Genomic DNA, 115,343 nt, shown 5'->3' with positions numbered 1-115,343 from the left:
CGGGCGAGGTGGCCGAGGAGAAGCCGGCGCGCTCGGGGCGGGCGGCGAGCCGGCGCGGCGCGGCGGGGGCCAAGGGCGGCGCGGCGGGGGCGGCGGCGGGGGCCAAGGGCGGCGGCGGGCGCGCGGCGGCGGGAGGCAAGGGCGGCGGCGGGCGCGCGGCGGCGGGGCGCGGGCGGTACCGATAGCGACGGAGCCCGCGGGGGAGGGGCGAGCGCGCGCGGGGGGCTGGTGGGCCCTCCCACGAACTCGGGCCTCTCAGAGGGCTATTGCCGTGAGTACGGGCGGCGCGAGTCCGCGCGGAGAACACTGCGATGCGGGCCGGCCCTCGGGTTCGTGGGGCCCTCCCACCAGCCCCCCGCGCGCGCTCGCCCCTCCCCCGCGGGCTCTTCCTGGAGAAGCGGGGGGCCCGCGGGCTCTTCCTGGAAAGGGGGGGTTGGCGGGGGTGCAGCGGTGATGAGCGGCGCGGCCAGACAGGCATGCTCACGCTCGCCAGAGTTCGCAGGGGCGGTGGCGGCGAGTCGGTGAGGAGATGGTGCTCGCGCGACGCGGCTCTCGCGCTTGCGGGGGAGCGATCGGCGTCGACTATCGGACACGGCGCTGTTAAGGGGCCTGCGATGGCCGCCTCCTCTGATCCCATCCTCATCACCGTCACCGGCAGGGACCACCCGGGCATCACCGCCCGGCTCACGGGCATCCTCGGCGACATCGGCGCCACGCTGCTCGATATCGAGCAGGTGGTGGTGCACGGCAGCCTCAACCTCGCGCTGCTCGTGCTCTTCCCGGAGACGCGCAGCGGGCTCAAGGAGCTGCTGTTCGCGGCGAAGGAGCTCGGCGTGGCGCTCGACTTCAAGCCCGTCGACGACGGCGCCCCCGCGCGCGCCCTCGGGAGCAGGTACGTGGTGACCGCGATCGGGCGAGAGCTCGGCGCGAAGGAGCTGCACGACGTCGCCGCGACCCTCGCGGCCCACGACGCAAACATCGAGAAGATCGCCCGGCTGTCGGTCGAGCGACTCTCCTCGGTCGAGATCCACGTGCTGCTCCGGCGCGAGGAGGAAGCGGACGCCCTCAAGCAGGCCCTCCTTGCGCTCGCGATGCAGAACAGCTTCGACCTCGCCCTGCAACGCGAGGGGCTCTTCCGACGGAGCAAGCGGCTCGTCGTCATGGACATGGACTCGACGCTCATCCGCATCGAGGTCATCGACGAGCTCGCGCGCGCGAAGGGGGTCGTGGAGCAGGTCGCGAAGATCACCGAGCGGGCCATGCAGGGAGAGATGGATTACGACGAGTCGCTCCGACAGCGGCTCTCGCTGCTCCGCGGGCTCGACGTCAGCGTGCTCCGGAAGCTCGCCGCGGAGCTCCCCATCACCGAGGGCGCCGAGACGCTCATCCGGGTGCTGAAGCGGCTCGGCTACCGCACCGCGGTGATCTCGGGCGGGTTCTCGATCGCGGCAGAGGCGCTGAAGGTCCGGCTCGGGATCGACTACGCCTACTCGAACGCCCTCGAGGTCGAAGGCGGCAAGCTGACCGGCCGGGTCACAGGCCCCATCGTCAACGCGCAACGCAAGGCGGAGCTGCTCGAGACGATCGCGCAGGCCGAAGGCGTGCTCCTCGACCAGACCATCGCCGTGGGCGACGGCGCCAACGACCTCCTGATGCTCCAGCGGGCCGGGCTCGGCGTCGCGTTCCGCGCGAAACCCAAGCTCCGGGAGGCGGCCGACACGTCCCTCTCCGCGAGCGGCCTCGACGCCATCCTCTTCCTGCTCGGCCTCACCGAGCGCGAGCTGCTGGAAGTCGCCTGACCGACGCAGGAAGGCAGCTCCGCCGAGGAGCAGAGTCCCGCGAGCGCGCCGCCTCGCGCCCGGGCCGAGCGCCCCGGCGCGGCCATCCAGGCGCGGCGCCGCGCGGCCCTTGACAGCCGCGCCAGGCCACCATACTTAACCGTTTCAGTTCACGGTTGACCAGCCAACACCACCTCGACCCCGGGCGCTCGGGCAGCGGAGCTTCGACGAGCGCGGGATCGAGGCCCAGGCCGCGGCGTCGTGGGGCGTGTTGCGCCAGCCAGACCAGCTGAGGAGGTTCTCCCATGAAGAGCTTGTTTGCGATGAGCGCCAGCGCCGCGCTGCTGATCAGCGCGTGCAGCTCGACGGACGGCACGCCGGACAGCGGCTCGAGCAGCAGCGCCAGCGCGGCTTCCGCCGGGGGCGGCGGCGACAGCGCGGGCAGCGGAGGGAACGCGGGCGGCGGCGACGCGGGCGGGGGGAACGCGGGCGGCGGCGGCGAGGGCGCGGCCCCTCCCGGGGACACGACCGAGCGAATCTATGACGCCGACGACAGCAACATCCAGGTTTCCGGCAGGGTCGATTTCTCGGATCCCAAGAAGCCGAGGTTCTCGACGCCCGGGGTGACCATCCAGGCGAGCTTCAAGGGCAGCTCCGTCGCAGTAACCCTCGACGACGAGCACAAGTGGGACAAGTACTTCAACTACTTCGATGTCTCCGTCGACGACGGCCCCGTGACGAAGATCCAGGTCCAGCCCGAGGCCATGGAGTACGAGATCGCCTCGGATCTCCCGTACGGCGAGCACACGGTGACCGTGATCAAGAGGACGGAGGCGTCCATCGGATACACCGAGCTCCTCGGCTTCAAGTTCGGCGGCGAGATCCAGCCGCCGCCGCAGAGGCCGAGCCGGAAGATCGAGTTCATCGGCGACTCGATCAGCTGCGGCTCCGGCATCGACGCGCCCAACGGGTCCCCGCAGTGCGAGGAGGACGGCTGGGGCCAGCCCTACCACAACGCCCGTCTCGCCTACGGGCCCCTCGTCGCGCGGCAGCTCGGCGCGGAGTACCACGTCACGGCGGTCTCGGGCATCGGCCTCGTCAGGAACTACAGCTCCGAGTACGACGCCAGGCCGATGCCGGAGGTGTATGGCCTCCTGTTCCCGGAGCTCACGGACTCTCCGGCCTGGGACACCGCGCGGTTCGTGCCCGACGCGATCGTGATCGCGCTGGGCACCAACGACTTCTCCCCGGGAGACAGCGAGCGGCCCAGGATGGATGTCGAGACGTACGCGGAGGCGTACATCGACTTCATCGACACGCTGAGGGGCTACTACCCTGATGCCCACATCTTCTGCATGTCGAGCCCCATGCTCGGCGACGGCTGGCCCGAGCCCACGGACATGTCGGCGACCGATCACAAGGCCAGCCTGACGCGCGTCGAGGAGCACTTCGCGGCGAACAACGACACGAAGGTGCACAAGGTGTTCGTCAGCAAGGCCACCGGGAAGGGCTGCGGGACGCACCCGGACGCGACGGAGCACGAGACGATGGCGGAAGAGCTGTCGCCGGTGCTCCAGTCGGTCATGGGCTGGTGACCTCGACGCGCTGGCCAGGCACCGCGCTCGGCCGGCGCGTCCTCTCGCGGGCGGCGCCTGCGCCGAGGGCGGGGTGTGGGAGCAGCTGCGCCAGGCTGCGCGCTCTCCTCCCAGCGCCTGCCGCCTGCGCGAGCGGCAGGCTCGCCAGCGGGCCGTCGTGCTATCCAACCGAGGCCGGGCGACGGCGAAAGCTCACACGGTGGGCTCGATCCGCCGCCCGCGAGCGGAGGTGATGCGTGAAGCGTCCGACGATAACGGACATCGCGTGGCGTGCTGGGGTGTCCAAGGGAGCGGTGTCCTATGCGCTGAACGGCAGGCCGGGCGTGTCCGAGCCGACGCGCGAGCGCATCCTCGCCATCGCGGCGGAGATGGGCTGGCAGCCGAGCAACGCGGCGCGGGCGCTCTCCGACGGCCGGGCCGGGGCCGTCGGCCTGGTCATCGATCGGCCCGCTCACACGCTCGGGATCGAGCCGTTCTTCATGCAGCTCATCTCGGGCATCGAGGCGGAGCTGGCCGAGAAGGCGGAGGCGCTGCTGCTCAAGGTGACCGAGGATCGCCAGGCCGAGGTGGACACCTACCGCCGCTGGTGGGCCGAGCGGCGGGTCGACGGGGTGATCCTGGTCGACCTCTGCGACGGCGATCCGCGCGTGAAGCTGATCGAGGAGCTGAAGCTCCCGGCGGTCGTGATCGGCGGGCCGGCGGGCAAGGGACAGCTCTCGGGTGTGTGGAGCGACGACGCGAGCGCCATGAGGGCGGTGGTCGACTACTTGGCCGCCCTCGGTCACCGGTCGATCGCCCGGGTCGCCGGCCCCGCGGAGTTCTTGCACACGGCGATCCGCACCAAGGCGTTCAACGCCGCTGCCCGCCAGCGGCGCCTCGACCGGGTGGTGACGGTCCACGCCGACTACACGGGTGAGGCGGGCGGCCAGGCCACGCGGCGGCTCCTCGCCGGGGCCGCGCCGCCGACGGCCATCGTCTACGACAACGACGTGATGGCCGTGGCCGCGCTGGCGGTCGCCCAGGAGATGCGCGTCCCGGTGCCCGAGCGCCTCTCGATCGTGGCCTGGGACGACTCGGCGCTGTGCCAGCTCGTGCACCCCGCCCTGACCGCGGTGCGCCGCAACATCGCCGAGCACGGCGCCCGCGCCGCCGCGCTGCTCCTCCGCCTCGTCGCCGGCGAGCCGATCGCCGACGCCGAGTGCAGCGCGCCGACCCTCGCGACGCGGGGCAGCACCGCGCCGCCCGCGCGCTCCTGACCCGGGCTCATCGCCAGCGAGGCGGCGCGGTCGCCCCTCGCGGGCGTGGACACTGAACCGATTAAGTGCTTTGCTCGCCGCGCGCGCAGCTGGAGCGGCGAGCAGAGCACGATGAGAGGGAGCATGCACCGCAATTTCGCCAAAGTCGCTGTCGGCCATCAGGCTGTGGCCTGGCTCGGGGCCAATTTCTGGTCGAGGCGCGGCGGCCCGCTCATGTGGCAGAGCTACGATCCGGCCGTCGTCCGCGAGGAGCTCCGGGTGCTCGCGGATCACGGCCTCAACATGACCCGGTCGTTCTTCTACTGGCCGCACTTCATGCCCGAGCCGGACCGGATCGACGAGGGCTGCGCGGCGCGCTACGGCGATTTCCTCGAGGCGCACAGCGAGGCGGGCCTGACCACGATCCCGACGCTCCTCGTCGGCCACATGTCCGGCGAGAACTGGGACCCTGTCTGGCGGCGCGGGCGCGACCTCTATGGGGACGTGTGGATGGTCGCCCGGCAGGCGTGGTTCGCCGAGCAGATGGCGCGGCGCTTCGCCGGCCACCCGGCGGTGACCGGGTGGCTCATCTCCAACGAGATGCCGATTTACGGCGAGCGCGAGCGGTCGGTGCGCGAGACGGTCACGAGCTGGGCGAGCCTGCTCGTGCAGGGGCTGCGCGCCGGCGGGGCGAGCCAGCCGATCTCGATCGGCGACGGCGCGTGGGGCATCGAGGTCACGGGCAACGACAACGGGTTCTCCGTCCGCGACCTCGGCGCGCTCGTCGATTTCCTCGGTCCGCACGTCTACCGGATGGAGAACGACATGGTCCGCCAGCACTACGGCGCGGCGTTCGTCTGTGAACTCACGGGCTTCCTGGGCAAGCCGGTCGTGCTGGAGGAGTTCGGGGTCTCCTCGGACTTCGCCTCTGACGAGAACGCCGCGCACTATTACCGGCAGGTCCTCCACAACACGCTGCTCGCCGGCGCCACTGGCTGGATCGGCTGGAACAACACCGACTTCGACCTCATCCACCAGGACCCTTACCGGCACCACCCGTTCGAGCTCCACTTCGGGCTGACGACCATCGACGGCCGCCCCAAACCGCAGCTCCTGGAGATGGGCCGCTTCGCCAAGGTGCTGGCCGACATCGACGTCCTCGGCTGCGAGCGCGAGCCGGCCGACGCGGCGCTGATCGTCCCGTCGTACCTGGAGGGCGCGTTCCCGTTCACGGAGACCGAGGACCGCAGCTATCTCTTCACCATGCTGCGGCAGGCGTACATCGCCGCGAAGGAGGCCGATCTGCCGGTCGGGCTGACCCGGGAGCGGGACGGGATCGCGGAGGGCTGCCGGCTCTATCTCCTGCCGTCGACCAAGCAGCTGACCGCGCCCAGCTGGGCTCTCCTGGAGCGGCTCGCCTCCGAGGGCGCGGTGGTCTACGCATCGTACTGCCATGGCACGCACGGCTCGCAGCGCGGGCCCTGGTACGCGAACCTCAACACGATGTTCGGCGTCGAGCACCAGCTCCGCTACGGGATGGTCGACCCGATCGCGGAAGCGCAGGTGGAGCTCACCTTTCATCGCCCGTTCGGCGCGATCGCGGAGGGCACCACGCTCACGTTCCCGGTCGCCGGCACCGAGCACAGCCGCGCTTACCTGCCCGTGAAGCCCAGGGGCGCGGAGGTCGTCGCCGTCGATCAGCGCGGCAGGCCGGCGCTGCTGCGGCGCCAGGTGGGGAAAGGCAGCGTCGTGCTCTGCACCTATCCGCTCGAGCACTTCGCCGCGGCGACCCCGCGGGTCAACCCGGAGCCGACCTATCGCCTCTACGACGCGCTCGCCGAGCTCGCCGGGGTGCGCCGGCCGGTGACCGTGGACGACCCGCGCGTCGCGGCGGGAACCCTGCGCCACCGCGACGGACGTCGCTTCGTGTTCCTCGTGAGCCAGGCGGATCAGCCGCTCTCGGTCAAGCCCGTCCCGGCCTCGGGACACCTGACCGAGCTGGGCGGTAAGACCCCGATCCACGCCGTGGAGATCGCGCCTTACGACGTGCGGCTCCTCGAACTTCGAGCGGAGTAGTCGGCCGCTGCGGGCGTCGCGCGGCGCGCGGTGCCGAGCGGGGACGCGCGCGGCGCTACCGCCGCAGCGTCTTGTAGAACATGTAGCCGAAGCCGATCGTCAACACGGCGAGGACGGCCCCGCCGATCGTGACGAACGGCAGGACCTTCGCTCGCGCTTGCCGACCGATCTCGCCGACGCGGCTCACGAGATCCTCGCGTACCTCGTCGGCCCTCTGCTCGAGGCGCTCGCGCTCCGGCGAGTTCTTCGCCTCGCTGTCCCTCACCGCGGGGCTCGCGCCGCCAGGGTTCGGGGTGACCAGCGCGTCGCTCCTCCGCTCGAGCTCTTCCAGGCTCGCTCGGACGTTCGAGCGGAGCAGGGCGGCGCGCTGCTCCAGATCATCGATGCCATTTGCGTTGGTGCTCATGCGATCTTTTCCTTCAACACGTTGGCCTGGGCCTCGGCGTGCTCCTTGGTGGCGTCGAGCGGCGGATCCCGCGGGATGAGCCGGTAGCCGACCAGCCCGGCGGCCCCTGCCGTGACGAGCAGGACGGCCGCGATGGCGAGCGCCGGCGCCGGCCCGCCGATCGCGAGCACCGCCGCGACGAGGAGCATCGCGAGCATCAGGATCGCAGCGGCGGCCGCGACGCCGAACGCGATCGCCGCGTTCTTGAGCCTGGCGACGTCCTGCTTGGTCTCGTTCTTCGCGAGCGCGACCTCGATCCTGATCAGCTCTTGCGTGTCCTGGATGGCGCCCTTCACGAGATCGACGAGCCCGCTCTCCTCGGGCTGATTGTTGTTCGCCATGGGTTCCTCGCGGGTGATGAGCGGTCGAGAGACCCCTCGATGCGGCGTCTCGCCTGCGGATTCGTCCGGTCGCCCGGACTGGTCAGCTCGGTCGACGGCCAGTCGTATGAGCTGCAACTGCATCGATCGGACCAGGCGGAGCGCAGGCGCGAGCGCGCCGCTGAGCGGACTCACAGGCCGTCCGATGCGACGGGCCGTATCCATTACGCCACATGTGGCGAGCGTGCGCGTGCAGAGCAAGGCGCCTTGCCATCAGCCGCCGCGAGCGCCGCGAGGTTGTCTATCAGCCCGCCGCGGTGCGGCACGGCGGGGGCGCGCTGAGCCAGCTCAGTACCAGCGCGGCGTCCCGCAATCGACGTGCAGGTGGTCCCGGTGGCTCGCGTCGAAATCCGGGCCGAGGACGCGCGACGCGGCCCCGTCGGCGCGGAGCCGCCGGGTCACGCTCCTCAGGAAGTGCCCCTCTCGGGTGCTCGGGTCCTTGTCGCGAAGCACGTAGTCGCGAAGCACGCTGATCGCGCGGCCGCGCTTCGGCGTGAAGCGCGCGATGTCGAAGGCGTTGCCGAACGAGTGCTCGCTCAGGCCCTCGCTCCAGGGCCGCATCCTGCCGACCACCTCCCGGCACGCGTAGCTCCCCAGCGTGCTGATGCGGGCGATCGGCGAGCTCAGGTGCGCCTCTGCCTCTTCCTGGATCACGCGCTCGATATCGGCCAGCCGGAGGGCGAGTGAGCAGTCGATCTGCAGCGGGGGTGAGTACACGATGCCAGTCGGGCCGCGCGTCAGCAGCACGCCGTGGGGGATGCCACACCCCTTCTTGTTCGGCTTCGCCGTGTCCGGTATCGCCTGGAACCGCGCGCCCGCGCTCTTCAGGGCGTCGCGGCAGTCCGCGCCCGCGGCCGCGGCGATGTAGTTCCACTGGCGCTGCGCGCGCGGCGGCCGCTCGCCGAGGTCGGCTGCGTCGGCGAGGGGCTCGACCCAGGGGGCCCATCCCGGCGGCGCGGGTGGTGGCGGCGAGGGCTCGCCACCAGCGGCGGGGGGCGCCGCGATGGCGGGCGCCGCTTCCCGGGGAGCAGGCGCTGCGGCGGCGAGCGCCGGCGCTGCGCCAGGGAGGGTCGGGGCCGGCGGCGCGATCAGCGCGGCTCCGCCGAGCTCGGAGAGCGTCGGGCTCCCATGAGAACAGGAGAGCACCGAGGCCACCGCCGCCGCAGCGAGCCCCGGAAGGAAGCGTGCGTGCACATCGATGTCCGTACCTCAGCGGGCGACCGGCGCAAGACACGCGATCTCCCCCTCTCCGCGCGCCCGCTCACAGCGACACCTCGTTCGCCCGCGTCAGGCCTCCCTCGCGCCGCCGCCCGACGCCTCGCCCCCGCCGCGCGCTTCGTCATCTGGCGCTTCCGGGGCCGGCGCCCCGCGGAGCAGGAGCAACCCAACCACGGAGACCACGACGCCGGCGGCCGTGAGGCTCCACGGCAGCTCGCCCTCCATGACGCCCTGCGTCCACGGCGGCTTGAAGTAGAGCAGCGACACGGCGAGCCCGTTGTTCAAGGCGTGCAGCAGCGCTCCGGGCAGCACCGAGCCGGTGCGGTGGCGCGCGTAGCCCAGCGCGAGCCCGAGCGAGAACGTAGGCAGCAGCCGGTACACCGACCCGTGGGCGAGCCCGAAGAGGAGCGCCGACACCCCGATCGCCACCGCGGGCCCGGCGCGGCGCAGCCCCGCGTAGACGAGGCCGCGGAACAGGAGCTCCTCGCACACGGCGGGCGTCACGGCGACGAGCAGCAGCACGACGGGGTACGGCTGCCCGCCCAGCAGCACCAGCTCGCCGAGCTCACGGGCAAAGCGCTCTGGCGCGGGGAACCACCGGAGGAGGGTGCCGCCGATCGCGACCCACGCCGACACCCCGAGCAGCAGCGCCCCGGCGAGGCCCCGGACCGAGGCCGGCCGGAGGGCCAGCGTCGTCCGGGCCGAGTAGCCGAACCCGACGACGAGCGCGAGCGTCGGGAGGAGGAAGAAGCCGACCTGCGAGGCCGCGAGCTGGACGGCCACGCTGGCGCGGGCGATGAGCAGGCTGCCGTAGAAGAAGAGCACCTGCACGCCGGCGAACGCCGCCAGCGAGAAGCCGGCGGAGGGCGCCCCGCCGCTCCGGCGCCCGAGGCCCAGCACGGCGCGCGCCGACTCCTTGCCCCCGAGCAGCACGTTCTCGCGCTCGAACACGCGCGCGGCGAAGAGGAGCGCGAGGCAGGCGTAGAGCGCCGACGACACGAGCGCCGTGAACAGGAGATCGAGCGGCGCCTCCCCGAGGAACAGGGCCTTGATCAGCACCGCGATGTTGAGGACCGGGGCGTAGGCCGTCCACGGGTTGAGCTCGACCACCGGCAGCGCCGTGATGCCGGCGAGCAGCGACAGCGGCAGGTACGCCGGCATGAGCGCGTTCTGGCCGTCCTTGAAGTCCTTCGCGAACACGGCGAGCGCCAGGAACAGCGCCGAGAACAGGAGCGTGACCGGCACGAGCAGCGCGAACGTCAGCGCGAAGATCCAGGGGTCGACGACGACGACGTCGGGCAGCAGCCGGCTCACGGTGAGCGACAGGCTCACCACGTTGCCGAGCGCCGTCAGCAGCGAGATGACCCACACAGCCAGGAACTTGCCGGAGATGATCTCGATGGAGCGCACGGGCGCGCAGAGGAGCGTCTGCATCGTGCCGCGCTCCTTCTCGCCCGCCGTGAGATCGATCGCCGGCAGGAAGCTGCCGAGGAGCGACATCAGGATGAGCATCATCGGCATCATCGAGCCGAGGATCTGGCCGACCTTGCGGCTGTCCGGGGCGACGTCGCGCGAGACGACGTCATACGCGATCGAGAACCCCTCCGGCAGGCCGCGCTCCGCCTCTCGATCCGCGACGATGGCCCTGCGGGCGCGCCGCAGCGCGCCCTCGAGGCGCGCCTCCGCCATGGCCGAGTCGGCGCGGACCGAGTCGAAGTAGATCGCGACCGCGCCCTTGCCGCCCCGCGCGAGCTCGGTCCCGAGCGCGGGCCACGGGATGAGGACCGCATCGACCTTCCTGTCGCTCACCGCGGCGCGCGCCGCCGCGAGCACGGGGTTCTCCGGCTCGGTCCACCTCGGCGGCGGGTCCTCGCCCTCGCCCTCGCGCGGCGGCGCGTCCTCCGGCCTGGCCTCCGGCTCCCGCGGCGGCGCGAGCGCCCCCGAGACGAGGCCCTCGCGCACGTCCGGGGGCGCGCCGGCCCACGGCGCGAGCTCGATCTTCCCCGCCGACGCGAGCCTCTCCTGCAGGCCCTCCGCGAGCTCTCCCCACACCGCGATCCTGGACGAGCGCGCCTCGCGCGCGGCCGCCTCGGAGCCGACGAGCTTGCTCATCGCGAGCGCGAACAGCGGGTAGAGGAGGATCGGGATGAGGACGAGGCGCACGAGCGTGCGCCGGTCCCGGAGCGACTCGACGAGCTCCTTGCAGAGGATCGTCCAGACGACGGCGAGCCTCACGGCGCCTCTCCTGCCGGCGGCGGCGCCCCGCCGCGCGCGGGCACATCGCGCGGGCGGCTCCGGGCCACGTGGTGGAGGAAGGCGTCCGTGAGGTTCGTGGTGCCGGTGCGCTCGAGGAGCTCCGGCAGCGCGCCCGTGTCCGCGACGCGCCCCTCGTGCAGGAGGGCGATGCGATCGCAGAGGTACTCGGCCTCGCCCATGATGTGCGTCGAGAAGAGGACGGCCTTGCCCGCGGCGCGCTCGCGCCGGATCGACTCGACGATGAAGCGGCCGCTGATGATGTCGAGCGCGGTCGTCGGCTCGTCGAGGATGAGCACCTCGGGCTCGTGGAGGAACGCGCGCGCGATGTTGGCGCGCTGCTTCTGCCCCGCGGACAGCGTGCCGCACGGCCGCGAGGCGAACGCGTCCATCTCGAGGTCGGCCACGAGCGCGTCGATGCGGCGCGAGAGCGCGGCCTCCTTCATGCCGTACAGCCTGCCGAAGTAGCGGAGCACCTCGCGGGGCGTGAGCCGCTGGTAGAGCTGCGTGTCGCCGGAGAGAAAGCCGATGCGCTGCTTCGCCTCGAGCGGCCGCGCGGCGAGGTCGACGCCGCCGATGGCGACCCGCCCAGCGGTCGGCGACAGGATGCCGGCGAGCATCCGCAGCGTCGTCGTCTTCCCCGCGCCGTTCGGGCCGAGCAGGCCGACGATCTCCCCGGGGTGCACGGCGAGCTCTACGCCGTCCACGGCCGTGAAGTCGCCGTACCGCTTCACCAGGCGCTCGGCGAGCAGTGCGGGCTGCATGGCGGCTTCTCCTATTCGGTCCGCGGCGGCGCGCAAAGCGCCGGGCCGCCGGGACCGCGGCGCGGGGCGCCCCCCGGCGCGCGAACCTCCCGCTCCCGCCGCCCGGTTGCCCGCCGCCCAGGCTGCTTCGCGGCGCTGCCCCTCGACGTCCGCTGCAGACTCCCTAGACTACCGAGACAATCATGCAGGCGGACATGCCTTCCATGCCCTACCGCAACCGCACGACGTCCGAGCCGGTCCAGTGCCCCTGCGGACATGGGCTTGATCATTACATGGTGAGCGCCGAAGCCGAGTACCGCGTCCTGGGCTACATCCAGCTGGCGTTCGGGATCTCGGCCCGGCCGACGAAGGTGAAGTACAGGTGCCGGCGCTGCGACACCGTGTTCGCCACGACGAAGGATCCCGCGGTCCTCGACAAGCACTACTGACGCCGGGCAGCGGATGATCGACATCGACACGTCGCCGGCGGCCGCCTGCCGCCGAGGGGCTCCATGAAAGGCCGCGTCCTCATCATCGCCGGGTCCGACTCGGGCGGCGGCGCCGGCATCCAGGCCGACCTCAAGGCGGTCACCGCGCTCGACGCGTACGGCGCGACGGCGATCGCCGCGCTCACCGCCCAGAATACCCGCGGCGTGGCCGCCGTGTTCCCGATCCCGCCCGACTTCATCGGCCGCCAGATGGAGCTCGTGCTCGACGACATCGGCGCGGACGCGATCAAGACCGGCATGCTCCACTCCGCCGAGGTCATCGAGGAGGTCGCGCGCGTCTACGAGCGCCTCGGCCGCGGCGCGCCGCTCGTGGTCGACCCCGTGATGGTCGCCAAGGGGGGCGCGCGGCTGCTGGAGCACCAGGCCGAGGGCGCCCTGCGCGGCCGGCTCCTGCCGATGGCCGCGCTGGTCACCCCGAACATCCCCGAGGCCGAGGCGCTGACCGGCATGGTCATCGACAGCGTGGACGCGATGCGCCGCGCCGCCGCGCTGCTGCTCTCGATGGGCCCGCGCGCCGTGCTGCTCAAGGGAGGCCACCTCCCGGGCGCGACGGTCGTCGACGTCCTCCAGACCGCGCCCGGCGCCGCCGGGGCCTCCGGGGGCGAGCAGCTGTTCGAGGACGCGCGCATCGAGACGCGCGCGACCCACGGCACCGGCTGCACGCTCGCCTCGGCCATCGCGGCCGGCCTCGCCCAGGGCCTCGCCCTCGTCCCGGCCATCTCGCGCGCGCGCCGCTACCTCCGCGAGGCGATGCGCGCCGCGCCGGGGCTCGGCCACGGCCACGGCCCGCTGAACCACGCCCACACGGTGCGGCCGTTCTCCTGAACAGCCCGCGGCGGACCGCGAGCCCCTGTGGAGGGCCGCGCGGCGCGCGCCGGCGCCGCGGCCCGGCGGCGCCCGCGCGGCCGTCGTGGCGCCCCCGCGCCGCGGCGAACGGGCCGACGGCGTCGCCAGTGCAACGACTCGTTGCGCCCGGGGCTCGAATGGACGACCCTGCGCGCAGTTCGTATCGGCGTGCCGCCGCGTCAGCTTTGGCGCCGGCGCGGAGCTCTTCCTCACCCTTTGTGCGCCTGTGGCCGTGACCAAAGATCCCCTCCCTCCCATCGACGTCGGAACGGTCATCAACGACCGGTACGAGGTCCTGAAGAGCATCGGCAAAGGCGGCATGGGCGAGGTGTTCTTGGCCTTCGATCGCCTGACGCAGCAGCAGGTGGCGCTCAAGGTAGTGCCCGAGGCCTCTGCCATGCCGGGCGACGACGAGGCCCTGCGGCAGGAGGTGATCCTCGCGCAGAAGGCTCGCCACCCGAACGTCTGCCGCGTGCACGACCTCGCGCCGAGCCCGTGGGGGCCCATCCTCGTGATGGAGTACATCCCCGGGCAGACGCTGCACAACCACATCCGCAAGCGCAAGACGTCCGGCGGGTTCAGCGCCGACGAGTTCCGCAAGATCTCGACCGACGTCTGCGCGGGGCTCGCCGCCATCCACCAGCAGGGTCTCGTGCACGGCGATCTGAAGCCGGGCAACGTGATGGTCGCCGACGATCGCGCCGTCATCCTCGACTTCGGCTTCGCGAAGGAGCGCGCGCGCGCGGCCGTGCGCAAGCCCGGGGCGCCTCCGGACGGCGGCACGCCTCATTACATGTCGCCGGAGCGGCTGCGCAGCGGCGGCGCGAGCCCCGAGGACGACGTCTACGCCGCGGCGCTGACGCTCTGGGAGATGTGGACCTGCCGCGTCCCCGAGCCCGGCTACAAGCCGCGGCTCAAGACGATGAAGCAGCAGATCACGTTCGACGTGCCTGCCGCGCTGACCAACGACGAGATCCGGCAGATCTTCCGCGCGTTGAACCCGGACCCGCAGATGCGCCCGCAGGCGCGTCACATGCGGTTCTTCAACCCGACGCAGACGACGACCGCGCCGATCCAGCTGCCGCGCGAGCGCATCGACCCTGGCCCCGCGCCGGGGCGGGCGATCAAGACGCAGTTCACCCCCGGCGCGCAGTCGCTGCTCATCACGTACGCCACGAACGCGCCCGACAGCGTCTCCACCCTGTTCCCCCTGCAGAAGCCGGTGCTCTCGATCGGCCGCCGCAGCGATCAGGATCTCGTCCTGGCCGAGGCGACCGTCTCCGGGTCGCACGCGCTGCTCCGGTGGCAGACGGGCTCCTGGCTGGTCGAGGATCTGAACAGCACGAACGGCACGTACGCGGACTTCCCGTTCGAGCGCAAGGCGCAGGTGTCGCTGCTCCACGGGGCCGAGGTGCAGCTCGGCGAGTGCCGCCTCATGGTGGTCACGTTCGGACCGGACTCGCCGCACCACGACAAGGCGAAGCGCTACCTCGCGAGGCGCGACGGCCTCACGGGGCTGCTCGTGCGCGAGCACCTGATGAAGGCCATCGACGAGGACGGCTTCTTCGCCGAGTGGGCCGAGGTGCCGATGCAGATCGCGCGCTTCGAGCTCCGCGGCCAGAACGGCCTCGTGAGCTTGCGGCCGACGATCCTCGAGATGCTCGCGCTGCGCAAGGCCGCGCTTCAGGTCGTCGATCTGACGCAGACGCTGCTGCTGAGCCTGACGCCGGCCGCGGCCGGGCGCACGGGCCCGCTCACGTTCGTCGTCTCCATCGTGGGGCCCAACCTGGACGAGGCCCAGCACGTGGTCGAGCAGGTCGTCGCGCAGGTGCAGGGCACGCTCCCCGAGACGCTCGAGCTGACCGCGACGCTCGTGAAGTGCGAGCCCGGCCGCCCTGCTCGCACGCTGATCGACTGAAGGCCGTCACGCGACCCCGCCGCTGGTCATCGAGGTGGAGATCCCCTCAGCCGCGGCGCGGTCCACCGCGCTGCCGTGCGGCGCCGCCTGCCCGCGAGCGGCCGCTCCCGCACCGGAGCGGCACGCGACTACCGGGACGATCCGCTGCGCGGCACGCGACTACCGGGACGATCCGCTGCGCGGCACGCGACTACCGGGACGATCCGCTGCAGACGTCGCCAGGAGCGGCAGCGCGGTCGAGCACCACCTCGCCGACCGACCTCCGGACGTCGATCTCACCCTGCCAGATGAGCTCCGCGCTGCCCTGCGCGTCGATGACATCGCGCAGTAGCCGCACGTAGACCTTGCCCGGCGAGACCTCCGGGATCGCCACCGTGAAGTCGAACGTGCAGACCGAGTCGCACCGCGGGTTCGCCGCGTCGGGCTCGTCCCTCTCGGTGATCTCGTAGATGCTGTCGATCCGGTCCACGTGCATCGCGCGCTGCCCGCAACAGTTGAGCAGGAGCCGGCTATCCGCGAGCGTCAGGGCGCCGCTCGACCGGTCGTAGCGCCAGCGAAGCACCTCGCTGCTGCAGTAGCTCTCGTCCCCCTCGATCGCGAGCCTCCGCTCCGGATCGACGAACCCGCCGGCCTCGCTCACGACCCCGACCTGAGCGGGCTCCGTCTCGAGACACGCGCCGAGAAGAAGCAGCGACCCCACCGTTGCAAGCGACCCGCAGACCCCCACGAACTTCATGCCCCGACTTCCTTGCTGTCCCGCCCCACTGTCAAATTACACTATAAATGAAGAACCAGGGCTTTAATAAGAACGTCCAGAGCATCCCTACTCGGATGTCCCGGGCTCGGCCTCAGGGCAGCGAGCACATGGATCGCGCGCATACCGCACCCCGGAGCAGCTGCACGCACATCCACGTGTGGTTTACTAGCTGTATTGACGACTGTCCAGGTGAAAGTAGTAGAGTCCGCCCGGTTCTCTGACCCTGGACGTCATGGTCGGTTGACCTGCGCTGTTATCCCACGTCTGACCAGTGCCGGGACACCCCCCGCGGCCGGGGGCCGGCCACGGGAGGGGCTCCGAACGCCCTGCTCACCGCGCGGCGACGGTCGTGCGGCGACGGGGCGGCGCGCTCTGCTCCTGGCAGCCGGCGCCCGCGGGGGCGTCGTCGAGGACGACCGCGCCCGCGGGCACGTCCAGATCGAGGCTGCCACTCCAGACCACGGCCGGGCCGCCCTGCTCATCGACGACGTCGCGCAGCAGCTTCACGTAGACCTCGCCCCGCGGGACGTCCTGCACGCCGACGGCGAGATCGAAGGCGCACTGCTCTGCGCAGCGCCCCTCGGCGCTGTCCGGCTCGTCCCGCTCGGTGACCTCGTAGAGGCTGTCGATCCTCTCGACGTGGATCGTGCGCTTCCCGCAGCAGTCGAGCATCAGCCGCGCGTCCGCGAGGCGGAGCGTCGCAGCGGCCTCGTCGTACTGCCATCGCAGCACCTCGGCGCCGCAGTAGCCCCCATCCTCCGTCGCGGTGAGCCGGAGCTCCGGATCCCGGAACCCACCCTGCTCGCTGACCCTGGCTTCTTGAACCGCCGCTGCCGAGCTGCAGCCGCCGGCGCAGACGGCCCCCGCGATCGCAATGGCGGTCCAGATGCGGTTCGAGACCATGCTCTTCTCCATTTCTGTTTCGCTTGCTGACCGGGGCGGCTCGCTGCAATTTTCCAGCCAGCCACCCCTGAGCAGTCCGGAAGCTAACCGCGACCGACGCAGCGGGCCAAAGAAGCGGGACGCGCGAACGCGGCATCCCCTCGCCTCGGCCCTCGGCGGGGAGCGCGGGAACGCGCAGGAACTGCCCACGATTACAGACGTGCCCGGACAGAAGAAGTTGCCGGGAAGCCGCGCCCGCGGGGCAACCCAGCTGCGGGGTTCCGCGGCGCAGCGCGCGCCGGGTGTCCCGGTCGCGCCCCCGGCCGCCGCGGATCGCTGCGCGTCTCTCGTGGAGCCAGGGCGCTCCACGACTCGGCCGTGCCGGACGCCCTGACCACGCGTGCAGCGCCCGCGCGCCGTGCGCCTCGTTTGCGCACCGGCGGCGGGCCCCGGATCAGCGGGGGGCCGCCCGCGAGCGGGTCAGTTCTTCGCCTCGACGGCCTTGCCGGGCGGCAGGGGGTCCCAGCGCAGCGAGTCCCCGAGCAGGTTGGAGATCCGCTTCGGCCGCTGTCCGTCGACGCGCATGATGTAGAGACCTGGCCCCTCCCCGGATGTGCGCGTGGAGAAAAACGCCACAAGCCGCCCGTCCGGGCTACAGGCCGGGTACCCGTTCCTGCCCTGGTTCTGGGTCAGCCGCGCGAGGCCCCCGCCCATCTCCCCCGCCACGACGAGGTCGGTGTTCTTGCCGACGCCCACGGCATAGACCGCCTTCACGCCGTCGGGGTGGTTGCAGAACGTCGGCGCCGACGCGAAGAGCCCCTCCGGAGAGATCGCCTTGCCGCCCACGTAGATGCGCTGTCCGTACCTGCCCTCGCCGGCGAACGCGAGCTTGCCTGTCGGCGTGAACGCCGGGTGGAGCGCCATCCCCACGTCCGATGCCTGCTTGAGGCTCTGGAAGTCGGGGCCGGAGAACAGCTTGATCGTCGACCCCACCCCGATGCTGAGGGCGACCTGGGACCGATCCTTCGAGAACGCGATGCCGTAGACCGAGCCCTTCACGGGCAGCTGGAGGGGTCCGCCTGCCGGCGTGAAGACCTTGTACTCGTCGCCCTTCACGCTCGCCGCGTAATGGAGCTGCTCGTTCTTCCCGAAGGCGGGGGCGATGGCGGTCTGCTCCGGTGGCGAGACGGCCCTGGCGTCGTGGCCGTCGGCGTCGATGGTGAAGACCCGGCGCAGCGAGCCCGAGCCCGAGGCGAACGTCATGTGGCTGGCGAAGCCGCCGTTCTGGCCGGTGAGCGCGCCGATCAGCTGGTCGGCCACCCGGTGCGACTCGAAGCGCACGTCGCGGAGGGGCACGATGAACTTCTTGTCGAACACCGGGGCCTGCCCGCGGTTCACCAGGAACGCCTGGCCGACGAGCTCGACCTTGTCCGGGCCGAGCTTCTTGCCGCGCACGCTCACCACCGCCTCGACCCCCTTCGCGGACCACGCCTTCACGTCCACGGGGCTGTCGGACAGGTACAGGCCGTCGGGCGCGGCGCTGTCGGGCAGCACCTCGAACTCGCCGCACAGCTCGAGGTCGCGCCGGACCACGCTGTGGAGCGTCACGTCCTCGGGATCGGAGACGAGCGACGGCAGGACGCCGATCTTCGGCAGGGGGCGCGACGCGCCGGCGACGACCGTGATGTGGCCGAGCAGCTCGTCCGGGTTGGGCGGCGCCGTGGCGGCGGGCGCCTGCGCCGCGGGGGCCGGCGCCTGGGCAGGTGCAGGGGGGGAAGCGAGCGCGGCGGCGGCGAGGGCCAGCGCGCCGAGGGCGTATCGAGCTAGTCGCATGTGTTTTCTCTACAGACGAACGTGACGCTGACCTGCTTCTGCCCAAGGTCGGGATAGTTCTCGGGCGGCGGCGGCAGCGCCTGCCCCTTCGCCCCCTCGAGCGTCGCCCGCGCGGCCGCGTCGACGATCGCGTTCCCGCTCGGCGTCAGCGTGTAGCTCACCATCTGCCCGTCCGACAGGACGATCACCGCGCGCGGCCGGTGCTTCGTGAGCTCCTCTGCCGGGAGCCCCGACCCGCTCACGCGGAACCGGCTCGAGAACCAGCCCGCGATGCGGGCCAGGTACAGGTCCACCGCGCGCGCCTTGAGGGGATCGGTCTCCGTGCCCTCGGCCACGCCGTCCTGGTGCCCCTCCTGATCGACGTTGGGGGCCTCGCCGGCGTCGGTCTTCGGATCGAGCTCGGTGTCGACCTGCTTCGCGATCTCGGCGTCGGGCGGCGGCGGCGCGGTGCCGGCGTCGGCGATCTTGACCTCCGGGGGCGGGATGTCCTCCTCGGTCTTGCCCGCGTCGGGCGACACGAACGCCTTCTGCTCGACGCGCGGCTTCGGCGTCTGGCGCACCCACCGGTCCGGCAGCTTCATCCTGTCCCGCTTGCCGCCCAGCTTGAGCAGCGGGGTGTCCATGTCGAGCACCGGGATGACCTTCACCGGGACGCTCGGCCCCTTCTCGATCTCGGGCGCGGCCGCGGGCAAGGAGAGGTCCGCGAGGGTGATCACCACGGCGGCGCCCGCCTGCACGGCGACCGCGACCGCCACGGCGATCGCGATGTCCCGCGGGCGGAAGTCGCTCCTCGGCCGGCGCAGCCCGGGCGGCGTCCTCGGTCCCGGCGCGCGCGCCGCGGCCGTGCTCACGGCGCCGCTCCGCCCGGCCGCGGCGCCGCTCCGCCGGGCTGCCGCGCCGATCCACCACCGGGCGGCGGCGGCGCCCCCTCCGGCTCGAGCTCCGGCTGGACGAGGAGGTTCAGCCCCTCCACCCCGGCGGCCCGGGCGGCGGCGACGACCCGCGCCACGGCGCCGTAGCGGGCGTCCTTGTCGGCGCGGATGTAGAGCTCCTTCTCCTTCTGCACGCGCGGGTTCGACGCGAGCACGCCCTCGATGTCGGCGGTCGCGTCGTCCTCACCGAAGAGGATCTTCTCTTCCTTCGTGACGGTCACGACGAGCTTCGTGTCCTTGGTCGGCGCCTCCTCGGCGGAGACGTTGGGCAGCTCGACCCGGAGCCCCGCCGTCAGCAGCGGCGCCGTCACCATGAACACCACGAGGAGCACGAGCATCACGTCGACGAGCGGCGTGACGTTGATCTCCGTGAAGCCGCCCCCGCGCCGCCTGCGCCCCCCTCCGGCCGACATGCCCATGACCAGCCCCGCCCTTCAGCCCTTCGGCATCACCGGCGTCGGCCGGTCGCTCGACCGCTGGAGCGCCAGCGGGATGGACTCCTGCACCCCTCGCGCGGCGGCGGAGGCGGGGAGCGACGCGATCTCCACCCAGCCCTCGCTGGCAGCCTCGAGCGCGGCGAGCAGGTCGTCGATGCGCTTGTTGAGCGCGTTGTACGCGATGACCGCGGGGATCGCGGCGAACAGCCCGATCGCGGTGGCGATGAGCGCCTCGCCGATGGCCGGGGCGACGACGGGCAGCGACGCGCTCTTCTGCTGACCGATGCGGAGGAAGGCGTCCATGATCCCGTAGACGGTGCCGAACAGGCCGACGAACGGCGACGCGGCCGCGATCGACGAGAGGGTCGGCATGAGCGAGCTCGCCCGCTGCGTCTCGGTCACGATCGCGCGCTTCGCGATCGAGTCGAGCAGCTTGCTGGTCCCGACGCGGCGGCTGAGCTCGAGCACCACGCGGGCGCCCGGCGCGTCCGCGTGCCGCTGCGCGAGCGCGAACAGCTGATCCGGAGAGTGCGCGTGGGCCGACTCCTGCTCGAAGCGCGCCTGCTGCGACGTGAGCCGGGCCAGCTGGAGGACCTTGAGGACGGCGATCACCCAGACGAGGAGCGCCGCGAAGATCAGCAGCCAGACGACCAGGAAGACAGGACCGGAAGCGTGGAGGACCAGGGAGACGGGGTCGAGCTTGATCGGGACCGCCGTCGCCGCCTCGGGGGCGCTCTGCAGGAAGGCCATATCGATCTCTTCGTCAGGGAATCGGCGTCAGGGAATCGGCTCGCCAGGGGGTCCGCGCGCGCCGGAGCCCCGGTTCAGTGCGGTTTGCGGCCGCGGCCCCCGCTGGTGCCTGGAAGCACGGCCGTGGCGCTCTCTTCACGTCGTCCAGCGGCGCGCGGGGGCTCACTCCGCCAGCAGGATGTCGACTTTTCGGTCGCGCGCCCAGCCCTCTTCGTCCGTGCCGGTCGCCTCGAACTCGCCCTTCGACGAGGTCGCGATGCGCCCCTGCTCGAGGCCCTTCTTGCCGAGGTACTCCGCGACGCTGCCGGCGCGCTTCTGGCCGAGGCCCAGGTTGTACTCCGTCTCGCCGCGGGGATCGGCGTGGCCGATGAGCTTCATCCCCTTGCCCTTGAGCGGGCCCGAGACGAAGCAGCGAGCGAGCGCGTCCAGCGCGCCCGCCGCCTCGCCCTCGATCGCCGTCGAGTCGAACGCGAAGCGGGCGGTCGGCAGATCGCCGCAGGCCTTCAGGATCTTGTCGTCGATGCGGATCGACCCGCTCGTCGGCTTCGCGGTGTCCTGCTTCGGGGCAGGCGCGGCGGGCTTCGCCGCCGGGGGAGGCGCGACGTCGCTGGGGACATTCGGCGGCGGCTGCGGATCAGAGCCACAGCCGGCCGCCAAGGCTGCGAGCGGCGCCGAGACCACGAGGATCAACGCAGGCAGTTTTGTCATGGGCATGCCGTTACCACGCCGGGGAGCGCGTTGCAGCATTTTGAGCGGCCCGCGGGGAGCCGGCGCGCCGGGATGTTGAGCATTCCTGTAAAGTGCCGCGATGCATCGCCCGGAACCCGCGTGGGACTACTTGGGGCACCAACGATCTGCCCGGCCTCGCGCCGCCAGGGCCTGGGGCGCCGTGGCCCTCTCGCTCGGCGCGGCGGCGTCTGTCGCGCTCGCCGACCCCGGCGCGGCGCGGGCCGAGGTGCCCGTGCAGCGCACGTTCTTCAAGCTGCCGTCGTCGAACGGGTTCGGCGCGGTGCTGCTCGATCTGAGCCAGGCGCGGCTCACGCACTTCCGCGAGCACCTGTTCGCCACCGAGGAGCCGCTCCTCGACGAGCGCGGCGAGGAGGTCTGGGTCGGCAACCAGCCGCAGGCCGTGCGCACGCGCGACCTGCTCTACGACGCGTACTTCGGGCTGCGCTCCGACGGCAAGCAGCGGTGGCTGACCGAGGTCCCCGTCGACCTCGACGCGAGCGGCTACGCCGGCTGGACCGAAGGCGAGCGAGGCGGCACGGGCGTCGTGACGATGGTGCAGCGGGTCGGCAACCTGGAGTGCACGCAGTTCTTCTTCGCGCCGCAGGGCCTCGAGCAGGCCGGCTTCGTGATGGCGATGCGGGTCGAGAACCGGGGCGACGCGGCGGAGGAGGGTGTGTCGGCCTTCTCGCTGCACAACCTGCACCTCGGCTTCGGCCGCCCGGGCGCGATGAGCGACATCGGCGAGTCGGGCGAGACCGTCGCCTACGACGGGAGCGAGGGCCGGCGCGACTTCCTCGAGCGCGCCTTCGCCGGCGTCGTCGTCGCGCGCGCGCTCGAGCCGGTCGCGCGCCACGGCGCCTCGAGCGCGAGCAGCCCGCCGGAGCTCAACGTCTACCGGATCGTCGAGGACGAGGCCGGCGTCGTCGGCGACCTGCCGGACCTCGACGGGGCGGCGCCCACCTCGGACGGCTCGGTGAGCGCGTTCCAGTGGGACCTCGGCAGCATCGGCCCTGGCGAGGCGCGGTGGGTCGGCGTGGCCTTCGCGCACCACGGCGACCCCTCGGGCGCGGCGGACCCGCTCGCGCAGGGCGCCCTCGACGCGTACGTCGGCGCGAAGGGCGCGGCGGAGGTGGTCGCGGACGAGATCGCCGCGTACCGCGCGTTCCAGGGCTCGATCCAGGTCCCACCGACGTCGACGCCCGAGGAGACGGTCTTGCTCCGGCAGTCCGCGGTGATGCTCCGGATGGCGCAGTCCCGCGAGAGCCACTTCTTCCTGCGCGAGCACCTGACGCGGGACGCCGAGCCGCGCGCGACGAGGTTCGGCGCGACGCTCGGCGGCCCGCCCGCCGCGCTGCCGGCGACGGTCGCCCACCGCGGCCGCGGCGCCGTCCTCGCGAGCCTGCCCCCCGGCGAGTGGACGGTCGCCTGGATCCGCGACGGCGCCTACGCCACCGTGGCGATGGCCGCCCTCGGGATGGAGGCCGAGGCGCGCGACGCGCTGGGCTACTACCTCGGCGCGGAGGCGGGCCGCTTCCAGGGCTGGAACGAGCTGTCGTCGTACGACATGCCGCCGTACCAGATCAGCCTGGTGCGGTACCACGGCTTCGGGGTCGAGGAGACCGACTTCAACGACTTCGGCCCGAACCTCGAGTTCGACGGGTTCGGCCTGTTCCTCTGGGCGCTGCGCCAGTACGAGGAGCTCACCGGGGACACGGCGTTCGTGGACGAGCGCTGGGCCACCGCGTCGGCGAAGGTCGCGGACGCCCTGGTCGCGCTGATCGATCCGGAGACCGGCCTCGTCCGGAAGGACTCGTCCATCTGGGAGACCCACTGGAACGGGCGCGAGCGCTCCTTTGCGTACACGAGCATCACCGCGGCGCGCGGCCTCTGCGACGCAGCGGCGATCGCCGAGCGGCGCGGCGAGGCGGACCGGGCCGCGGGGTACCGCGACGCCGCGAACCGCCTGCGCGCCGCGATCGCCGCGCGGCTCACGGACGCCTCGGGCGCGCTCGGATCGAGCCTCGAGGAGCTCGTGTCCGGCGCGGGCTACTGGGACGCGGCGGTGCTCGACGGGATCGCGATGGGCCTGTTCGACCCGCGGGGGCGCATCGCCGCCGCCACCCTGTCCGGGCTCGACGAGCACCTGCGCGCGCCGGCGGGCGCCGGCTGGTCCCGGAACGACGACCGCACGGATCACGCCGGCGCGAGCGACCTGAGCCCCTGGGGCAGCGAGTACGACAGCGCCGAGTGGGTCGTGACCGACCTGCGCGGCGCCGTCGCCGCGCGGCTCATGGGGGACGACGCGCGCTCGGACCGGCTGATCCGGTGGGTGCTCGATCAGTCGGCCGCGAACTACCTCGCGATCGCGGAGACCTACGACGAGGCGAGCGGCGTCTACAAGTTCAACGTGCCGATGATCGGGTTCGGCGCGGGCGTCTACGCGCTCGCGCTCGCGGCGCGCGACGGGCTGGTCGTCGGGCCGGCCTGCGGCGCGTACTTCGACGAGGGCGCCGCGAGCGGCAGCGGCGCGGGGGGCGGCCCCGCGAGCGGCAGCGGCGCCGGCGGCGGCCCCGCGAGCGGCGGCGGGGGTGTTGGCGGCGGCGCCGGCGGAGGTGACGGTGGCAGCGACGGCGGCGCCGAGGGCGACGCCGGCTGCGGTTGCCGGCTCGCGCCCGCGGGGGGCGCGGCGCCCTGGGGGCTGCTCGCGGCGGCCGCCGCCGCGGCCGGGCTCGCGCGGCGGAGGCGCGCGCGGGCGCAGCGCTGACGCTCGCCGACGGCGCGCTCGGCGCGAGCTACTCCTCTTCGGTGTCCTCCTCCGGCCGCGCCTCGGCCGCGGGGGGAGGCGCGGGGTCGGCGACAGCGGCGGCCATCGCGTCGGCGAGCGATACCGGCCGCGCGGGCCGCGGCGCCTCCTCGGGCGCGGGCGGCGCCGGAGGCAGGCGCGCTGGCCTGGCGCGCGCGGCCGTCGCCGAGGCCGCGTGCATGCCCGTGCCCACCGCGGGGGCAGCGCCCGCACCCGTCGAGGAAGCCGCGCCCGCGCCCGTCGAGGAAGCCGCGCCCGCGCCCGTCGAGGGGGCCGCGCCCGCGCCCGTCGAGGAAGCCGCGGGCGAACCAGCAGCGGACGCCGCGGGCCCGCCTGCAGACGCCGCGCGGGCGCTCGCCGTCGTCGCGGCGCGCGCCAGCGGCGCCGCGACGGGCCCAGGGGTCGTCGCCTCGTCCTCGCCGGCCGCGCGTGCCTGCGCGTCGAGCGTGCGCGGCGCTCTCCGCGGTTGACCGCGCGGCTCGACCGACGCGCTCACCGCGCGCGCGAGCTCCCCTGCCCGGGACACGCCGCGCTGCGCGGCGGGGAGCAGCGCGGCCCCCGGCGCGCGCGAGCCCTGGCCGGCGACCAGCGCGAGCACGACCGCGATGGCCAGGGCGCACGCCAGCGACGCCGCCACGAGCGCGCGTCCGCGGGCGCGAGCCCACGCGCGCGGGCGCGCCGCGACCGGCGCGAGCGCGTCGTCCTGGAGCCGCAGCCGCAGCACGTCGCGCACGCTCGGCGGCGCATCGACCACCGCCGGGCCGGCGACCGGCGCGACAGCGCCCGCAACCGGCGCGACAGCGCTCGCCGGCGCGACCGCCGCCGCCCTTGCGGCGGGGGCCGTCGCGACGAACGACTTCAGGGCGAGCGACCGGAGATCCATCATCGTGGGGTCGTCGTCCTCCCGCTGCACCGAGGGCGCGCTCGACCGCCGGAGCGGAGGAGGCGGCCGGATCGGGCGCTCCTCCGCGCCCGGTGACGGCGGCGCAGCCGCGACCCTCCCCTGCGCGCGGAACATCGCGCCGCCGCAGACCCAGCACTCGAGCGCGGACCCGCCGCGCGCGTCGCTCGAAACCGTGGTGACGATCCCGCAGACTTCGCAGTAGACGTCCATGAGCCCCCCGCAGGCCTCGCCACACGACAGCGGCGAGCGCCCGCCACACCGAAACTGTGATTTAAATTACATTCGGAGTATGGCGTGCGTGAGGCGGCCGTGCATGCGGTCTCGGCGCTGTCTCTGCGGTGTACCGGGCGCGAGGCGGCGCTCCAAGGCCATCCTGGACGGCCGACGGAGCAGCAGCGCCGTCCTGGACCGAAGGATTCCCGGGCGGGCGCTTGCGATCCCTGCCTCTGGGCTGCTGTGGTAAGAGCCGCGCGTCGATGTGGTCGGGAGCGGACCGCCGGTCCGTCCGACGTGGTCGGGGCTCCCTGTCGGGGGTCGCGCTGGCAAGGGTTGGGGAGCCGCGTCCGGTCCCCCGAAGCGCCCGGAGGATATCGAGAATGGGTCTCAGCGAAACGCTGCTCGATGCGAACAAGAAATCCCAGGTCGTCGCCGACTGTTGCACGCTGGTCGACGAGGAGGTGGCTTCGAAGGGCGGCCTCTCCGGCCTGGCCGTCAAGGCCGGCTACGCGGCCGTGAAGGGCATCAAGCCCGGCTTCATCACCCAGGTCGTCGAGAAGCTCTTGCCCGAGTTCGCCACGAAGCTCGACCCCATCTGGACCGAGGCCACGAGCAGCGGGAACGCGAGCTCGTACCTGAGCTCGAACCGCTCGCGCGTCGCCGACGCGCTCCTCAGCGTCACCGACGCGAAGGCGAAGTCGTCGTCGAGCGGCGTCGTGCGCGGCACCTACGAGAAGCTGCGCGGCTCGGCCAAGAAGAACGTCGAAGACGCCGTCCCCCGCCTCGCCCAGCTGATCCAGAAGCACGCGTCCTGAGCTGCCCGGCGCAGCAGGTCCGCGCTCACGCCGGCCTGCTGCGCGCGCTCTCGTCAGCGAGCGGCGCGCCTCTCGGCAGCGAGCGGCGCGCCTCTCGGCAGCGAACAGCTTGAGTGAAACGGGGAGGGAGGCGCCGCGCGCGCCGGCTCAGCCGGGCTCGCCGAAGCTGCGCGCGAAGAGGTCGCGGATCGCCTCGCGGCCGGCGTCGTTGAGGTCCTGCGTGCCGATGCCGGCGAAGTTCTCGCTGGTGATGCTCGGCTGCCGCGCGATCTCCCAGGCGGAGCCGCTCCACCGGAACCAGCCGCGCTTCTCCTGATCGTAGACGAACAGCGGCTTCTTCCAGAGGCGCGCGAGCTCGGCGCCCCAGCCGGTGCCGCCGCGCACGGTGCCGTCGTCCTGGAGCGTGCCCACGACGAAGACCTGGCTGGCCGCGTTGATCTGGTGCCAGATCGTCTGGAGGATGTTGCGCACGAGCGGGATCTCGCTCAGCACGCGGCCGAGGCGCCGCGACACGTAGACGAGGCTGAAGTCGCCCTTGCGCAGCTCGTCGTCCCCGAGCACGACCACACCCCGCTGGCGCTCGAGGAGCCGGTGGCCCTCGAAGCTGTAGTTCAGCTCCTGCACGCCGAACCGCTCGGCGCAGGTCCCGAACTCGGCCTCGGCCCCCTTGGCCCCGCCCGAGTGCAGGCGGAACTGCCGCGGGTCCTTCGGCCGCTCCGACGGGGGACGCACGTCCTCGTCGATGACCCGCATCGAGTGCGGATCGAGGCGCAGGTGGAGATCGGCCAGGTCCTTGTTGCCGTGGTCCTTGAGCAGCCGGAGGCGAACCACGTCGCGCTCCGATTGCAGGTAGACGACCACGCCCACGTGACGCTCGACCTTCGCGAGCGCGGCGGGCAGCTCGCCGGGGGCGCCCGGCTCGTCGATCTGGGCCGCGACCCAGACCTCGGCCGAGCGCTCCTTCGCGAGCCGCGCGAGCGCCTCCATCGCCGCCTCCGACGTGACCGCCGCGTCGAAGCCGTCCACGATGATCACGTCGGGCTCGAAGTGGGCGACGCCGCGCGCGAAGCCCACCGTCTCGAGCACCTTCTCCACCCACAGCCGCGCCGCCTCGTCGGTCGAGTCCGGCGAGGCCTTCACATGTCCGAGGTGCGAGTAGATCTGCCGGTGCCGCTCGACCTCGAGCCGGACGGCCTCCGGCTCCGCCAGCCGCATCGACTGCGCGAGATCGTGGAAGATCTCGTCGTAGTACGCGCGCACGTGATCGACCGCGTTCTCGTGCGAGATGTGCAGCACCCGGCGATCCCGGAGCAGGTCGTCGAGCGCGATCTGCACGAGCAGCGCCGTCTTGCCCACGCCGGGCCGAGCGACGATGACGCCGACGTTGCCCCGACCGAGCCCGCCGTGCATCGACCCCTCGAAGACCCGCATGGGGCTCCGCTCGTTCACCTCTTTGCGGTACATGCCGCCCCCCTCACTTGGCCTTCTTGGCCTGCTCTTCCCGGTACTTCTTGATGAGCTCCTCAGCGAGCGCCGCCGGAAGGGGAGCATAGCGCGAGAACTCCATCGTGAACTCGGCTTTGCCCTGGGTGGCAGAACGAAGGATGGTCGAGAATCCGAACATGTCGGAAAGCGGGACCTCCGCCTCGACCCGGCAGAACGAGTCCGCCTCGGTCGAACCGATGATGATGCCGCGCCGCTGCATGAGGATGCCGACGATGCCGCCCTGGTACTCGCTCGGCCCCTCGACCGCGACCTTCATCAGCGGCTCGAGGATCTGCGGGCCGGCCTTCGGGTACGTCTCGCGCCAGGCGCCGCGCGCGGCCTCCTGGAAGGCGATGTCCGAGGAGTCGACCGCGTGGGCCGCGCCGTCGTTCAGCGTGACCGACACGCCCGTGACGGGGGCGCCGATGAGCTGCCCCTTGGCGAGCATCGACACGAAGCCCTTCTCGACCGCGGGGATGAACTCGCGCGGGATCGCGCCGCCGACGACCTGGTCGTCGAACTGGAACGGCGCCTCCGCCCACGGCTCGATGTAACCGCCGACCTTGCCGTACTGGCCCGAGCCGCCGGTCTGCTTCTTGTGCGTGTAGTTGAAGTCCACGCGGCGCGTGATCGTCTCGCGGTAGGCGACGCGCGGCGGGCTCGTGACGACCTCCGCCGCGTACTCGCGCTTCATGCGCTCGATGTAGACGTCCAGGTGGAGCTCGCCCATGCCCTGGATGATCGTCTCGCCGCTCTCCGGATCCGCCCCGACGCGGAAGGTCGGGTCCTCCTTGGTGAAGCGGCGCAGCGCCTTCGACATGTTCGCCTGGGCCTTGTTGTCCTTGGGCGTCACCGTCAGCGAGATGACCGGGTCGGGCACGTGCATCGACGTCATCGCGACGCTGAGAGCGCCGTCCGTGAACGTGTCCCCGGAGTTGCAGTCGATGCCGAAGATCGCGACGATGTCGCCCGCGCTCGCGCCCTCGATGTCCTCCATCTCGTCCGAGTGCATGCGGACGAGCCGGCCGACCTTGTGGCGCTTGCCCGTGCGGATGTTCGTGACCTCTTTGCCGCGGCTCAGGCTGCCCTGGTAGATGCGGATGTACGTGAGCTGGCCGAAGCGGCCGTCCTCCAGCTTGAACGCGAGCATCACGAGCGGCGCTTCCGGGTCGCTCGACAGCGTGACCTCGGCCTCGTTCTTCTCGACGTCCACGGCCTTGTTGGTGATGTCGGCCGGCGTCGGCAGGTAGCGGGTCACGCCGTCGAGCAGGACCTGCACGGCCTTGTTCTTGTAGGCCGAGCCCATCATCACCGGGACGATCTGGAGCTTCACGGTCGCGTCGCGGATCGTCTTGTAGAGCAGCTCCTCGGTGACGCGCTCCTCGAGGATCGCCTCGGTGAGCTCGTCGGAGTACATCGAGAGCGCGTCGAGCATCTCCTCGCGGGCCGCCTTCACCTCGTCGGCCATGTCGGCCGGGACGTCGCCGGTGATGATCTTCTCGCCGTTCGCACCCTCGAACCGGTAGGACTTCAGCGTGATGAGGTCGACGACCCCCTCGAACTTGTCCTCGAGGCCGATCGGCAGCTGCAGCAGCACCGGGTTCAGGTTGAGCTTCTCGCGCAGCTGCTGGCGCACCCGCAGCGGGTTCGCGCCGGCGCGGTCGCACTTGTTCACGAACGCGATGCGCGGGACGCCGTAGCGGCGCATCTGGCGGTCGACGGTGAGCGACTGGCTCTGCACGCCGGCGACGGCGCAGAGGACCAGGATCGCCCCGTCGAGCACGCGCATCGCGCGCTCGACCTCGATCGTGAAATCCACGTGGCCGGGCGTGTCGATCACGTTGATCTGGTGCCCGTTCCAGAAGCAGTGCGTGGCCGCGGACTGGATGGTGATCCCGCGCTCGCGCTCGAGGTCCATCGAGTCCATCTTCGCGCCGACGCCGTCCTTGCCCTTGACGTCGTGGATGGCGTGAATTCGCTTGGTGTAGAAGAGGATGCGCTCGGTCAGCGTCGTCTTGCCCGAATCGATGTGGGCGCTGATCCCGATGTTGCGCAGCTTGGACAGATCGCTGATCACAGAAGGCTCCCCGCCGCGCACCCGTGAGGGCGTGCCCGTGGAGGGCGTGCGGCACGCATTGAACCTCAGCTGGGCGGACGCACTCTGCGGGCGCTCAGTCAGAAATTCGGCGCGGCTCTTAATTCGGCCCCAAGGCAAGCGCCAGGGGGAAAATGATTCTTCGCGATAAATTCAACTACTTGGCCTGAATCCTGGAAAGCCCGACCGTCTCGTCCCACTCCGACCCGTAGCCGTCGTAGTGGATGCGGTAGCGCTCTTGCCCCACGATGCCGGTCACGACGGCCGGGTACATCTGGCCGTGCCACTCGACGCGGACCCTGTCGCCGATCTTGTAAACGTTGGTCTGCGAGGCCTGGAGCCCCTTGCTCCTGACCTTCGGCGGCGGCGGGGGGTGGACGACGTTGCCCTCGACAAGGCCACGGATCCGCTCGCGCGGTACAGTTTCATCCCAGATGTCGTCGTAGCCTTGGTAGTGGACCTTGAACTTCGTCGGGCCGACGACCTCGATGACCTTGGCCGGGTAGACGTTCCCTTCCCACGTCACGAGGACCTCGTCGCCGATGGCGTATTGGCGCTTGCAGCCCCCCAGAACCAGGGCGACGACCAGGAGGAGGGCCGCAGCGTGTGCGCGCGCTGCGGGCATACGTCCCGCCCGCCTTACCGTCCTCTCCGGCGCCCCGCAAGAGACTTCGCGTCAGGGCTCCCCGGGGACGGCGCCGCGTTGTGGTACAGCCGGCGTGCCGCCGGCGCCGAGGCGCTGCAGCGCGGCGGAAACCCGTGTAGAGAACGCCCATGACCCGAGATGTTCGTCCTGGCCTGGGCACCCTCTCCCGCCCCTGCCCGTGCGGCTCGGGGCGCTCGTACCGCGCGTGCTGCGCCCCGTGCCACCTGGGCGACCGCGAGGCGCCAGACGCCGTGGCGCTGATGCGCTCGCGGTACGCCGCGTTCGCCGTCGGAGACACCGCGTACCTCTGGCGGACGCTGCACATGGCGCACATCGACCGCGGGCGCGACAGGGACGAGGTGCTGCGCGAGCTCAAGGTGACGATCCACCACCACCGCTACCGCGGCCTGAAGATCCTCGACAGCGTGCAGAGCGGCGGCTCCGCCTCGGTGCTGTTCCTCGCCCAGATCTTCGAGGCCGGCGCCGACCGCTCGTTCATCGAGCTCTCCGATTTCCTCCACGACGGCGAGGGCTGGCGCTACCTCCACGGGGTCGCCGTGCCCCGGGCCCGCATCAGCGTCCCCCCCGAGGAGCTGACCATCGCCCTCTTCTCGTCGCGCGTCGGCTGATCGTCATCGCCGCGCGTCGGCTGGCCGCGCCGGCTGGCCGCGCCCGCTGGCCGCGCCCGGACGACCGCGCCGGCTGGCCGCGCCCGCTGGCCGCGCCCGGACGACCGCGTCGGCTGGTCGCGCCCGGACGACCGCGGCCTCAGCCGGCGCCCGTGCCCGAGGTGCGGGCCTCGTGCCACCCCATCGCCTCGACGACGGCGCGGTTCTTCTCCATCCACACCGCGATGCGCTCGCGCGTCGTGCGGTAGGCGTACTCCAGGATGGCGCGCCGCGCGCGCAGGTTGGCCGGGTTGTGGAGGAACAGGAGCGCGTCGTTCGGCGCGGGCTCGAGCACGAGGACCTGCATCTTCCCCTCGGCGAGCGTCCGCCCCACCGCCTGGTGGAGCCGCGTGTGCGCGCCGATCCGCATCGCCTGGTTGAAGATCCAGAGCATGCCCTTGTCGCGCACGCTCTCGCGCACGCCGTGGCCGGTCGGGACCGGGCGGTGCGCGGTGGAGACCGGCACGAGCGGGCTCACGACGATCGTGAGGTCCACGCCGGCGGCCTGCGCGAGGTCGAGGTGCGCCACGTGCCCGAGCCCGCCGTCCAGGTAGTGGCGGTGGTCGATGCGCACCGGCGTGAAGAACAGCGGGAGCGCGAGCGACGCCGCGCAGGCGAGCGAGACCGGGACGTCGTCGAACCCCTCCGCGCCGAAGACGACGCGCTCGCCCGAGTCGAGGTCGTGCGTCGGGATGCGCAGCGTCCGCGGCATCGCGCGGAACGAGTTCGGGATGCCGCGCCGCAGGAAGAACTCGGCGAGGAACCGCTCGTAGCGATCGAGCCGGAACAGGCCCGCGGGGAGCGAGTCGTTGAAGCGGTCGAGCTGCTCGAAGAGGTACTGCTGCGCCGGCGCGTTGGGGGTCGCGTCGCCCCGGGTCGTGAGCCGGACGACGGCGTGGCGGAGCGCGACGAGGCTCGTGCTGAGCGCGCGCCGCCACTCGCCGACGTCGATCTGGAGCAGGTGACCGCGCTCCAGCGGGAAGAAGTTGTCGACCGGATCGAGCAGGGCGCGGTAGAGCCGCTCGATCGGGATGCCGCCGGCGAGGGCCGCGGCCACCGAGGCGCCGCTGCCGTGCCCGAGGTAGAGCGAGAAGCTCTGGTTGTCGATCCCCTCGACCCCGTCCTCGAGCGCCGCGAGCGCGCCGATCTGGTAGAGCGCGCCCGTCAGGCCGCCCCCCGGCAGGCAGAGGCTGACGCGAGCCCGCCCCGGCTCGGAACGCGCGGTCGAGCGCCCCTCGCCGCGCGGCTCCACGGTCTGCGGGGCGCGGCCGCCGCCGTCCCCCGCCGCGATCTGCGCGGTCCGGCGCTCGCCGCCGCCCTGGCTCTCCACAGCCGGCATCATGAGTGGTCCTCTTCCCTCGCGCGGACCGCCCCCTCGGCGCGGTGGCCGAGGGCGCAGGCGAGCGCGATCAACACGAGCGCGCAGGCGGAGCTCGCCGCCACGAGCCACGCGGGCATCGACGTGGTCTCGGGCAGCGCCGCGCCTGCAGCGGCGGGCACTTCGTTGACGTGGCCCGCGTCCGCCGCGGACAGGAGCGCGAAGCACTGGATGGCGTTGTAGGTCGCGTGCAGCAGGATGGGCGGCACGAGCGAGCCGCTCGCGACGCGGAGGACGCCGAGCGCCACGCCGAAGATCGCGATCGGCAGGAACTTCTGCCACTCGACGTGGGCCACCGCGAAGAGCACGGCCGTGGTCGCGATGACGAGCGGGGCGCCGTGCTGCCGGCGCAGCGGGCGGGTGAGCGCCCCGCGGAAGAAGACCTCCTCCAGCGTGGGGCCGAGCGCGACGAAGATGAGGCCGAGCGCGGCCCGCTCGACCGCGCTCGCCTCGACGAAGACGCGGACGAGCTCGGCGTCGCTGATCCCCGACGGCCAGCGCCGCTCGATCTGCTCGTAGAGGGCGGCGATGGGCCCCTCGAGGGCGAAGCCGAGCGCGACCGCGAGCGGGTAGAACGCCGCGTGCGTCCGGCGGAGCCCGAGGAACTCGCGGATGGAGGCGCGCGGGGCGTGGAGCTGGAGCACGCCGAAGAGCCCGAGCAGGTACGCCGCGGCCTGGCACGCGAAGCTGCTCACGACGTCGAGCTCCGGCGCTGGCCGGAACGAGGCGGTCACGCCGAGCAGCCACAGGAACAGGAAGGAGACGCCCGCGACCCAGCCGGCGGCCACGGGGACCGACATCGGTCGCTCCCCGCTGCCTCCCTGGAAGGGTGGCCCGGGCCCTCTGTCGCTGGGCGGAGGCTCGGGGATGCCGCGCGGTGGATCGCTCATCGCCCTCGGAGGTACGGCAGGACGCCCCGCTTCACGACCGTATCCGTGGAGAGGCGATCGTTCGTCTCCGGGTAGTCGATGGTCGTGTGCAGCCCGCGGCTCTCGTGCCGGGCGGAGGCGCAGCCGACGATGAGCTCGGCCACGGTGGCGATGTTGCGCAGCTCGAGCAGGTCCCGCGTGACAAGGTGCTTCCAGTAGTACTCGCGGATCTCCTCCTGGAGCAGGGAGATCCGCCGGGCGGCGCGCCGGAGGCGGGCGTCGGACCGGACGATGCCGACATAGTTCCACATGGTCCGGCGCAGCTCGTCCCAGTTGTGGGCGACGACGACCTCCTCGTCGCTCGCGACCGCGTTGCCGACCTGCCACTCGGGCACCTCGGGGAACGGGCTCTGCCGGAGCTCGGCGATCTGGCCGGCGAGGCGCGCGGCCGCGCGTTGGCCGAAGACGAGCCCCTCGAGCAGCGAGTTCGAGGCGAGGCGGTTCGCGCCGTGGAGCCCGGTGCACGTACACTCGCCGATCGCCCAGAGGCCGGGGATGGTGGTCCTGCCGTAGAGGTCGGTGGTGATGCCGCCGCACATGTAGTGGGCGGCCGGCACGACGGGGATCGGCTGCGAGGTGATGTCGATGCCGTAGCGGAGGCACTGCGCGTGGATGGTCGGGAAGTGCTCGCGGACGAAGCTCGCCGGCCGGTGGGTGATGTCGAGCAGCACGTAGTCCGAGCCGGTCCGCTTCATCTCGAAGTCGATGGCGCGCGCCACGATGTCGCGCGGCGCGAGGTCCTTCCGCGGGTCGTGGTTCGCCATGAAGGCCGTGCCGTCCGGCAGCCGGAGGATGGCGCCCTCGCCGCGCAGCGCCTCGCTCACGAGGAAGCTCTTGGCTTCCGGGTGGAACAGGCAGGTCGGGTGGAACTGGTAGAACTCCATGTTCGCGATCTCGGCGCCGGCCCTGTAGGCCATGGCGACGCCGTCGCCCGTCGCGACGTCCGGGTTCGTCGTGTAGAGGTAGACCTTGCCCGCGCCGCCGGTGGCGAGCACGGTCGCCCGCGCGAGGTAGGTCTCGACGACGTGCGGCTTCGAGGCGGGGCGGTGCCGGGGCGCGGGCCGCTCCGAGTCGGGGGGCCGCGGCGCGCCGGCGTTGAGCGCGGCGTCGGTCTCGTCGAGCACGTAGGCGCCGGCGCAGACGTCCGGCCCGCCGAAGCGCGAGAGCGGGATCAGGTCGATGGCCGTGTGGTGCTCGGCGAAGCGGATGTTCGGGTTCTGCCGGGCCTGCTCGAGGAGCGCGCGCTCGATCTCGAGGCCGGTGGCGTCCGCGGCGTGGACGATCCGCCGCGCGGAGTGGCCTCCCTCGCGCCCGAGGCGCACCTGGCCGTTCTCGTGATCGAACTGCGCGCCCCGCGCGATGAGCTCGCGCACCCGCTCGGGCCCCTCGCGGGCGCAGATCTCGACGACGACGTCGTGGCAGAGGCCCGCCCCCGCCTCGAGGGTGTCGGCGATGTGCGCCTCGGGGGTGTCGTCCGGGGCGAAGACCGCGGCGATGCCTCCCTGAGCGTACTTCGTGTTGGACTCGTCGCGCGCCCGTTTGGTGACGACGATCACCTCACCGTGCTCGGCCGCCTCGAGGGCGAAAGTAAGGCCGGCTACACCGCTGCCGATCACGAGGAAATCTGTCGTTATCGCCACGGCGTGGAGGGTAGCAGGAGCGGGGCGCATGCAGGTAGGCCGTGGCGCGCTTCCTGCGCGCGACAGCGGCGCCGCCGGGCGTTCGGGCGGGAGCCGCGCCCGACGGGAGAGCCGCCGGCGCCGAGCTGCGCGGAGCCGGGGCGAAGCGCGGGCGGGGCGGGGGTGCCGGGGAGGGCCTGGCGCGAGCGCGGGTGCGAGCCGGGCGAGAGTGCGGGTGCGAGCCGGGCGGGAGTGCGGGTGCGAGCCGGGCGAGAGTGCGGGTGTACTGTCCGCGGCCGAGGACGACCGAGTGCGGGAGCAGGGGGACCTGGCGCCATTGTCATCTTCACCGCCACCTCGGCTGTCATCGACACGGGGCGATCGGGTCCGCACGCATCTCGCGTGCTCGGCCCTCCGTGCTGATGTGCGGCTCTTGGCTCAAGGGTCGTCGGGCTCAAGACGGCGCGCTTGCACGAGCTTCAGGTATGCTGGCCTGTCGCGGCGGGTGCTCCGCCCCTGAGCCTCACCCGGCGCGGGTGGGTCCTTCGCCAGGTCGAGGCCGAGCAGGAGCTTGGGACGTATGCCAGAGGGCGGCACCAGCTCCTCCATCGCCTCTCCGCGAGCGGCTCGCCTGGCCAGGCACTGCTCGCAACAGCGCTCCGGGTCCCAGTCGATGTCGTCGAGGCCAAACTCCCGCACCCACGCCCGTTCCCACTTCCCCATGTGGCTCAGACAGGGGCGCACGCGAGAGGGAGGAATCTCGTCTCGGCGGGACTTCCGGCGCATCGGCATGGGTGCTCCTTGGTAACGGATGAGACCAATTCTGCCAATCGGGAACGAGGCCGCCAAGGGCTTTCTCGGGACGTCGTTGCCCAGCGTCCACGCACGAATTTCAATAGATTACGTTTGGCAAACCAAGATTACCACGAAATACTAAGCCCTCGCTGGAGAGCCGCTCGCGTCGCGAGGCAGTGCTCGCAACACCGCTCTGCATCCCACGGGATGTCCTCAAGGCCGAGCTTCCGTACCCACTCCCCCATCCCACTCAGGCTCGGACGCCTGCGAGAAGGAGGGAGGTCGTCTCGGTGGGACTTCCGTCGCTTCGGCATGGCTGCTCCTTCGGATCGCGCAGCGCTGATTCTGCCTATATCGGAAGAGCTCGCCAAGGAGTTTCCTGCGGAAATCGATGCCTTTTCGCTGGTTTACGAGCAGCCACATCGATTTGTCACAAAATCGTACGGTAGTGCTTACTTCCGCGGTTCTCGCAGAGACCAAAGTTCCTGCGGCTCCCGCTCGACACCTCCCAGCCCCTCAGCATGCCCCTCCCCTGCAGTCGCACCTCGCGCGATCGCCAACACCTCCTCCCCCCTGCGCCGCCGTGGCGCACGCGGCGCTCTCGACGACGCCGCCCGCCATCTCACCGCTCGCTCACGGAAACTCTCGCTCCGGCGCGCTCACGCCTTCGGCGCCGCTACGGCGCGTTCGTCGGGCCGCGGCCACGGCTCGCAGGTTTCTCGCTGAGCAAGAGTGATCTGCTGCTGGGCTGCCTTCAGCGACCGTCGGATAACATCCGCGCTCGCGGCCCGACGCAGAAGGGTGCAGCAGATCTCCGGTCCGTCCGCCCGCGCCTTGGGCATTCCACACCATGGTGGAAAAGTTGTAAGCGCCGAGCAGCCCACCGTGTCGCGTTTCCGCGACAAACCGGTCCCTACCACCCCGACGCGGGGTGCGTCCAATCATTTCTTGTTCTCTCCTTCAGCTCAGCAGCTCACGGACCGCAGCTTTCTTGGCTCGAGCAGATGTCATTCCGTTGAAACATTTAAAATTACCGCACAACATCGCCACTCTGCTCATTGCTCGCAGCTCTCGCCGGTTGTGAGGTTCCAGCAGCACCCGCTCGCCCCCGACGCGCCGGCGCTCTCGGGGGACCCTGGGTGGTGTCGGGTGGCCGCGGTGGGTGGCCGCGGTTCAAGCTGGCGGGAAAACTGCCGAGGAGATGGTGGAGAGGGCACGTTCGCGTCGAGCGAGCGGCCTTCACAGACAACGCTCGACCTGAGAGCCTGACCGATGGTGCATTCCCCGGCGAGCGTCGCCGGAGGACAACCAAGGAGGCACCATGGCGCTCAAAGACCTCTCTCCTCGTCAGATGGTTCAGATCACGGCCGCGTGGCTCGACCCGGAGCGCGAAAGGCCGCGCCTCGCGTCGCTGAAGCGGTGCGCCCCGCTCATCGACGATATCGAGGCTGCGCACGACGGCATCTTGAAGTCGCACCGGAGGCAGAAGAAGGCAAACGACGAGCTCTCCGGCATCCAGCAGAGGCAGGTCGCGATCGACCAGATCCATGACCGCAAGGCGCGCGGCGCCCACGCGGTGCTCACCGGTTTTGCCGATCTGGCCGACGATCCCGAGGACGCGGCCATCTACCTCGAGATCCGCGATCAGCTGTTCGCGGACGGGCTCAGGTTCATCTCGGCGAGCTACAGCGATGAGGCGGGCGAGGTGAAGCTCGCGCGCGACCGGCTGACGCCGGAGTCGAGGGCGGCGCTCAAGGCGCTGCCGACGCCGGGAGGCAACCTGCTCAAGGCCGTGCAGGCGTGGTTCGCCGCCGGCGACGAGCTCGGCAAGCTCGACGCGCAGCGCGTCCACCTGGAGGCGCAGGACAGGCCGGACACGGCCGACTCACGCGGCGGACAGCTCCGCGCGCGCAACCGCTGGATCAAGGTGGTTCGCAGCGTCCTCCAGATGCTGGAGCTCGAGGGGGCTGACGCCGAGACGACGCGCCGGCTGCTCGCGCCGCTGCAGCGGGAGGCGGGCAAGGCCGAGCGCCGGCGCTCGAGCGGCAAGGAAGAGGCCGAGGCGGAAGGCGGCGCGCCGCCCGGCGGCGGCGCGGGCGAGCCCGCGATCGGCGAGGAGGCGCCGGAGGTCGGCGTGGATTGACATGGCGGCCTCCTCCGGGCCCTCGTGACGGACTCGATCCGTTGCGCCCTCCCCACCGGCAGCCCTCGTGACGGACTCGATCCGTTACGCACCCCCCACCGGCAGCCCTCGTGACGGACTCGATCCGTTACGCACCCCCCACCGGCAGCCCTCGTGACGGACTCGATCCGTTACGCACCCCCCAAGGCAGCCCCTCTCAACGGATCGCATCCGCTACGCACCCCCGCCGGCACCCCCCTCCAACGGATCGCATCCGTTACGCACCCCGCCGCCAGCCCCTCTCAACGGATCGCATCCGTTACGCGCCCCCCGCCGGCCCCCCCTCCAACGGATTGCATCCGTTACACCCCCCGCCGGATGGTGGCCCAATTTGCCCCGGAGTGATTCACATGAAGGCGGGAAGGCAGGAAGATCATTGATCTTTTCTTCCCGCCTTCCCGCCTTCATGTTGAAATCCGGCCACCACCCCCCGCCGCCAGCCTCCTCTCAACCGCTCACCTCCGTTCTGCCCCCCTCCCCGCCGCCAGCTCCCTCACAACGGATCACCCCCATCCCTCCCCCGCCGCGAGCCCCCTCACAGCAGCTCGCATTCATCCACGCAGGACCGCCGCGTTCGCTTGACGCACCACGTCGGGGCTGCCATGACCGGATTCCTCCGCCTCGGGCGCGTTATTCCAGCCGGGCTCGCCGGGTCCACGCTTCGGTCCGCCGGCCCGTCTGCCGCGTAGCGCGCCGCCGCCCGGGCGGACTACGCTCTGCGTTACCACACAGCAACAGGAGCCACCGAGCCGTGAAGATCCTCGTTCCGCTCAAGCGCGTCGCCGATCCGGATAACGCGAACAAGGTGAAGATCCCCGCGTCAGGGGACAAAATCGAGACGACCGGGCTCGAGTGGAAGCCGAACCCGTTCGACGAGTACGCCCTGGAAGCAGCGCTGCGGCTGACCGAGGACGGCAAGGCGCCGAAGACCCGAGCGGGCGAGGTCGTCGTCGTCACCTTCGGGCCGAAGGAGACCGAGCAGACCCTCCGCGCCGCGCTCGCGACCGGCGCCGACAAGGCGATCCGCGTCGACATCACCGACGACAAGCTCGACGGCGACCTCGTGGCCCGCGCGCTCAAGACGCTCGTCGAGCGCGAGAAGCCGGACGTCGTGCTCATGGGCAAGCAGGCCGTCGACGGCGACTCGAACCAGGTCGGCCAGGTCCTCGCCGAGCTGCTCGACTGGCCGCTCGCCACGTTCGCCGCGACCATCAAGGAAGAGAAGGGCGCGCTCCTCGTCGGCCGTGAGGTCGACGGCGGCGTCGCCACGCTGCGCGTGCGCCTGCCCGCCGTCGTCACGGTCGACCTCCGCATCGTCGCGCCGACCAGCGTCTACTCGCTGAAGACCGCGCCCACGTTCAAGTACAACGACGGCGTGCGCTTCGCGGCGCTCCCCGCGATCATGGCCGCCAAGAAGAAGCCCCTCGCCGAGGTGAAGCTCCCCGATCTCGCCGCGGACCAGGCGCTGAAGGTCCAGTACCACGCCTTCCAGCCGCCCCCGGCGCGCAAGGCGGGCATCAAGGTGAAGGACGTCGGTGAGCTCGTCACGCGCCTGAAGAACGAGGCGAAGGTCCTCTGACGGGACCGCAAAGGGTCGACGATACGAGGGGGCCGCAGACGCGGACCCCCGACCACGTCGAGAGATTGAGGAGGACCAGGAGGGATCATGGCTGACGTTCTCGTGGTGGCCGAGGCCGCCGAAGGAAAGCTGAAGAAGACGACCCACTCCGCCGTCACGTTCGCCCGGCAGGCGGCGAAGGCGCTCGGCGGGACGTACTCGATCCTCGTGATCGGCGACGCCCTCGGCGACGCGGCCGCGGAGGCAGCGACGCTCGGCGCCGCCAAGGTGCTCGTCGCGGAGTCGGGCGCGCTCAAGGACTACGTCGCGGAGCGCTACGTGCCGACCGTCGTCGCGGCGGCGAAGGGGTACGGCGTCGTCGTGGGCACCGCGAGCGCCTACGGCAAGGACCTGCTCCCGCGCGTCGCGGCGCGGCTGTCGGCAGGGTTCGCGAGCGACATCTCCGAGCTGCTCGCCGACGGCTCGACGCTGAAGTACAAGCGGCCGATGTACGCGGGCAACGCGTACGGGATCTGCACCGTCGCGACGCCGGTCCACGTCGTGAGCGTCCGGCAGAGCGCGTTCGCCGCCGCCGAGCCCGCCGGCGGGAAGTCGCCGATCGAGCAGGTCGCCGTCGTCCCGCCGAGCGCCGCCGCGGAGCGCGTGGAGTTCGTCTCCTTCGACCAGGTGAAGAGCGAGCGCCCGGAGCTCGCCGAGGCGAAGGTCGTCGTCTCCGGCGGCCGCGCCCTGAAGGAGCGCTTCAACGAGGTCCTCGACCCGCTCGCCGACGTCCTGGGCGCCGCCGTCGGCGCGAGCCGCGCCGCGTGCGACGCCGGCTACGCCGCCAGCGACCTGCAGGTCGGCCAGACGGGCAAGGTCGTCGCGCCGTCGCTCTACGTCGCCGTCGGCATCTCGGGCGCCATCCAGCACCTCGCCGGCATGAAGGGGTCCAAGGTCATCGTCGCCATCAACAAGGACGCCGACGCGCCGATCTTCCAGGTCGCCGACTACGGCCTGGTCGCGGACCTCTTCACGACCGTGCCCGAGCTCGTGAAGCAGATCCAGGCAGCGCGGAGCTGAGCCTCGCGCGGCTGCTCCGCCGGGGTCCCCCCCCGGCGCGGAGCTGAGCCTCGCGCGGCTGCTCCGCCGGAGTGCCCCCGGCGCTCCTCACGGCGCACGGAGGGTACCCCGGCCCACTGGAAGAGTCCGTCCAGCAAGAAGTCCACGTCCGGCGACGTAAATTCCGTGTCAGTTCGCTCGCATAGCATCTTGTTCGCGTCCGGCTGCCGTGGGATCCCTTAGGCGCCATGCCCGAACGTTCGGACATCCCGATCGTCACGGCGCTCGCTCAGGCCCGGGCATTGCTGTACGAGGCGGCCAGCGCCGCCGAGCAGCGACGGCTCATCGGCCCAGCGGTCGTCGAGATCGATCGCGCCATCGCGAGCCTCGACCCGACCGCGAGCGCCTCCTTCGAGCTCACGCCGCTCGCGGCGTCGGTGCCGCCGATCGACACCGAGGTCGAGGCGCTGCGGCGCGAGGTCGAGCGGCTGCGCGCGATCACGCGGCACGAGCGCGGGCTGCTCGACGCGCTCCTCAGCGAGAGCCCGCACGGCATCATCGTCTCCGACACCCAGGGCAAGCTGATCCTCCAGAACCGCGCCTCCGAGCGGATCTGGGCCGGCAGCTCCACCGCCGAGAACGTCGAGGGCTGGGGGCGCTACCGCGCGTTCCACCCCGACGGCCGGCCGTTCGCGGCCGAGGACTGGTCGATGGCGCGGTGCCTCACGCGCAGGGAGACCGTGCCCGCGGAGGAGCTCCACTTCCAGCGGTTCGACGGCACCCACGGGATGATGCTCGGGAGCTGCGCGCCGCTCCTCTCGCCGGAGGGCGAGCTGCTCGGCGCGGTCTCGATCTTCGCCGACATCACCCAGTTCAAGCAGCTCGAAGCCGATCTGAACGTCAGCAGGACGAAGTTCTCGACGACGCTGAAGAGCATCGGCGACGCGGTGATCTCGACCGACGGCTCGGGGCGGATCGACTTCATGAACGCCGTGGCCGAGAAGCTGACCGGCTGGTCGCTCGACGAGGCGAAGGACCGGCGGCTGTCGGAGGTCTTCCGGGTCATCTCGGAGCAGACGCGCGACGACCTCGACAACCCGGTCACCGAGGTGCTGCGCCACGGCGGCATCATCGGGCTCGACGACACCACGCTGCTCCTGCGCCGGGACGGCTCGGAGCTCGCGATCGACTCGAGCGGCGCGCCGATCCGGAGCGACGAGGGCGAGCTCGTCGGGCTCGTGCTGGTCTTCCGGGACGTGACCGAGAAGCGGCTCGCCGAGAAGCGCCGGTACTTCATCGGCGAGGCGAGCCGGCAGCTCGCGCTGTCGGGGCTCGAGTACGACACGACCCTGGCCAACGTCGCGCGCCTCGCGGTGCCCCACATCGCCGACGCGACGCTGGTGGACATCGTGGAGCCGGACGGCTCGCTGACCCGGCTCGCGGCCGTGCACGCGAGCAACGCGAAGCAGGCGCTGGGGAAGGGCCTCTCGGCCCGCTACCCGACCGAGCCCGAGGTGCCGCGCGCGGTGCACGCGGTGCTCCGGCGCGGCGAGTCGCTCCTGCTCCCCGACGTCGAGGGCACGGCGTGGCAGCCCGCCTCGTCGCAGGAGCCCAGGGACGAGTGCTGGTCCGGCGCGCACGATCCGGCCTACCCCGCGCTGCTCCGCGAGCTCGGCGTCCGCTCGGCCATGATCGTGCCGCTGCGCGCCCGCGGCCGGACGCGCGGGGCGATCACGCTGCTCTCGACCGAGCCGGGCCGGCGCTACGGCGTCGACGACCTCGCCCTCGCCGAGGAGCTCTGCAATTTCGCCGCGCTCGCGCTCGACAACGCCCAGCTCTACCGCGAGTCGCAGCAGGTCAACCGCGCGAAGGACGAGTTCCTCGCCACGCTCTCCCACGAGCTCAGGACCCCGCTCACCGCGATCCTCGGCTGGGCGCGCATGCTCCGGCAGGGCTCGCTGAAGCCGGACACCCACGTCCGCGCGCTCGAGGCGATCGAGCGCAACGGCACGCTCCAGGCGCAGCTCGTCGAGGATCTCCTCGACGCCTCCCGCATCATCACCGGCAAGCTGCGGCTCGACGTGATGCTGATCGACCTGCCGCCGATCATCAACGCGGCCATCGACGCGGTCCGCCACGGCGCGGACGCCAAGGGGATCGAGCTCGCCGTGCAGCTCGACCCGAACGCGGGGCCGATCTCGGGCGACCAGACGCGGCTGCAGCAGGTGGTGTGGAACCTCCTGTCGAACGCGATCAAGTTCACGCCGCGCGGCGGCAAGGTGTCGATCCAGCTCAGCAGGTCCGAGGGGCTGGCGCGCGTCCAGGTGAGCGACAACGGCCAGGGCATCGTCCCCGAGTTCCTGCCGTACGTGTTCGACCGCTTCCGGCAGGCCGACAGCACGAGCACGCGGCCGCACAGCGGCCTCGGCCTCGGGCTCGCGATCGCCCGCCACCTGATCGAGCTGCACGGCGGCACGGTGCGGGCGGAGAGCGCGGGCGAGGGCAAGGGCGCGACGTTCACGGTGGACATCCCGCTCGCGCCGCGCGGCGCGATCGCGGCGCTGCGGAAGGTCGAGGGGCTGAGCAGCATCGCGTCCGACGCGGAGCCGACGCTCCAGGGCGTCCGCGTGCTCATGGTCGACGACGAGCCGGACGCGCGGGAGCTCGTGACGACGGTGCTCGAGCGCAAGGGGGCGAGCATCACCGCGGTGGCGACGGTCGAGGAGGCGCTGTCGGCGATCGCGCGCGAGAAGCCCGACGTCATCCTGAGCGACCTCGGGATGCCGGGGGAAGACGGCTACAGCCTGATCCGGCGGCTGCGCGCGCAGAGCCCGGAGCACGGCGGGCGGATCCCGGCGGCGGCGCTGACGGCGTACGCGAGCGCGCAGGACCGGACGCGGGCCCTGCTGGCGGGGTTCCAGTCGCACGTGCCCAAGCCGATCGAGGCGTCGGAGCTCGCGGCGGTGATCGCCAACCTGGCGGGCCGCACGGGGTAGCGGCGGCCAGGGGCTTCCCTGGTCGCTGAGGCGGGGTTGTGCCGAGCTGCCCGGCCCGGGGAGCCCCTGTTCTCCGCGCGGCGCGGGGGCCCCGCCGGACTCGCCCGGGCCCTCGCTCCTCCGGCTTCGCCGGAGAAGCGAGGGCCCGGGCTCAAACATCGGCCCTCCCCGCGCCGCGCGGAGAACAGGGGCTCCCCGGGCCTGCCGCCCTCGAACGAGCACGCTGCCGCGCTGCCAGCCCCGCGCCGCGCGGAGAACAGGGGCTCCCCGGGCCTGCCGCCCTCGAGCGAGGGCGCGGCGATTTCCGTCGGCGAGCGCCGCATCGCAAGGGCGGCCAAGGAACCAGCCGGAGTGCCACCAGGGGCGGCCAGGGCCGCCCTGCGGCGATTCCACCCGCTGGCGTGTCGAAGAAGTAGTCGGGGCGAGAGGATTTGAACCTCCGACTCCTCGGTCCCGAACCGAGTGCGCTACCAGGCTGCGCTACGCCCCGATCGCTGCTGCGTGAGCAACGCCCGCCGTACAGCGGGCGCGCAACATCGCCAAGAGCGAGCCTCTTGTCAATACGAAATCGCGAAGGGCACGCCAGCACACCCCGCGCTCGCGCCACACCTACACGCCCCCCAGCACACCGCACGCGACAAACCCCGGGGATTCACCAGCATCTGCGCCCGTCGCCCCGGACGTTTCACGAAGCCAAGAATTGATGAACCGCAAGAAAAAACTCCCGTCCCCACCTTGCTCAGGCCGTGTTAAAGTGTCACTGGAATCCCGATGTTGCCGAGACATTGCAGAGAGCGAGGCCCCTGTGGCGCCGGTGAGGTGCTCGCCCCCTGCTCGCGCAACGTTGAGCAAGGGACCGCCCTCGCGGCCCCTTCCAGAACGGATCAGGACGGCCGGCAGCGCCGGTCGTGAGAGGAGGAACAGGTGGCAATTGAGCTTCCCGCAGTACGCATCCTGATCGTCGACGACGACCGGGCGATCTGTGACTACATGCAGACGCTGCTCGAGCGCGACGGTTATCAGGTCAAGACGCTGGGCGACCCCACGACGGTCGAGGACGAGGTCCGCGCGGGCGGCTATCACCTCATCATCCTCGACCTGATGATGCCGAAGCTCGACGGCATCGAGGTGCTCAAGCGCATTCGCAAGGTCGACAACGACATCGCCGTCGTCATCTTCACCGGCTTCCCCAACCTCGAGAGCGCCGTCGCGTCCATGAAGCTCGACGCGGTCGACTACATCAAGAAGCCGTTCAACGTCGACGAGTTCCGCGAGGTGCTCGCCCGCGTGATGCGCAAGAAGGGCCTCGCGCGGACGCCGGAGGAGCAGCTCCACCGCGTCATCGGCGACACGATCAGGAACCTGCGCAAGGACAAGGACCTCACGCTCAAGCAGATGGCGCGCCGCACCGGGCTCAGCGTGTCGCTGCTCTCGCAGATCGAACGCGCCGAGTCGTCGGCGTCCATCTCGTCGCTCTACAAGATCGCGGTCGCGCTCGAGTCGCGCATCCAGGACCTCTTCGGCCACTACTGAGCTCGTCGACCGGCGAGACGGCGATGTCAGAGCCGCCGCGGGCGGCTCCGACATCGCCGTCGCTCCGGGCACGCGCGCGGCTCCGACATCGCTGTCTCCCACGCGCGGGGTCGCCCGCGCGCGGGCGGGAGACCACGCCCGGGTCAGCGCCGCGCGCCGCGCTCGATCGCCGCGTCGAGCTTGTCGATCGCGAGGCCCGCGATCGCGTCCACCTGCGCGCCGCTCGTGTCATAGACGATCACGTAAGGCAGCTTCGAGACCTGCTTCAGGTAGCGCCGGGCGAGCGGGGTCTCCCAGTCGACGATGTCGAGCTTGCGGTAGGCGACGTCCTGCCGCGCCTCGAGCACCTTGGCCATGTGCGCGTCGAGCTTGCGGCACGGCATGCACCAGCTCGCCGCGAAGTCGATGACCGTGACCTTCCCCCGGACGACCTGAGCGCCGAGATCCGGGATGTCGGCGCCGCCTTCCGCGATCGTGCGGGCGTCCGCCCCCTCAGGGTACGTCGCCCAGCCGAGGTACTCGCCCTTGCCGCCGCCGAGCACCGCCTCGAACCCCTCGTCGGCGGCGAGCTGCTTGACCGTCCCGGTGACGTCGAACGACGGCGACGCCGTGACGGCGATCTCGGCGCGGCGCCTGTCGAAAGCGGCCGAATAGACGCCGGGGCGCTCGCGGAGATCCGCGACGAGCTCGGCGCCGCACTCCTCACAGTCGATCTTCCGCAGGGAGACGACCGTGGTGCGCGCGCCCTCCGGAGCAGGCTCGACGCCGCCGCAGGCGGCCAGACAGAGGAGCGATGAGAGAGCGAGCGCGCTTCGCATCGTGAGGTGCCAGGAACATTGCCCTCCTTCGCCGGACGGCGCAACGTCGTGTAGGCTGGGCCGCGATGAGCTCCCTCGTGACTCGCACCCTCCCGGCCGATCACATCACGCCGGTCCGCGCGTACGCCGCGCTCCGCGCCCAGTCGCCAGGCCGCTCGTCGTTCATGTTCGAGTCCGCCGTGCCCGGCGACCGCTGGGGCCGCCACGCGATCCTCGGGTACCGGGCGCGCTCCGAGACCTTGCTCCCGAGCGGGCACGACCCGTTCGCGACGCTGGCAGAGGAGCTCGCACAGCCAGGGGCGCCGGGCGCGTCGGGCGATCTCGCGGCCCGCATCTGCCAGTCGTGGGTGGGCTTCCTCTCCTACGATACGGTGCACCAGATCATGGGCATCGAGCCGTGGCCCGAGGAAACGTACCTCGGGCGCGTGATGAAGGACGCGACCGTGGTCGTGTTCGACAGCGCGGCGCAGACGATGACCATCGCCGGCCAGTCGCAGGGCGCCGTGAACCGCTGCGCCTGGGAGCTATCGCACGGGCCGGAGCAGCAGCGCCTGCCCGCGCTGGATCCGGACGCCCTGCCAGAGCACCTCGAGGCGCCGGTGACGGACGAGGACTACGCCGCGAAGGTGGCCGCCGCGCGCGAGCGCATCGCGGCCGGCGCGGCGCAGGAGGTCGTGCTCGCCCGCAGGTTCCGGGCCCCGCTCCGGGGCGCGGATCCGTTCGACGTGTACCGCGCGCTGCGGCTGCTCGCGCCGTCGGCGCACCACTACTTCCTCGACTTCGCGGAGTCGCCGTTCGCGCCGGGGCTCACGATCGCGGGCGCGTCGGGGGAGACGCTCGTGCGCGCCGAGCGCGAGCCGCCGGCCGGGCAGGGCGGCGCCGACGTGCCGCACGCGTCCCCTGTCGCCGCGCTGCGCGCCGCCTTCTCGAGCGGCAGCGCGATCGGCGCGCCCGCCGCGCGCGCGAGCGCCATCAGCCGCGCGCTCGAGGCGGGCCCGCGGTGGGTCTACGGCGGCGCGATCGGGTACTTCGGGCTGGAGGGCGCGGAGATCGCGCGCGCGCTGGGCGCCGTGTGGATCGACTCGGGGTACTTCGAGCTGATGACCGGCGCGCGCGTCGGGAACGGGAGCGAGCCCCGCGCCGAGGCCGAGCGGACGCGCCGCGACGCGCGCGGGCCGCTGTCGGCGATCCGCGCGGCGCAGGACGCGCGCAAGGCGCACGACCTCGCCGAGGAGAAGAGGGCCGCAGCCGAGAAGGCCGCCGAGGACGGCGCGGCCCGGGACGCGTAGCGCGTCGCCGCGGCCGCTCAGTCGCGGACCAGGCTGTGGCGCACTCGACCGCTCGCGGTGGCCGCCGCTGCGGGAGAGCCCTGCCGCGCCGGACGAGGATGCGCGGAGGTCGGCGGCGCCAGCGCCGCCGCGCGGGCGCTGCGCTGGGGTGACGCGAGGGGGGCGCGCCGCGAGGAAGCGGAGGTGGAGGCGACGGGCGCGCGGTGCGGCGCCTCGACCCCGACGGCGACGAGGGACGCCGCGAGCACGGCCGCCCTGGCGCCGGTCGCGGCCGTCGCCGCCAGCGTCGGGCGCTCCAGCCGCGAGGTCGTCGCGAGCGTCGCCACGCCGAGCACCGCGAGGATGCCGGCCGGGATCAACCACCGCCCGCGCGCGGGCGGCGCGTCGCTCCCGCACGGCACGTCGGAGCTCTCCGCGCTGAGCTGGGTGTCCGGGGCCGTCCTGCGGACCGCGATCGGCGTCGCGAGGGCAGACTCGGGCCCCGCGAGAGCGCCAGCGGCCTCCGCCTTCGATCGCGCGAGCGCCGCGGCGAGCGCTCGCCCCGTCGCGACCCCGGGGACGCGCGCCTGGGCGGGCGGGCGCAGCAGACCGGAAGACGGAGGCGGCGCGAGCTCCGCGACGCGGAGGAACGAGTCGACCATCTCCTCCACCGACCGGAAACGCCGGGCCCGGTCGCGCGAGAACGCCTTCTCGAAGAAGCTGTCGAGCGCGGACGGAAGCCGCGGCACGAGCTGCGTCGCCGAGGGGGCCGGCGCGAGCAGGATCTTCGAGGCGACGACGCTGGCGATGTCGCCTGGGAACGGGAGGTGTCCGGTCACCGCGCGGAACAGCACCGCGGCCAGCGACCAGAGATCGGTCTGCGCATCGAGGGTCCGTTCCGACCTGATCTGCTCGGGGCTGAGGTAGTGGAGCGGGCTCGCGCTCACCTCCTCCGCCACCTCGCCCACGAGCCGCGGCGCGATCGGCCTCGGGAGCGCGAAGTCGAGCACCTTCACGATCTCGTCGCCGCCGTCCTGCGCGAGGAAGAAGCTCTCCGGCCGGAGGCTCTGGTGGAGGAAGCCCGCGGCATGGGCGCGCTGCAGCGCGTCTCCGGCGTGCTCGGCGATGCGCGCGGCCTCCTCGAGCGAGAGGCGGCTGCGCCGGAGCAGGCGCGCCGCGAGATCCTCGCCGGAGAGCAGCTCCATCGCCAGGTAGAGCACGCCGTCCTCGATGCCATGGTCGTGCACCCGCACGACGTGCCGCGACGCGAGCCCGGCGGCAGCGCGGACGCAGCGCTCGATCCGGAGAAGGTCCCCCGTGGCGCCAGCCTGGTCAGGGGAGAAGAGCTTGAGGGCGACGCGCGCGCTTGGCTGACGATCGCGACGATCGCGACGATCGCGCGCGACCCAGACCGAGCCTCGGTCGCGCCCGACCCGCGCGCCAGGACGCACGAGCTGCCGCTCCAGCAGATATTTCCCCCCAACGATGGTGCCCGGTGAGATGTCCATTTACCTGAGCCTCCTCCCCCACTGAAAAGTTGCACATAGACTCCGGGGCGCAATTTCTCGCGGCGCAGTTCGCTTGCGCGACCGCCTTGGCCGTGCATGCGCTGTGAGCGTTCGCACCCCCGGGGGGAGCGCGCCGGGCGCGCTGGACACGTCGCGCGCGCGGAGGGGCTAGCGATCCGGGCGCTGCGGGTCGGGTGAAAGACGGAGCGGCATCACAAACCGCAGGTCGCCGCCCGCCGGCGCCGGGAACGTGAGAGAGCGCGCGCGCCGGAGCACGCAGCGGGTCAGCCGTTCGTCCGGGAAGCGCGACTCGACCTCGAAGGCCTCGTCGACGGCGCCGCTGTCCGTGACATGGAAGCGGATCGCGAGGCGGCCCCAGAGCTCCGGCGCGCCCGCGAGGGCCGCCTCGTAGCAGCTGCGCCACGCGGGCAGCGCCTCGGCCGCGGCGGCCGAGATCGCCTCGGGCCCGAGCTCGCCCGGGCCTGGAGCGAGGACGGACGGCGGGGGCTCGACCGGATCGTCGCCCGGGTAGACCTGCAGCGTGGCCACCACCGTGGAGCCCGCCTTGGCCCTGGGCAGCGAGAGCGATCTTGCGCGCTCGGCGAGGCACGAGACGACGTCCGGCGCGGAGAGCGTGGACGCCGTCGCGCGCGCGCCCGTCACCTTGCCCGCGCGGCTCACCGTGAGCCGCACGGTGGTCTTGCCGTGCAGCGACGGATCCCGGTAGGCGCGCAGCCGGTAGCACGAGTACACGTGGATCCAGAGGTGCCGCCGGGCGATGCGCTCCACGTCGCGCGCCTTGAGCGGTCCCTTGACCTTGGTGATGTCCACGATGATCCGCGGCAGCGGGTGCCCCTCGGCCGCAGGCGGCGGCGCCGGAGGATCTCCCCTGCCCCCGGCGTTCCATCGGTCGCGCTCCGCGGCCTCGGCCTGGCCGCGGGGCGCCGGATGCTGGCCGAGCTTGTAGGGCGGCTCGATCTCGATCGAGGGCCGCAAGCCGGCGTCGCGCGCGCCGCCCTCGGCGGTCGCGACGGGCGGGGGCGCGGCCGGCTCGGGCGGCGCGGGCGGCTCGCGCGCATCGAGCGAGGCGACGGCGGGCGCGAGCGCCCGGACGGGCGCAGGCTGGACGGCGGGAGGCGCGGAGGGCCCGGAAGCGCGCGGCGGCGCCGCGGCGGGCCCGGAAGCGCGCGGCGGCGCCGCGGCGGTGCACGCGGTGAGCGCGACGGCCACCGCGACGATCGCGAAGGACCGCGGTGAGGCCGGCTCGCGCTCAGAACCTGAGATCGCCGCGCGGCGCATCCACCTTGCCGTCGAGCAGGTCGATCGCCTTCGCCACCTCGGGGTCGTCGACGGTCGGGACGTGCACGAGGAACTTCACGTAGAGATCCCCCGGCTCCTTGCCCTTGCGGGCGATGCCCTTGCCGCGCAGCCGGATCACCTGGCCGGTCTGGGTGCGCGCCGGGATCTTGAGCGTCACCTCGCCGTCGGGCGTGGGGATGCGGATCTTCTCGCCCCGGTAGGCCTCGCCGAGGGTGACGGGCACGTCGAGGTGGAGATCGTCCCCCTCGCGCTTGAAGAACGGGTGCGGCGTGACGTGGATGTTGAGCAGCAGATCGCCCGCCTCGCCGCCGCCCACGCCCGGGCTGCCCTGACCGCGGATGCGCAGGCGGCTCCCCTCGGCGGCGCCGGGGGGGACGCGCACCGTCACGGGCTCCGGCTCGTCAGCGCGCTGGAGCTGGAGCGTCGTGCCCCGCACCGCCGACACGAAATCGATGGTGAGGTCCTGCTCGACGTCGCCGCCGCGGCTGCGCATCGGCTGGCCGCGGCGGCCCGCGCCGCCGCCGCCGCGCGCGCGACCGAAGAGGTCGCCGAGGATGTCGCTGAAGTCGCCGCCGCCGCCGGGGGCGTTGCCGAAGATCTCCTGCACGTCGAAGTTGGCCGGGCCGCCGCGGCCCCCGCCCGCAGCGCGGGCGTTCGCGTAGCGGCGGTAGGCGCGCGCGCGCTCGGCATCGAAGTTCTGCGAGAGGCTCTCCTCGCCGAACTCGTCGTAGAGCGCGCGCTTCGCCTTGTCGCTCAGCACCTCGTGAGCCTGGTTGATCTCCTTGAACTTCTGCTCGTTGGCCTTCCCGGGGCTCTTGTCCGGGTGGAACTTCATCGCGAGCTTGCGGAACGCCTTCTTGATGGCGTCCTCGTCCGCATCGCGCGAGACGCCGAGCACGGAGTAGAGATCACGAGCCATGGTCGTCCGTCATCGTTCTGGGCTGCGAGAGATGCAAGGGATGCTGGCCGCTGACGGCCCGCATCGTGCCGAAACCTAGATCTCCCAGCCGTTTTCGTCCACTGGTGCAGAGCCGAGCGGCGGCCGGGCAGCGCGTCGCGGCCGGGCGCCTCAGACGCTCACCCGGGATGTCGTACCGGTAGGAGAGCCGGCAACCTCGATGCGGTCGCTCTCGATCTCCCGCTCGAGGGCGCCGCCGCGCGCGCGGTCCTTCGCGGCGAGCCGCTCCGGGAGCTCCGGCGCGGCGCCCTCGCCGGACGGACCGAGGAGCGCGGCGAGTCGGTCGAGCGCCGCGTCGAGGCGATGCGCGCGGCGCTCGGGCTCGACCACGCCAGGAGAGACGACCGGGCCATCGTGGCGCCGCGGGACGAGCGGGGCGAGCTTCCGGGTCGGCGTGCCGTGCAGGCGCAGCTCGGACATCGCCCCGGGTCTATCAAGGCAGACGGATGCTGTCACGGTCCCGCGTGCTTAAGTAAACCGCGATGCTGCCCGTCCGCGACCAACTGCCCACCCGCAAGGTGCCGATCGTCAACTACCTGCTGATCGCGCTCAACCTCCTCGGCTTCTTCTGGATGCGGTCGCTGATCTCGGCCGGGCTGCCGCCCGAGCGGCTGCTCGCCGCGTGGGGCCTCGTCCCGCTGCAGCTCCTCCGGGAGCCGGTCGACGGGTGGTGGACCGTCTTCAGCAGCATGTTCATGCACGATCCGACGGGGTGGGCGCACCTCGGGGGGAACATGCTGTTCCTCTGGATCTTCGGCGACAACGTCGAGGACGCGCTGGGCAGCCTCCGCTACGCGGCGTTCTATGTGCTGTCCGGCGTCGCCGCGGCGGGCGCGCAGATCCTGATCGACCCCGGCTCGACGATCCCGATGGTGGGCGCCTCGGGCGCGATCTCGGGCGTGCTGGCCGCGTACGCGTCGCTCTACCCGCGCTCGCCGATCACGGTGCTGAACCCGATCTTCCTCCTGTGGTTCATCTTCGGCCTGTTCCTGGAGCTCCCGGCGTGGCTGGTCATCCTCGAGTACTTCGTGGTGAACCTGCTGAACGGGCTCGGCTCGATCGGCGTGCGCAGCGGCGGCGTCGCGTTCTTCGCGCACCTCGGGGGGTTCGTCGCCGGGCTCTTCCTCGTGCGCCTCCTCATGGTGGGGCGCTCCCCGCGCCAGCACGAGCGCTGGCAACACTGGCGGGCGACGCCGCGCCGCGCGGCGACCGGCCCGCGCCGCGCCGCGCCGTGGGACCCGCCGCGACGGCGAGATCCCCGGGGCTGGTAAGGAGCGCGCGGACGCGCCGCGCGGTGCGCGCCGGACGGCGCGCGATCGCGCGGGCAGGCTGACGGCGAACCTCCATGGAATGGCCAGGGCGCTCGTGGTTCGCCCACGATGCAAAAGCGTGATAGCGTCGGCCCGCAGCGATGCGACGACCCCTCCGAAGGCGCCCCACCGCCGCCGGTTCTGCGACCGCGACAGCGGCCCCGCGAGCCTGGCTCCTCACGCTCGCGCTCGCCGGCTGCGGAGGTCCGTCGTTCGACGGGACCGTCTACCGCGGCCAGGACGTGGCGTTCCGCGTGCCCGCGGCGCCGGCGAGCTGGCGGCAGATCTCGGTGTCGGACGCCGCCGTGGCGTACCGCGACGACGCGAACGGGGCGACCATCGCCCTGAACGGGCGCTGCCGGAACGAGGAGGACGTCCCGCTCATCTCGCTGACCAACCACCTCTTCCTGCACTTCACCGAGCGCGAGGTGCTGAAGCAGGAGGTCGTCCCGTTCGACGGCCGCGAGGCGATGCACACCGTCCTCTCGGCGAAGCTCGACGGGGTGCCGAAGGTGTTCGACGTCTGGGTGCTCAAGAAGAACGGCTGCGTATACGACATGCTCCTCATTGCAGATCCCGCCCGCTACGCCGCCGGCGAACCTGCGTTCACGCGGATGGTCCGCGGCTTCTCGACCCTGCCGGCCGATGACGACTGAGCCTAAACGGACGCCCCAACGGACGACGGAGACGCCGCCGTCCTCCTCGACCGGCCAGGGCCCGAGCAGCCTCGGCCCGAGCAGCCTGGCACCGAACAGCCTGCCGCCGAACAGCGTGGCGCCGAACAGCCTGCCGCCGAACAGCGTGGCACCGCCGCCGCTCCCTCCCCTGCTGGCCAAGATCAACGACACGGCCGTCGGGTTCGTCGAGCACCTCGGGCAGTTCGGGCGGATGACCTGGGGGGCGATCAGGGCCCTGTTCGAGCGGCCGCTCGAGATCCGCTCGACCATCTACCAGATGGAGTCGCTCGGCGTGCGCTCGGCCGCGATCGCGTCCGTGACGGCGCTGTTCGTCGGGATGGTCATGGCGGTGCAGTTCGCCATCGGCCTGCAGAAGTTCGGCGGCATGGAGTACACGGGCCGCATCATCGGCCTGTCGTTCTCGCGCGAGCTCGCGCCGACGCTGACCGCGGTCATCGTCGGCGGCCGCATCGGCGCCGGCATCGCGGCCGAGGTCGGGTCGATGGCCGTCACCGAGCAGATCGACGCGATCCGCGCCCTCGGCGCGAACCCGGTGAAGAAGCTCGTCCTGCCCCGGCTGCTCGCGAGCATCGTGGTGATGCCGGTGCTCGGCGCGTTCGCGCTCGTGCTGGGCTTCGGCGGGGCGATGCTGATCTGCGCGACCGAGTTCGGCATCCCCGCCGGCTTCTTCCTGAGGACGGCGCTCAGCTCCGTCACGTTCATGGATTACTTCAGCGGGATGTACAAGACGCCCTTCTTCGGGGCGATCATCGCGCTCGTCGGGTGCCACTTCGGCCTGATCACGCGGGGTGGAACGGAGGGCGTCGGCCACGCGACGACACGCACCGTCGTGGTGACGTCGATCACCATCCTGATCGCCGACTTCTTCCTGACGAAGATGGCCATCATGTTCTTCCCGAGCCGGTGATCGCGGCCGGTCCGGAGGGCGCCCCCCATGCCGCCGCCGACGTCACCTCGCCGACCGGTCCGCTTCGCGGCGACCGCGCTCCTCTGCGGGGCCGCGGCGTGCCAGGGCGACGCGGGGAGCCAGGGCGCTGACGCGCTGAAGGGCGACGCGGGCGCCGCGCTCGCGGCCGAGGGCACGCCGGCGCCGCGGCGCCCGACGCGGTACTACCACCTGCGGCGGACGGACGACGGCTGCGAGCTGTTCTGGATCGACGGGGACCTCGTCTCGGCATCGCAGACGGTCACGTGCCCGCCCGACCTCCAGGTGGGCGAGCGCCTCCGCCTGACGGGCAAGACGTGCATGCGCGAGTCGGCGCAGACGCCCGCGCGCGCCGTGCCCGTCGTGTGCCCGCTGCCGCTCACGAACATGGAGAAGGCAGACAGGGCGCCGCCCGACGCCGGAGCGCCGCGGGACGGCGGCACCTGAGGAGCAGCGAGGGCGCCGCGCGACGCGACGCGACGACGACGAATGTGCCCGGGGAGCAGGCGCGCAGCCGAGCTCCTCCCCGGAGCATCAGAGTCCGAGGGGGGACACATGGGGGACGCGGACACCGTCGTCATCGGATCGGGGCCCGGGGGGCTGACCGCCGCGCTCGCGCTCGCGCGTGCGGGGCAGAAGGTGACCGTCGTCGAGCAACACTACCTCCCCGGGGGGTGGACCCACAGCTTCTCGCTGAACGGATACCTGTTCAGCCCGGGGGTACACTACATCGGCGATCTCGGGCCCGGCGGCGCGGTGAGGCGGCTTTTCGAGGGGCTCGGCCTCTCGGGAGATCTCGAGTTCTGCGAGCTCAACCCGGACGGCGTCGATCACCTGATCGTCGGGGACGAGCGGTTCGACGTGCCGAAGGGGTTCGAGCGGCTGCTCGCCCGGCTCACGGCGCGGTTCCCGCACGAGGCCGCGGGAATCGCGCGGTACTTCCGCGTCATCCGCGGGCTGAGCGGCGATCTAGCGCGCCTCGACACGATGCTCGAGTTCCCGAAGGTGCTGCTCCTGCCGTTCAAGGCGCCGAGCCTCGCGCGCTGGGGGCTTTGCACGCAGGAAGACCTGCTCGACGCGACCATCCGCGATCCGCTGCTGCGCGCGTTCCTGGCCGCGCAAGGGGGGGACCACGGCCTCGCGCCGTCGCGCGTGGCGCTGCCGATCCACGCGAGCATCCTTTGCCACTACCTCGAGGGCGGGTACTACCCGCGCGGCGGCTCGAAGCGCATCCCGCTCGCGATGATCAGGGCGCTGCGGCGGCTCGGAGGGCAGGTCCGGTTGCGCGCGCGGGCGAGGCGCATCCTCGTCGAGCGCGGGCGGGCGGCCGGGGTCGAGCTGGAAGGCGGCGAGATCCTGAGGGCGGCGAACGTCATCTCGAACGCGGACCCGGCGATCACCTACGGCGAGCTGCTCCCGCCGGAGCTGACCGCCCGCGAGCGCCGCAAGATCCGGCGCACGGAGTACTCGACCAGCCTGCTCAGCGTGTTCTGCGCCGTGGACATGGACCTCCGGTCGATGGGCTACGATTCAGGCAACTACTGGTGGTACCGCGGGAAGGACGTGGGCCGCATCTACGAGCGCATGGAGTACCAGCTGCCGCGCGGCGAGGTGGACGGCCTGTTCCTGACCATCACGACGCTGAAGGACCCGGGTCACCCGACCCGGGGCGGTCACCACACGATCGAGATGTTCACGTTCGTGCCGCACGCCCCGTTCGCGCGCTGGAAGGAGACCCGCACGGGCGAGCGAGGGGCAGACTACGAGGAGCTCAAGGAGTCGCTCGGAGATCAGGTGATCGCCGCGGCGGAGAACATCATCCCCGGCATCTCTCGCGCGCTCGCGTTTCGCTCGGTGGCGACGCCGCTGACCAACGACTTCTACTGCGCGTCGTACCGGGGCGCCGCCTACGGCACCGCCAAGACGCCGTGGCAGCTCGGCCCGCTGTCGTTCACCATCGGGACGAGGATCCCGGGGCTGTACCAGTGCGGCGCGAGCACGCTGAGCCACGGGGTGGCCGGCGCCTCGGTCTCGGGGCTGATGGCGGCGCAGCGGATCGTGCGCGCGGCGCGCGTGGAGGACCTGCTCGGCCCGGCGGACGGATCGCTGCGGGTCTACCCAGCCGACCGGCCGGAGGAGTGGCTGCACCAGCGGACCAGGACCGGCGGCGCGGCGCCGGCCGGCGCGAGCGACGCGACCCACGTGGATGACGTGACGGACGTGGACAGCGAGCTCAACGAGCCGGGGTGAGGCGCCGCGTCGGAGAAGCTAGCCCGCAGGGGTCCGCGAGCGAAACGTGATCTGCACGAGCGGCATGACGTTGGGGTCGTCCTGCGTCTCCCGCTCGAACTGGAGCACGTCGTAGTAACCGCACCGGGGCCTGCCGGGGTAGTCGCGGCAGACCTCGGGTCGCGCCTCGTAGATGGTGCAGCCGCGCGTCGTGAGATCGAGGAAGCGGCAGACGCGGCCGAGCAGCGGATCGGACTGCCGCCGGAGGATGCGCTCCTCGTTGTAGCGCTTGGTGAAGCGCTGCGCGGCGGCCTCGACCGTGAGGCCGAAATGGCGGGCGAGCCGCCGCAGGTCGCGCGGCGTCACCTCGACCCGCTCGTAGATGGAGCAGCAGTAGGCCGGGCACTTCGAGCAGTCGTAGGAGACGCGGCGCTTGGCCTTGAGGGTCGTGGTCATGGCTCGTGAGGGATGTGCAGCCGATGCTGGATGCGAGCGGCGGCGCGCTGGCCTGCGGGCGGCGGAGCATACGCGGCCGGGCGAGCCCCCGCGACGGCGAAGTGCTCGCGACGACGCGCGCTCAACATAGCGCGACGGCGCGCGACGACGAGCGCCCGCGCCCCGTCACTCGTTGAACCCGAGCTGCTCCCGCGCCTCGGCCAGGCCGTCGCTCACCGCGAAGACGATGAGGTCGCGCGCCTCCGCGTTGCGCCCGATCCAGGTGATGCGGTCCTTGCCCGCGGCGGGCGGCGCGTTGGTGTGGCCGCCCGACCAGGCGATGCCCGTGAGCGCAATGTTGAGATCGCCGACCGCGAGGAAGGCGGCGCGGTTGCCCCAGCCGTTGATCGCCGTGTTGAGCGTCGAGGCGCGGTTGCCGATCGAGCCGATGACGTCGGCGGCGAGCACGCCCAGCTTCGGATCCGGACCGCCCGACATGGCCCGATCGATGCGGCCCTGGTACTCGCGCAGGCGCGCGGCGTCCGCGCCCTGCGGCGACCACGACGGGGAGAACGCCTTCAGGTAGGCCGCGAGCAGCGGCCAGAGGTCGATCGGCGCCGTCCGCGAGAAGGCCGAGGCGTTGGTCTGGAGGATCTTGACGGCGCGGTGGATGAGGAAGAGCCGGACGTCCTCGCGCGGCGAGGCGACGAGCGACTGGCCGAGGACGATCTTCGGCGGGCTCGAGGACGCCGGCACGCAGACGGTGCCGAGCGCGCCCGTCATGAAGACCTGGAGGCCGGGGAGGCCGTAGGCCGCGCCGATGCCGCGGGCCAGGTCGGTGATGTCGGCGTGCTGGGGCGGCAGCGGCGTCGCGCGGATCGAGTCGAGATCGAACGGCACCGAGGCGTCGAGCAGCGGGCCCGTCTTGAGCAGGAGCTCGCGGAACGCCGGGGTCATGAGCTCCGGCGCGAGGTGGTTGTCGAGGCGGGCCGCGCCGGCGGCGTTGCCCGCGCCGCCCATCGCGGCGTCGCGGCCGTCGAGCGCGGCGACCGTGGCGCGCGCGATCCGCGACGCGCCGGCGCGGCCGCGGAGCTCCGCGACCGTGGCGACCGTCGAGAAGAGGTACGGCTCGAAGCGGCCGGTGTTGAGCGCGCGGCGCGCGTCGGCGATGGCGCGATCGAGCAGGACGTTCGCCGCGGGGAGCTGCTCGGTGCGCTGGTAGAAGCGGGCCAGCGCGCCGAGCGCGAAGTCGTCCTTCGGCCACGTCTTGCGGGCCGTGAGCAGCGTGGACTCGGCCTTCTTCGTCTCCCCCATCGACTCGTAGATCTCGGCGAGCTCCGCGGTGCGGCGGCACTTCTCCTCGGGCGCCTCCGCGGCGCTGATGAGGAGGTTCTGCTGCTCCAGGGCGCGGGCGCCGTCGCCGGCGCGCTTGTAGAGCGCGACGAGGCGCTCGCGCGCGCTCACGTCGCCCGGCGAGCGCTTCAGGATCTCCTGGTAGGCGAGCTCGGCGCGCTCCGCGTTCGGGAGGTGCTCGTCGTAGAGCTCGCCGAGGCGGAGGTAGATCGCGACCTGCTTCGCGGGGTCGGGCACGAGGCGCGCGAGGCGGATCCACGCCTGCTCGGCGCCGGTCCAGTCGCCCTCGCCGGCGCAGACGTCGGCGAACGCGGAGAGGGCCTCCACGTGGTCGGGGTTCGCGTCGAGCGCGGCGGCGAGCGCGCGCTTGGCGGCCGACGCGTCGCCGACGTCGGCGAGCGCCCGGCCGCGGAGGACCTCCATCTCGACGCGCTCGTCCGGATCGGTCACCGCGTCGAGGCGGCGCTCGAGCAAGGCGGCCAGCTCGGCGCGCGCCCCCTCGGCGATGTAGATCGCCTTGAGGCGCGAGAAGACGTCGGCGTACGACGGATCGACCGTGGCGACCGCCTCGAGGACGTCGCGGGCCCGCGCGGCGTTCTGGACCTTGTCCTGCCAGAGCACGGCCGCGGCGTAGAGCGAGTGCGCGCGCCCCTCGGAGCCGACGCTGGCGCCCGCCGCGGACTCGAGCGCCGCGGCGGCGGCCGCCGCGTCGCCGCCGCGCTCGAGCGCGTCGGCGAGGTCGAGGTGCGCGACGAGGTAGTGCGGGACGAGCGTGATCGCGTGGCGGAAGAAGGCGACGGCGTCCTCGATCGAGCCGGCGAGGAGCGCGTCCTTGGCGGCGCGCACCGACAGGGCGGCGGCCTCGGACGGGCGGTCGGTGCGCTCGATGAGCTGGCGATCCGCCTCGATCGCGAGGGCGTGGTCCGCCTTGGAGCGGGCGTGGCCGGCCATCTGGCGCAGCGCCCAGATGCCCCGCGGCTCGTTCCGGTACGCGATCTGCACCGGCTCGAACGTCTCCTCCCAGGGGAGCACGCGCATCCGCAGCCGCGCCGACAGGAGCGCGTGCGCGATGGCCTCCGGGCCGTCGAGGACGCGCGCTACCTCGAGGGCGATCGGCTCGAGCTCCTCGTCGCGCCCCTCGCCGATGAGGTAGGCGGCGACCTTGCGGAGCGTCGGCAGGTGGTGCGGCGTCTCCTCCAGGATCGAGCGGCGCCAGAGCAAGGCGCTGCCGGCGTCCCTGCGCCCGAGCTCGTCGAGCTCCGCGAGGCGCTCGTAGACCTCGAGGCGCTCGGCCGCGTCCGCCGCCTCGCGGGCGCGTGGGATCAACGCGTCGACGAGCTCGCCGGCGCCGTGGCCGCCGACGGCCGCGCGGTAGAGGGCGATCGGCGCGAGCGCCGCGTCGCCCGCGGCGATCGCCTGGCGAGCGCTCGCGGCGGCCTGCCCGAGATCGCCGGCGCGCTCGTACTCGAGGGCGGCCTCCAGCGCGAGGCGGGCGGCCTCGATGCCGGCCGCGGCGCGGTCGTCGCGGGCGTCGTCGCCGGAGGCGGGGGCGTCGCCCGTGTGGAGCGCGCGCAAGAGCTCGGTGGCGCGCTCGGCGCGCCAGCCGGCGCGGTCGGCCGGAGGCTCCGGCGCGAGCCGCTCGAAGAGCTCGCGCAGGCCGATGTCCTGCGGGCGCGAGCGGTGCGCCGCCTCGAGGAGCGACGCCGCCGCCGCGGGATCCGCCTCGGCCACGAGGAGCGCCTCGCGGACGAGGTCGTGGGCGCGCTCCAGCGGATCCGCCGCGCTCTCGCGGCGGGTCCTGAGCCACTCGAGGAGGCCGTCGCGGTCCACCCGGGCGCGCGCGCTGCGCTCGCCGAGGTGGAGCGCGATGGGGAGCTTCGGGTCGATGTGCGCGGCGCGGGAGAGCAGGCGCTCGCCCTCCTCGTTGTCGCCGCCGTCGAGCAGGCGGATCGCGGCCTCGGTGACGAGCACCGCGGCGCGCGGCCCCTCCTCGAGCGTGAGCGCGTGCTCCGCGAGGATGCGCGCCGCGCCGACGCCGCTCTCCTGCGCGGCGCGGGCGCGCGCGGCGCCCTCGTGCTGCGGATCCGCGGCGCGGGCGCGGTCGAGGTCGCTCATCGCGGCCCGCTGGTCGCCCGCGATCTCGGCGAGGACGGCGGCGGCGAGCGCGCTGTCGCGCTCGGACGCGACCTCGCGGAGCGCGGCGACGCTCCTGGCGACGCGGGCGCCGCGGTCGCCGTCGAGGTCGAGCTCGAGCGCGAGGGCCCGGAAGAGCGGGCTCTCGGGCGCGTTGTCGCCGTAGGTGAGCACCGCGCGAGAGAACGCGTCGCTCGCGTCGATGCCCTCGGCGGCGATGGCCTCGCGGGAGAGCGCGCGGCCGAGGACCGCGGCGGCGCGGGCGCTCGGGCCGCCGATGGCGCGCACGCCCCGCGGCGCGGGCGCCTCGTCCGACGGCGCCGTGTCGCTCGCGGTGGCCGGGTCGCTCAGCGCGGCGCTGGCAGCGGCGCAGAGCGGCGCGAACTCCGGATCGCCGGAGAGGGCGTCGAACCACGGCTCGACCTCGGCCGCGGAGCCGCCGGCGAGCGCCGCGAGGACGACGTGATCGGCCGGCGAGAAAGCGCCGCCGGCCCCGCCGCCCTCGAGCGTGGCGGAGCGGGCGGCGGCGGCGTCGCCGAGCTCGATCGCCTGCGCCGCGAGGGCGCGGCGCGCCTGGCCGCCGTGCGAGCCGGACGTGACGCCGCGGAGCGCGTCGAGCGACGCCGGGCGGGTCTCCTTGCGCGCGGCCCCGAGCGCGGCGGTGAGCCAGGCGGCGGCGGGCGCGAGCGAGGTGCCGCGCAGGGGCTCGAGGCTCGCGATGCCCTCGGCCAGATCGCCGGCGCGGAGCAGGGCGCGGGCGCGGAGGAGCGCCTCGTACGGGGTGGCCGGCGCGGCGCGGGCGCGGCGCGGGGCGCCGCGGTGCGCGGCGACCTGGGCGCACGCCGCGGCGAGCGGCGCGAGCTCGGGCGCGTCGGGGAGGCGGAACTTCGCGACCGTGGCCGAGGCCGCCGCGTCCGTGTCCGGCGCCGCGAGCGCATCGCAGAAGCGCTGCACGTGCGCGCGCGGGTCGACGGGGTGCATCCGGGCCGCGAGCTCCAGGCGCTTGTGCGCGCCGTCGGGGTCGGCCAGCGAGATGCGGGAGAGCTCGGCGCCGAGCACCAGGTTGTGGCAGCGCGCGGCCGGCGTGCCGAGGATGCGGGTCTCGGCCTCGAGCGCGTCGAGCGCGGCGGGCAGGTCGCCCTCGCGCATGAGGAGCCCGCGGTGCTGCCGGTGCGCGAAGATGAGGCCCGGGGAGAGGTCGCGCGCCTCGGCGGCGACGGCGCGGGCGGTGGCGTCCTCTCCGGCCATGACATAGAGCTCGGCGACGGGGAGGAGCGCGCGGGCGCGGGCCGCCGGGTCCTCGACGAGCTCCGCCTCGGCGCGGAGCCACGCGGCGCGCGCCGCCCAGACGTCGCGCTGCTGCGACTGGACGAGGATCGCGCTCGCGTCCTGCTCGCCGGGGAACACGGACGCGGGCGGCGGGATCGAGGGCAGCGGCGGCAGGCTCTCGGGCGCCGGGGCGGAGCGCGGCGGGGCGGACGGGACCGAGCGCGGCGGGTCGAACACCGCACGGACCGACGGCCTCCGGTCCGCGACGCGCGTCTGCGCGAGATCGTCGTCAGAGTCGGCGTCGATCGGATCGTGCAGCAGGCTGGACTCGTCCACGAGCTCGCCAGGGTCGCTCTCGATGGCGGCCTGACCCCAGAGATCGGTCGTGCGAGACGGCTCGCCGGCGTACGGCCGGGTCGTGGGGCCGGGCTCGTCGAGGGCCTTCGTCTCCTCGTCGTCGAAGCCCCGCGTGGCCTCGTCCTCGAAGCCGATCGTCGCCGCGATCCGGCGGCTGCTGACGACGCTGGGCGGCGCGAACTCGAACGGGGAGTCGCCGCCGTCGGGGATGGGCGTCGCGCGATCGCCCGGCTCGGCGGTGTCCTCCTCGTGCACCTCCTCCGCGCGCCTGGACGTCGGGGGGAGCGGGGGCGGCGCGGCGACCGGGGGCGGCGCCGCGGCCGGGGGCTGAGGGCGCGGCGCCGTGGGCCTCGAGGACGCGGACGGCGACGGGACCTTCGGCGTGAGGTCGGCGCCGAGCGGCGCCTTCACGTCGCCCGGCCTGCCCGAGCGGGGCGGGGCCGCAGGGCGGGGCAGCGACGGGGGCCGCGGCGGCGCGGGCGGCGCGAGCGCCGCAGGGGGCGCGAGCGGCGGGGGCGGCGCGGCGCGGCGCGCCCCGGGCAGCGCGGGCGCCGAGGTCACGACGCCGTCGTCGGGGTCGTCGGCGCGCTGGTCCGCGAAGAGCATGTCCATCAGCGCGTCGCTCTCCCCGACGCTCGGCGCGGGCCTCGCGGGCACCGGCACCGGCTCGCGGGAGAACAGCTGCTTCAGGCCGCCTTCGCCGGCGCGCTCCCCTTCCTCGGCGCGGATCGACTGGATGAGCTCGTCGGGGATCTTGGCGAGGAGCGTGGCCTCCTCGACGTCGGCGTCGGAGACCGCCGCGCCGTACATCGCCGGCGGCGGGACCGTGATCTTCTCCTGCGACGGGGTGCCCTCGTCGCCGCCGCTGCTGGAAGAGCTCTTGGATTGCGGATTCTTGCTCACCGGACCCCCATCCCGAGCTTCTTCCGAAGCTCGAGGTAGCTCTGCGACAGGACGAACGCGACCAGCTGGCGCGCCCGCTCGCTCTCGGTGACGACACCGCCGAGCTGCTCGCGCGGGGTACTGAGGATGTCCGAGAGGACCAGCGAGACGTCGCCCGCGGCGATGACGGCCATGCGGTCGATGCTCCTGCGCGCGGCCTGCGCCCAGCGGTGCGGGTCCTGCTGGCTCGACACGATGCGCTGGCACACCTCGACGATCGCCTTCCGGGTCGCGCGCGACATCTCCTTGTGGATGGCGCGCGAGACCTCGCCGAACACGGCGTAGGGAGGCTGCGGGACCGCGAGGCCCGACTCGATGCAGGCCGCCGCGACGAGCGAGGCGACGGTGTTGTCGTCCCGGGTCCGGAGCGACGAGATGCCCCGGCGCAGCGCGAACGCCTCGCGCGCGATCGCCGAGCGCGAGGCCGCGTCGAGCGGCGTCGTGATCTCGGGGCCGAGCACGAGCGCCGGCAGCTGGCCGTAGACGCCGGTCGCGCCGCGCGGGCTCGGGCCGCCGACGTAGAGCTCGAAGTCGGTCTCGAAGCTGAGCGCGCCCATCCACTCGGCGACCGCCACGCGCAGCGGGTGGCCGCCGCGCGAGTCGATGCGGTCCTTCTTGCCCACGCCGAGCGACACGAGCGAGGGGCCGAGCGCCATGCAGATCGTCTCGGCCATCTTCGCGAACAGCTCGCCGACGGGCCCGGTGTCGAGCGGATCGGCGATCTCGGCCATGGCCTTGGCGTCGAGGGCGATCTGGGGCCGCGCCGGGACGCGGGTGTCGATCTTCCTGAGCTCCGCGGAGATGCCTTCGTCGCTCCGGCCGAGCGCGACGAGCGCGCCCAGCGTGGCCTGCCGGAGCGCCGCGTCCTGCCCGGCGCCGGCGATCTTCGCGAGGAGCGCGACGCGGTCGGCGTCGGCAGGGTTCGACGCGAGCGCCTGGATCAGCGTCGACTTGGCGCGGCCGAGCACGCGGGTGCGGAACGCGGGCTCGTAGTCGGTCGTGAGGACGAGGTCGATCGCCTCGCCGTCGTCCGGCGCCTCCTCGAGGAGCTTCGCGGCCGCCTTCTCCGCGCGGCGCGGCGCGCGGAGCTGGTCGCGGTAGATGGCCATCGCGAGCCGCGCCGCCTCGATCCTGCCCGCGGGGCTGTCGCGCTCGACCATGAGCTCCTCGAGCAGGCGCGTGGCCTCCTCCCAGGAGCCGACCCGGGCGGCGACCCGGACGAGGCGCTCGCGGACGGGGAGCGTCGACAGCCCGGCCCGGTGCAGGCCGATCAGCACGTCGAGCGCCTTGTCGTGCTCGCCCCGCTTCTCGTACACGTCGACCGCCGTGATCCCGGACATGAGGCGCTGCTCGCCCGGCGCCTTCGCGACGCGCGAGAGCTCGGCGTAGAAGGCCGCCGCCTGGCCGAGGTCGCCCTGCGCCTTCGAGATGTCGGCCGAGAGCGCCAGCGCGCCGATGTGATCCGGCTCGAGCAGCGTCACGTTCTCCAGCGCGGCGAGGGCGTCGTCGAGCTTGCCCTTCTTGCGGAGCACGCGCGCGCGCTCCCAGAACAGCTTGCAGATCTCGAGGTCGTTGTCCGCGACGCCGAGCCGCCGCTCGATGATGTCGAGCAGCCGGTCGTCCTCGTTGCGCGCGCGGACCCGGCGGAACAGCCGGTCGAAGGCGACGCCGCGCCGCGGGTCGCGCGTGAAGGCGCGATCGAACGCGATCTCCGCGTCGTCGTGGGCGTCGGTGTGCTCGAGGAGCAGGAGCCCCGCGCTCTCCCAGAAATCCGCGCCGCGCGCGTCGTCCTTGCAGAGCGCGCCGAGCTGCGCCGAGGCGAGCGCCGCCGCCACGAAGTCGCGCAGCGCCTCCGACGTCGCGCGGACGCCCTCCCAGGCGGCGATGTCGTCCGGCCGCCGCTCGACGACCGTGCGGAACGAGGCGAGCGCCCGCTCGTGATCGCCGGCCGCGAAGTCCGACCAGCCCGCGAGGCCGAGCGCGGTGAGCTGCGCGTCCTCGCCGAGCGCGTCGCCGAGGCCGTGCAGGGCCGCCGCGCGGCGCCGCGGATCGCAGCCGGGCAGCGCGAGCTCGAGGTTGGCGAGCTGCGCGGGCGCGTGCTCGCCCGAGAGGAACGGCCGCGGCAGGTTCGGCTGATCGAGGGCGCCGACGATCGCCGCCGAGGCCTCCATCGCCGCCCGGGCCTCGCCCTCCATGTGCTGCGCGAGGGCGCTCCGCGCGGCGACCTCCGCCTCGCGGTCCTCGGCGGCGAGCGCCGCGCCGAGCCACTCGAGTTCGGCGTGCGGGCTCGGGTCGGCGGCGGCCCACGCCGCGGCGCGCGCCGCGGTGCGCGCGCGGTCCTGGTCCAGGGTGCGCGCGAGGCGGAAGCGCTCGGCGTGCGCGATGGACGCGGCGCCGTCGCCCCGCTCCTCGATGTAGTCGAGCGCGCGCTCGACGGCGCTCCGCTGCTCGAGGGCCGGCTGCCAGAGGAGCCGCCCGAGCGCGGCGGCCAGGGCGAGATCGTCGCTCGCCTGCGACTCCAGCGCCTCGAGCGTCGCGAGCGCCTCGTCCGGGTCGCCGCCCTCGGCCGCGCCGACCTCGAGGCCGAACCGCGACAGCGCGAGCGCCGCCGGGTCCTCGCCCGCCTCGCCCGCGACCTCGAGGGCGCGGCGACGGCTCTGGAGGTCGTCGACCTCGTGGCCGCGGAGCGCCCAGGTGAGCACCGTCGCGCCCGCCCGCGGCGCCTTGCCGCGCGCCGCCTCGAGCTCGTCGACGGCGCGGCCGCGCTCGCCGGCGCGCCAGAGGAGGATGGCCGCCTCGATGTGCAGCGCCGCCGAGAGATCGGCGTCGTCGATCGCCGCGGCGCAGGTCGCGAGCGTCGCGGCCGCGGCCGCGGGGGTGCCGGCGCGCCGCTCCAGCTCGGCCAGGAACACCGCGACGACCTCGTCGGCCGCGGACTGCTCGAAGAGCGCGCGGAGGCGGCTCCGCGCGCGGTCGAGCTCGCCGACGCGCGCGCTGCGCAGGGCCGCGACGAGCCAGAGGCCGCGGGCCGTCTCCTCGCCCTCGACCTCCGCGAGCGCCTCGATCACCATCGGCGAGCGCCGCTGGCCGGCGGCGCCGGGGTCGTCCCCGGGCTCGCGCCGGCTGCGGACGAGGTCGACCGCGAAGGCGCCGAGCGCCCGCCCGAGCCACGCGTTGGGCGCGGCGCCGTCGTCCGCGCCAGAGTCGGCGAGCTCGGCGAAGGCGCCCTCGGCGCCGTCCGCGTCGCCGCGCAAGAGGCGGCTCCGGCCGATCTCGAACCACAGGCTCGCCTTCTCGCTCGGGTCGACGCCGGTCGAGAGCAGCCGCTTCGTCGACTCCTCGTACCAGGCCGCGTCGCCGCGGAGCGCCGCGAACGACCGCCCGAACCGCGCGAGCAGGCCCGGGTGGACGCCGGCCATGCCGGCCTGCGACAGGGCCGCCTTCGCCGCGCCGACGTCGTCGGTCCGCACCGCCCAGACGTAGGCCGCGAGGAGCAGCGCGCGCCCGCGCGCCTCCTCGCTGCCGTAGGACGCCGCCATCGCCTCGAGCGACGCGGCGAACGCGGACGGGTCCTGGCCGTCCCCGAGCAGGTCGATCTCCAGCGCGCGCGCCGGGATGCACTGCGGGTCGGCCGAGAGCGCGCTCCGGAGCGCCGCGAGCGCGGCCTCGCGATCGCTCGCCAGCGCGGCCGCCTCGGCGATGCGCAGCCACAGCGCCGCGGCGCCGGGCCCGCTCGCGCCGCGCGCGATCTCCTGCTTGGCCAGGCCGGCGGCGGCCTCCGCCTCGCCGGCGGCCTCGAGCGCGGCGATGCGCGCCCGCCCGAGCAGCGCCGACTGGGGCAGCCGCTCCGCGGCCCGCTCGAGGAGCGACGCGAAGCCGCCCGTCCCTGCCCGCTGCGTCAGCTCGGCGGCGCGGAGCCACGCGTCGGCCGCGTACTCCGGCTTGCGCATGTACCGCGGGACGCCGTTGGCCTCGCCGCTCGCCTCGTCGTCGAGCGCGTCGGCGATGAGCTCGGCCTGCCCCTCGAGGGCGCGCGCGAGCGCGCCGAGGTCCTCCTCGCGGCGCGCGATGGCCTCGAGCGCGAGCTGCGACCGGAAGCGCGCCCGGCCCTCCAGCGCCGCGGCCGCGTCGAGCAGCTCGTAGGCGCGCTCCACGTTCTCGGTGGCGGCCGCGAGGTCGGCGAGCTCGATGAAGAGCAGCCCCTTCCACGTCGCGTCGGTCGCGAGCTCGGCGCGGGCCTCGATCGCGCGCATCCGGCCGGGGAGGTCGCCCTCCTTGGCCGCGATGAGCTCGAGCTCGAGCCACGGCGTCGCGTCCTCCGGGTTGCTGAGCGCCGCCTCCTCGAGCGCCTCCTTGGCCGCCGCGAGGTTCTGCTCGTGATCCTGCAGGTACGCGGCGCGCTCCCAGAACGCGCGCGCCCGCTCCTCGGGCGTGGCCGCGGCGCGCGTGAGCGCGTCGAGCAGCTTGCCGAGGTTCTTGATCGACTTGCGCCGGGTGAGGATGCGGACGAGCGCCTCGAGCGGCTCGCGGAACTGCGGGTCCGCGTTGAACGCGGCGAGGTAGTCGCGCGCGGCCGTGGGCTCCTCGCCCAGCGCCTCCTCGAGCGCGCCGAGCTCGTGCAGCAGCAGCGCCTGGAGCTGTCGCTCCGGTTGGTCGCCTTGTTCCGCGCGGAGCCGCGCGATCAGGGCCGTCATGCTCTCCACCTGCCCTTCGGGTGCCTGGACCGTCATCTCGCCTGCGACGCCTCCGAAGGGGGTCTCATCTGTGCGCAACGCATGACGATGGCGGAGAGTAGCGAAACGAAGCGCGCGGAGTAAAGCTCGCCGGGCAGGTCGCTCGCTGGCGACGATGGGCGAGGAAGAAGAGGAAGAATGAGGAGGGAGCGCGCGACGACGGCGCCGACGAGCAGCGTGAGCCTCGCCGGTCGAGAGGCCGACCGCGCGAGGCGCCTGACGCGCACGGGAAGCCGAGCCCGGCCGCCCCGATCAGGCCTTGCCGAGCACGGCCTCGAGCTTCTCGTTGACCTTCGACTCGATCGTGCCCTTCATCGCCCTCAGCAGTAACGGGAGATCGATCTCGACCTGCACCGCCGACGCCTCGACGCGCACGAGGCCCTTCGTCCCCTTGGCGGCGCCGCCAGGGGCCTCGAAGCGGATGAGATCGCCGTCCCACCGCCAGTGGAGGCCGAGCTTGTCCTCCATGCCCCGCGCGAGCACCTCCGCGCGCTTCCTGGCCTCTTCCTTGGTGAGCGAGTGCTGCCGGCGGATGTCGATCGTCGCCATACGGTTCTCCACGCTTCTCGCCCACGGCGACACGCCGCGCGCGGTACGCCTTACTTACTCGATCCGCCGCGTGATCCAAAAGCCGCGCGGCGTGTCGACCGGACCGCTCACGCCCCCCTTGGGGAGGCTGAAGAGCTCATACTCCGGCGCGGGCTCGAGCACACCGCGGGGGATGAAGCCGAGATCGTCGGTCGATCCCTTGTCGCCCTTGTCGACCGCGGCCTTCCAGTCCGTCCTGGCGACCTCCGAGAGCTCCCTGGCGAGCGCCAGCGCGGCCTCCTTGGATCGCGCGGTGGGCGGCGCGCCCTGCGCTCCGCGGTACTGGACCAGCACCACGCCGAAGCGCACCTTCTTCGGCGCCTCGGTGGGCAGCCCGGGCGGCGCCTCCCCCGAGAGGAGCGTGACGCCCGCGTCGGAGCGCGTCGGTTGCTCCGGGGCGACCTCCGGGAGGCCCTCGCCGCCAGCGTCGGTCCCCGCGTCGCCGTCGGCCGGTGCCGCCGCGGCCGCGGGCGAGCCGCCGTCGGCGTTGGCGCCAGCGTCGGCGGGCGCGCTGGCCGCCCCGCGCCCCTTCGGGCCGCTGTTCGCGATGACGAACGCCACTGCGCCCGCAAAGAAGAGCGTGTAGATGACCGCCGTCGACCGCTGCATGGGCGGCAGCGCGTTACCACAGGTGGAGGACGCTTGGCGAGGCCGCGTTGACGAAGCGCGCCGCATCGCTGACCTCACGCCCCGCGCAGGCCACCGCGCCCCCTGGCCCCGGCCGCCCCGGCGCGTCCGATGACGCGCGCCACGCCGGACGCGGGCACGCGGCATGCCCGGACACACGGACGCCGTGGTCGATTTGAGGAGGGCCCGTAGAAGAGGCGATCCAAGGACCACAAGCCCTGCTAGTAAGGGAAGCGGATGTCGGGGCATCCCGGCCTGTCGCAGGCCGAACGAGCGTGAAGGGGCCTGCGGAGGCACTCGCAGGGCCCGCATCGGGTCGGGGAGCATGATCAAGGTCGAGTGCGACGGATGTAAATCGCCGTACCAGGTCGACGAGAAGCGCGTTCCCCCAACGGGGCTCAGGATGCGCTGTCCGAAGTGCGGCACGAGCCTGCTGGTGACGAAGGGGGGCGCGACACCTGCGCCGACGCCCCCGCCTTCGCCAGCGCCGACGCCCGCGCCGCGGGCTGGAGCGGGGGGCCTTCAGCTCTCCGAGCGGAGCGCGCCGGCGGTGCACGACGACGCCGATCTGCCCGTGGCCGCTGCGGAGGACATCGCGTTCCCCGCGGTCGCGCCGCCCCGGCGCCCGGGGCCACCGCCGGCGCCGACGCCGCCCCGCCGCGCGGCGCCGACGGCCCCCGCGGCGCCGACGCCGCTGGCAGCCGCAGCGCCGGCCCCGCCCGCGCCGCGCCCCGAGCCGCCGGGGCCGGAGGTCTTCGGCGAGATCGGCCTGCCCGACGTGCCGGATCGCCCGGCCCCGTCCGATCGTCGCAACGCCAAGACGGTGCCGCAGCGCCGCGGCTTCGGCGAGATCGACCTCATGGTCGAGCTCCCGAGCCCGACCGACGTCGAGGCGCAAGGGCTCGACCCCGACGACCTGCCGGTCGTCTACGGCAATGTGCCCTCCGCGCCGGTGGCGCTCCCGGCGCGATCGCGCGCGGAGTCCCGCACCGCCCCGGCGACGCCGGCGGCGTTCGCGGACACCGATCTGCCGGCGCGGGCCGATCCGCTCCCCCCGAGCAGCCGGCGCACCCTCGGGTTCGGCCCGCGGGACTCCGGCTTCGGCGAGCGCGACTCGGCGCCGGGCTCGCGCGACGCGGGGTTCGGCGGGCGCGAGTCGGCGCCGGGCTCGCGCGACGCGGGGTTCGGCGGGCGCGGCTCGGCGCCGGGCGCGCGCGGCGCGGGGGCCACGACGCAGCCGCTCGGCCGCGGGCGCACCGCCGGGATGGGCGACGTCGCGCCGCCGCGCGTCGCCCCGGAGTACGACTTCGGCGACCTGGACGACGACGCGCCCCCGGCCCCGCCGGCGCGCTCCAGCAGCGGCTCGATGTCGTTCGGCTTCGGCGAGCTCGAGCTGCCGCTCGAGGGCGACGGCGAGGCCGACCTGCCCTCGTCGGGGGACCTGCCCATCGTCGCCGGCGATCTGCCGAGCTCGGTCCCGGGCGTCATCGGCATGCCTTCCCCGTTCTCGGACGCGGGCCTGCCCGTGCCGGCCTCCGCGCCGCTCCCGTCGCCGGTTCGCGCCGGGCTTCCGGCGCCGACCGCGACAGGCCTCCCGACCCCGGCCGCCGCGGGCTATCCCGCCCCGGCCGCCGCGGGCTATCCCGCCCCGGCCACCGCAGGCTTCCCTGCGACCGCCCCCGCGGGCTTCCCCGCCGCGGCGCCCGCGGGCTTCCCCTCGAGGGCCGCCGGCACCGGCCTCCCCACGAAGGCGACCGGCACCGGCCTGCCCGCCGGGCCGGGCACCATCGTCGGCGCCGAGCTCTTCGACGAGGCCCCGCCGGACTACGACGACTCGCGCGTCGGCGCCGCGTTCCAGGCGCCCGGGCCGCGCCCGCTCCCGCCGACGGCGCCCGAGCCCCCCAGCAGCGGCGCGATGCCCCCGGCCGACTTCGGCGACGAGATCGCCCTCGGGGAGAGCGTCTCGCAGCTCCCCGCCGGCGCCGCGCCCGCCGTCTACGATCCGTCCGACCGCTCCGCGAACTTCACGCAGACGCCGGTCGACGACGACGATCGCGGCATCGAGCTCAGCGAGCCGCACCCCAGCGTCGGCGACGAGGTCGATCTGACCGGCGCCGGCACCGAGATCGGCGACCTGAGCGCCGGGCCGGAGGCGCAGGCCGAGAAGCCCGCGCCTGCCCAGGAAGCGCCGCCGCAGAAGTCGAAGATCAAGCGCTACGTCGTCGCGGCGCTCGCCGTCGCCGCCGTGGGCGGCGGCGCGCTCGCGCTCGTCCCGGACGTCGGCGCCTACGGCGTGAACCTCATCAGCGATCGGCTCAACGTCTTCACGCACGAGGCGGCGCTCGCCGATCTGCGCAAGCGGACGCAGGCCGCCCTCGCCGAGGACACCGCCTCGGCCGCGAACGGCGCGCTGAACGACGCGAAGGCCACGCGCACCAACGCCCCGCGCCACCGGGCGACCATGGCCTACGCCGGGTACGTCGCCTTCGCGCGCAGCATCCGGTTCGGGCACCGGACGGTCGACGACGCCTTCGGGAAGGAGATGGTCACGCTGGCGAGCTCCCACCCGAGCGACCTGCTCACCCTGGCCGTCGCGGCGCAGGACGCGGCCACCGGCCAGCTGCCCCGCGCGCGTCAGGCGACGCAGGCGCTCGGCGCCCAGCTCAAGGACGACATCGACGTCGCCGTCCTCGCCGCCGAGATCGAGCTCGCCGCCAGGGATGCCCCCAAGGCGACGGCGGCGTGGCAGCGCGCGAACGACCTCCAGAAGAGCGCGCGCACGCTGTTCGGCCTGGCCCGGGCGCAGCTGCTCGCCGGCGACTCGGCGAGCGCCGAGGCGAGCGCCAGGAGCGCGGTCGAGGCCTCGCCGAACCACGTCGGGGCGCGGACCCTGATCGCGTCGCTCATCTGGCAGACCGCGGGCCGCGAGCAGGAGGCGCTCGACCTGCTCGGCAAGGTCACCGGCGACGGCCCGGTCCGCGCCGCCGCGAGCGACCCCGAGATCGTCGAGGCGTACACGCTGCTCGGCACCGTCCACCTCTCCCGGTCGCGCATGAGCGCGGCCGAGCAGGCGTTCGCCGCCGCGGTGAAGCTCGACCCGCAGGCGGTGCGCGCGCTCATCGGCAACGGCGAGGTCCTCTACCGGTCGGGCCGCTACTCCGAGGCGCAGGCGCGCTTCGAGGCCGCGGCGCGCGCCGACGCCCAGAACCTCGCCGCGCACCTCGGCAAGGCGAAGACCTGGCTCGCCCAGGAGCGCATGAAGGAGGCGAAGGACCTCCTGAAGGGGCTGCAGAAGACGCACGCGGCGGATCCGCAGGTCGCGTACTGGCTCGGGCGCACCGAGCTCGCGCTCGGCAACAAGAAGGAAGCGGAGCAGGCGTACCTCGACGCCGTGAAGTCGACCGAGAACCGCCCGGAGGTCGTCGACGCCTACGTGGCGCTGGCGTCGCTCCTGTCCAGCCTGGGCCGCAACGAGGCGGCGGCGGCGAAGCTGTCGGAGGCGACCGCGAAGTTCCCGGACCTGCCCGCGCTGCACAAGGCGAAGGCCGAGGTCGCGCTCCAGACCGGGAGGTACGACGAGGCCCGGCAGGAGCTCGAGCTGGCGCTCGCCAAGGAGGACGACCTCGGCAGCCAGTTCAAGCTGGGCGTGGCCTACCGCCGCCTGCGTCGGTTCGACGACGCGGCGCGGGTGTTCGACAAGGTCACGGCGGCCGACAAGGACTACCCCGGCCTCGCGCTGGAGCGAGGGCTCCTCTTCGAGGAGACCGGCCAGAGCGAGCGCGCGCTGGAGATGTACGCCGACGCGCTCCGCAAGGCGCCGAACGACATCGATCTGAAGCTGCGCGTCGGCTCGACCCAGGTCATGGCGGGCCACGCGGTCCAGGCGGAGCCCATCCTGCGCGACGTGCTCAAGGACAAGCCGAACTCCGCCGAGGCGAACCACTTCCTCGGCCGCGCGCTCCTGATCCGCGGCACGAACATGGCCGAGGCGCTGCGCTTCCTGGAGCGCGCCTCGGAGCTCGACCCGAACCGCGCCGAGTACCACCTCTACGTCGGCTGGGGCGCCAACGAGACGGGCCAGACGGCGCGCGCGGAGGTGGCGCTGAAGCGCGCGCTGGAGCTCGACGCGGAGCTCGGCGACGCGTACTGGCAGCGCGGCGTCCTCTTGCAGAAGCAGGGGGCGAGCCGCGACGCGCTGGCCGATCTGCAGATCGCGCTCGAGAAGCGGCCGTCGCGCTACGAGGCGTACGCCACGATGGCGCTCTGCTACCAGGATCAGGGCAACTGGGCCGCCGCGGAGGAGGCCTGGCGCAAGGCGATCGCGGCCAACGACAAGGTCCCCGAGTGGCACTACCGCCTCGGGAAGATCTACGCGTCGCGCGGCAACCGGGCCGGGACGGCCAGCGAGATGGAGCAGGCGGTCACGCTCGGCGAGGCGCCGGATCGCTCGACGCCGCCGTGGCTGTTCGACGCGCACTTCCTGCTGGCCGAGGCGCTCCGCGCGACGAACGACCGCGAGCGGGCCGTCCGCCACTACCAGCGCTTCCTGGAGACGGCGCCGACCGACAACGCCTACCGGCGCGACGCGGAGCAGGCGCTGGAGAGCCTGGGGGCGGGCAAGGGGCGCTGAACACCACGCGCGTCGCGCGCTCGAGAGCGTCGAGAGCCCCTCGTCGGCTGCTGTGTTGCTCCGGGCTCGCGCGCCGTCTCGGTATACCGAGCGCCTGCGACCGCTGCGTGCTTAGAAGATGCTCCTTTGCTTGCGCACGGCCGTCGACGACGGCGCGGGCGTAGGCGCAGGCTTCGGCCGCGAAGCGTTCGCCGGAGCGGCCGCAGACGCAGGGGCTGTTCTGGATGGTGCCACGACTGAAGCAGCGGCGGGCTTCGCGCTCGTCGAGGACACCGGCGCAGGTGCCACGGCGGCCGATGCTGTGGGAAGAGGCTCCCGAGGAGGCGGCGTCGGCGCCGGGGCAGCCGAGGACGTCAAAGTGACCGCAGACCCCGCAACCGCCTGTGTGCTCGAGACCGCACTGGCCAGAGCAGGCGAAACGTCACCCGGCCGGTTCTCGTCATTCCCGGAGGTTTTGCGCCACATCATGAAACCAAGGAGCCCAAGCAGGAAGAGACCGAACGGCGCGACCGCCAAGGGTAGCAGCGTGCGACGACGACGCCTCCAGACACGCGTGGTGATCGTCGTGGGAGAGCCCGTCACATTGCCAGCTGGAGCCTGCGCGCCGCTTGCGTGACCCTTCTGAGGATCCTGCGCTTGTACTGGCAGGGCTCCGTTGCCCTCGAGCGGCACAGTTACTTCGGAAAGCGTGCGGGGATGTGATGGCAGACTGGCGCGTGGGCTCGACAGCCCCAGCGCCTCGGCCAGAGCGGCGACCGCGGCGCGAGCCCCTTCGAATCGGTGCTCGGGGCGTAGAGCCGTTGCACGGAGGAACCAGGCGTCGAAGGCTGGGGGCAGGACCACGCCGCGCCATGACGCGCGAATGCTTGGAGGATCGAACGGTCCAGCGAGGATCTTTGACAGCGCGGGGAAGATAGAAGGCGCGGCCTTCATCTCCACAGTCCAGTAGGCCTCCCCAGACAGGATTGCGTGCGCGATGTGGCCGAGCGCATACAGGTCGGCCCGCGGCCCGATATCACCGTCCCCTCGGATCTGCTCAGGGGACATGTAGAGCGGCGTCCCGATCGGCACCGTTCCCTTGGCCTGGCTGCTCTGCGCCGCCACCTTGGCGATGCCGAAATCAAGAATTTTGACGCAGGGAGTTCCGTCATCGCGCGACGTGACGAACAGATTCTCCGGCTTGAGGTCGCGGTGCACGATGCCCGCCGCGTGTGTCTTCTCGAGGGCGAGCGCGACCTGGAAGAGGTAGGTCACCACCTCTGCTGGCGGGAGCGGTCCGCGCCGCTTCAGCATGCTGCCCAGCTCCTCGCCGCGGAGCAGGTCCATCACGAGGAAGGGCATCCGGGAGGATGCATCGATCCCGGCATCGGAGACGCGGACGATGTGGTCGCTCTCCACGCCGCCTGTGATCCTCGCCTCCTGGGCGAAGCGGAGGCGCAGGTCGGGATCATCGACGATGCCGGGGAGCATCATCTTGAGGGCCCTGCGGCTGTGCGTGACCGTGTCCAGCACCTCGTACACCGCGCCCATCGCGCCGGCCTTGATGCAACGGACAACCTCGTATCTTTGGCAGAAGATGGCGCCGGGGTGCAGGAGGGAGAAGTGCGAGGAATCCATAGGTGCTCCGGGAGATACGGTGATCAGCCGGTACGAGCAGCGCCCTTTCCCGAGTCACCGGCCCGTCGCATGCAGGGCACGTGCGACGGAGAGGAAAATGGCCCAGATCCGGGCGCGGTCTGGCAGAGGTGAAGCTGCCGCGGCGCAGCTGTCCTAGACGAGGAACGGCAGCAGACGTGGAGCATGGGTCACCACCTCAGCTGCGCGGACACGCCCTGCGGGTTCAGCAAGATGTTGGCACTCGAACGACTGGGACCGGACGTGAGGAGCAGAACGCCACCGGATGCCAACAGTGCCCCGCTGGTCGCCAAGGTGAGCAGGGATGCGGTGCCTAGCCCGTTTCCCTTGTCCTCGACCCTCAGCGCGATCGTGCCGAGGACCGTCCCCACGAAAGCTCCCGCGCCTCCAAAGCCCAAGGCAATGGTGCCCAATGCACGCCAGCGCGAATCGGTTCCGTCCTCGCTGTCTCGTCCTGTAGAGCCTACACGCTTGGTCATAGGAGCGCCTGCCACGCGCTGTGCCGCGCCCTGCATCTCACCTCGCGGTGCCACTCCCCGTCGCGCTGCATCCTGGATCTTACCTTGCTGCGCCGCTCCCTGTCGCGCTGTGCCTTGCTGCGCCGTTCGTTCAGGAGATATGCCCTGGGGTACGGTGCCCTGCGCAGGTACCCCCTGCTCCGCCGTGCTCGCGCCAGCGGTGCCTTCCTGAGCAGTCCCTTTCTGCGAGGCCGGAGACGGCACTCCTGAAGTGCCAGCGCGAGTGCCGGTCGAAGGTTCGCCGGCGTTGCTTCCGGAGCTTGCGGACGGGGCATTCGTCAGAGCCTTCACGTCGATCGGCTGCAGGGTACCACCTCGCTGTAGCGTGACGCTTTTACGCCACGGCAGCTTTCCTCGTGCAGTCGCCTGCACGACGTGCTCCCCCGGCATGACGGCCATCGGTGCTCCCCAGCTCGAGGGCCCCACACGACCACCGTCGAGCGTGATGTCCAGATCAGGCAACGAACGGACAACGTTGTCCACGTTGAGTATCACGTGCGCGACCTTTGGAGCGAGGCGGGCCATGCAACCGTCCGCATCCAGTTCCCGCTGGCGATTCTTTGCCTGCACTGCCGCAAGCTTGGCGTCAGAACACGTCTGCCATGCGCGTGCGGGCTCGCCCATGCCCTCGTAGCACTCCGCGAGCGCTAACCGGGCGCCGAGCCCGTCCGGCCGCAGCTCGACTACGCGTTCCAGCTTCGGGCAAGCGGAGCTGAATTGACCGGCATCCATCTCTGCGTTGGCTTGATCGAAGAGTTTCTGTATCTGCGCACTGGGGCTCGGCCCGGAAGGTTGGGCGCGTGCACGGAACGGGATGAGCAGCACGGGCAGGACGCAGGCGACCACGAGGAGGGGAGCTGCAGCGGTAGATCGCACGGGCTACTCTGCTTTCCAGGCAAATCTCAGGTCAACGGTGGCTCCCAGAGAAGGCGCCGCGAGCGAGGCTACCACATTTATACCGCCCGGTGGTGCCGGAGCGCCTCTCCTCCGGTTGGACCTGCTGGGTGTCCGTCTGCGCAAGCAGAGCGGGCCGGAGATGGCAGGCTGCCCCGCGCGCCTGCCGGTCGCCACTGCTCTCCCCCGGCGGGTTCCCAGGCGCGTTGCTCCGGCTACAGCCACGACGACGAAGTACTCCGACATCGCCTTCGAGGCAGGGCTCTGCGGATCGCGGATGTCCTTGTCGATCCACTTGAGTTCCTGTCGTCCATACCGCGGCGGAGCACGCCTCACGACGGCCTGAAGATTTCCGACCCTTCGCATCCGTCGAATGATGAGCGTTCGCCCCCTCGAGCTCAGGAACGCCTCATCTGTTCTTGCCACGAAATCGACTATTCGGCCCTCTGTTCGCGTCCGCGGTGTCGTTACCCCACACCACGCGCGCTATCCTGGCCGAATGACCCCTTCCATCAAGACCCGCCCCGCGAAGCGCGCCGACATGCCCGAGGTGGCGCGCTTCGCGGCGCAGCTCGTCCGCCTCCACCACGCCCTGGATCCGCACCGCTTCCTGTGCCTGGAGCCGATCGAGCCGGGCTACGAGCGCTGGCTCACCAGCGAGCTCCAGAACCCCGGCGCCGCGATCGTGGTCGCCGAGCGCGACGGCGCGGAGCCGGCGCTCGTCGGCTATGCCTACGGTCGCCGGGAGCCTCGCGACTGGAACAGCCTGCTCGACGCCTGCGGCGTGCTCCACGACGTCTACGTCGCCGAGCCCGCGCGCCGGCTCGGCGCGGGCGCCATCCTGCTGGAGGCCGTCATCGCGCGCCTCCGCGCGCTGGGCGCGCCGCGCGTCGTGCTCCACACGGCGACGCAGAACGCCGCCGCGCAGCGCCTGTTCGAGCGGTTCGGCTTCCGCCGCACGATGATCGAGATGACGCTCGAGCTCTGATCAGCGCGCCGCGTGCCTACCGGAAGCGCGCGCTAGCCCCTCTTGCAGGCGCACCGGGCCGCGCGGCCACGATGCCCCCGGTCGAGCGCGTGGCGCGGCGCGGCCGGGTGAGCGGCGGGCCCTGGCGGAGCCGGGCAGCGCAGGACGCTGCCCGTCCGGCTCACGGCGTGATCTTGTAGATGTGGTACGCGTACTCGGCCGCGAACGAGTCCGTGAACGCGCCGCCGTTGACGGCGAGGGTGCGGTTCTCGTGGAGCACCTGGACGGTGGAGCCCGTGAGGCCGGCGGGCAGCGTCAGCGTGTAGCTCCCGGTCGGCTTCGCGCGCCCGACCATCGCGAAGATGTAATACGAGCCGTTGTGCTCCTTGAGCATCGTGTCGAGGTTCGCGTTGAAGGAGTACGCGTACGACTGCGTGTTGAGCACGGGCGCGAGGTCCTTGATGCGCAGGTTGGTCTCCTTGACCTTGGCGCGCTGCGTGGCGTAGCAGGGCTCGCGGAGCGCGTGCTGGGTCTCGCACGGGCCTCCGAAGCTGTGGTTGAAGTAGATGATCCCGCGCGCCTCGTGGATCAGGGACGACATCACCGCGCCGGCGATCTGGTCCGGCGTGATGCTCGGAGCCCAGTCCTCCGTGAAGGGGTGACCGACCTCGATGAACGCCCAGATCGGCTGGCGCTCGCCATCCATCCCGTCGAGGTGTCGCATCCTGTCCATCGTCACCCCGTAGTTCGCGGCGAGCCGGCACGTGGACGACGGGAGGCCGAGGAACGTCTGCATCTCTCCGCAGATATTGGGATCGGTGTACCAGTAGAGATCATTGGACACGACGTGCGTATAAGCGTTGACGAACTGCTGCGCCTCGCTGTCGCCCTGCCAGAGCATCACGCCCTTGCCGTAGTTCGCATAACGCACGCGCCCGTCCGATGGCGTGTCGTTCACCAGCGTCTGCATGACGGTGTAGCCGCACGAAGCGCTCGAGGGGTTGCAGATGGAGCCCTCGCCAGGATAGTTGCCCGTCCACGCGGCGGAGCCCGCCCCGGCCCACATGTCCGGCTCGTCCGTCAGCATGTGGCCGACCGTCTCGCTGCTCTTGCCGCTGACCCCCGCGATGGCGAACATCCCGTTCCGCTTGATGAGCGGCATGTCGCTCGAGCTGGTCAGCTCGACATAGGTGTTGATCCCGGCGTCCTTGTCGAGATCGACGTCGCTCTGGCCGTAAACGCCCTCGAACCAGACGCCGATCGGGAAGAACGCCGGGTCGTCCCAGGCCGCGGCATCGGTGTACGAATACGCGCTGTAGTAGGAGGGCCCGCCCTCCCACGCCACGCGCGGCAGGTTCAGGCTCCCGCCCCCGCCGGAGGGGTTGTTGACCGTCACGGCGCGCGAGACGCTCGCGGTGTTGCCTGACGTGTCCGTGGCGCGCACGGTCAGCGTGTGGCTCCCGTTGGTCAGCGACAGGGTGTTCAGCGAGTGCGTCCAGCTGCTCGTGCCGGTGACCGTGGTGAAGCTCCCGGCGTCCACCTGGAGCTCGACCTTCGAGAGCCCCGCGTTGTCGGATGCGGTGCCCGTCACCTGCGCCGTGCCGGTGAGCGTGGCGTTCGCCGCCGGGGAGGAGATGGCGACTGCCGGCGGCGTCGCCTCGCTCGAGGACTGGAAGAGCACGTCGACCCAGTAGTTCGAGCCTCGCCACGTGCTCGTCGGGAACCCGGAGGCGCCGTACTTGTAGACGCCGTTGCCGCCGGACTCGCCGTCCCTGAAGGCGTAGAGGGGGCCGCTCGCGCGGCCGGCGCTGGAGAAGTAGCTGTTGCTCGCCGAGTATCGCCCGTTCGGCGCGTGATAGCTCACGACATAGGTCTGGTTCGCCTGGATCGCGACGGGCGCGTCGAAATGGGCCACCTGCCAGCCGCTGGCGCTCTCGTTCGTGAACGTGACGGACGCGAGCGCCTGCCCCGCTGCGCTCCAGAGACGCCCGGTGTGCGTCCCTGTATTGCTGCTGCTCTTGTAGAAGCGAACCCCGGTGACCTGACCGGCGACGCTCGACCGGAACTTCACGCCGAGCTCGACCGCCTGGGTGTCGCTGTCTGCCAGGATGGCCGGCACGTCCGCGTCCGACCACAGGCTGACCTCCGCGCCGAGCACCGGCGCCGCGACCGTCGTGTCGGCCGGATCGAGCGCGGCCCCGGCGAGGTCATCCCCGAGGACGCAGCCGCTGGACATCGAGAGCACCGCCATCATCGAGGCTCCCAGTGCGGTGGTCAGCCTCGTTCGCGCGAACAGATCGATACGTCGAGCCATGATGAGCTCCTTTCGGTTTCATTGCGTGATCTCGCGCTGGCGGGCAGAGCTCCGCCTGGAGCGCAGCGCCGGCGCGGTGCTGTTACTTCACGATCTCGGGGCCGACCTCGGGGTCAGGGCCCCCAGAGCTTCTGGTAAAGGGCCGACGCGCTGGGCGCTTCGACCGGATCGTGCAGAGACGTGCAGAACTCGCCCGCGTTCGGGTCGTTGTAGTACGTCTCATAGGCCATCACGTCGGCGTTGGCCGCGAACGTGTCGTGCATCTTCTGGACGAAGAACGGGTTATCGCCGCCAGCGTCGCCGAAGCCGTTGCACGTGACGACCGCCCACTGGCCCACCCCCACGCGCTTCCCGCGAGCGCGCGCGAAATCGATGACCGCGCACAGGCCGTCAGGGCCGTTGCACTGCTGGGTCCATGCGGCCTCGTCGGGAGACGAGGGCGTCATGTCGAAGGTGTCGATGCCGATGACGTCGACGTACTCGTCGCCCGGGTACGCGTCGGAGGCGTCGCCGCTCGCGGGGTTCTTCGTGCCGTGCGCGCCCCTCGACCAGTCGAAGAGCGCCTCGGGGGCCGCCTCGCGGACGGCCGTGACGACACGCCGGTAGCAGGACACCCACGCGACCGGGTCGCTCGCGCTCCACTCGACGTCGTTCCCGTTGAACTGCCAGGCAAGGCGGAGGATCGAGCCAGCGCGATCGTGGGCGACGAGCGTCGCGCCGAGGGCGCGCCAGCGATCGTCGTACTCGCCTTGCGCGCACGCCGCGAGGCTCCCGCCGATGCTGTTCGGCCAGAAGGGGAGCGCGAGGACGAGCTTGCCCGCGAAGCCCGCGAGCCCCTCGAGGACGCCGTCCGGCTGGGTGATCCCTGGCCAGCTCGTGTAATCGGTGATCGCGAGCACGACGTCCGCGGGGCGACCTCGGTACGACGCCCACGCGGCGATCCGATCGAGGTCTTGCGCGTTGGTGCCCGAGGGCCAGGGCAAGCCGGAGAGCGCGCCTCCCGGCCGTGCGCCGGGCTCATTCCCACCGAGGCCCGCGCCATGGCTGCCGAGCGACGAGTATCCTCCCGCTTCACACCCGAGGCCGAGCAAGAGCGACGCCGCTGCCCCGAACAGGGGGCGGAGGTCGGCGGGCCGCGCGGAGGCTCGCCGCCGGTTCATTCGCGCCTCCCCTTCGCTTGCGCCGGGGCCGGCGGGGCATCCCCCGCGCACGCGCGCCGGATCCGCTCGCCGAGCGGGGAGCGCGGGTGCTGTCGCAGGAATCGCTCGGACGCGGCCCGCGCCTCGGCGGTGCGGCCGAGCCGGCACAGGGTGAGGATGTGCGCCGCCGCCCGCTCCTGGCCGAGGATGCCTTCGGTCGGGTTCGCGCGGCGCGCCTCGAGCATCTTGAGCGCCTCCTCGTCCTTGCCTGCTCCCAGCGCGGCGCGCACGTCGCGCAGGAGCTTCGCGTCCTCCTGGAAGCCGTTGTCCAGCGCGCCGGAGGACGGGCTCGCGCTCCTCGACGGCGCGGCCGCCCTGGGCGAGGGCGCCGGCCGCTCCTCGCGCTCCTCCGCGGGCCCGGGCGCGACGGGCGCCTCGTGCGTGGCGCTCTCGGCCCCGGCGACCGAGCCCTTCACCCGTGCGACGATCGCGGCGCTCGTGGTCACGACGGCGCTCGTGGACAGGCGCGCCTCCAGCGTGTCGCGCTGCGCGGAGGCGCGCGTGAAGAGGTGCGCTGTCACGGCGACGGCCGCGACGGTCACCCCGATCGCGATCTTGCCGCCGAGCGTCCCCAGCCCGAAGCTCACGCCTGCCTTCACCGCGGTCGCGGAGATCGCAGGCGCGGTCGCCGCGGCCGCACCTGCGCTGGCCGAGGTCGCGGCGGCGTCCGCCGTCGCGGCGGCCTTGGCCGGGGCCAGGGCGGCGGCGCCCGCGGCCCCCGCGGCGAGGCCCAGCCGCTGGAGGAGCTGCGCGCGGTACCGCGCGTGCTCTTCCGGCGTGAGGCCCTCTTCCTGACGGGCTGACGCGATCAACGAACGCGCCTCGCGGCTCAGCTCGCTCATCGGGGGCTCCCCATGTTCTGCTGCGCGCGGCAGCGCGAGAGGGCACGCTCGAAGGCCTGGCGCGCGGCGCGCAGGCGCGAATAGACCGTGTTCACGTTCAGCGAGAGCGTGTCGGCGATCTCCGGCACGCTCATCTGCTCGAGCTCGGCGAGCACGAAGACCTCGCGCTTGTCGTCGTCGAGCGTCTCGAGGAGGGAGTAGAAGAGGCGGATCTCCTCGGCTCGCGCGGCGCGCTCGAACGGCCCGTCCGAGCGCTCGGCGGCGAGGCTGTCCGGATCCACGCCCGCCGCGAGGGCCTCGCGCTCCGGCTTCCTCCGGACGAGCGTGCGCCGGTAGTTCCGGGCGATGCGGAGCGCGATCACGAAGAGCCACTGCTTGACGTACGCGTGCGCGTGAAACTCACCGAGCCGCCGGTGGACGACGACAAAGACCTCTTGCAGCGCGTCGGGGAGGTTCGCCTCGACGACGCCGAGGCGGCGCAGCGACCGGTATACGTAGTCCGCGTGAGCGTCGTAGAGCGCCTCGACCGTGAGCTCGCCCGGGGCCCGCTCGCTCACCGGCGGCGGGCTCGACGGGGCGCGAGACACGGGCGTCTCCGCGGTTCGACCGGCAGCGAAAGAGAAGACCACGTGAAGCTAACTGTCCGCCTCCGTCCGGATCCGTCACGAAAAAGCGAGGGGGAGGGAAACATCGTTCGGGCGCTCTCGTGCCGTCGCAAGAATGCAGCGAGCGTGAGAGGCTGTCCGGCTCAGAAGGAAAGTTCCAGCCCCACGGTCGCGCGCCCTGCCACCGCCGAGGGTCGGTGCACGAGGCCCACGTCATCGATGCCGAAGCGCTCTCGCCGCGTCGGGATCAGGAGCGCCGCGTGGGCGGCCGCGCCGAGGGGGCCGATGATCGAGAAGCGCGCGTCGAGCCCCACGGAGAAGGACAGCCACGTCGCCGAGGCGCTCGCGGGGAAGCGCACGCCGAGCCCGGCGCCGGTGAGGTGATCGAGCTCGAGGCCGCCGCAGAGCGCGACGGGGAGCGCTGCTGGCTCGCCGCAGCCTTCGACGCCGACGACGGCGAGCCCGAAGGAGCCCCCGAGGGGCGTGCCCTCGGGGCCCGACGCGATCGTCGTCGAACGACCCGGCCAGAGCGCTCCGTGGAGGCCGAGGCGCACGCGGCGATGACCGAGCGCGACGCGGGCGCCCACGCCGAGCGACGCGCCGGGCAACGTGCCCAGGTCGCCGGCGGCCGCGAGGCGCGCCGTGAGGGTGATGCGATCGCCGGGGTCCGGCTCGCGTCGCTCCCTGGAAGGCGCCGGGACGGGAGCAGGCGAGGCGCTGGCTGCGTCGCGGGCTCGGGGCGGAGGAGGTGGTCCGGGCGTCGCAGGGCCGGCGCCCGTCGCGCTCTCGCGCGCGGCCATGGCCTCGGGGTCGATCATCCACGCGAGGATCACCACGGTCGCCTCGGCCATCGCGCGGCACGATCGCTCCTCGATGACGCGGACGCCCTGGGAGGAGCCCATCCAGGTGACGAGCTCGACACGCCAGCGCCCGTCCGCGTCGCGACGAACGTCGGCGCTCGCGCGGACAGGCGCTTGCTCGCGCGTGGGGGCGGGCCCGACGAGGCTCTGCACCTGCTCGATCACCTCGTCCCGGGACGGGCAGTCGCTGCCCTCCGGCGTGCGCCAGACCAGCGACACGCGCGCGCCGTCGTCCCCGGCGCTCGCCGCTGCGGGCGCGGCGAGCACGGCGAGGGCGATGCAGGGGGGCGCCACACGGCTCCACGAGCGGCTCATCGTGGCGACCAGGCTTCGATCAGAGGCTCGGGCCCGTCCAGCGCATTCGTCGGCGCGCGCCTCCGCTCAGGGACGGGGCCGGCCTTCCCCGCCGCGCCCCGCGGTCTGCGCCCACACCATGGTGTCGCGCGGCTCGCCCGCGGGCGTGAGGGCGTTGGCCTCGAGCGTCTCCACGTGTCGATACCCGAGCCGCCGGGGCACGGCGGCGCTCGCGGTGTTCCGCGGGTCGCAGCGGATCTCGACGCGGGTCAACCCGAGCTCCTCGAGGGCGACCCGGGTCAAGCGCGCCACCGCCTCGGTCGCGTAACCGCGTCGCGTCGCCGTCTCCCGCAGCCAGTAGCCGATCTCGATCGCGCCCGGACCTATCCGCGGGTGTAGCCCCGTCCCCCCGAGCACCTCGCGCTCGTCGCGCGTGAAGATGCCATAATGGAAGTCGCGCCCTGCCGCGAAGTCGTCCCGGAACTTCTCGAGGAGCGCGGCGGTGGCCTCGATGGAAGACGGCTCGTGGACGGCCCACGGCATCCAGGGTCGGAGGTGCGCAAGGCTGGAGTCGATCGCCTCCCTGATCAAGGGAGCATCCTCGGGCCGCCACGCGCGCAGCGTCAGCCGCGCCGTCACGATACGGGCCGGCGGGCGCTCCCTGTCGTCGAGGCGAGCCGTCGTCACGCCACCGAGCTTACAAGGAAAGCCTCCCTTGCACACCCGCACACATCGCTGCTGCCCCGATCCCTGGCAGCGGCCATCCCGTCCCAGACCGCTTTGATCCCACCGCGAGGTCATCGCTCCCTGGACCAGCGGCTTGACATGTCCACTATAACAGACTAACGTCCGCCATAGAAGAGTGAGGCAGAAGACAGCGGCGCTCCTTTCCGGCGCGTCGGCGGGAGATCTGCGCCCACGCCCACTCTCGGATGACCCGCGCGAGCGGAGGCGCCACGCGATGGGGTGGCGCGGAGCGCGGCGCTCGCCGCCGCATCCGCGCGCAACAAGGCACGAGGAGGAAGGATGAAGATCTGAACAAGCCCCCAGCCCGAGAGGCTCGACGCCTCCCGGGCGGTTGACGTCATTCGCCCTCCGCCCCGCAGCGGCCCTCCCGGCGCCCGGCGCGCGCGTTCTGGGTGCGCGCCGGTCGATCAAGCCGGCCCCGCCAGGCCAACGTGGCCTGTGCCGCCCAGCAGGCAGTCCACGAAGCCGGCACGGCATCGCAGGACGCCGACACGGCCGCCGCCGCACGCCGGATCGACTGCTCCCCCAGCAACACATCACCAGCAAACCTTGCTCCTGTCGCAGCAAGTCCATGTCCACCATGACGGATCGCGATCCGTTCCGGCGACAGCGCTCTGGCACGCTACCTGCTCCGGACCCTCCCGACGACGCGCCCCCTCGCCCCGCACACGAGGCTCCTTGCGTGGCTCGACGCCTTGCAGGCGCGCGACGCGGTGCGCGCCATCCAGAACCCGGTCGACTTCTACGTGGAGCGGTTCGCGAAGTTCGTGAAACCGGCGGCGACGGCTGCCTGAGCGGCGCCGAGGGACGAGGGACATCATGCTGAGACTCTGGGGTCACAAGAACTCTTCCAATGTGCAGAAGGTCCTCTGGGCGCTCGACGAGCTGAAGCTCGATTTCGAGCGCGTGGACGCCGGCGGGCCGTTCGGCCGCGTGAAGGAGGCCGACTACCTCACCCTCAACCCCAACGGGCTGGTCCCGACGCTCGAGGACGGGCCGCTGGTGGTCTGGGAGTCCCACGCGGTCGTGCGGTATCTCTTCGCGCGCTACGGCTCGCCGCCCCTCCAGCCGAGCGACCTCGCGGACAGGGCGCGCGCCGACGCGTGGACGGACTGGCAGTTCGGGACCCTGTGGCCCCCGGTCCGGACGCTCCTTGTGCAGCTGGTGCGCACGCCGGAGGAGCGCCGCGATCAGGGCGCGATCGACGCCGCGCGCAAGGCGGCGCTCGCCGCGCTGGGGATCCTGGACAGGGAGCTGTCGCGCCACCCGTGGGCCGCAGGAGAGTACTTCACGTTCGCCGATATCCCCCTCGGGGTGGCGGCGCAGCGGTGGTACAACCTCCCCATCGAGCGGCCCGCGCTCCAGCACGTCGACGCATGGTACGGACGCATCAAGCGCCGGCCGGGCTTCGAGCGCTGGGTCGACCTGCCGCTCTCGTGACGCGCGCGGCTGCGGCGGATGCAGGCGGATGCAGGCGGATGGAGACTGACGGGCGCCCTGGCGCGCCCCTGATGACAGCGCGCCTGCTCCACGCGCATCCCCGCTCCCGCTTGCGCCCGCGGCGTCGTCGGGTATTCTAGCGGTCCGGGTGCGCAGGGGCGCCCGTCCCGCCAAAAAGAAGCCTTCACCCTGCGCGCTGCGATCGACGAAGTTGCGGTTTTTCCTCGGGCCGGAGGGAGCGGGTGTCGGCCAGCGTCGAGGAGAACGCAATGGTCGATCCCATTCGAGAGCTCAAGATCCGGGCGGAGATCCTTCACCGGCGCGTGCAGGCCCAGGAGCCGTCGGCGCTCCAGCGCCTGCGCGCGCTCCCCGAGCTCCGCGCGGCGAGCGACGAGGCGCTGCGGGGCGCCGCGTCCACCGTGCAGCGCAAGCACTGCCTCGCCGTGGTCGGCCGCGAGGTCGGCTTCAGCGGCTGGCAGCACGCGTCGCGCGTCCTCCAGGGCGACGAGGGCGAGGCGGACTTCGGGACGGCGCTGTACGCGACGCGCTGCACGGTCCACCTCAACCACTGGTGCGCTTCGTACGGCGAGGCCCGCGCCCTGCGCGCCGAGCGCGGCGGGTATCTCCTCGCCTACAAGCGCCATTTCCTCGTCGTCGACGGCGACTTCATCAGGACGCTGGGCCTCGACCCGGACGACCCGGACTGGGCCGCGCTCGGCCGGGACTGGGTCCGGCCTCGCGACGCGGGCGCGCGGCAGCGGCTCTACGGCAAGCTGCTCGCGAGCCGCGCGGCCCTCACGGACTGACGCGAGCGCTCCTTCCTCCGAGTCCCTCCTCGCGCGAACGGCCGTTCAGAACATGGGCAGATCGGCGTCGAGGCCGAGGAGCACGCGCCCCTGGACCTCGCGCGTGTGCGGGGCGACCATCGCGTGCTGCGTGACGGCATGGACGTCGCGGAAGCAGCGCTGAAGAGGGCTCTTCGTGTAAAGCGCCGTGGCGCCACCCGCCGAGAAGGCCAGGTCGACCGCGCGGGCCGCGCCGAGGACGGCGTTCGTCGCCGCGAGCCGGACGCGAGCCCGCTCCCTTATCGTGATCGGCTCGCCGGAGATCACGGCATTCCAGACGTCGCGCACCGACTCGAACAGGTACGCCCTCGCCGCGCCCAGCGTGGCTTCGGCCTCGGCCACGACGAGCGCTGTCGAGGGCCGCGTCGCGAGCGACGCCGTCATGCCGTAAGGCGTCTTGGTCGCCGCGAGGCGGACGAGCTCATCCAGGGCGGCACGCGCGATCCCGAGCGAGGTCGCCGCGACAGCGCTCGCCAGCAAGCCGAAGAAGGGGAACGCGAAGAGGGGCGCCGGATGGCTCGGCGCCCTCAGCGGGAGACGGATGCACCGGCTGCTCGGCGCGAAGACGTCCGCGACCTCGAAGTCGTGGCTCCCGGTGCCGACGAGGCCGGAGACGCTCCACGTATCCAGGATCTTGCACTCGGAGGCGCGGAACAGCGGCACGACACACTCGGGTATCCCCACCGGCAACATGCGCGGCGCCGCCCCGTCGAAGACCACCGCGGTGCCACCCAGCCAGTCGCAATGGTGACAGGCGCTCGCCATCGCCCACCTCCCGGTGATCCGATAGCCCCCCTCGACCTCGACGGCGCGCCCCGTCGGCGCGAAGACGCCAGCGGTGACGGCGTCCGGGCTCGCGTACATCTCCTTGCCCCCTTCCACAGGGAGGTACGCGTCGAACGCGCCGGTGGCGCCGCAGATCATCGCGCACCACCCCGCCGCGCCGTCGGCGCGCGAGAGCTCCTCGATGACCTCCATCGCCGTGATCGGGTCGGCCTCGGTCCCGCCCAGCGCACGCGGGCGGCACATGCGGAGGATCCCCGCCTCCCTGAACGCCTTCGCGACGGGATCGGGCAGGCGGCGCTCGCGCTCTCCCTGATCCGCGTGCTCCTTGACCAGCGGGACGAGGCTGCGCGCCGCGTCGAGGAGCGACGCGGATCCGGCGGAGGCGATCGAGGTCATGGTTCCCTTCGCGTCGCGCCCCTGCGCGAACACCGACGACGATACAGGATTTCGCCCTCGTCGAGGACGAACCCTCTGCGTCGGCCCAGGCAGCTCCCGGTAGTGCTCAAAATTGAACATGAAGGCGGGAAGGCGGGAAGAAAAGATCAATGATCTTCCCGTCTTCCCGCCTTCATGTGAACTCTCTCCGGCCAGATTTGAGCACTACCCAGCTCCCGGACCATGAACCGATGGACGCCAACGTCCTACACCGAGGCAGGACTCCCCTCCTCGCGAGCCGAGGAGCGATCAGGGGCGCGCCGCGCGGCGGCCCTCCGCGGTGAGGACGGATGTCCGACTCACCCCTTCCCGGGCGGCGGCTGCGCGTAACGCTCCTCTTCGGCGTAGTATGCAGGGAAGCCGACGATCTCCTGGAGCGCCCCGAAGCTGATCCGGGGGTCGGGGTGGTGGCCGGCGCGCAGGGCCGCGAGCGCCTCGCGCATGGCGGCGGCGGCGACGGAGAGCAGGGTGAGCGGATAGGCCGCGATCTTGTAGCCGAGCGCCTCGAGCTCGGCCGGCGGCAGCACCGGCGTCCTGCCGTGATCCACCATGTTGGCCATGGCCGGCGCCCGCACCTCCCGGCAGAACGTGCGCATCTCCTCGACGCTCTCGGGCGCCTCCAGGAACACGATGTCGGCGCCGAGGTCGGCGAACGCCCTCGCCCGCGCCAGGGCCTCGTCGAAGCCGTGCGTCTGCCGGGCGTCGGTGCGCGCCATGATGAGCGCGCCCGCGCCCTCGTCGCGCGCGTCCACGGCGGCCCGCACCCGGGTGAGCGCCTCGTCGCGGGGCACGACCTGCTTGCCGCGCGTGTGGCCGCAGCGCTTGGGGGCCACCTGGTCCTCGATCATGACGCAGGCGAGCCCGGCCTGCGCATAGCCGCGCACCGTGCGCTTCACGTTCATCGCGTTGCCGTAGCCCGTGTCGCCGTCGCCGATCACCGGGATCGACACAGCGCCGCAGATCGAGCGCGCCTGGTCGACCATCTCTCCATAGGAGATGAGCCCCGTGTCCGGGGCGCCGAGGCGCGCGGCGGAGACCGCGAAGCCGCTCATGAACGTCAGCGAGAAGCCGGCCTGCTCGATCAGGCGCGCTGAGAGCGCGTCGAAGCAGCAGGGCATGACGAGGAGGCCGGGCGTCGCGAGGAGCTCGCGGAGCTGCTGAGCTGAGGACACGGCGCGACGATACCAGGGCCGGCCGCCCTCCAGGCAAGGGCGAAGACGCGAGGCCTGGCGCGCACGACAGGCGCTCCGCGCGATCGCAGCGGCGCTCCGCGCGATCGCAGCGGCGCGGCGCGCCTCGCGATCCTGTTGCCGATCCCCGCGCTCGAGAGGCAGGATGCGGCCGCGATGGATCCGCACAGGAGAGAGGCATGAGCACGGTTTCCTTGAGGGAGATCGCGATCGACGGCCGGCCCGCCAGCGTCCACGTGGGCGGGCAGGGCGAGCCGCTGCTGCTGGTGCACGGCGGCTGGGGCGGGGCGTCGATGCACTGGGAGCCCGTCTGGGACCAGCTCGCGGAGCGCTTCCAGGTGATCGCGCCCGACCTGCCGGGCATCGGCCGGACGGACACCCCGGGGCTCGGCCCGCTCGGCGCCCACGCGCGCTGGCTCGAGCGGCTCCTCGACGCCCTCGGCGTCTCCAGCGCGTGGTGCGTCGGCAACGCCTTCGGCGCAGCGGTCGTGTCGTGCTTCGCGGCGCAGTGCACGGCCTGCTGTCGAGGGCTCGTGCTCGTCAACGGGGCTCCCCTGCCCCCGCTGCCGCGGGCCGTCGGCTGGCTGGGAACGCAGCCGCTCCCCCGGAAGATGCTGCGCGCCCTGGTGCTCAAGCAGGCGTTCAACCCGAGGATCCTGGGCCGCGCCTACGCCGATCCCGGCCGCGCCCCCGCCGCGCTGCGGGACGTCCTGAAGCAGGCCAATCCGCCTCAGGTCGAGGCGGTGATCGACGCCTACATCCACGGCGGCCCCAGGGCTCCGCTCGGCCTGACGCCCCTCATCCTCTGGGGCGAGGCGGACCGGCTCGTGGGCAGCAGCGCGCGCGATGCGAAGAAGCTTCACGCCTCGCTGCCGGGCTCGCAGCTCACCTTCATCCCGGCGACAGGGCACATGCCGCAGGTGGAGAACCCCGAGGCGTTCGTCGACGCCGTGTCGCGGTTCGTCGAGGCGCGCTCGGCCGCCGCCCGCCCGCGCGGCCTCGGCGGACTCGGCTGACTCGGCGGCCTCGGCGGACAGATGGACGCCTGAGCGCCGGCCGCGGCGCTCGGGCGGGCCGTTCCTTATCTCTTCTCTCTCCTCGCTCCTGCTAGCGCGACAAACGGCTTGAAACCACGAGAAAAAGCAGGGATTTCACAGGGAGGCGGGGAGGCGGGGAGGAAGAAAAAAATGAATTTCTCCCTCTTGCCGTCTCTCGCTCCCCGCCTCCCCGCCTCCCTGTGAAAATTCTCCGGGTTTCAACGCGATAGATGGGATGAGGCAGCCCAAGGGGCGCCTGGACCCACGATGCCGACCGCACCGACTCGAGCTTCTGCTCGACGCATTCGCGCGGCGGGGCCTGCGAAGACAGCCCGCAGCACCGTGGAGGTCGGCCAATCGGCAGCAGAACGAGCTGGAGCGCGCAGGAAAGAGCCGCTCGGAGCAGCAAGCAACGTGGCCGACCTCTCGCCTGCAGGGTTGCCTGCGGGCACCCCCACGCGTTCGAAGACGCAGTCGACGGGGGCCCAGGAGAGGTCAGCCATGCGAAGTGTAGCGCTGGATCTGGGGGTCAACGAGATTTCGTTCTGCGAGGTGGCGGGCGGAGCCGTGGTGCTACGACGCACGGTCCGCTCGCTCGATTCGCTCCACGATGTCCTCGGTCCGTCGTCCTCGCCGGCCCGGGTGGCGATCGAGGCGTGCCGCGAGGCCTGGGTGGTTCACGACAAGCTCCGCGACTGGGGCCACGACGTCTTGGTCGTCGACACCACGCGAGCACGTCAGCTCGGCGTTGGCCAGCACGGCCGCAAGAATGATCGCCTCGATGCCGAGGCGCTGGCGCGCGCCGTCGAGCGCGGGGGCATTCCGCTCGCTCACGTGCTGTCGCCCCACCGGCGAGCCATACGCCACCAGCTGGCCGTGCGACGCGCGCTGGTCGAGACGCGGGCCCAGTATGTCACCACCGTGCGCGGCATCCTGCGCGCCTGCGGACACAAGCTCGCGACGTGCATGACCGAGGATTTTATCGCGCGGCTGAGCGAGGCCGCTTTGCCAGCCGAGACCCGTCGGCTGGTCGGGCCCTTGGTGACCGCGCTGGAGGTGCTCAACCCCCAGATCGCGCTGGTCGATGCCGCGCTCGAGCAGCTGTGCGCCCACGAGCCGGTGATCGCGCGGCTGACCACGGCGCCCGGTGTGGGGCTGGTCGTCGCCGTCGCGTTCGTCTCGGTCGTGGATGAAGCCAAGCGCTTTCGCCACGCCCACCAGCTCGCCTCCTACCTGGGTCTGGTTCCCTTGGAGGACACCACCGGCGGGCGTGACAAGCGGCGGCTGGGCTCGATCACCAAGCAAGGCAACGCGTACCTGCGCACGCTGCTGACGCAGGCCGCGCACACGATCCTGCGACACAAGAACAAGAGCGGCGACGACCCGCTGCGTCGATGGGCAGATGCCATTGCCGAACGCCGAGGTCGACACATCGCGGTCGTGGCGCTGGCGCGGCGGCTGTCGGGGGTGCTGTGGGCCATGTGGCGTGACGGCACGCTCTACGACGCGCAGAGCGCAGCGGCTGCCTCGGCCAAGGGCCTGCGCCTGCAGGCGCAGTCGCTCGAGCAGCAGGCACAGGCCATGAAGCGAGCCACGGTCAAAGCGCGCCGCCGGCAGCGGTCCATCGACAAGGGGCTCGACGCCGCCGCGGCAGCGGCCCCATCGAGGCCGACCTCGACCTCAAGGAGGGCCTCGATGAACTGACTTCCCCCACACGGGGGACATGCGCCACGAGCGCGCCACGCCAGGAGCGTGAAAGAGGGCTACGTGGATGAGCGCGGGAACACCGAGGGCGCTCCGCCTCTGGGTCGAACACGCCGTTTGATAGATTGCGCCTCCACGATCCCGTTTCGGACCCCAGCGTGCATCCAGGCCACCAAGGCGACTGCCGGCCTGAGAATGCGGATCGTCGATTGAGCCACAGCTCGCTCCTGCGGACGCGACGCGGCGCTCCAGCCCAACCGTAACGACGCCCGCCAGGGCGATGGGAGACGTCCATGCCGAAACGACCTGCACCGACCACACCGAGCGCTACCGCTGCCGAGCCGAAGCCGGCCAGCCGCGGAAAGAGAGCGCTAAAGCCCTTGACCTCAGGGCTGCCTCATCGTCGGTGTTCTAGCCCCGCCAGCGCGCCTGATCCCGGCGCTCACACCCCGGTCGGGTACGTCTCCGCCTCTCGGTCGCGCGACTCGGCCGTTCCTTCCAGCGTCCATTCCAGCGGCCTCACCGCGCTCGTCTCGTCGATGTGGATCACCGCGTCGAACTGCTCGCTGAGCCTCGCGTGGAAGTAGTGGCTCGACCGCTCGGTCTCCGGCAGATACAGCACGCCGATCGCGCGCTCGAGGGAGCGCTCGCGCAGCGCCTCCACGAGCTCGGGGCGCGCGCCCGCCCCCGGCCTCAGGTTGAGCCAGAAGCGCGGCAGGCCCGTGTCGTGGAAGAGCCGCTCGTAGCTGTTCGGCAGCGACGGCCGGACGCGCTTGATCTCGGCGGGCTCGCCCCACTCGGAGGCGGCCATCACGGTCCCTGTGTGCGTGGAGAAGCCGACGAGGAACGCGTCGTCGCCGAAGCGCTCGCGCATGAGCTGGCCGACGTTCCACTCGCCGCTCTCGCCCATCTGCGTCGCGCGCGCGTCGCCGAGGTGCGAGTTGTGCGCCCAGAGGACGGCCCTCGTCGGCGCGTGGAACCGGTCGAGGTGCGCGACGAGCGCCGCGACGGTATCGACCATGTACCTGTCGCGCAGGTTCCACGACGACACAGGGCCGCGGAACATGGTGCGGTAGTACTCCTCGGCGCTCTGCACGAGCCGCGCGTTCTGCTCGACCTGGAAGTACTCGTCCTCGGCGACGCGCCCGTCGAGCCTGGCGTACTCGGCCTGCTTCTTCATCAGCTCCGTCAGCTGCTCGACGACCTCGCGCTCGCACGAGCCGCTCAGCTCGAAGCCGGCCGCGTACCCGTACACCTGCGGGTCGTCGCTGAACCGGTCGAAGCAGCCGTAGCGGCGCCGCGCCCGCCTGGCGGCCTCCGGGTCGACGCGATCGAGGTACTCGAGCACCGCCTCCATCGAGGCGCGCAGGCTGTACAGATCCATCCCGTAGAAGCCCGCCTTCGCGCGGCCGCGCGGGAGGCCGGCGTTGTGCTCGCGGAGCCAGCTGACCAGGCCGAGGACATCCCGGTTGCGCCACATCCATTGCGGGAACCGCTTGAAGCCGCCGAGCGCTCCGTCGGCGCTGCCGTCGTCGTCCGTCCCGCGGACATGGCGGTTCACGCGGTACGCGTCCGGCCAGTCGGCCTCGACGATGACCGCGGTGAACCCCTTCTCGGCGATGAGCCGCCGCGTGATCTGCGCGCGGGCCTGGTAGAACTCGTGCGTGCCGTGGGTGGCCTCTCCGAGCAGGACGAACCGGCTGTCACCGATCGCGTCGAGCAGGGCGTCGTGATCGCGATCGCGCGCGGCGCCGCCCAGCGGGCGCGCGGCGTCGCGGACGAGGGCGATCGCGGGTTCTCGAGAGCTGGGCATGGCGTCACTCCTTCGTCGCTCGCGGCTGCGGCCTCCTCACCGTGGCTGGAGCGTCGCGTCCGCCAGGCCGATGCGTCCGGCGACCGGCAACTGCCAACCTCTGCCGCTGAGCTCGCTGTTCCTTGGTTCCGGATCGTGTCTCTGGACAGGCGTCAGAGTTGCAAGACCCGCGCCGGAACAGGCCACGATCGCGGGAAGTGCCCTGGACCCGGTCGCCCTGGCCCGCGCCCCGCATCGCCCCCGCTGTGCGCGCCGGACGCCGCGTCGAGCGGTGTCGATCACGGAATCGTCGAGACCCGCGTGCGCTTGTCGAGCTGGACCGAGGCGTAGAGGAGGTAGAGCCCGGCGAGCCCGACGAGCACGTAGACGATACGGCTGATCGCGCTGTACCTGCCGAAGAGGGCGGCGACCACGTCGAACTCGAACAGCCCCACGAGCCCCCAGTTGATGGCGCCGATCACGGCGAGCGCGATCGCGACCCACGTTAGCCCTGAAATCCCACGGTTGACCTGTTCCATGCCCCGGCACAAGCACGCGCCGCGCCGCGCGATGCGTGCACCGCGCGCTCGCTGCGGCGCGCCGCCGCGCTGACGCCGCCGGCTCGCGAGGCGGAGGCCGCTCGCCAGCGCGGGCGCCGCGGGCCGGGCGGGCTCGGAGCGGGTCTCGAAGCCCTCGCGTCGCCCCTCGCGTCGCCCCTCGCGTCGCCCCTCGCGTCGGCGCGACGCAGCGAGCGCGCCGCTCAGTTCGGGTAAGCCGGCACGACGTCGAGCAGGAAGGGCAGGACCTCCCCCGCGCCGCCGGTGAACATGAAGTCGCAGAGGCCGGTGATCGCGCTGGGCTCGACGTTGACCTCGGCGATGAGGGCGCCCTGGCGCTTGGCCAGGGGGACGAAGCCGGCGGCGGGGTACACGACGGCCGAGGTGCCGACCACGAGCAGCAGATCGCAGCCCTCGACGCCGGCGGCCGCGGCGGCGAGGTCGCGCTGCTGGAGGGCCTCGCCGAACCAGACCACGTGCGGGCGCAGCACACCGCCGCAGCGGCAGTGGGGCAGCTCTGCAGCCGTGAAGCGGCGGGCGGGGGTGTCCGGGTCGGGGGAGCCGCTGCCCGCGAACGCCGGCGCGATGGGCACGTCGCGGTTCTCTGTCACGCTCCCGCACGAAAGGCAGCGCACCTGCCACAGCGAGCCGTGGAGCCGCACGACCTCCCGGGAGCCCGCCTGCTCGTGCAGGCCGTCGATGTTCTGGGTGATCAGGGTGAAGGCCCCGCCGGCGTCCCGCCAGCGCGCCTCCAGCTGCGCCAGCGCGCGGTGGCCCGGGTTCGGGCTGCAGCCGAGCGCGCGCTCGCGGCGGTGGTTGTAGAACTCCCACACGAGGCCGGGATCGCGCTGCCACGCCTCGGGCGACGCGAGGCTCTTCGCGTCGTGGCGCCGCCACAGCCCGCCGGCGCCTCGGAACGTGGGGATCCCCGACTCCGCCGAGACGCCGGCGCCGGTCAGCACGGCGATCTTCCTGGAGCTGCGCAGGGTGGACTGGAAATGATCGCGGCTCGTTGCGCGCATCGCGGACCTCCCGAGGAGAGATGGAGCAGAAGGCGGGGAGCGGAGGACGGTCGTCGCGGCCCGTCCTCCCGGGTCGCCGCCCAGCGTAGCGCACCACCGGAGGCGCGGCGCCCGCGCCTCCTCGATCGCGGGTGTAAGCCCGCCGAGGCGGCCGCGTTGTCCAGGCACTCGGATGCGCCGGGCCCCGCCACCGCGAGCCCGGCCGCGAGGGTCCCTTCGTCTTCGCGCCGGAGAGCCCGCGCCGCGCGGCTCTCGAGAGCGGCGAGGGGACCTGTCTCGCCCTGGAACATGTAGCGGAGAGCCGCGCGTGCGGCCCTCCCGAGGACCTGTGTAGGGCCCGGCGATCACGGGCTCACGAGAACGTACTGCGGGGATCCGCGCTCGCGATCCCCTTTCAAGGAGGACACCTCATGCGCACCCTGCCGTTCGTCGTCGCCCCTGCTCTCCTGACCGCGCTGCTCCTCGGCTGCGGCGGGTCCACGCCTGCCGCGACTGTGCCGGCCGCGCCGGAGCCGCCGACGGGCGCCGCCGCGCAGCCCATGCAGCCGGAGTTCGACGCGCCAAGGAGCGAGGGCGGCGCTTCCACGGCAGCGCGCGAGAAGACCGAGGAGGCCGCCCCGGGGGCCTCGCTGGCCGCGCCCGCGGACGCTGCCCCTGCCCCGCCCTCGCCCGCCCCGCTCGCGCCTCCTCCCGCCGCCGCGCCGGCGCTCCAGTCGGCGCGCGCCGACGCGGCCAGCAAGCCGGAGGCGCGCGTCGCGAAGGCGGGCGCCGCGCCAGCGCCCAAGAAGGCGCCCGCCCCGGCGCAGGTCGCCGCGGTGCGCTCCGCGGCGCCGCCCGCGCCCCCCGCGGCGATCGCCGCCCCCGCGCCCGAGCCGCAGGGCAGCGAGTCGTACCGCGACTACGGCGTGAACCCCGTGGAGGACCCCGCGAAGGACCGGCTCTCGACGTTCGCGATCGACGTGGACACGGCCTCTTACGCGATCGCGCGCCGCAAGATCCTGGAGGGCTCGCTGCCGCCTTATCAGGCCGTCCGTGCCGAGGAGTTCCTCAACTACTTCGACTACGGCTATGCGTCCCCCGCGACGGGCCCGTTCGCCGTGCACCTCGCGGCCGCGCCCTCGCCGTTCACGGTGGGCCACCACCTCGTCCGCGTGGCGGTGCAGGGCAAGCGCGTGCCGGCCCGGGAGCGGACGCCGGTGCACCTCGTGTACCTCGTCGACACGAGCGGCTCGATGCAGGCGCCGGATCGCATCGAGCTCGCGAAGAAGAGCCTGCGGATGCTCACCGAGTCGCTGAAGCCGGGGGACACTGTCGCGCTCTGCACCTACGCGGGCAGCGTGCGGGAGGTGCTCGCGCCGACAGGCGTCGAGAGCAAGGGCAAGATCTTCGCGGCGATCGCGGACCTCACGGCGGGCGGCTCCACGGCGATGGCGAGCGGCATCGACCTGGCCTATGGCCTGGCGGAGCGGACGCTGGTGAAGGGGCACATCAACCGTGTCGTCGTGCTCTCCGACGGCGACGCGAACGTCGGCCCGACCTCTCACGACGAGATCCTGAAGACGATCAAGCGCGCGAAGGACAAGGGGATCACGCTCTCCACCGTCGGCTTCGGCCAGGGCAACTACAAGGATCTGATGATGGAGCAGCTCGCCAACCAGGGCGACGGCAACTACGCTTACATCGACAGCGAGGCGCAGGCGCGTCGGTTCTTCTCGGAGCAGGTCGGCGGGTTGCTCCAGGTGATCGCCCGCGACGTGAAGATCCAGGTCGAGTTCGATCCGAGCTTCGTCAAGAGCTACCGTCTCATCGGCTACGAGAACCGCGACGTGGCCGACCGGGACTTCCGGAACGACAGGGTGGATGCGGGCGAGATCGGCGCCGGACACAGCGTGACGGCCATCTACGACGTCGAGCTCAAGGCCTCCGCGCTGAAGGCCGATGGTGCGGCGCCGGTGGTCGTGCGCCTCCGCCACAAGGCGCCGCTCGGCGCTGACCGGGCCGAGGAGACGATGTTCCGGATGGCCGCGGGCGCCGTCGCCCCCACCTTCGACGCGGCGCCGGCCGACTTCCGCTTCGCGTCCGCGGTGGCTGGCTTCTCCGAGATCCTGCGCCGCAGCCCGCACGCGCGCTCCTGGAGGCTCTCCGACGTCGAGAGGATCGCGAGGGCCGCCGCGTCGAGCAAGGGCGATCAGCAGGAGTTCATCGGCGTCGTCCGCCGCGCCGGCGCGCTCGCCGGCGGCAAGACCGACGCCGTGGTCGCGCAGGCCGCCGACTGACCCTCAAGCGCGGCGCGCGTGGATCGCGACCGGCGAGGCAGGACATCGCTCGAGCGGCGCGCTCAAGCGGCGCTCGCGCAGAAGAGAAGCAGAGACAACCGCACACACAAGGTCCCCTGGGCGCTGGGCCAGCGGGCCGTGGCGCCCAGCCTCGCCACAGGGATCTATGCCCGGCCAAAAACCGCGGGTATGCTCTCTCACGGCAGCTCGTCACCGAACGCCTTTCTTCGAGGAGCCCCGTCATTTCCATGCACATGAAGCGCGGCCGCTGGGCCGCTTCGCTGCTCGCGCTCTCCAGCGCGCTCGTGTCCACCTCGGCGCTCGCGGCCGGCTCCGCCGTCCTCACGGGGACGGTCATCGACGCGGCGACGAACAGGCCGGCTCCGGACGTCGTTGTCACCGTCACGTCCCCCGCCCTCCAGGGGGAGCAGATCGTGGTGACCGATGGCGCCGGCCAATACCGTATCCCGAACCTCCCGCCAGGGACCTACACGCTGCGGCTCGACAAGGAGGCCTACAGGCCTTACAGCCGCGGCGGCGTGGATCTGCGGCTCGACAGCACGATCCGGGTGAACAGCCAGCTCCTCCCGGAGGCGATCCAGGCCCAGGAGATCGTCGTCGTCGGCGCCCCGCCGACGGTCGATGTCGGCTCGAGCGCGACAGGCGTCAACGTGAGCTCCGACTTCGTGAGCCGCATCCCGCTCAGCCCCCCGAGCACGAAGGGCTCGGCCACCCGTTCGTTCGAGTCCCTCGCCGAGGTCGCGCCGGGCGCCGTCGCCGACAGGTACGGCGTCTCGATCAGCGGGACGAGCTCGCCGGAGAACCAGTTCGTCATCGACGGCGTGTCGGTGAACAACCCGGGGTTCGGCATCCTCGGGACGCCGCTCTCGGTCGAGTTCGTCGACGAGGTGAACGTGATCACCGGCGGCTACATGCCGGAGTACGGCCGCTCGACCGGCGGCTATTACAACGTCGCCACCAAGTCCGGCTCCAACGAGTTTCACGGCTCGGTCTTCCTCAGCGTCACGCCCGGCATCTTCGAGGGGCCGCGGACCACCGTGGCCCAGCGCGAGAGCGCGGTCACCACCGATGTCCGGCTGTCCTCGCTCCGCGACTTCGGCGTCGAGATCGGCGGCCCGATCCTGAAGGACAGGCTGTGGTTCTACGCCGGCCTCTCGCCCTCGTTCGCGACCTACCGCCTGGAGCGCAACCTCAACATCTTCGCGCCCGGCGGCGACCAGGCCGCCGCGCCGAGCCGCCTGCCTGGCTCGACGGACGTCTACTACGCCGAACAGCAGAGCATTCAGTACCTCGGCAAGCTGACGCTGCTCCTCGATCCGGACAACACCGTCGCGCTCTCCGTCTACGGCACGCCGACCATGTCGGGCGGAGACGGCACCTTCGGGTTCAACCCGCGCGACGGCAGGATCGAGATCGACAATCCGTACAACGGCGGCATCATCAACGGTGGCTACGAGGCGATCGCGCACAGGTACGTCACCACCGCGACCGACGCCTCGCTCAAGTGGTCGTCCGCGTTCAAGAACAAGAGCCACCTGCTCGACGTGACGCTCGGCCTCCACCACGAGCTCAACGCTGTCCGCGCCCCGGATGGCACGGAGATCGGGAGCGGAAAGGGGCTCTCGGAGGTCGTCCAGGTGCTCTGGCAGAAGCCGCGCTCCGTCGGCGAGTTCGAGCCGGGCGACGCGACGGGGCGATGCGCGAAGGCGAACCCCGACGACCCCGAGCCGTGCCCGGTGCCCGGCTATTACTACACGGGGGGCCCCGGCGTCCTGAGCGAGTCCGTCTTCGACCGCTACCAGGCCAAGGCCATGCTGACGAGCCTCTTCTCGGCCCTCGGCCACCACGTCGTCAAGGGCGGCGTCGACCTCGAGGTGATGCGCTATCACAGCGAGCGCGGGGAGTCGGGTGGCAAGATCCTGACCGAGTTCCCCGACGGCTCGGTGATCTACGATTACCGCCGCCACGGGTTCCTCGCCGGCCCCGACGACCCGGTCCACCTCACGAACTACGAGGCGGACTCGACGTCGCTCACGCTCGGCGGCTTCGTGCAGGACAGCTGGAGCATCGTCGACCGCGTCACCCTGAACGTCGGCGTCCGCTACGACGCGCAGCTGCTCTACGGCTACGACGGCGCGCTCGGCATGAGCCTGCCGAACCAGTGGTCGCCGCGGGCCGGCGTCATCTACGACGTCACGCAGTCCGGCAGGTCCAAGCTGTACGCGAACTACGGCCGCTATTACGAGAGCGTGCCGCTCAACATCGCCGACCGCCTGCTCCCCGGCGAGCGCATGCTCTACTCGTTCCGCGACGCGGCCACGTGCGATCCCAGGCAGCCCGAGGACATCCGGGGCTCGTGCGAGGACGACGAGACGCGGCTCCCGGCCGACGGCCCCCACGCGCCGAACCAGAAGTGGGCGCTCATCGGGAGCGACAAGACGCCTGTCGATCCGGACCTCGAGCCGCAGTCGTCGGACGAGATCGTCCTCGGCGGCGAGTACGAGATCGCGCCGAAGGTGCGGGTCGGCGCCGAGTACACGAAGCGCTGGCAGAACCGGATCATCGAGGACCTGAGCCGCGACGAGGCGAAGTCCTACTTCATCGCCAACCCCGGCTACGGCGCGGCGAGGGACTTCCCGAAGGCGACGCGCGACTACGACGCGTTCACCCTGTACGCAGAGAAGGTGTTCTCCAGCGGCTGGCTCGCGCAGGTGAGCTACCGGCTCTCCTACCTCCGCGGCAACTGGTCCGGGCTGTTCAAGCCGGAGACCACGCAGATCGACCCGAACATGAACACGGATTTCGACCTGCAATCGCTGCTCCCGAACCGGGAGGGCTCCTTGCCGGGGGATCACCGGCACCAGATCAAGCTGTATGGCGCGAAGGACTTCGTCCTCAAGAACAGGCTCATCGTGAACCTGGGCGGCGCCTACCGCGCCCGCTCCGGCTCGCCGACGTCGTACCTCGGGGCCCACCTCCTCTACGGCCCTGACGAGGTCTTCATCCTGCCGCGCGGGAGCGGCGACCGCCTGCCCTGGGTCCACGACGTCGACCTCCACGTCGGCGTCGGCATGCAGCTCGCGAAGGACAGCGCGCTGCTCGTCGCGGTCGACTCGTTCAACGTGTTCAACTTCCAGGCCGCGACGGCGGTCGACGAGCGGTACACGGCGGCGCAGGTGATGCCCATCGCCGGGGGGACGACGGCGAGCCTCGCCGGGCTGCGGAACGCCGACGGCAGCGAGTTCAACTCGGCGGACAAGAACCCGAACTTCGGCAATCCGGTGGCGTACCAGGCGCCGCGCACGTTCCGGATCAGCGCCAAGGTGACCTTCTAGCGCTGCGCCGCGCGCGGCAGAGACTCCATGAAACGAACCCACGGAACACAAGCCGGTCTGATGGTCGTCCTCGCGTCGCTGGTCGTCTCCTGCGAGCAGCCGAGGATCAACTGCACGACCGGGCACGGCGGCTTCGCCGCGACCTACACGCTGAAGCCCGGCTCGAAGCAGGGCGAAGGCGACTGCGACACGCTGCGGGGGGACGTCATCGGGCTCGAGAAGTACAACCCCTCCGAGGCGAAAGACCGGGAAGAGCAGGATCTCTCGAGGGCGCTGCTCGCCATCCGCACGACCGAGCTCGGCGCGCTCGCGGGCGAGGCCGAGGGCGCGGGCGTCCCGATCGACGGCGGCGCGGTCCTCTCGATGGGCGAGTTCGCCTCGGTGGAGCCGGACGACGACGACGTGTGCTCGGTCGCGTCGCTCAGCCCCGCGGAGCTGGATCTCCCGGCGTTCGGCGAGCGCCCCGCGACGCGGATCCGCTACGAGTGGAGCAACGTCCGCGTCTACGTCACGGCGGCCTTCCCCGGGACGCAGATGACGGCGGATCTGACCTACACGCGGGGCGAGTGCACCGCGTCGTACAGCGTCGTGGGCCTGTGGCCGGCGGTCGCGTGCGCCGGCCAGGACGGGGCGACCGATCCGAGCCTCTGCGATCCGCAGGCGGACGTCGCGGCCGGCAGGCTCGTCGGGTCCGGGATCAACCCCGATCTGGAAGAGCGCGTCACCTGTGCTCCCGAGCTGGCCCTCTGCGTGCTCAAGGAGCCGCCGGAAGCGCTGCGGTGACCGCCGCTCCGCGCCGGCCCCGGGGCAAGGTACACGCCCGGGGCCCGTGGAGCGGTCGGATCGAGAAGACCGCCAAGAGCGCCAAGGACGCCAAGAGCGCCAAGAGAATCAGACAATTTCTTCCTGGCGTTCTTGGCGGTTCATCTCCTCTTCCTCCAACATCGCACCTTCAGCGCCACGCCAGCCGATCCCTGGGATCGGTGTAATTTTTTCTTCTTGGCGTTCTTGCCGTTCTTGGCGGTTCATCTCCTCTTCATCTTCCTCCGACATCGCGCCTCCAGCGCTACGCCAGAGGATCCCTGGGATTCAGCGGCAGCCCGAGCGCCGTCCGTGCCCGGTGACGCGCCACGTGTCCCGGACCTCCCAGTCCTCCCTCGGGCCCCCGTCCGGAGGCTCTGCGTCGCTTCCCCCTGTCGACCCACGACAGCGCTCATGCGAGCTCCCGAAGCCCTGGCGAATACGACATTCCCATGACAGCGCCCGCGCGAGGCGCCAGCCCCTCCCGCCGCAGGCACCTCTGTGCGGAAGTATGCAGAAGAGCGCGCCCGGGGCGCCCCGCAGGCCGCCAGCGGTGCAAACGCGTGCTCGATGGGGATGAAGTGAGCCGTAGGGATGAATTCCGTCGCACGCAGCGCGGGTGGAATCCATTGCTGGTTTAATCGATCCACGTCACCGATCGTTATGACTTGACATCTCATCTCCGATGCCGCTTGTATCGTTTATCGTCCGTGAGATGGCCCACGTGACGAAGGCGGGGGAGCGAGGAACGCTGCCGTGGAAGCGCTGAGCGTAACGATGCGGGGGCGGTGCCAGCATTGCCAGGCGATGCTGCCGATCAACCGTGTGGACACGAAGGTCCTTTGCTCCGTGTGCGGCACATCCACCGAGATAACGGGCCGCGTGTGGCAACGCCTGCTACGCGAGCCGCTCTACCGCGGTCCGCGCCTGCTGCCGGGCGAGGTGCAGCGCGTGCAGGACATGTCGCTGTCGCTGGAGTTCTCTCGATCGGAGCTCGTGTGTCGCGCCTGCCGGGCCCCCCTCGCCCCGAGCCCGCGCTCGAGCGGGCACGCGCCGCTCTCGTGCGGGAGCTGCGGCGCGCAGCACGCCTGTCGCCGCTGGCCGTCGTCCATCCCGATCGCCGGGCTCGATCTCGGCGCGATCCTCCTCGGCGAGGACGCCGAGGCGGCGGACGAGGCCGCTGAGCTGGACGCCGCGCCGCCCGCGTGCGCCCAGTGCAACGCCGCGCTCGACGAGGGCGCCCTCGTGGCCGGCTGCGAGCGCTGCGGGGCGGTCCCGCACGGCAAGCGGCCCTCGCGCCCGTCGCGCCCCCCTGCCCCGGTGACGTGGCTTGTCGCGTCGGAGCGGCTCGCGCCGATCAGCGCGCATACCGCCGTGGTGCAAGAGGGGCTCTTCGACTGGAGAGAGGCCCCGAGGGTCGCGCCGCTCGACGACGGAGGCTTCGTGTTGCTCGCGCTCGCGCGCGGGGAGCTGACCGCGGCGCGCCGGATCGTGGACGACGTGCACGAGCGGGTCGCGGTGGCGCTCGAGCCGGATCTCCGCGTGCGGTGGCTCCGTCGGGATCGCGTCTCCGGGCCGGCGGGCAGGCAGGCGCTCGGGCTCTCGTGCGAGGGCGAGCGCGTCGTCCTCTACGCGGGCGAGGGCCACGAGGTGCTCGACGCCGCGACGGGCGCCTCGCTCGAAAAGCACGCGACGAGCAGCGCGATGGTCGCGGCGCTCCACGGGCGGGAGGCCCGCGCGCTCGGGCTCCACGTGCGGGTCGACAGGGGGCGAATCGCGGTGGTGCAAGGCGACTCCGCCGCTCTCCCCGGAGCGGTCCTGAGCCGCCGGGGCGTGAAGGCGGTGAGGCGCTTGCCTGGCGGCGGGCTCGGCGTCCTCTCGCGCCATCGCGGGGTGCGGCTCGACGTCGTCGACCCGCGCGGCGCGCTCAGGACGTTTCTCATCAACCCCCGGGACGGCTCGCTCGACGGGCTCGCGTTCTCGGTCAGCGCGCGCGGGCTCGTCGCGGTGCTCTACCACCGCCGCGTCTGGGTGGCCCGGCCCGGCGAGGAGGAGCTCCGCCCCTGCCTCGACGGCTCGGCCGATCGGGTGTGGCGCGACTCCGTGCTCCTGGCCGCCGACGATGGCGTCTGGCTCTTCGAGAGCGGCTCGGGAGCGCGGCGCTACGCGCCCGACGGCGCGCTGCTCTTCGACGCCGAGATCTACCCGCGGCCGAAGCGGCGCGGGCCGGGGCAGCTCGCCCGGGAGCCGGCGCAGAAGCGCGTGGACAGGGCGCGGCGACACCGGCTCGCGCGGACGAGCAAGGGAGAGCACGAGCTGCCCGAGGCAGCGAGGGGCGAGGCGGCGCGCCGGGCGAAATGGCCGCTGCGCGCGCTCGCATGGCTGCTCGGCCGCACGGCGCTGCTCGCCCTCGGCCTGGGCCTCGGGACGGGGACCTGACCCCCTGATCCGCGCCCCCGGGCCGGGCGGTCGCACGGGCGCTCGGCGCTGCGGCGGCGCCCGTGGTATGCGGCGGGCATGGATCTGCTCGCGATCTGCGGCTCGATCACCGCCGATCTCCTCGGCTACGGCCCGCGCTTGCCGCGCCCTGGCGAGTCGGTGCTGGGCCGCCGGTTCCTCGTCGCGCCGGGCGGCAAGGGCGCGAACCAGGCGGTCGCGGCGGCGCGCGCCGGCGCGCGCGTGCGGCTCGCCGGCGCGCGCGGCGACGACGCGCACGGCGAGCTCTGCGCCGCCGCGCTCGCCGCCGACGGCGTCGAGCTCTCCGCCGTGGCGGTCCACGCGGGCGTGACGACGGGCGTGGCCCTGATCTGCGTCGACGGGGCCGGCGAGAACCAGATCCTCGCGATCCCCGGCGCCAACGCGCTCGTCGCGCCGCCCGCGCCGTGCGGGGCCGCGGTCTGGCTCTGCCAGGGCGAGATCCCGACCGAGGCGGTCGCCGGCGTGCTGTCGGCCGCGCGGGCCGACGGCGCGCTGTCGATCTGCAATCCGTCGCCCGTCAACGCCATCGATCCTGCGCTCGTCGGCCGGTTCGATCTCGTGGTCGTCAACGAGCTCGAGCACGAGGCGCTGCGCGGTCACCTGCCGGAGCGCGTGGTGCTCACGCGCGGCGCGCGCGGCGCGGTGCTGCTGCCTTCGGGCGAGGAGCTCCCCGCCCTGCCGGCCCGCGCTGTGGACACGACGGGCGCCGGGGACGCCCTGACGGGCGTGCTCGCCGGCGGGCTCGCCTCGGGGATGGCGATCGAGGCCGCGCTCCGGCTCGCGATCGCGGCGGCGGGCATCTCGGTCGAGCGCGAGGGGTGCCAGCCCTCGTATCCGACGCGCGCCGAGGTGGAGCGCCGCCTCCAGCTCTCCACGGCTCCGTGACGGCCTCTCCATCCCGGCGGCGCCGGGGGCGACTCGCCCCTTCACGCCCTGCCGCGGCGAGCCTGGACCGCGCGGCGCGCTGCCGTCCGGCGCGGCGGCGCGCGGCTTGCGCGGTCGAGCGCCGCGGAGCGAGCCGCGCCATGGGCTAGCTGGTCGTCGCGTAGTCTCCGCCTGTCTCGCCGCCGAGGCTGGCTCCGGTGTGGCCCGGCGCGGGGCGTCCGAGCAGGCGCTGCCGGAGCTCGGGGTTGCGGATCCAGCCGGTGATCGCGAGCAAAACGAGGATGATGATCAGCGGCAGGTATTCCGGAAGCGTGAAGCCGTGGGTGATGTTCGTGGCCAGCGCGCCGGAGAAGTAGCCGACCATGAGCACGAGGCCGATCGCGGAAGAGCGCGGGATGAGGAAGAGGATCGCGAGGCAGATCTTCGTGATGCCGAGCGGCACGGCGATGTGCGTGATGCCCAGCCGCTCGATGAACGCCGCGCCTTCCGCGTTCGCGGGAGGCATGAGCTGGAGGATGCCGCTCGCCAAGGTGGCGAGGGACAGGAGGCCGGCCAGGATCCACGAGACGATCTTTCCGGCCTTGCCCGGGTTCGGGACGGACTTCGGATCCCGCGCGCGGGCGATGAGCTCCGGCGTGCGGAAGTACGCGCCGATCGTCATCACGAGGATGAGGACGAACGGGAACCATGGCCAGTTGCCTTCGACGTGGTGCGTGAGGCCGGTGGCCGTCGCGCCGCCGAGCACGGCGACCATCGTCACGAAGCCGAGCGTGGCGGTGCGGGGAACCAGAAGGAGAACGGCGGCGAGGATCTCGAGCGCGCCGATCAGGTAGCGATGGTCCCAGACGCCGAGCGCTTTCACGAAGTCGGCGGTGGGGGTGCCATCCTGCATGAAGAACTTCGCCAGACCGGAGGCGAAGATCATGAAAAGGGCCAGCAGGACGGTGGGCGTCCAGCCGAGGATTTTCTGGGAGCGGGTCGTCATCTGGCCCCGATGATAACAGCAGAAGCGAGGTTGCGGCGATACCGGCCGCACGCAAGCGCTCTGCCACCGACCGCGGGAGCCATTGCTCCAGGAGCGATCGATTTGCCGGCTTCATGCGGTCCGACGTCCGCCTTTCTCACCGGACCAGCCGCGCCGCCGCGCTGCGCTCTACTGGAACGCTCTCCCGTGGCGCTCCAGCCACTCATCGAACGTCCGCGCCTTGCGCCCGAGGAGCTGCTCGACGGTCGCGGTGGGCCGCTCGCCGTGCCCGGCCTTGACCAGCGCCTGGATCTCGACGATGGCACGGGGCGTGGGAAGAGCACCCTACAGGAGCGCGCGATCCTGCTCTGGATCGAACTCCAACAGGTTGGAATGATTCTCGTGGTTCTTTGCGGACGTGCTGGCCATCGCCTTCCAGCTAACGTCTCGATTCTTGACGCTGCCCTGGCGGGAGCGCGTGGGTCACAGCTTCGAGGCGGCGTGGTCCCAGTTCACCAGGTTCCACCATGCCTCGACGTACTTCGGCCGGGCATTGCGGTAGTCGATATAATACGCGTGCTCCCACACGTCGCACGTGAGCAGCGGCGTCTTGCCCTCCGTGAGCGGGTTCCCGGCGTTGCCCGTCTGCACGATCTCCAGCTTGCCGGAGCTATTCTTCACCAGCCAGGCCCAGCCCGAGCCGAACTGACCGACGGCCGCGGCGCTGAACTTCTCCTTGAACGACGACACGCTTCCGAACGCCGCCTCGATCGCCGTGCGGAGCGCGGCGGCAGGCTCACCGCCGCCCTGCGGCTTCAGGCTGTGCCAGTAGAACGTGTGATTCCACACCTGAGCTGCCTGGTTGAAGACCGCGCCGGACGTGGTGCGGACGAGATCCTCGAGGCTCTTGCCCGCGAGCGCCGGGTCCGCTGCCACGAGCTCGTTCAGCTTCGTGACGTAGGCGTTGTGGTGCTTGCCGTGGTGGAAATCGAGCGTCTCGGCCGAGATGTGGGGAACCAGCGCGTCTCTGGCGTAGGGGAGCTGGGGAAGAGTGAAGGTCATGGTTCTGTTCCTCGTGGTGCGTGTCGACGGCCACGCGCTCGTCGCAGCCCGTCGTCGTGAGTAGCTCGGCGAAGAGCTCCGGGTGGCGCTCCAGCCCCGGCTCAAACGTCCGCGCTTCACGGCCAGACAGCCGCTCCGCGTCGCCGGGTCCGGCGGCAACGTAGCAACCCCGGCGGGCGCGCGTGGCGCCTTGCCAACGAGTTGGCAGCTTTCCATCCCTTTGGAGAGCCGGCCTCCCGGCCAGCGGTCCGGCGCTTCCGCTGACCGACGTTGGCGAGGCGGTGGAGGCCGACCACCAGCAGCGGTGCTCGGCGGGCCCCGGCGTCCGGAGGATCAAAGGAGGCCGGAGAGCGGGCCGGAATCGCGCTTGCGGTTCCCGATGCTGTTGGTCTCGAGGCCCATGAGCTGGGCGATCGAGACCAGGAGCTTGGCGTGGTCCTCCCCGTCGTGAGCGAGGTAACGCCCGCCCTTCAGGGCCCCGCGCGCGCCTCCCGCCATCACGAAAGGAACACGCTCCATGCGGTGCGCCGTGCTGCCGAGCTCCCTGCCCACCACGACGAGCGTGTTGTCGAGCAGCGTGCCGTCGCCCTCGCTCACGGAGTCGAGCCTCCCGAGCAGGTACGCGATCTGCTCCGAGTACCAGGCGTCGATCTCCTGGAGCTCCCGGCGTCGATCCTGCCCGTCGTGGGACATCGTGTGGTGATCGCTGGTGTGTCCGAGCCACGAGTGCAGGATATGGCTGAAGGCGTAGCTGAGCTGGAGGCTCATGACGCGCGTGACGTCGCAGGAGAACGCGGCCACCGCGATGTCCATCATGCTCCTGATCTCCGCCGGATACTCCGAGCCGCGGCCTCTGGTCTCCGCCGGCTCCTCCGGGACCTCGCAGCTCAGCGCCGGGTCGGCAGGCTCCGCCGCCTGGTTCAGCCTGCGCTCCATGGCCAGGAGTCCCTCGAGGTGCGCGTCGAGCTTGTTGTAGTCCTCCTTGCCCACCCGCCTGCGGATCCTGGTGAGGTCGTTCTTGAGCAGGTCGACGATCGCCTTGCGCTCCGTCCGCTCCTGCTCCGCCCCCTGATCGCTCGTGGGCGCCTCGCCCGTCGACGTCACCCCGGCGAACAGCCGATTGAACGCGGCCCTGGGGTTCGTCTCGGGGTGAATCGGAGAGTTCTCGCCGGCGTAGATCATCCGGTTCAGGCTGTTCGGATTCAGGCACTGGACACCGAGCTCGACGGTGCGATACGGCGTCTCCTGCACGGGGTCGTCCGGAGCGCGCTCGTACGGCATGCCGCTGCCGTGGGCGCCGGCGATGATCTGGTCGATGGACGCGCCGCTCCCCCAGCCCGTGCGGTTCCCGTTGCCGCCGTCGAAGTTCGCGCCGGACGACGGACCGTTCAGCGTCGATGCCGTCCAGAGCCCTGCCATGCCGAAGGCGTGGGCCTCGCCGGCCCCGCCGGCCGTCATCTTGAGCCCCCACGGGATCACCAGCTTCGACTTCCAGGGATCGAGCGGCGCGTGAATGGCGTGCAGCGAGAAGCTGCGCTCCGACCCCTGCGGCCTCCAGTCGATCACGGTGTTCCAGTCCCGCGCCGGCGCGCCGTCGGGCTGGAAGATGATGAGGAGGCGCTTGGGGCGCACGTTCTCCTGCCCGGAGGCGTTCATCAGCGGAAGCAGCGATCCCATCGCCGCCGCCCCGGCGCCGAGGCCGAGGGCCTGGAGCATGCGGCGGCGTGAAGCTCCGAATTGCGTTCGACGGTTCATCACGGTCACTCCTCGCTGGCGGTGAGCCGCACGTGGCGGAAGGCGTCGCTCAGCGCCACCTGAGACAACAGGGTTCGAATGTTCCCGCCCGACGCCTTGAACTCCTCGTGGATGTCCTGGATCGAGCAAGCGTCGTCCGTGCTCTCGATCCGCCCGAGGGCAAAGCGAAACCACTGGTTCGCGACGCAGTCGGCCACCTCCGAGCTCGCCGCGAGCTTCTTCGCGAGCTCCACGCCGCCGTAGTACGGACCCGCGAGGTCCTCGCGTGCGCTCGTGATCTCGCCCTGCGCGTTCACGTCGCCGAGGCCGTCCGTGGCGCGGTACTTGCCGATGGCGTCGTAATGCTCGAAGCCGAGGCCGATCGGATCGATGAACTGGTGGCAGCCCGCGCAGCCGGGGTCCGCCACGTGCTGGGCGAAGCGCTCGCGCGTGGAGGTCACGTCGTCCACCGGCGGGGGGACGTTGTTGACGTTCGCCGGCGGGGGACTGAGCGGCTGGCACATGAGATTCTCACGGACGACGATCCCGCGGTGGATGGGGGAGGTCTGGTTGTGGTGAGACCAGCGCGCGAGGAACGCCGCCTGCGTCAGGATCCCGGCGCGACGGCTCGGATCGAGCGACACCTGGTCTCCCGGCGTGAACCCGTCCGGCGGCTCGATCTCGTAAACGTCGAACAGGGGCCCCTCCGGGAACGTGTAGTCCGCGCTGAGCAGCGTGCTGAGCAGGCCGTCGCCCTGCCGCACGACGTGATCGGTGAAGCGGGCGTTCTCGTTCAGCATGGCGTTCGCCATCTCCTCGTTGAACGACGGGAACAACGCGCGGTCCTTCTGCGCGTTGGGCAGCTCCGAGAGCCCGAGCCACTGGCGGTGGAACAGCGCGATCGTGGCGCCCGCCCTCGGATCCTGCAGCATGCGGCCGACCTGCCTCTCGAGCACGTCGCGCTCGAGCAGGCTGCTGTCGGCGGCGCGATCGAGCAGCTCGGCGTCGGGGATCGAGTTCCACAAGAAGAACGAGAGCCGCGAGGCGAGGCCGTGGCCATCGATCGGCTCGGGGGTCGCGGAGGGGGCGCCGGACTCGCCCACATCGGCGTGGTACAGGAACGACGGCGACTGCAGCAGCCCCTCGATCACCAGGCGAAAGCCGCGCGACGCCCCGCCCGATTGCCGGCCGAGCTCGTACAGCAAGACGAGCCCCTGGATCTCGTCCGTTTCCAGCGGGCGGCGGTACGCGCGCTGCCCGAGCCGCTCGACGAGCTCGGTCGCGCACGACGTCCCATCGTCGTCCGCGAGGCTGCACGGCGCGATCAGGTCCATGCGCCCCTCGGCCTCCGAGGCCACCCGCGCCGCGAGCTCCGCCGCCTGCTGGACGAGGAGATCTGTGATCGGAGCGATGGCGTTGCTGTGAAACGGCCCCATGCGCTCGTCCGGCGCGAGCGCGTCGGCGGGGCGCCCCTCGACGCCGAGCAGATCGCGAATGACGTTGTTCAGCTGGTCGCGCGTGAGGCGGCGGAGCCGGGTCAGGCCCACGTGAAGGACACCGCTCTCCGCCTCACAGGCGGCGGCGATCACGGAGGGGTCGTTCGAGAGCGGCGGGACCTCGGACGCCTGGCCGCCCCCGCCGTCCCGGCCACCAATCTGTCCCATACACCCAGAAAGCAGCATCGCGCCGCATAGGCTCGCGATCCCGGCCCATGGTCTCTGTCTCGGTCGGCTGACCTCCAAGTTCATGACGGCTCCTTGTGCGGCATAAGACGTTGATGCAAAGCGCAAGACCGCGCTGTCCATCGCGACGTGCGGTCGGAGGCGACGTCGGGATGGCTGCGGCTCGCCGTGCGGCCGTTGCAAACAGGAGATTAAATGAACCGGTTCAGTTGATCAACGGAATTCAAGCGCCACGACAGTGATGGAAATATAGAATCAGCATATTTAACGCACAATTTCGCTCGAGCGCGCTAAATGAACCGGTTCATCTAGTAAAGACAACTTAGTAAAAAGAATTGAATATCAGGCCATGATACAAATACAGGAGCAACACACTCGAGGTCCCGAGGCGCTCGGGCGCACTCGCGACGACGAGGATGACCGCCGTCCCGCGAGCACCGGCGGCCGTGCCGGGAACTCGTCATGCTGACGGAGATCCGGCGCGCGGCGCCCAGGCAGATCTCGACACGCCACGCGCGGCGGCGGGCGAGCGCGAGCGCGACGACGAGGCGACGGAGAGCGACCTGTCGCTGGCGAGGGCGATGGTGCCGCGCGCGGAGCGGACGCTCGGGCGCGCGGCGGGCGACGCTGGTCTGGTGTTTCAGACGCCGTGGCGGCGTTCGGCCCGGGCTTGCTCACCCCTCCGACGCCGCCCGCAGCCCGAGCGGCTTCAGCTCGCCGTCGCCCGGGCCGGGTGCTCCGCCGCCCATCGATTGAGGAACGCCGCGCTGTCGTCCCACCCCGCGCGCATCTCCTTCTCCATGATGCCCTCGAGCACCTTGCCGAAGCCGAAGATCTTCGCCTCGATGGTCGCCCTCGCCACGCGCGTCACCTCGCCCGGGCCCGACCGCTCGACCCGCAGCGTGCCCGAGTTGCGCAGCCGATCCGAGAGCAGGTTCGGCGCCATCGTCCAGCTCCAGGACCGCGCCGCCTTGTCGAAGACGCTGTCCTCGATGTAACGGAAGTTCGGGCCGAGCATCGACTGGATGGGCGCGGGGAGCCCGTGGATGCGGGGCTGCCCGGTCGCCTTGCGCACCATGGTGCGCTCGTCCTCTCGCTGCTCCAGCACCTCGAACGAGGGGAACTTGAGGACGTCGCGGTACATCCGCTCGTTGACCTCGGCGCTGAAGAAGAGCTCCCAGAAGGTTTCCTCGTCGCAGTGAATCAGGTGCCTGGCCTCGATCTGAATCATGCGTTTGCCTTCTCCTGCGCGAACCTTGCAGCGAGACGCGCCGGCTGACAACCGCGGCCGCGGGCGCGGCGGTCGAATCCGCTCCGTCGCCGCTGAAGCGCGGCTGCCAGGCTCAGCCGTGCTGGGGCACGCGCAAGGCACCCTCGCGCGGCGGCCCGGCGCGAGCGCCGCGACGCGGGCTCTGCCGAGCGACGACGTCCAGGTCGTCGATTCCCCAGCTCTCCGCCAGGAAGGGGTGATGAGGTTCGCGGCCGCGCTCTCGTCGAGCGAGATGAGGAGAATCGAGCCGTTCTCGAGTCGAGATCTCAAGGGGATTCCGTTTGCCTGGGACCCCACGCTGACTCGCACTTGGCGCGCCCCCGGGTCCGCGGCGCGACATCCGCTGTCCCTGCTTGACCGACGTCGATCGCCGGCCAATGATGGCCTGGTGAAGCTTCTCGATGGGGTCACCTCTCCTCGGGGGAGCCGGCGGGGGGACGGCGCGCCGCGACGCGCGCGCTATCTCGCTCCGGGGGCCGCCGCGCGCCGGTGATGCTCGTGCCGCGCGCTCGCAGGCAGCTCCTCGCCGCGCTCGCTGCCGCTGCGGCGGCCGGCGCGCTCGCGGTGGCCGGCTGCGCCGAGCCCGCCGCGGTCCGCGCCGCGCCCGCCTCGCCGCGCAGCGCGGCGTCGACCGGCGCCCGCGCTGGCGACGCTTCCTCCGACGCGTCCTCGCCCGCGGGCTCCCCGGCGGCGGGCGCGGGCCCGGCGGCGCCGGCAGCGGGCCCCGAGCGCCGGGCCAGCCTCCAGTACCACCTCAACGACCGCGCGTTCCCCTCGCCGCTCATCGACGCCGTCGTGGCGGGCCAGCCGACCGTGCTGATCGTCGACACAGGCGCCTCGCACCACGTCCTCGCCCGCTGGCTCGCCGACGAGCTCGCGCTGCCCCTCTCGACCGCCGGCGACGTCGCCGTCGACCACGCGGGCAGGCCCCTCGCGGTCTCCCGCCTCGAGAGCGCGACCCTCGCGCTCTCCGGGTGGGGCCGGGTCGAGGTCCCCACGCTGCTCGTCGTCCCCATGCCCGACGTCCTGCAGCGCATCGGCATCGGCGGCGTCGTCGCGCCGCAGGAGCTGGCGAGGCCGGGCCGCGCCGTCGTGCTCGACCTGCGCGAGGGCCGGATGACGGAGGCCCCGCGCGACGAGGCCGCCCGCGCGCTCGCCGCGAGGTTCGGCGAGGCCGCTGTCGTCGAGCTCGGCCGCTGCGGCGGGCCGAACCAGGGCAGCGAGCTCACCGCCAGGGCGAGCGTCGAGGGGATCCCCGTCACGCTGAAGATCGACTCGGGGGCGTCACAGAGCTCGCTCTTCGCCGTCTCCCCCGCGGGCAAGCGGCTGTCGCGCCGGGCGACCGGCGACAGGAGCGCCTACGCCGCCTCAGGCAGGCACACCGTTCCCGTCCTTTCGGGCGCTCGCCTCCGGATGGCGGGGTTCGACGCCGCCGCGGATATCGACCTTCTGCCCGGCGAGCGGCGGGCGACCTGTCGGTCGGACGGATTTGCCGGCATGGATGTGCTCCGCACCTGTGTGCTGGTGCTCGCCGAGGACGGCGGCGTCGCGGCCTGCGCCCCGCGGTGACCCGGTGAACGAGCGCGCCGCGGCGAGGCCGGCGCGCGGCCAACGAAGCGCGCCGCGGCGACCCCGGCGCGCGGGCAGCGAGCCGCCCCGCGGCGAGCCCGGCCCGCGATCGGCGCCGAGCCGGCGGGCGGACCGCCATGCCCCAGCGGAGGCGTGATGCGTCGTGATAGAAGGGGCGCACGCGTGGACGTCCCTGTCGTCGCGCCGGGGGGGAGGAACCCGGCTCTCCGCGACGTCGAGGCGCCCACGGCGGTCGGGAGGCATCATGACGACAGGTTTCGAGTTCTTGACCCAGGATGACGAGCGGCTGCTGCTGGAGAAGTCGACCTGCGTCACCTACCGACCAGGCGAGCAGATCCTCGAGGAAGGCTCGCGCAGGCAGGGCATCTTCATCGTGCGCAGCGGGCTCGTCGGGGTCGAGGTCGCCCACCTCGGGCGCGGCGTCGCGCTCCGCCAGCTCGGCCCGGGCGCCATCTTCGGCGAGATGTCGTTCCTCGAGAGCGCCGCCGCGAGCGCCTCCGTCGTCGCCCGCGAGGAGTCCACGCTCGACGTCATCGAGGGCCCGTATGTGCACTCCCTCCTTGCCTCGGTCCCCGGCCTCGCGGCGCGCTTCTACCAGTCGCTCGCGATCATGCTCGCCCAGCGCCTCCGCGAGAACACCGCGATGCTCCCGCCGCTCCTCGTCGAGGACGTGCCGCAGGTCAACCGCTTCCACGCGGCGAGGACGGGCCAGGCCGGCACCAACAACATCCCTCCCAAGCTCATCGACACGGTCGAACAGTTCAAGTTCGAGATGATGATCGCCGACAGGATGGTGAAGGAGGCCAAGCACCCCGAGGCCGAGATCCAGGAGAAGGTGAGCGCCGCGTGCCAGACCATCGTGTCCGCGATCCGCGAGCACATCGAGCGCGAGCGCCACCTCGAGAAGGGCATCGGCGCCTACGTGTTCCGCGAGACGTTCTCCCTCTTCATGCTGAGCCGCACCGTCGACCGCTGCTACACGAAGCCGCGCGGCTACGCGGGCGATTTCTACACCATCGAGATGATGTACAACGACGAGCCCGCGGGCGACGGCCGACTCGGCCGCTTCATCGACCAGTGGGGGCTCTCGCTCGAGGCCTGCCGCGCCGTCAAGAACCGCAGAGGCGTGCTGAGCCGCGCGATCCTGGAGGCGTGCCGCGCGCACCCGTCGGGCCCGGTCCTCGTGACCAGCCTCGCGAGCGGCCCCGCCCGGGAGCTGTTCGACCTCTTCGCCGACGGCAGCGAGCCGCACGACATCAAGGCCACGTGCATCGATATAGACAACCAGGCGCTCGCCTACGCCGCCGGCATCGCCGACCAGCTCGGCGTCATGGATCGCTTCAGCTTCGCCCAGGACAACGTGGTGCGGCTCGCCCACGGCCGCGGCAGGACGGTGCTCAAGCCCCAGCACATGATCTACAGCATCGGGCTCACGGACTACCTCCGGGACGACCTCGTCGTGAGCCTGCTCAACTGCATGTACGACAAGCTCCTCCCCGGGGGCATCGCGCTCATAGGCAATTTCGGGGTGAACAACCCGAGCAAGGCCTTCATGGACCACGTCCTCGAGTGGGAGTTGATCCACCGCAGCGCCGAGGATCTCAAGACGCTGTTCGCCCGGTCCAAGTTCGGGAACACCCCCGTGGAGGTGCGCGCCGAGGAGGCCCAGGTGAACCTGTTCGCCTTCTGCACCAGGTCGTGACGCGCGCGCCGGCGGTCCAGCGCGCGCTGCGCGCCGCGCGCCGCCGGCCGCCGCCGACGCCCGCGAAGCGGGGTCAGCGGAGCCAGCGCACCTCGTACTCGCACGTGGGGTGTCCCTCGAAGCGGCACCTCGTGTGGAGGCTCTGCCCGCCGCGCGCGCCCGACAGCCGGAGCGCGTTCTCCTGCCACGCCGGCACGGCGTCCCTGCAGGTCTGGCGCCCCGGGTCGGCCTGGGGGTCGACGCCGAGATAGAGTATCAGGCGGAAGAACCGCTCTCCCTCCGCGAGGGGGGCGAGCCGACCACCATTGAAATACATGCCCCACATCACGCCGGCCTGGCGCATGACGAGCGCGGGCGTGCCGAGCTTGAGGAGCACCTTGTGGGCGAGCGTCAGGTCCTGCTCGGCCACGTAGGCCGCGAGATCGCGGATGACACCCGACTTGTTGGGCCACCGCGAGATCTCGTCCGCGATGGCGTTCCAGACCGAGACGGGATACCAGCTGTGCGCGACGAGGTCGGGCGAGGAGAAGACCGCGCGGACGCTCGCGGGCAGCTTGGCGTCGAGCACCGAGATCGACTGGCTCCCCCACCGCGTCTGCAGGTAGGTCCTCGTGTGCATCAGCGCTGAGCCCCGGATCTTCATCGCGAAAGCCGCTCGTGCCGCTCGTCCAAGATAGATGCACCCGCGCGACGGTAGCCAGCCTGGAGCGCTGCGCGCGCGCGCGTGACCCGCGTGGCCCACGTGGACTCACCGCCCACCCC

General features: G+C 72.3%; 85 protein-coding genes and 1 tRNA gene (1 of these 86 running past the window's edge). 35 read left to right on the top strand and 51 right to left on the bottom strand.

Annotated features, from left to right (window positions below):
- From uvrB to WME85_RS04600, 5 genes are all read left to right on the top strand, one after another.
- A protein-coding gene (gene uvrB, locus WME85_RS04620) for an excinuclease ABC subunit UvrB (protein WP_437835464.1) crosses the window boundary here: on the top strand, positions 1 to 185 show its 3' portion. Its footprint begins 2,011 nt before the window's first position; the window shows 185 of its 2,196 coding nt (coding positions 2,012–2,196); the start codon falls outside the window, past its left edge; its stop codon occupies positions 183 to 185.
- Between the two features lie 429 nt (positions 186 to 614).
- Positions 615 to 1,799, top strand: a complete 1,185-nt coding sequence (gene serB, locus WME85_RS04615) for a phosphoserine phosphatase SerB (protein ID WP_437835462.1) — start codon at positions 615 to 617, stop codon at positions 1,797 to 1,799.
- A 284-nt stretch (positions 1,800 to 2,083) separates the two neighbouring features.
- Entirely contained in the window at positions 2,084 to 3,373 is a 1,290-nt protein-coding gene (locus WME85_RS04610; RefSeq protein WP_437835460.1) for an SGNH/GDSL hydrolase family protein, read from the top strand.
- A 236-nt stretch (positions 3,374 to 3,609) separates the two neighbouring features.
- On the top strand, positions 3,610 to 4,629 hold the full coding sequence (locus WME85_RS04605; RefSeq protein ID WP_437307823.1) for a LacI family DNA-binding transcriptional regulator: 1,020 nt from the start codon (positions 3,610 to 3,612) through the stop codon (positions 4,627 to 4,629).
- Positions 4,630 to 4,752: 123 nt separating this feature from the next.
- Entirely contained in the window at positions 4,753 to 6,684 is a 1,932-nt protein-coding gene (locus WME85_RS04600) for a glycoside hydrolase 5 family protein (RefSeq protein WP_437835458.1), read from the top strand.
- A 55-nt stretch (positions 6,685 to 6,739) separates the two neighbouring features.
- On the opposite strand, the gene WME85_RS04595 is transcribed toward WME85_RS04600, so the two are convergent.
- The 5 genes from WME85_RS04595 to WME85_RS04575 form a co-directional block, all read right to left on the bottom strand.
- Positions 6,740 to 7,090 (bottom strand): hypothetical protein, encoded by a 351-nt coding sequence (locus tag WME85_RS04595; protein ID WP_436625141.1) that lies wholly within the window; start codon positions 7,088 to 7,090, stop codon positions 6,740 to 6,742.
- Positions 7,087 to 7,470 carry a phage holin family protein gene (locus WME85_RS04590; protein WP_437835456.1) on the bottom strand — a complete coding sequence of 128 codons (384 nt, stop codon included), beginning with the start codon at positions 7,468 to 7,470 and terminating at the stop codon, positions 7,087 to 7,089. Before WME85_RS04590 ends, WME85_RS04595 begins: the two co-directional genes overlap by 4 nt.
- Positions 7,471 to 7,797: 327 nt before the next feature.
- Positions 7,798 to 8,703 carry an extensin-like domain-containing protein gene (locus tag WME85_RS04585; protein WP_437835455.1) on the bottom strand — a complete coding sequence of 302 codons (906 nt, stop codon included), beginning with the start codon at positions 8,701 to 8,703 and terminating at the stop codon, positions 7,798 to 7,800.
- A 93-nt stretch (positions 8,704 to 8,796) separates the two neighbouring features.
- Positions 8,797 to 10,962 carry an ABC transporter permease subunit/CPBP intramembrane protease gene (locus tag WME85_RS04580; protein WP_437835453.1) on the bottom strand — a complete coding sequence of 722 codons (2,166 nt, stop codon included), beginning with the start codon at positions 10,960 to 10,962 and terminating at the stop codon, positions 8,797 to 8,799.
- A complete protein-coding gene (locus WME85_RS04575) occupies positions 10,959 to 11,744 on the bottom strand; it encodes an ABC transporter ATP-binding protein (protein ID WP_437835452.1) in 786 nt (261 codons plus the stop codon). Before WME85_RS04575 ends, WME85_RS04580 begins: the two co-directional genes overlap by 4 nt.
- Before the next feature lie 194 nt (positions 11,745 to 11,938).
- Between WME85_RS04575 and WME85_RS04570 the strand changes: the two genes are divergently transcribed.
- The 3 genes from WME85_RS04570 (at position 11,939) to WME85_RS04560 (ending at position 14,996) form a co-directional block, all read left to right on the top strand.
- Positions 11,939 to 12,172, top strand: coding sequence for a hypothetical protein (locus WME85_RS04570; RefSeq protein WP_437623755.1), 234 nt, complete (start codon positions 11,939 to 11,941; stop codon positions 12,170 to 12,172).
- 63 nt (positions 12,173 to 12,235) lie between these two features.
- A complete protein-coding gene (gene thiD, locus WME85_RS04565) occupies positions 12,236 to 13,057 on the top strand; it encodes a bifunctional hydroxymethylpyrimidine kinase/phosphomethylpyrimidine kinase (protein WP_437835451.1) in 822 nt (273 codons plus the stop codon).
- 253 nt (positions 13,058 to 13,310) lie between these two features.
- Positions 13,311 to 14,996: a protein kinase domain-containing protein gene (locus tag WME85_RS04560; RefSeq protein WP_437509046.1), complete on the top strand. Its 1,686-nt coding sequence runs from the start codon at positions 13,311 to 13,313 to the stop codon at positions 14,994 to 14,996.
- A gap of 190 nt (positions 14,997 to 15,186) precedes the next feature.
- Here the strand turns inward: WME85_RS04560 and WME85_RS04555 are convergent, their stop codons facing one another.
- The 7 genes from WME85_RS04555 to WME85_RS04525 all read right to left on the bottom strand — a co-directional run bounded on the left by WME85_RS04555 (position 15,187) and on the right by WME85_RS04525 (position 21,301).
- Complete coding sequence (locus tag WME85_RS04555) at positions 15,187 to 15,732, bottom strand: hypothetical protein (protein WP_437835450.1); 546 nt, start codon at positions 15,730 to 15,732, stop codon at positions 15,187 to 15,189.
- A 351-nt stretch (positions 15,733 to 16,083) separates the two neighbouring features.
- Positions 16,084 to 16,656 carry a hypothetical protein gene (locus WME85_RS04550; RefSeq protein WP_437835449.1) on the bottom strand — a complete coding sequence of 191 codons (573 nt, stop codon included), beginning with the start codon at positions 16,654 to 16,656 and terminating at the stop codon, positions 16,084 to 16,086.
- 459 nt (positions 16,657 to 17,115) lie between these two features.
- Positions 17,116 to 18,468, bottom strand: a complete 1,353-nt coding sequence (locus tag WME85_RS04545) for a tolB protein (protein ID WP_437835448.1) — start codon at positions 18,466 to 18,468, stop codon at positions 17,116 to 17,118.
- The gene (locus WME85_RS04540; RefSeq protein ID WP_437307811.1) at positions 18,459 to 19,319 is read right to left on the bottom strand and encodes a TonB C-terminal domain-containing protein; all 861 of its coding nucleotides are present in this window, start codon (positions 19,317 to 19,319) and stop codon (positions 18,459 to 18,461) included. The genes WME85_RS04545 and WME85_RS04540 overlap by 10 nt, the downstream gene beginning before the upstream one ends.
- Positions 19,316 to 19,819 (bottom strand): biopolymer transporter ExbD, encoded by a 504-nt coding sequence (locus WME85_RS04535; protein ID WP_437835447.1) that lies wholly within the window; start codon positions 19,817 to 19,819, stop codon positions 19,316 to 19,318. The genes WME85_RS04540 and WME85_RS04535 overlap by 4 nt, the downstream gene beginning before the upstream one ends.
- 15 nt (positions 19,820 to 19,834) lie before the next feature.
- A complete protein-coding gene (locus WME85_RS04530; RefSeq protein ID WP_437835446.1) occupies positions 19,835 to 20,587 on the bottom strand; it encodes a MotA/TolQ/ExbB proton channel family protein in 753 nt (250 codons plus the stop codon).
- Between the two features lie 162 nt (positions 20,588 to 20,749).
- A complete protein-coding gene (locus WME85_RS04525; RefSeq protein WP_437307808.1) occupies positions 20,750 to 21,301 on the bottom strand; it encodes an OmpA family protein in 552 nt (183 codons plus the stop codon).
- Positions 21,302 to 21,395: 94 nt separating this feature from the next.
- Here WME85_RS04525 and WME85_RS04520 point away from each other — a divergent pair, with 94 nt between their 5' ends.
- Positions 21,396 to 24,080 (top strand): glycoside hydrolase family 15 protein, encoded by a 2,685-nt coding sequence (locus WME85_RS04520; protein ID WP_437835445.1) that lies wholly within the window; start codon positions 21,396 to 21,398, stop codon positions 24,078 to 24,080.
- A gap of 28 nt (positions 24,081 to 24,108) precedes the next feature.
- Here WME85_RS04520 and WME85_RS04515 read toward each other — a convergent pair whose 3' ends face one another.
- Entirely contained in the window at positions 24,109 to 25,233 is a 1,125-nt protein-coding gene (locus WME85_RS04515; RefSeq protein WP_437835444.1) for a hypothetical protein, read from the bottom strand.
- A 386-nt stretch (positions 25,234 to 25,619) separates the two neighbouring features.
- Between WME85_RS04515 and WME85_RS04510 the strand changes: the two genes are divergently transcribed.
- Entirely contained in the window at positions 25,620 to 26,054 is a 435-nt protein-coding gene (locus WME85_RS04510) for a DUF6918 family protein (RefSeq protein ID WP_437835443.1), read from the top strand.
- A 147-nt stretch (positions 26,055 to 26,201) separates the two neighbouring features.
- On the opposite strand, the gene WME85_RS04505 is transcribed toward WME85_RS04510, so the two are convergent.
- The 3 genes from WME85_RS04505 to WME85_RS04495 all read right to left on the bottom strand — a co-directional run bounded on the left by WME85_RS04505 (position 26,202) and on the right by WME85_RS04495 (position 30,259).
- A complete protein-coding gene (locus WME85_RS04505) occupies positions 26,202 to 27,518 on the bottom strand; it encodes a hypothetical protein (RefSeq protein WP_437835442.1) in 1,317 nt (438 codons plus the stop codon).
- Positions 27,519 to 27,528: 10 nt separating this feature from the next.
- Positions 27,529 to 29,616: an elongation factor G gene (fusA, locus tag WME85_RS04500; RefSeq protein ID WP_437835441.1), complete on the bottom strand. Its 2,088-nt coding sequence runs from the start codon at positions 29,614 to 29,616 to the stop codon at positions 27,529 to 27,531.
- A gap of 175 nt (positions 29,617 to 29,791) precedes the next feature.
- Complete coding sequence (locus WME85_RS04495; protein WP_437835440.1) at positions 29,792 to 30,259, bottom strand: Tudor-knot domain-containing protein; 468 nt, start codon at positions 30,257 to 30,259, stop codon at positions 29,792 to 29,794.
- Positions 30,260 to 30,408: 149 nt separating this feature from the next.
- Here WME85_RS04495 and WME85_RS04490 point away from each other — a divergent pair, with 149 nt between their 5' ends.
- Positions 30,409 to 30,909 carry a YchJ family protein gene (locus WME85_RS04490; protein WP_437835439.1) on the top strand — a complete coding sequence of 167 codons (501 nt, stop codon included), beginning with the start codon at positions 30,409 to 30,411 and terminating at the stop codon, positions 30,907 to 30,909.
- Between the two features lie 139 nt (positions 30,910 to 31,048).
- On the opposite strand, the gene WME85_RS04485 is transcribed toward WME85_RS04490, so the two are convergent.
- The 4 genes from WME85_RS04485 to WME85_RS04470 all read right to left on the bottom strand — a co-directional run bounded on the left by WME85_RS04485 (position 31,049) and on the right by WME85_RS04470 (position 35,597).
- Positions 31,049 to 32,290, bottom strand: coding sequence for a patatin-like phospholipase family protein (locus WME85_RS04485; RefSeq protein WP_437835438.1), 1,242 nt, complete (start codon positions 32,288 to 32,290; stop codon positions 31,049 to 31,051).
- Positions 32,287 to 33,126, bottom strand: coding sequence for a CPBP family intramembrane glutamic endopeptidase (locus WME85_RS04480; protein ID WP_437835437.1), 840 nt, complete (start codon positions 33,124 to 33,126; stop codon positions 32,287 to 32,289). The genes WME85_RS04485 and WME85_RS04480 overlap by 4 nt, the downstream gene beginning before the upstream one ends.
- 86 nt (positions 33,127 to 33,212) lie before the next feature.
- The gene (locus WME85_RS04475; RefSeq protein ID WP_437835436.1) at positions 33,213 to 34,895 is read right to left on the bottom strand and encodes an L-aspartate oxidase; all 1,683 of its coding nucleotides are present in this window, start codon (positions 34,893 to 34,895) and stop codon (positions 33,213 to 33,215) included.
- A 417-nt stretch (positions 34,896 to 35,312) separates the two neighbouring features.
- Positions 35,313 to 35,597 (bottom strand): hypothetical protein, encoded by a 285-nt coding sequence (locus tag WME85_RS04470; protein ID WP_437835435.1) that lies wholly within the window; start codon positions 35,595 to 35,597, stop codon positions 35,313 to 35,315.
- 1,393 nt (positions 35,598 to 36,990) lie between these two features.
- On the opposite strand from WME85_RS04470, the gene WME85_RS04465 reads away from it, so the two are divergent.
- From WME85_RS04465 to WME85_RS04450, 4 genes are all read left to right on the top strand, one after another.
- On the top strand, positions 36,991 to 37,812 hold the full coding sequence (locus WME85_RS04465; protein ID WP_437835434.1) for a hypothetical protein: 822 nt from the start codon (positions 36,991 to 36,993) through the stop codon (positions 37,810 to 37,812).
- Between the two features lie 790 nt (positions 37,813 to 38,602).
- Positions 38,603 to 39,430: an electron transfer flavoprotein subunit beta/FixA family protein gene (locus tag WME85_RS04460; protein WP_437307784.1), complete on the top strand. Its 828-nt coding sequence runs from the start codon at positions 38,603 to 38,605 to the stop codon at positions 39,428 to 39,430.
- An 87-nt stretch (positions 39,431 to 39,517) separates the two neighbouring features.
- Positions 39,518 to 40,489, top strand: coding sequence for an electron transfer flavoprotein subunit alpha/FixB family protein (locus WME85_RS04455; RefSeq protein WP_437835433.1), 972 nt, complete (start codon positions 39,518 to 39,520; stop codon positions 40,487 to 40,489).
- A gap of 227 nt (positions 40,490 to 40,716) precedes the next feature.
- Positions 40,717 to 43,464, top strand: a complete 2,748-nt coding sequence (locus WME85_RS04450; RefSeq protein ID WP_437835432.1) for an ATP-binding protein — start codon at positions 40,717 to 40,719, stop codon at positions 43,462 to 43,464.
- Between the two features lie 416 nt (positions 43,465 to 43,880).
- Here WME85_RS04450 and WME85_RS04445 read toward each other — a convergent pair.
- Positions 43,881 to 43,954, bottom strand: a tRNA-Pro gene (locus WME85_RS04445).
- 434 nt (positions 43,955 to 44,388) lie between these two features.
- On the opposite strand from WME85_RS04445, the gene WME85_RS04440 reads away from it, so the two are divergent.
- A complete protein-coding gene (locus tag WME85_RS04440) occupies positions 44,389 to 44,997 on the top strand; it encodes a response regulator (RefSeq protein ID WP_436625099.1) in 609 nt (202 codons plus the stop codon).
- Positions 44,998 to 45,140: 143 nt separating this feature from the next.
- Here the strand turns inward: WME85_RS04440 and WME85_RS04435 are convergent, their stop codons facing one another.
- Positions 45,141 to 45,815, bottom strand: a complete 675-nt coding sequence (locus tag WME85_RS04435; RefSeq protein WP_437835431.1) for a thioredoxin family protein — start codon at positions 45,813 to 45,815, stop codon at positions 45,141 to 45,143.
- Between the two features lie 77 nt (positions 45,816 to 45,892).
- Between WME85_RS04435 and WME85_RS04430 the strand changes: the two genes are divergently transcribed.
- Entirely contained in the window at positions 45,893 to 47,104 is a 1,212-nt protein-coding gene (locus WME85_RS04430) for a chorismate-binding protein (RefSeq protein ID WP_437835429.1), read from the top strand.
- Between the two features lie 17 nt (positions 47,105 to 47,121).
- Here the strand turns inward: WME85_RS04430 and WME85_RS04425 are convergent, their stop codons facing one another.
- From WME85_RS04425 to WME85_RS04410, 4 genes are all read right to left on the bottom strand, one after another.
- A complete protein-coding gene (locus tag WME85_RS04425) occupies positions 47,122 to 48,591 on the bottom strand; it encodes a protein kinase domain-containing protein (RefSeq protein WP_437835428.1) in 1,470 nt (489 codons plus the stop codon).
- Between the two features lie 168 nt (positions 48,592 to 48,759).
- Complete coding sequence (locus tag WME85_RS04420) at positions 48,760 to 49,821, bottom strand: AgmX/PglI C-terminal domain-containing protein (protein ID WP_437835427.1); 1,062 nt, start codon at positions 49,819 to 49,821, stop codon at positions 48,760 to 48,762.
- Between the two features lie 40 nt (positions 49,822 to 49,861).
- Positions 49,862 to 50,830: a DnaJ C-terminal domain-containing protein gene (locus WME85_RS04415; protein WP_437307777.1), complete on the bottom strand. Its 969-nt coding sequence runs from the start codon at positions 50,828 to 50,830 to the stop codon at positions 49,862 to 49,864.
- Between the two features lie 150 nt (positions 50,831 to 50,980).
- Positions 50,981 to 51,289, bottom strand: coding sequence for a hypothetical protein (locus tag WME85_RS04410; protein WP_437835426.1), 309 nt, complete (start codon positions 51,287 to 51,289; stop codon positions 50,981 to 50,983).
- 62 nt (positions 51,290 to 51,351) lie between these two features.
- Between WME85_RS04410 and WME85_RS04405 the strand changes: the two genes are divergently transcribed.
- The 5 genes from WME85_RS04405 to WME85_RS04385 all read left to right on the top strand — a co-directional run bounded on the left by WME85_RS04405 (position 51,352) and on the right by WME85_RS04385 (position 56,052).
- Positions 51,352 to 52,140 (top strand): rhomboid family intramembrane serine protease, encoded by a 789-nt coding sequence (locus WME85_RS04405; protein ID WP_437835425.1) that lies wholly within the window; start codon positions 51,352 to 51,354, stop codon positions 52,138 to 52,140.
- A 140-nt stretch (positions 52,141 to 52,280) separates the two neighbouring features.
- Positions 52,281 to 52,835 (top strand): hypothetical protein, encoded by a 555-nt coding sequence (locus WME85_RS04400; protein WP_437835424.1) that lies wholly within the window; start codon positions 52,281 to 52,283, stop codon positions 52,833 to 52,835.
- A complete protein-coding gene (locus tag WME85_RS04395) occupies positions 52,825 to 53,784 on the top strand; it encodes an MlaE family ABC transporter permease (protein WP_437835423.1) in 960 nt (319 codons plus the stop codon). Before WME85_RS04400 ends, WME85_RS04395 begins: the two co-directional genes overlap by 11 nt.
- Before the next feature lie 27 nt (positions 53,785 to 53,811).
- Positions 53,812 to 54,249 carry a hypothetical protein gene (locus WME85_RS04390; protein WP_437835422.1) on the top strand — a complete coding sequence of 146 codons (438 nt, stop codon included), beginning with the start codon at positions 53,812 to 53,814 and terminating at the stop codon, positions 54,247 to 54,249.
- 108 nt (positions 54,250 to 54,357) lie between these two features.
- Positions 54,358 to 56,052: a phytoene desaturase family protein gene (locus WME85_RS04385; protein WP_437835421.1), complete on the top strand. Its 1,695-nt coding sequence runs from the start codon at positions 54,358 to 54,360 to the stop codon at positions 56,050 to 56,052.
- Between the two features lie 18 nt (positions 56,053 to 56,070).
- Here the strand turns inward: WME85_RS04385 and WME85_RS04380 are convergent, their stop codons facing one another.
- The 5 genes from WME85_RS04380 to WME85_RS04360 form a co-directional block, all read right to left on the bottom strand.
- Positions 56,071 to 56,487: a YkgJ family cysteine cluster protein gene (locus WME85_RS04380; protein WP_437307770.1), complete on the bottom strand. Its 417-nt coding sequence runs from the start codon at positions 56,485 to 56,487 to the stop codon at positions 56,071 to 56,073.
- 165 nt (positions 56,488 to 56,652) lie between these two features.
- Positions 56,653 to 62,481, bottom strand: a complete 5,829-nt coding sequence (locus tag WME85_RS04375) for a hypothetical protein (protein ID WP_437835420.1) — start codon at positions 62,479 to 62,481, stop codon at positions 56,653 to 56,655.
- Positions 62,478 to 67,250: a hypothetical protein gene (locus tag WME85_RS04370; RefSeq protein WP_437835419.1), complete on the bottom strand. Its 4,773-nt coding sequence runs from the start codon at positions 67,248 to 67,250 to the stop codon at positions 62,478 to 62,480. The genes WME85_RS04375 and WME85_RS04370 overlap by 4 nt, the downstream gene beginning before the upstream one ends.
- Before the next feature lie 255 nt (positions 67,251 to 67,505).
- Complete coding sequence (locus WME85_RS04365) at positions 67,506 to 67,802, bottom strand: polyhydroxyalkanoic acid system family protein (protein WP_437307767.1); 297 nt, start codon at positions 67,800 to 67,802, stop codon at positions 67,506 to 67,508.
- Between the two features lie 54 nt (positions 67,803 to 67,856).
- On the bottom strand, positions 67,857 to 68,450 hold the full coding sequence (locus tag WME85_RS04360) for a peptidyl-prolyl cis-trans isomerase (RefSeq protein ID WP_437835418.1): 594 nt from the start codon (positions 68,448 to 68,450) through the stop codon (positions 67,857 to 67,859).
- Positions 68,451 to 68,793: 343 nt separating this feature from the next.
- On the opposite strand from WME85_RS04360, the gene WME85_RS04355 reads away from it, so the two are divergent.
- Positions 68,794 to 73,098 (top strand): tetratricopeptide repeat protein, encoded by a 4,305-nt coding sequence (locus WME85_RS04355; protein WP_437835417.1) that lies wholly within the window; start codon positions 68,794 to 68,796, stop codon positions 73,096 to 73,098.
- Positions 73,099 to 73,209: 111 nt separating this feature from the next.
- Here the strand turns inward: WME85_RS04355 and WME85_RS04350 are convergent, their stop codons facing one another.
- Together WME85_RS04350 and WME85_RS04345 are read right to left on the bottom strand one after the other, a co-directional pair.
- Entirely contained in the window at positions 73,210 to 74,715 is a 1,506-nt protein-coding gene (locus tag WME85_RS04350) for a serine/threonine-protein kinase (RefSeq protein ID WP_437835416.1), read from the bottom strand.
- Between the two features lie 188 nt (positions 74,716 to 74,903).
- Entirely contained in the window at positions 74,904 to 76,127 is a 1,224-nt protein-coding gene (locus WME85_RS04345) for a tetratricopeptide repeat protein (RefSeq protein WP_437835415.1), read from the bottom strand.
- A 517-nt stretch (positions 76,128 to 76,644) separates the two neighbouring features.
- Here WME85_RS04345 and WME85_RS04340 point away from each other — a divergent pair.
- Positions 76,645 to 77,133, top strand: coding sequence for an N-acetyltransferase family protein (locus WME85_RS04340; protein WP_437835414.1), 489 nt, complete (start codon positions 76,645 to 76,647; stop codon positions 77,131 to 77,133).
- A 160-nt stretch (positions 77,134 to 77,293) separates the two neighbouring features.
- Here the strand turns inward: WME85_RS04340 and WME85_RS04335 are convergent, their stop codons facing one another.
- From WME85_RS04335 to WME85_RS04310, 6 genes are all read right to left on the bottom strand, one after another.
- A complete protein-coding gene (locus tag WME85_RS04335; protein WP_437835413.1) occupies positions 77,294 to 79,426 on the bottom strand; it encodes a DUF4082 domain-containing protein in 2,133 nt (710 codons plus the stop codon).
- A gap of 113 nt (positions 79,427 to 79,539) precedes the next feature.
- Complete coding sequence (locus tag WME85_RS04330) at positions 79,540 to 80,586, bottom strand: glycosyl hydrolase (protein WP_437835412.1); 1,047 nt, start codon at positions 80,584 to 80,586, stop codon at positions 79,540 to 79,542.
- Positions 80,583 to 81,467 (bottom strand): hypothetical protein, encoded by an 885-nt coding sequence (locus WME85_RS04325; RefSeq protein WP_437835411.1) that lies wholly within the window; start codon positions 81,465 to 81,467, stop codon positions 80,583 to 80,585. Before WME85_RS04325 ends, WME85_RS04330 begins: the two co-directional genes overlap by 4 nt.
- Entirely contained in the window at positions 81,464 to 82,054 is a 591-nt protein-coding gene (locus tag WME85_RS04320; protein WP_437307758.1) for an RNA polymerase sigma factor, read from the bottom strand. The genes WME85_RS04325 and WME85_RS04320 overlap by 4 nt, the downstream gene beginning before the upstream one ends.
- A 161-nt stretch (positions 82,055 to 82,215) precedes the next feature.
- Positions 82,216 to 83,247 (bottom strand): hypothetical protein, encoded by a 1,032-nt coding sequence (locus WME85_RS04315; protein WP_437835410.1) that lies wholly within the window; start codon positions 83,245 to 83,247, stop codon positions 82,216 to 82,218.
- 66 nt (positions 83,248 to 83,313) lie between these two features.
- Positions 83,314 to 83,913, bottom strand: a complete 600-nt coding sequence (locus WME85_RS04310) for a GNAT family N-acetyltransferase (protein WP_437835409.1) — start codon at positions 83,911 to 83,913, stop codon at positions 83,314 to 83,316.
- 879 nt (positions 83,914 to 84,792) lie between these two features.
- Between WME85_RS04310 and WME85_RS04305 the strand changes: the two genes are divergently transcribed.
- Together WME85_RS04305 and WME85_RS04300 are read left to right on the top strand one after the other, a co-directional pair.
- On the top strand, positions 84,793 to 85,413 hold the full coding sequence (locus WME85_RS04305) for a glutathione S-transferase family protein (protein ID WP_437508966.1): 621 nt from the start codon (positions 84,793 to 84,795) through the stop codon (positions 85,411 to 85,413).
- Positions 85,414 to 85,682: 269 nt separating this feature from the next.
- Positions 85,683 to 86,219, top strand: coding sequence for a hypothetical protein (locus tag WME85_RS04300; RefSeq protein WP_437835408.1), 537 nt, complete (start codon positions 85,683 to 85,685; stop codon positions 86,217 to 86,219).
- Positions 86,220 to 86,264: 45 nt separating this feature from the next.
- On the opposite strand, the gene WME85_RS04295 is transcribed toward WME85_RS04300, so the two are convergent.
- On the bottom strand, positions 86,265 to 87,440 hold the full coding sequence (locus WME85_RS04295; protein WP_437835407.1) for an acyl-CoA dehydrogenase family protein: 1,176 nt from the start codon (positions 87,438 to 87,440) through the stop codon (positions 86,265 to 86,267).
- A gap of 338 nt (positions 87,441 to 87,778) precedes the next feature.
- Positions 87,779 to 88,651, bottom strand: coding sequence for an isocitrate lyase/PEP mutase family protein (locus WME85_RS04290; RefSeq protein WP_437835406.1), 873 nt, complete (start codon positions 88,649 to 88,651; stop codon positions 87,779 to 87,781).
- A 197-nt stretch (positions 88,652 to 88,848) separates the two neighbouring features.
- On the opposite strand from WME85_RS04290, the gene WME85_RS04285 reads away from it, so the two are divergent.
- Both WME85_RS04285 and WME85_RS04280 read left to right on the top strand, forming a co-directional pair.
- Positions 88,849 to 89,685, top strand: coding sequence for an alpha/beta fold hydrolase (locus tag WME85_RS04285; RefSeq protein WP_437835405.1), 837 nt, complete (start codon positions 88,849 to 88,851; stop codon positions 89,683 to 89,685).
- A 522-nt stretch (positions 89,686 to 90,207) separates the two neighbouring features.
- Positions 90,208 to 91,410, top strand: a complete 1,203-nt coding sequence (locus WME85_RS04280; RefSeq protein WP_437833060.1) for an IS110 family transposase — start codon at positions 90,208 to 90,210, stop codon at positions 91,408 to 91,410.
- A gap of 442 nt (positions 91,411 to 91,852) precedes the next feature.
- Here the strand turns inward: WME85_RS04280 and WME85_RS04275 are convergent, their stop codons facing one another.
- The 3 genes from WME85_RS04275 to WME85_RS04265 form a co-directional block, all read right to left on the bottom strand.
- Entirely contained in the window at positions 91,853 to 93,223 is a 1,371-nt protein-coding gene (locus tag WME85_RS04275) for an erythromycin esterase family protein (protein WP_437835404.1), read from the bottom strand.
- Between the two features lie 278 nt (positions 93,224 to 93,501).
- Positions 93,502 to 93,741: a DUF378 domain-containing protein gene (locus WME85_RS04270; RefSeq protein ID WP_437307745.1), complete on the bottom strand. Its 240-nt coding sequence runs from the start codon at positions 93,739 to 93,741 to the stop codon at positions 93,502 to 93,504.
- 221 nt (positions 93,742 to 93,962) lie between these two features.
- Positions 93,963 to 94,781 carry an SIR2 family NAD-dependent protein deacylase gene (locus WME85_RS04265; RefSeq protein WP_437835403.1) on the bottom strand — a complete coding sequence of 273 codons (819 nt, stop codon included), beginning with the start codon at positions 94,779 to 94,781 and terminating at the stop codon, positions 93,963 to 93,965.
- Between the two features lie 410 nt (positions 94,782 to 95,191).
- Here WME85_RS04265 and WME85_RS04260 point away from each other — a divergent pair, with 410 nt between their 5' ends.
- The 3 genes from WME85_RS04260 to WME85_RS04250 all read left to right on the top strand — a co-directional run bounded on the left by WME85_RS04260 (position 95,192) and on the right by WME85_RS04250 (position 101,196).
- Positions 95,192 to 97,057: a vWA domain-containing protein gene (locus WME85_RS04260; RefSeq protein ID WP_437835402.1), complete on the top strand. Its 1,866-nt coding sequence runs from the start codon at positions 95,192 to 95,194 to the stop codon at positions 97,055 to 97,057.
- Positions 97,058 to 97,305: 248 nt separating this feature from the next.
- On the top strand, positions 97,306 to 100,413 hold the full coding sequence (locus WME85_RS04255; protein ID WP_437835401.1) for a TonB-dependent receptor: 3,108 nt from the start codon (positions 97,306 to 97,308) through the stop codon (positions 100,411 to 100,413).
- A gap of 27 nt (positions 100,414 to 100,440) precedes the next feature.
- Positions 100,441 to 101,196 (top strand): hypothetical protein, encoded by a 756-nt coding sequence (locus WME85_RS04250; protein WP_437835400.1) that lies wholly within the window; start codon positions 100,441 to 100,443, stop codon positions 101,194 to 101,196.
- A 108-nt stretch (positions 101,197 to 101,304) separates the two neighbouring features.
- On the opposite strand, the gene WME85_RS04245 is transcribed toward WME85_RS04250, so the two are convergent.
- Positions 101,305 to 101,466, bottom strand: coding sequence for a hypothetical protein (locus WME85_RS04245; RefSeq protein ID WP_437835399.1), 162 nt, complete (start codon positions 101,464 to 101,466; stop codon positions 101,305 to 101,307).
- A 504-nt stretch (positions 101,467 to 101,970) separates the two neighbouring features.
- Here WME85_RS04245 and WME85_RS04240 point away from each other — a divergent pair.
- A complete protein-coding gene (locus WME85_RS04240) occupies positions 101,971 to 103,653 on the top strand; it encodes a hypothetical protein (RefSeq protein WP_437835398.1) in 1,683 nt (560 codons plus the stop codon).
- A gap of 78 nt (positions 103,654 to 103,731) precedes the next feature.
- Positions 103,732 to 104,577: a PfkB family carbohydrate kinase gene (locus WME85_RS04235; RefSeq protein WP_437835397.1), complete on the top strand. Its 846-nt coding sequence runs from the start codon at positions 103,732 to 103,734 to the stop codon at positions 104,575 to 104,577.
- Between the two features lie 145 nt (positions 104,578 to 104,722).
- Here WME85_RS04235 and WME85_RS04230 read toward each other — a convergent pair whose 3' ends face one another.
- The 5 genes from WME85_RS04230 to WME85_RS04210 all read right to left on the bottom strand — a co-directional run bounded on the left by WME85_RS04230 (position 104,723) and on the right by WME85_RS04210 (position 111,250).
- Positions 104,723 to 105,562 (bottom strand): DoxX family protein, encoded by an 840-nt coding sequence (locus WME85_RS04230; RefSeq protein ID WP_437835396.1) that lies wholly within the window; start codon positions 105,560 to 105,562, stop codon positions 104,723 to 104,725.
- A 462-nt stretch (positions 105,563 to 106,024) separates the two neighbouring features.
- Entirely contained in the window at positions 106,025 to 106,603 is a 579-nt protein-coding gene (locus tag WME85_RS04225) for a superoxide dismutase (RefSeq protein ID WP_437835395.1), read from the bottom strand.
- A 333-nt stretch (positions 106,604 to 106,936) separates the two neighbouring features.
- Entirely contained in the window at positions 106,937 to 108,358 is a 1,422-nt protein-coding gene (locus WME85_RS04220) for a DUF1552 domain-containing protein (RefSeq protein ID WP_437835394.1), read from the bottom strand.
- A gap of 5 nt (positions 108,359 to 108,363) precedes the next feature.
- Positions 108,364 to 110,001, bottom strand: a complete 1,638-nt coding sequence (locus WME85_RS04215) for a DUF1592 domain-containing protein (protein WP_437835393.1) — start codon at positions 109,999 to 110,001, stop codon at positions 108,364 to 108,366.
- A gap of 727 nt (positions 110,002 to 110,728) precedes the next feature.
- Positions 110,729 to 111,250, bottom strand: a complete 522-nt coding sequence (locus WME85_RS04210) for a DUF2505 family protein (protein WP_437835392.1) — start codon at positions 111,248 to 111,250, stop codon at positions 110,729 to 110,731.
- Between the two features lie 531 nt (positions 111,251 to 111,781).
- On the opposite strand from WME85_RS04210, the gene WME85_RS04205 reads away from it, so the two are divergent.
- Both WME85_RS04205 and WME85_RS04200 read left to right on the top strand, forming a co-directional pair.
- Entirely contained in the window at positions 111,782 to 112,858 is a 1,077-nt protein-coding gene (locus tag WME85_RS04205; RefSeq protein WP_437835391.1) for a retropepsin-like aspartic protease, read from the top strand.
- A 265-nt stretch (positions 112,859 to 113,123) separates the two neighbouring features.
- A complete protein-coding gene (locus tag WME85_RS04200; RefSeq protein WP_437835390.1) occupies positions 113,124 to 114,581 on the top strand; it encodes a cyclic nucleotide-binding domain-containing protein in 1,458 nt (485 codons plus the stop codon).
- A gap of 73 nt (positions 114,582 to 114,654) precedes the next feature.
- Here the strand turns inward: WME85_RS04200 and WME85_RS04195 are convergent, their stop codons facing one another.
- Positions 114,655 to 115,224 (bottom strand): hypothetical protein, encoded by a 570-nt coding sequence (locus WME85_RS04195; RefSeq protein WP_437835389.1) that lies wholly within the window; start codon positions 115,222 to 115,224, stop codon positions 114,655 to 114,657.
- Positions 115,225 to 115,343: the final 119 nt, after the last annotated feature.

The sequence above is a fragment of the Sorangium sp. So ce1153 genome, from assembly GCF_051521595.1.
Lineage (GTDB): Bacteria > Myxococcota_A > Polyangia > Polyangiales > Polyangiaceae > Sorangium.
The sequence above is the reverse complement of the archived record's forward strand: the minus strand, read 5'-3'. Positions and strand labels throughout refer to the sequence as shown.

Excerpts from the sequence above, each read along its gene's own strand:
- serB (WP_437835462.1), top strand. The coding sequence starts at position 615 with ATGGCCGCCTCCTCTGATCCCATCCTCATCACCGTCACCGGCAGGGAC.
- WME85_RS04610 (WP_437835460.1), top strand. The coding sequence starts at position 2,084 with ATGAAGAGCTTGTTTGCGATGAGCGCCAGCGCCGCGCTGCTGATCAGC.
- WME85_RS04600 (WP_437835458.1), top strand. The coding sequence starts at position 4,753 with ATGCACCGCAATTTCGCCAAAGTCGCTGTCGGCCATCAGGCTGTGGCC.
- WME85_RS04595 (WP_436625141.1), bottom strand. The coding sequence starts at position 7,090 with ATGAGCACCAACGCAAATGGCATCGATGATCTGGAGCAGCGCGCCGCC.
- WME85_RS04590 (WP_437835456.1), bottom strand. The coding sequence starts at position 7,470 with ATGGCGAACAACAATCAGCCCGAGGAGAGCGGGCTCGTCGATCTCGTG.
- WME85_RS04575 (WP_437835452.1), bottom strand. The coding sequence starts at position 11,744 with ATGCAGCCCGCACTGCTCGCCGAGCGCCTGGTGAAGCGGTACGGCGAC.
- WME85_RS04570 (WP_437623755.1), top strand. The coding sequence starts at position 11,939 with ATGCCTTCCATGCCCTACCGCAACCGCACGACGTCCGAGCCGGTCCAG.
- thiD (WP_437835451.1), top strand. The coding sequence starts at position 12,236 with ATGAAAGGCCGCGTCCTCATCATCGCCGGGTCCGACTCGGGCGGCGGC.
- WME85_RS04555 (WP_437835450.1), bottom strand. The coding sequence starts at position 15,732 with ATGAAGTTCGTGGGGGTCTGCGGGTCGCTTGCAACGGTGGGGTCGCTG.
- WME85_RS04550 (WP_437835449.1), bottom strand. The coding sequence starts at position 16,656 with ATGGTCTCGAACCGCATCTGGACCGCCATTGCGATCGCGGGGGCCGTC.
- WME85_RS04545 (WP_437835448.1), bottom strand. The coding sequence starts at position 18,468 with ATGCGACTAGCTCGATACGCCCTCGGCGCGCTGGCCCTCGCCGCCGCC.
- WME85_RS04535 (WP_437835447.1), bottom strand. The coding sequence starts at position 19,819 with ATGGGCATGTCGGCCGGAGGGGGGCGCAGGCGGCGCGGGGGCGGCTTC.
- WME85_RS04530 (WP_437835446.1), bottom strand. The coding sequence starts at position 20,587 with ATGGCCTTCCTGCAGAGCGCCCCCGAGGCGGCGACGGCGGTCCCGATC.
- WME85_RS04525 (WP_437307808.1), bottom strand. The coding sequence starts at position 21,301 with ATGCCCATGACAAAACTGCCTGCGTTGATCCTCGTGGTCTCGGCGCCG.
- WME85_RS04520 (WP_437835445.1), top strand. The coding sequence starts at position 21,396 with ATGCATCGCCCGGAACCCGCGTGGGACTACTTGGGGCACCAACGATCT.
- WME85_RS04515 (WP_437835444.1), bottom strand. The coding sequence starts at position 25,233 with ATGGACGTCTACTGCGAAGTCTGCGGGATCGTCACCACGGTTTCGAGC.
- WME85_RS04510 (WP_437835443.1), top strand. The coding sequence starts at position 25,620 with ATGGGTCTCAGCGAAACGCTGCTCGATGCGAACAAGAAATCCCAGGTC.
- WME85_RS04505 (WP_437835442.1), bottom strand. The coding sequence starts at position 27,518 with ATGTACCGCAAAGAGGTGAACGAGCGGAGCCCCATGCGGGTCTTCGAG.
- WME85_RS04495 (WP_437835440.1), bottom strand. The coding sequence starts at position 30,259 with ATGCCCGCAGCGCGCGCACACGCTGCGGCCCTCCTCCTGGTCGTCGCC.
- WME85_RS04490 (WP_437835439.1), top strand. The coding sequence starts at position 30,409 with ATGACCCGAGATGTTCGTCCTGGCCTGGGCACCCTCTCCCGCCCCTGC.
- WME85_RS04485 (WP_437835438.1), bottom strand. The coding sequence starts at position 32,290 with ATGATGCCGGCTGTGGAGAGCCAGGGCGGCGGCGAGCGCCGGACCGCG.
- WME85_RS04480 (WP_437835437.1), bottom strand. The coding sequence starts at position 33,126 with ATGTCGGTCCCCGTGGCCGCCGGCTGGGTCGCGGGCGTCTCCTTCCTG.
- WME85_RS04470 (WP_437835435.1), bottom strand. The coding sequence starts at position 35,597 with ATGGGGAAGTGGGAACGGGCGTGGGTGCGGGAGTTTGGCCTCGACGAC.
- WME85_RS04465 (WP_437835434.1), top strand. The coding sequence starts at position 36,991 with ATGGCGCTCAAAGACCTCTCTCCTCGTCAGATGGTTCAGATCACGGCC.
- WME85_RS04455 (WP_437835433.1), top strand. The coding sequence starts at position 39,518 with ATGGCTGACGTTCTCGTGGTGGCCGAGGCCGCCGAAGGAAAGCTGAAG.
- WME85_RS04450 (WP_437835432.1), top strand. The coding sequence starts at position 40,717 with ATGCCCGAACGTTCGGACATCCCGATCGTCACGGCGCTCGCTCAGGCC.
- WME85_RS04435 (WP_437835431.1), bottom strand. The coding sequence starts at position 45,815 with ATGCGAAGCGCGCTCGCTCTCTCATCGCTCCTCTGTCTGGCCGCCTGC.
- WME85_RS04425 (WP_437835428.1), bottom strand. The coding sequence starts at position 48,591 with ATGGACATCTCACCGGGCACCATCGTTGGGGGGAAATATCTGCTGGAG.
- WME85_RS04415 (WP_437307777.1), bottom strand. The coding sequence starts at position 50,830 with ATGGCTCGTGATCTCTACTCCGTGCTCGGCGTCTCGCGCGATGCGGAC.
- WME85_RS04410 (WP_437835426.1), bottom strand. The coding sequence starts at position 51,289 with ATGTCCGAGCTGCGCCTGCACGGCACGCCGACCCGGAAGCTCGCCCCG.
- WME85_RS04405 (WP_437835425.1), top strand. The coding sequence starts at position 51,352 with ATGCTGCCCGTCCGCGACCAACTGCCCACCCGCAAGGTGCCGATCGTC.
- WME85_RS04400 (WP_437835424.1), top strand. The coding sequence starts at position 52,281 with ATGCGACGACCCCTCCGAAGGCGCCCCACCGCCGCCGGTTCTGCGACC.
- WME85_RS04395 (WP_437835423.1), top strand. The coding sequence starts at position 52,825 with ATGACGACTGAGCCTAAACGGACGCCCCAACGGACGACGGAGACGCCG.
- WME85_RS04390 (WP_437835422.1), top strand. The coding sequence starts at position 53,812 with ATGCCGCCGCCGACGTCACCTCGCCGACCGGTCCGCTTCGCGGCGACC.
- WME85_RS04385 (WP_437835421.1), top strand. The coding sequence starts at position 54,358 with ATGGGGGACGCGGACACCGTCGTCATCGGATCGGGGCCCGGGGGGCTG.
- WME85_RS04380 (WP_437307770.1), bottom strand. The coding sequence starts at position 56,487 with ATGACCACGACCCTCAAGGCCAAGCGCCGCGTCTCCTACGACTGCTCG.
- WME85_RS04370 (WP_437835419.1), bottom strand. The coding sequence starts at position 67,250 with ATGACGGTCCAGGCACCCGAAGGGCAGGTGGAGAGCATGACGGCCCTG.
- WME85_RS04365 (WP_437307767.1), bottom strand. The coding sequence starts at position 67,802 with ATGGCGACGATCGACATCCGCCGGCAGCACTCGCTCACCAAGGAAGAG.
- WME85_RS04360 (WP_437835418.1), bottom strand. The coding sequence starts at position 68,450 with ATGCAGCGGTCGACGGCGGTCATCTACACGCTCTTCTTTGCGGGCGCA.
- WME85_RS04355 (WP_437835417.1), top strand. The coding sequence starts at position 68,794 with ATGATCAAGGTCGAGTGCGACGGATGTAAATCGCCGTACCAGGTCGAC.
- WME85_RS04350 (WP_437835416.1), bottom strand. The coding sequence starts at position 74,715 with ATGGATTCCTCGCACTTCTCCCTCCTGCACCCCGGCGCCATCTTCTGC.
- WME85_RS04340 (WP_437835414.1), top strand. The coding sequence starts at position 76,645 with ATGACCCCTTCCATCAAGACCCGCCCCGCGAAGCGCGCCGACATGCCC.
- WME85_RS04335 (WP_437835413.1), bottom strand. The coding sequence starts at position 79,426 with ATGGCTCGACGTATCGATCTGTTCGCGCGAACGAGGCTGACCACCGCA.
- WME85_RS04330 (WP_437835412.1), bottom strand. The coding sequence starts at position 80,586 with ATGAACCGGCGGCGAGCCTCCGCGCGGCCCGCCGACCTCCGCCCCCTG.
- WME85_RS04325 (WP_437835411.1), bottom strand. The coding sequence starts at position 81,467 with ATGAGCGAGCTGAGCCGCGAGGCGCGTTCGTTGATCGCGTCAGCCCGT.
- WME85_RS04315 (WP_437835410.1), bottom strand. The coding sequence starts at position 83,247 with ATGAGCCGCTCGTGGAGCCGTGTGGCGCCCCCCTGCATCGCCCTCGCC.
- WME85_RS04305 (WP_437508966.1), top strand. The coding sequence starts at position 84,793 with ATGCTGAGACTCTGGGGTCACAAGAACTCTTCCAATGTGCAGAAGGTC.
- WME85_RS04300 (WP_437835408.1), top strand. The coding sequence starts at position 85,683 with ATGGTCGATCCCATTCGAGAGCTCAAGATCCGGGCGGAGATCCTTCAC.
- WME85_RS04295 (WP_437835407.1), bottom strand. The coding sequence starts at position 87,440 with ATGACCTCGATCGCCTCCGCCGGATCCGCGTCGCTCCTCGACGCGGCG.
- WME85_RS04285 (WP_437835405.1), top strand. The coding sequence starts at position 88,849 with ATGAGCACGGTTTCCTTGAGGGAGATCGCGATCGACGGCCGGCCCGCC.
- WME85_RS04280 (WP_437833060.1), top strand. The coding sequence starts at position 90,208 with ATGCGAAGTGTAGCGCTGGATCTGGGGGTCAACGAGATTTCGTTCTGC.
- WME85_RS04275 (WP_437835404.1), bottom strand. The coding sequence starts at position 93,223 with ATGCCCAGCTCTCGAGAACCCGCGATCGCCCTCGTCCGCGACGCCGCG.
- WME85_RS04270 (WP_437307745.1), bottom strand. The coding sequence starts at position 93,741 with ATGGAACAGGTCAACCGTGGGATTTCAGGGCTAACGTGGGTCGCGATC.
- WME85_RS04265 (WP_437835403.1), bottom strand. The coding sequence starts at position 94,781 with ATGCGCGCAACGAGCCGCGATCATTTCCAGTCCACCCTGCGCAGCTCC.
- WME85_RS04260 (WP_437835402.1), top strand. The coding sequence starts at position 95,192 with ATGCGCACCCTGCCGTTCGTCGTCGCCCCTGCTCTCCTGACCGCGCTG.
- WME85_RS04255 (WP_437835401.1), top strand. The coding sequence starts at position 97,306 with ATGCACATGAAGCGCGGCCGCTGGGCCGCTTCGCTGCTCGCGCTCTCC.
- WME85_RS04250 (WP_437835400.1), top strand. The coding sequence starts at position 100,441 with ATGAAACGAACCCACGGAACACAAGCCGGTCTGATGGTCGTCCTCGCG.
- WME85_RS04245 (WP_437835399.1), bottom strand. The coding sequence starts at position 101,466 with ATGTCGGAGGAAGATGAAGAGGAGATGAACCGCCAAGAACGGCAAGAA.
- WME85_RS04235 (WP_437835397.1), top strand. The coding sequence starts at position 103,732 with ATGGATCTGCTCGCGATCTGCGGCTCGATCACCGCCGATCTCCTCGGC.
- WME85_RS04230 (WP_437835396.1), bottom strand. The coding sequence starts at position 105,562 with ATGACGACCCGCTCCCAGAAAATCCTCGGCTGGACGCCCACCGTCCTG.
- WME85_RS04225 (WP_437835395.1), bottom strand. The coding sequence starts at position 106,603 with ATGACCTTCACTCTTCCCCAGCTCCCCTACGCCAGAGACGCGCTGGTT.
- WME85_RS04220 (WP_437835394.1), bottom strand. The coding sequence starts at position 108,358 with ATGAACCGTCGAACGCAATTCGGAGCTTCACGCCGCCGCATGCTCCAG.
- WME85_RS04215 (WP_437835393.1), bottom strand. The coding sequence starts at position 110,001 with ATGGGACAGATTGGTGGCCGGGACGGCGGGGGCGGCCAGGCGTCCGAG.
- WME85_RS04210 (WP_437835392.1), bottom strand. The coding sequence starts at position 111,250 with ATGATTCAGATCGAGGCCAGGCACCTGATTCACTGCGACGAGGAAACC.
- WME85_RS04205 (WP_437835391.1), top strand. The coding sequence starts at position 111,782 with ATGCTCGTGCCGCGCGCTCGCAGGCAGCTCCTCGCCGCGCTCGCTGCC.
- WME85_RS04200 (WP_437835390.1), top strand. The coding sequence starts at position 113,124 with ATGACGACAGGTTTCGAGTTCTTGACCCAGGATGACGAGCGGCTGCTG.
- WME85_RS04195 (WP_437835389.1), bottom strand. The coding sequence starts at position 115,224 with ATGAAGATCCGGGGCTCAGCGCTGATGCACACGAGGACCTACCTGCAG.